Origin of the sequence: Citrobacter sp. wls714 (assembly GCF_005281025.1) — a bacterium.
In the GTDB taxonomy this organism is placed as follows: domain Bacteria; phylum Pseudomonadota; class Gammaproteobacteria; order Enterobacterales; family Enterobacteriaceae; genus Citrobacter; species Citrobacter werkmanii.
The window spans coordinates 52,626-135,155 of sequence record NZ_SZWZ01000032.1 but is presented as its reverse complement, the minus strand read 5'-3'; the positions used below and the strand labels follow the sequence as shown (position 1 = coordinate 135,155).

Sequence of the window (82,530 nt, the reverse complement as noted above, 5' to 3'; positions counted from 1 at the left end):
GTGTCTGTTAAACCCGTGGCGATTCAGTCCAGCGTTATAGCCATTCGAGGGAGGATAGCAAATAAGTTGCAAGGTGTCTGTAACAACCTCCAAAGTAACATGCTGGGTTTTTATACTTTGTTAAGTAGAGCTGAAATAATTACGTTATGGTATTACTGTTTACTGCCGCTCCGTTAAAATGCACATTAGGTATAATTAATGAAATTCTAATTATACCTAATGTTATTAATTTTGATTGGGCTTAAGTAAGAAAATGCATACAAGGATATGCTGTAAACACGTTACTCACTTACTATCCATGTGTCTGCCTCTTCAAACATTTCCTGAACAGTACGGCTTATCTGTTCTTTCTCATGCTTGCTGGCGTCTGTGTTGATCACCGGCAGTACCATCATCGGTTTAATCCAAGTACCAGTATCGGGAAAGGGGGCAGTTTCACACTTATGTCCCTTAGAATTACATCTTTTACATTAGACATATAAATATAAGATGAAATGCCACTTATTTGGTTAAAATGCAAACATAAATCTAACTTGGATATGGTTTTACGTTATTTTATAATGTTTTTTTCTAATAAAAAACATAAAGAAATAATTGTTTTAGCCGATAATCTGTTTCAACTGTATGTATTTGTTTCACGACAGATAGTAGAATGTATGTTGTCACATAGGGTCAGGCATATAAAGAGGTCGGTGTGAAGAATAACCACAATTTAAAACAAATCAAGCCTTATGTGATATCAATCACGTTTTCATTTTTTATTTTTTTCTCATTATCTGAGATTTCAATGTATTATATATACAAGGAGAAGATTGCATCATATACAGAACGAGTTTTGAATAGAAGCGTTAGTCTCATTCAACAAATTGATAAAATAAATGATAATTATGAAATATTTAATGCTTATAGTCCTTGTAGTGAACTACAACTTCATGCTCTAAGAGTGGCCTTATGGCCATATGCTCTTATAAAAGATATATCATTGATTTCAAATGGTGCAGTCATATGTAGTGCTTTATGGGGAGTGTTGCCAGCGCCATTGCTTCTCAATATCTATGATAGAAAAGTTGAAAAGGACAATGTAACTTGGTTTTTTGGTGTGTTACTGGAAAATAATGTAAAAGCTGATTTGCTAAGCAATCAAAAATTAGCTATAACGATTTCACCATTTGCATTTAATAGATTTGTTACAGACCATGAAGAGAAGGGGTTTTCTGCAATTGTAGGTGACAGAGATCATTCGCTTCATTTGTTCAAATTTGGTGAGCAGGTTGATCTTCTTGAAGAGGCTCAGCATGATAAATCCTACCAACTAGGACTTATTACCACGCAAAGCTGTAATAAAAATAATAATATCTGTGTCATGGGGGGAGTTAAATTTCCGTGGATGAGTTTCGATAGTTGGTTAATGATGTTATTGATTGCCTTTACATCTATTGTAACCGGTGTTCTTCTGGGGGGGAGGTATAATCAAAGAGTTGCACGCAAGCAATCATTAGTTTCAAGATTAAAAAATGCCATAAAAAGTGAATCATTATATCTTGTGTATCAACCTATTTATAAAATAAAAACCGGAAAGATTATTGGTGTGGAAGCACTAATTAGATGGGATGATTATGATATTGGTAGTATCCCCCCTGATATTTTTATCCCTATTGCAGAGAAGCATGATTTAACCCATGAAATAAGTGATTTTGTATTTCGAAGGGTAGTAAAAGAAACCATGTCTATTTCTGAGGAATTTAATATTATTATAAGCATTAATGTTAGTTCTCAAGACCTTCTGTCGGAATCATTTCAAAGCAAAGTGTTTCAGATGATTGATGAATTAAATATAAAACCTGGTATGATAATGATGGAGTTAACAGAGAGGCAGAGTGCGGAAATAAATTCTCTCCAAAAGGTAATTTCTTTATTTAATAATAAGGGTATATCAATAGCTATTGATGATTTCGGTACTGGCTATTCAAATTTAAACTGGTTATCAAATTTACAAATAGATGAGGTTAAAATTGATAAGTCAATTACGGATTCTATTGGTGAACTCTCTGTAAATAACAATGTCTTATCAGGATTGATGGAGATTTTTAAAGATATAACTCACAAAGTCGTTTTCGAAGGTGTCGAGACTTCAACTCAGGTGAAATATTTAACTGAAATGTTCCCTGAGTGCTGTGTCCAAGGCTGGTATTACTCGAAGCCACTCTCTATTGATAAATTGACAAAATTAATTAATGATGTCAATGAGTGTTAAAATGTATTTTCCTGCGAAGGTTCACTGCTGACATGCCCGATCGACGGGGAATTCAGGAGCAAGCGTTACCGAACACATCCTCAACCACATCTGATTAATCCGGGGACCGGAAGCTCTGCCAGAAGATGGTGATGGCTACAATTCTTCACACGCAATATTCGGAGTGATCACGTACATCATTAATGATGCCAGGAAAGCGGAGTTTGATGACTGGTGATGTGAGAATCCGCAGATGCCATCGTAGGCAAATATCATCAGCAGGATAATTAGCGAAAAATTATTCTCCAAAACTCATGTGCAACTACATGATTTTACAGAGTTTGGCATGCAGTTTACTTGTAGGTAAAAAGCATGCCAAAAAGCAAGTTAACCTATTGAATAATATAAACTAACTGTCTATGTCGCTAACCTTCTTGTTCAGCAAGCGGGAGGCGCGCCAGTAAACCAGCAGCATCAGCCCCATCACGATAGTCAGCGTTATGCTGGTAGCTGCGCCAAACGGCCAGTCGCGAATGTTCAGGAACTGCACTTTAATCACGTTACCAATTAACAGGTTTTTCGCCCCACCCATTAAATCGGAAACGTAAAACAGCCCCATTGCCGGCAGCATAACCAGCAGACATCCAGCGATAATTCCCGGCATCGTCAGCGGAATAATGATGCGGGTAAAGGTCTGAAGTTTGCTGGCGCCTAAATCGCGTGCGGCTTCCAGCAGCGGTTTGTCGAGTTTCTCAATGCTGGAATAGAGCGGCATCACCATAAACGGTAGCAGGATGTACACCAGGCCGATGATCACCGCGCTGGGGGTAAACATGATGCGAATGGGGGTATCAATAATGCCGATCCACAACAGAAATTCGTTGAGATAGCCCTTGGTGCTGAGGAAAATTTTGAGTCCGTAAATGCGAATAAGCGAGTTGGTCCAGAACGGAACAATCAGCAGGAACAGCAGCAGCGGGCGCACTTTTTCCGGCAGCTTTACCAAAAACCAGGCAAACGGATAGCCCAGTACCAGACAGGCGAGCGTGGCAATCAACGCCATATTGAGGGAGTGAACCAGTACCTCAAAATAGAGCGGATCCAGCAGGCGAGTATAGTTTTCCAGCGTAAAGACCATTTTGACGAAATTAGCGTCGTCACGGGTCAAAAAGCTGGTGCCGATGATCATCAGGTTGGGCAGAAAGACAAATAACACAAGCCAACCGACAATGGTGACGATCACCACACTCTGGAATTTACTTGTGTTCTTCATCAGCCAGTACGACCTCCCAGCTTTCTACCCAGTTAATCGCCATTTTCTGGTCGAGCGAGTGGTCGAAGTCAGGGTCGTCTTCATTGAAGAATTCACTGACCATCACCATCTTGCCATTTTCCAGTTCCACAACCGACTCCAGCGTCATGCCTTTGTAGTTGCGTTCACGCACATAGCCGATAAGACCTTCAATATGATTATCGTCGTTGATCTCATCAACGCGCAGATCTTCCGGGCGTAATAATACGTGCAGTTTTTGTCCAGGCACCACCGCGAAGTTGACGTAAATGTTGCATTCGCGACCTTCCACATTAGCACGAACGCGCTGATCGTCCAGACGCTCAATGACCGTCGCGTTAAACATATTAATCTCGCCGATAAACCCGGCGACAAACAGATTTTTCGGCTCTTCGTAGATTTCGCGCGGCGTACCATCTTGCTCAATCTTGCCATCGCGCATCACCACGATACGGTCTGACATGGTCAGCGCTTCTTCCTGGTCGTGCGTGACAAAAACAAAAGTGATACCAAGCTTACGTTGCAGCGCTTTCAGTTCGTTCTGCATCTGTTTGCGCAGTTTGTAGTCCAGCGCAGAGAGGGATTCATCCAACAGGAGCAAACGAGGTTTGTTGACCACCGCACGGGCAATCGCCACGCGCTGTTGCTGCCCACCAGAAAGTTGATGCGGCTTTCGTTGGGCGAATTCTTCCAGTTGTACCATGCGCAGGGCTTCGGTAACGCGAGGAGGGATATCAGCAGCGGGTGTTTTCTGCATGCGTAAACCGAAGGCCACATTTTCAAACACGGTCATGTGGGGAAATAACGCATAGCTTTGGAAGACGGTGTTCACGTAGCGATTTTCCGCCGGAACGTGAGTGATGTCCTGGTTGTCCAATATGATATGACCGGAATCAACCGTTTCCAGACCGGCAATCAGGCGAAGAACGGTTGTTTTACCGCAGCCAGAGGGGCCGAGCAGCGTGAGAAACTCGCCGTTTTTAATGGTCAAATCCAGGCTGGAAATCACCTCTTTGCCATCGAAACTTTTGCGAATTCCCGCTAATTGCACCAGTGGAGAAAGCGAACGCGGTTGTTTATTCAATTTTTTACTCTGTCCCATGTAAACGCAACGGATGGCTGACCGATGCGGGGTTTGTGGTTAACCACCTTGATGACTCTTAATGAGGGCCGTTATTCTACGGCAAACCATGGTAATCGCCAATCCTTGTTGCGAATTACTGACTTAGCCCTATAGTCAGAGGGGATGTCATGGCGAAATATTCTTACTTGCGGGGATAAAAGTGACCTGACGCAATATTTGTCTTTTGTTGCTTATTGATAATGTTGTCACAAAAAGTGAGGGTGACTGCATGGATAAACTACTTGAGCGTTTTTTACACTACGTGTCGCTGGACACCCAATCAAAATCGGGCGTGCGGCAAGTACCCAGCACCGAAGGACAGTGGAAGTTATTACAACTGCTCAAACAACAGCTCGAAGAGATGGGGCTGGTCAATATTTCACTCAGCGAAAAGGGGACGCTGATGGCAACGTTGCCTGCTAACGTTGCTGGCAATATTCCCGCTATCGGTTTTATTTCCCATGTGGATACCTCACCGGATTGCAGTGGTAAAAACGTTAATCCGCAAATTGTTGAAAACTACCGCGGGGGCGATATCGCGTTAGGTATTGGCGATGAAGTTCTGTCGCCGGTGATGTTCCCGGTACTGCATCAGCTTTTGGGCCAGACGCTAATCACTACAGACGGCAAAACATTGCTGGGTGCCGATGATAAAGCGGGCATCGCAGAAATCATGACCGCGCTGGCTGTGCTAATCCAAAAAGAGATTCCGCACGGTGATATTCGCGTGGCCTTTACGCCGGACGAAGAGGTCGGTAAAGGGGCGAAGCATTTTGACGTTGCGGCATTCGATGCGCAGTGGGCCTATACCGTTGATGGCGGTGGCGTAGGGGAGCTGGAGTTTGAAAACTTCAACGCCGCGTCGGTGAATATCAAAATTGTCGGCAACAATGTGCATCCCGGTACCGCAAAAGGGGTGATGGTGAATGCGCTGTCGCTGGCGGCGCGTATTCACGCTGAGGTTCCGGCAGATGAAAGCCCGGAAACGACGGAAGGCTATGAAGGCTTTTATCACCTCGCGAGCATGAAAGGGACGGTTGATCGGGCGGATATGCACTACATCATCCGGGATTTTGACCGCAAGCAGTTTGAGGCGCGTAAACGCAAGATCATGGATATCGCCAAGAAGGTTGGCAAAGGGTTACACCCGGACTGCTATATCGAACTGGTGATCGAAGACAGCTACTACAATATGCGCGAAAAAGTGGTTGAGCATCCGCACGTGCTGGATATTGCCCAGAAGGCGATGCGTGATTGCGATATTGAACCTGTGCTGAAGCCTATTCGTGGCGGAACCGACGGCGCGCAGCTGTCGTTTATGGGGTTACCGTGTCCTAATCTGTTCACCGGCGGCTACAACTATCATGGCAAACATGAATTTGTGACCCTGGAAGGGATGGAAAAAGCGGTGCAGGTAATTGTGCGTATTGCGCAGTTAACCGCGAAGCAGCAGTAAATTTCTCGGTAGATGCCGGATGGCGCTTCGCCATCCGGCCTGGAATATTTCATTCGGGTAGGCCTGATAAGACGCGTTAGCATCGCATCAGGCACAATTACACATTATCCTTCGAAGAACCAATACCCGCTATTAACCAATGCGGCCAGCATGGCAAGGAAGGATGGATCTTCCAGCGCATCCTCAAAATTCTCGGCCGTCAGTACGATATGGCTGGCAAGGGCTTCAAGGGCAGGACGATGCGGCGAGTCAATTTTCTCACCATTGGCGTAGATATCATCGCCGATGCGCAATACACGCAATCCACCCAGACGCACTAATACATCCCCTTGCTTCAGGGCGTCGTAGATTTCGTCAGGCTGATACGGTGGCTCTGGCGGGGCAATATCCAGTTCATGACGAGACTGAGAAATAAACTCACCAAACCATTGTTGGAAATGTTCAGGTTGATTAATCAGCCCCAGCATCATTTCGCGCAGCTTGTCCATCTCCTGCGGTAGAACGTCAGCCGGATGATCGCGGGGCGGCAGATCCGGATCGCTGTAATATGTGCTGCCCAGTTCACGCTGTAAAACGTAATCGGCAAATCCGCTGATTAGCTCGCGAGTGTTTGGCGCACGGAAGCCCACCGAATAGTTCATGGCGTTTTCCAGCGCGTAGCCTTCGTGTGGGAACCCTGGCGGAATATACAGAATATCGCCGGGTTCCAGCTCTTCATCAATGATGGCTTCAAACGGGTCGACCTGCAGCAGATCCGGGTGAGGGCAGTGCTGCTTCAACTGTAGTTTTTCGCCCACGCGCCAGCGGCGGCGTCCGGTTCCCTGAATAATAAACACATCGTACTGATCCAAATGCGGGCCAACGCCGCCTCCGGGTACGGAGAAGGAGATCATCAGATCATCGATACGCCAGTCCGGCAGCTCGCGAAACGGACGCATCAGCGCCGCGGTTGGCTCATGCCAGTGATTGACCGCCTGTACCAGCAGCGACCAGTTGTTTTCGCCAAGATGGTCATAGCTTTCGAATGGACCGTGGTTAACCTGCCATTTACCGTCCTGATGGCTGACGAGTCGGCTGTCGACTTCGCTTTCCATTGCCAGTCCAGCCAGTTCGTCAGGAGAGAGTGGATCAATAAAGTTGTTAAACCCGCGTTTTAAGACCACAGGACGTTTTTGCCAGTGGCGTTCCAGAAAATCGGGCCAGTTAAGTGTGAGTTGGTATTCCATAATGAGCATCCCGCAGGCTGGTATCTGCAACCGATTATAACGGATACTTAACCTCAAGCGTGAAGTCAGTACATATTTATTACATGCGGCGATTACTCGTCTTTCTGACCCGGCTGCTGGCGGCCAAAAATGACTTCCATGCGTGCGCCGCCCAGCAGGCTGTCACCTGCAATAATTTGCCCGTCGTACTGTTCGGTGATTTCACGCGCTACCGCCAGTCCGACACCTTGTCCTGGTCGTAGCGTATCGACTCGTTGTCCACGGTCAAACACTACTTCTCGTTTGCTGTGCGGAATGCCGGGACCATCATCTTCAACCAGAATATGCAGTTGATCCTCTGATAGTCGCGCTGAAATCTCGACGAACTCCAGACAATATTTACAGGCGTTGTCCAGCACGTTTCCCATCACTTCGACAAAATCGTTCTGCTCGCCTACAAAGCTGATTTCAGGTGAGATGTCGAGATTAATGTTAACGCCTTTACGCTGATACACCTTATTCAGCGCCGAGGTAAGTTTATCCAGCAACGGCGCGACAGGATGCAGTTCCCGGCTGAGCAGGGCGCTACTGCCACGCATGCTGGCGCGATGCAGGTAATAGCCAATCTGCTGGGAAATACGGCTGATTTGCTCGAGCATGATCGGTTCCGCGTCGCTTACGTTCATTTTTTCGTTACGCATCGAGCGGAGCGTGCTTTGCAATACGGCCAGCGGGGTCTTCAGGCTATGGGTAAGATCGGTTAACGTGGTGCGGTATTTGTCGTAGCGCTCACGTTCGCTTTTCAAAAGCCGGTTGAGGTTGCGGACCAGACTGGTCAGTTCACGCGTGGTCGCGGGATTCAGCATTTCACGATGATGTTCTTCAAGCTCACGAACTTCACGCGCCAGCGATTCAATAGGTCGCAGGCTCCACCAGGCGGCCACCCATAACAGTGGAATGACCAACAACAGGTTGGCGACCAGCACATAAATGAACCAGCTCCAGACCATATACGAGCGCTTTAACTCAATAGGAATGGTATCGACAACCACAATGGTCAGTTGGGGCATTCTGGCGGTGGCAGGATAGACATTCACCGCAACCGAGTGGGTCATTTCAGCGTCGTCGTCATCTTCTCTGACTTCTTTTAACTGCTGCTGTGCGGAGTGATCTGCGCCCAGCAACGTGCTGGTGGCGTCGACATTGGCTTCAATTTCATGAAAACCGTTCGTCTTAAGCCAGTCAGGTTGAATACTCTGGGTCAGCCAGGGGACGTTGCGCTGTGCCCACAGCAATTTGCCGTTTTCATCATAAATCAGCGACATTGTGGGGCTTTGCATATCGAGATTCTCGGGTAACTCGACATTAATTTTACCGTTATCCCATTTCGCCAGGGTATAGAACAGATTGCTTTCGCCGCGCAACAGGCGAAACGTTGTCTTATCAAAGCTGACGCTATAACCCACCAGGGCAACGATGCCGTAGGCCAGTGAGAGCACCAATACCACGCCAGCGGTTGCCAGTAAAAAACGTAGCCGAAGTGATAACGGGAAAAAATGACGCAATAGTTTATTCATTAGCGCAATTCAAAAAGATATCCCTGGCCACGCACGGTGGTGATGACGTCGTCAGGATACTGCGCCTGTATTTTTTTGCGCAAACGTCCCATCAGAACATCAATAGTATGACTTTCACGCAGCTCGGCATCCGGATAAAGCTGCAGCATGAGCGAATCTTTACTGACCACTTTGCCGTTATTACGGATGAGTGTTTCCATAATGGTGTATTCGAACGCCGTGAGCTTGATCACCTCATCATTGACGGATAACTCACGGCGAGAGAGGTCCACCTGAAAAGGTGGAAGGGAGATAATCTGCGATGCCAGACCGCTGTTGCGACGCATCAACGCCTGCATGCGCGCAGCCACTTCTTCAATGTGAAACGGTTTGGTGACGTAATCGTCGGCGCCGGCGCTGAGCACTTCCACTTTGTCCTGCCAGCCTTCACGGGCGGTTAATACCAGAATGGGGAGCGAAACGTCATTGCTGCGCCAGCGGCGGATCAGCGACAAGCCATCTTCATCAGGGAGCCCTAAATCAACGATCGCGATATCCGGCAGATGTTCATTCAGATAGTAGTCCGCTTCCTTAGCGTCCTCTGCATCATCCACCTGATGCCCTAAATCCTGTAACTGAACCTTGAGGTGGTGGCGTAATAAAGCATTATCCTCGACAACCAGTACGCGCATCATCATTACTCCCTATACGAACGGTATGAATAGTTTAACGCTGATTATGTGGCTGTGGGGATAAACATTTAATAAACCGGGGGAAGGGAGGCTATCACTGGCGAAAAAAGCCGGAAGGCGCTGACGCTTATCCGGCTTGCATACGACATAAACTGGTGGCCGGAACAGGCGCAATTGCTCTCCGGCGCAATACAGATTACTTCAGTTCATCAACCATAGTGACGGCGCGACCAATGTAATTGGCTGGCGTCATTGCTTTCAGGCGAGTTTTTTCGTCTTCCGGCAGGGCCAGACCGTCGATAAACTGCTTCATACCTTCAGCGTCAACGCGTTTTCCGCGGGTCAGTTCTTTCAGCTTCTCGTAAGGCTTTTCAATACCATAGCGACGCATCACGGTCTGGATCGGCTCAGCCAGAACTTCCCAGTTATGGTCCAGTTCATCCAGCAGATGATCGCGATTCACTTCCAGTTTGCTCACGCCCTTCAGTGTGGATTGATACGCGATCAGCGCATAGCCAATACCGACGCCCAGGTTGCGCAGAACGGTTGAGTCCGTCAGGTCTCGCTGCCAGCGGGAAACCGGCAGTTTGCTCGCCAGATGTTGCAGTACCGCGTTAGACAGACCCAGGTTGCCTTCGGAGTTTTCGAAATCGATTGGGTTAACCTTGTGCGGCATGGTGGAGGAACCGATTTCGCCAGCGATAGTTTTCTGTTTGAAATGGTTCAGCGCCACGTAACCCCAGACATCGCGGTCAAAGTCGATCAGGATAGTGTTGAAACGTGCGATGCAATCAAACAGCTCGGCAATGTAGTCGTGCGGTTCAATCTGCGTGGTGTACGGGTTCCACTGGATGCCCAGCGACGTAACAAACTCTTCGCTGAACTGATGCCAGTCTACTTCCGGGTAAGCGGCGATGTGGGCGTTATAGTTACCCACGGCACCGTTGATTTTACCGAGAATTTCGACCTGGTTAAGCTGGCGGTACTGGCGCTCCATACGGTAAGCCACGTTAGCCATTTCTTTGCCCAGCGTAGACGGGGTGGCAGGTTGACCGTGGGTACGGGAGAGCAGAGGGATATCGCGATACTGTACGGACAGATCTTTCACTGCGTCGATAAGCTTACGCCAGTATGGCAGGACTACTTCGTCGCGAGCGGTTTTCAACATCAGCGCGTGAGACAGGTTGTTGATGTCTTCTGACGTACACGCGAAGTGGATAAACTCGGAAACGGCATGCAGTTCCGGGATATCAGCCACTTTTTCTTTCAGGAAATACTCAACTGCCTTCACATCATGGTTAGTCGTACGCTCAATGGTTTTGATACGCGCGGCATCTTCTTCATTGAAGTTAGCGACGATCGCATCAAGGAAACCGATTGCGTCGGCAGCAAAAGCAGGAACTTCCTTGATCGCTGCGTGCGCGGCCAGTTTTTGCAGCCAGCGTACTTCAACCTGTACACGGAATTTCAGCAAACCGTATTCACTGAAAATCCCGCGCAGCGCGCTGACTTTATCGCCGTAGCGTCCATCGACAGGGGAAACGGCGGTCAGTGAGGATAATTCCATAGATCACAACTCCGGGGTTAAATGAGCAAGAATTTGTTTTGCCTGAGTCGTCAGGCGATTACGAGAAAACATGAGTTGCAGACGGCCTCCACCAACCTGATGCCAGAGCACTGCTGCACGAATGCCAGCCAATAGCGAAGCGCGTACTTTAGCCTGAACCTGTGGGCTCTGGAGGATAGCAGGGGAACCCGTGACCTGAATACGCGGGCCGAGTGGGCTGATGACGTCAACATAAATGCCAGCCATCGCGCTCAGCAACGTTTCTGACTGCAAATCAAAATGGTCCAACTGGCGCTGTAAGCCGTTGATACGGTCTCCCAGCGTGTCCATAGCGCCTTTGGCCGCTGACAGCTTACGCTCCAGTACCATCAGGCTTAACGTGTAGCGGGTGAGTTCCGCGTTCAGCCCCTGACGACTGCTGGCGTTGAGCACGCCGAGCAACGTTTCAAGGCCAAGTCGCAGGTTCGCCTCACTCCCGCCAAAGACTCCAAGCGTCGAGCTGGGGTTCATGTCGATGATACTGTTAAGTGAAACGTGTAACGCATCGGCATCACAATGCCCCTGGTGCGCCAGTTCTTGCACCAGGCGTGCCGACTGGCATATACCTGCCAGGGCGAGGGTGATGTCATAATAATTCTTTGCCACGTTCACTGCTTCCTTGTATCAAATGTGTAAATAATTAGACCGGCAAAGGCAGGCGTTGTTCGATAATTCCGCCGCCGAGGCAGATTTCGCCATTGTAAAAGACAGCCGACTGACCCGGCGTTACCGCCGCAACCGGTTCGTCGAAAATGACTTCAATACGTTCAGCATCCAGCGCTTTAACGGTGCACGGAATGTCGGTCTGACGGTAGCGGGTTTTCACCGTGCAGCGCATTGTGCCGGTGAACGGTTCGCGATCGACCCAATGCAGCTGTTGTGCCACCAGGCCAACGGACATCAGGCGTGGGTGTTCGTGACCCTGAGCGACAACCAGAATGTTGTTCTCAACGTCTTTATCCACCACATACCATGGATCTTCCGTCCCTTCTTTCGTACCGCCAATGCCCAGACCTTTACGTTGGCCCAGAGTGTGGTACATCAGTCCCTGGTGCTGGCCAATCTCTTCGCCGTCAACGGTGATGATTTTGCCAGGCTGAGCGGGCAGGTAGCGACCAAGAAATTCGCGGAACTTACGTTCGCCGATGAAGCAGATACCCGTGGAATCTTTTTTCTTGGCGGTAATCAGACCGAGATCTTCGGCAATTTTACGCACCTGTGGTTTTTCCAGTTCGCCGACCGGGAACAGACTTTGCGCGATTTGCTCATGGCCGAGCGTATAGAGGAAATAGCTCTGGTCTTTATTGCCATCAAGCCCTCGCAGCAGGCGGCTTTTGCCGTCGACATCAGCGCGGCGCACGTAGTGACCGGTGGCGATGTAATCGGCACCTAAATCTTCAGCGGCAAATTCGAGGAAGGCTTTAAATTTTATCTCTTTATTGCACAGAATATCCGGGTTCGGCGTACGACCCGCTTTGTACTCTTCAAGAAACAGCTCAAAGACGTTGTCCCAGTATTCTGCAGCAAAGTTAACGGTATGCAGTTCAATGCCAAGTTTGTCACAGACAGCCTGTGCATCCGCAAGGTCGGCAGCCGCTGTGCAATATTCCTCGCCATCGTCCTCTTCCCAGTTCTTCATGAACAGGCCTTCTACCTGATAGCCCTGTTGTTGCAACAGCCAGGCAGAAACGGAGGAATCGACACCGCCGGACATGCCGACGATCACTTTTTTTGGGCTTTCAGACATAGGAATACTCACGACATTGAACTTCAAGGCGGCATATTCTAGCACGCAGCCCTTTACTTGACACCCTCTGTAAACGGCCAGTTAAATTCACCGATCATTGCCAGCGGATAGCGCTGCCCGCTCTGATAACAGAGAATGCTCTCGGCAACCAGCGGTGAGCGCAGGTTTGGCGCTGAGAGAATCTCTTCTGCGCTGACCCAGCGACAGCAATCAATATCACTGTCATGGGGTTCAGTAGCGCACATATTGGCAAGTTCGATAGAAAACAGAAAACGTAAAAAAGGCGTTCTGTCCGGCGCAATCCATTGGTGCATCCGAATGAAGTGCTGCGGCTGTGCGTTGATGCCTGTCTCTTCCCATAGCTCACGGGCGGCGGCCTGTACCAGGGTTTCGTCTGCTTCCAGGTGCCCGGCAGGTTGATTCCACAAGGCTTTGCCGTTTATGGTTTCCTCAACGACTAAAAATTTATCTTCTGCATGCACAATGCAGGCGACCGTAACGTGTGGTTTGAACATACCGATTCCTTATACAGTTGCATCCCGCCATTCGCCGTTAGCGAGATTATCCAGCGTGTAATTACCCATGGCATAGCGGATGAGGCGTAGCGTAGGAAACCCAACATGTGCTGTCATACGCCGTACCTGACGGTTGCGGCCTTCATATAAGGTGACTTTTAACCAACTGGTGGGAATATTCTTCCGTTCACGAATGGGCGGGGTTCTCGGCCACAGCCAGGCGGGTTCTTTTACCACTTCAATGCCTGCAGGCAGCGTGGGACCATCGTTAAGCGTTACGCCAGTGCGCAGGGCTTCCAGCGCTTCGGGCGTAGGTTCTCCCTCAACCTGAACATAATAAATTTTCCCCGTGCGCTTGCCGGGCTGCGTTAACCGCGCCTGTAATGCGCCATCATTGGTCAGCACTAAAAGCCCTTCACTGTCCCGATCCAAACGACCCGCAGCATACACGCCTGGCACAGGAATAAAATCTTTTAACGTTTTGCGTCCCGCTTCGTCAGTAAATTGTGGCAAAACATCGTAGGGTTTATTGAACAAAACCACGCGTTTTGGCTGGTTTTCTTTACGCTGCTTAGTGACTTGTCGTGAGCTGAATCGCTTAACTTGGTGATTTCTAAAAGAAGTTTTTTGCATGGTATTTTCAGATTATGTCAATTGCCGCATTATAGCCTAAGAACGAGTGTCTTTCATGGCGACGAACAATAGGGTAGTATTGACACGCTCATTACAAATCATTAACAAAAAAATTGCTCTAACGCAGTCGTGCAGCAGGACGCCAATGCACATGCAGCGCGATGACAGACGAGCAAACCAGAAGCGCTCGAAGGAGAGGTGAATGGAAAGCAAAGTAGTTGTTCCGGCGGAAGGTAAGAAGATCACCCTGCAAAACGGCAAACTCAACGTTCCTGAAAATCCGATTATCCCGTTCATTGAAGGCGACGGTATCGGCGTTGATGTAACCCCACCGATGATCAAAGTTGTCGATGCTGCTGTCGAGAAAGCCTATAAAGGCGAGCGTAAAATCTCCTGGATGGAAATCTACACCGGCGAGAAATCCACTCAGGTTTATGGCCAGGACGTCTGGCTGCCTGCTGAAACTCTTGATCTGATTCGTGAATATCGTGTTGCCATCAAAGGTCCACTGACCACGCCAGTTGGCGGCGGTATTCGCTCTCTGAACGTTGCTCTGCGTCAGGAACTTGACCTGTATGTCTGCCTGCGCCCGGTGCGTTATTACCAGGGTACGCCAAGCCCGGTTAAACACCCTGAACTGACCGACATGGTTATCTTCCGTGAAAACTCCGAAGATATCTATGCGGGTATCGAGTGGAAAGCAGACTCCGCAGATGCTGAGAAAGTGATTAAATTCCTGCGTGAAGAAATGGGCGTGAAGAAAATTCGCTTCCCGGAACATTGTGGTATTGGTATCAAACCGTGTTCTGAAGAAGGGACCAAGCGTCTGGTTCGTGCGGCGATCGAATATGCCATCGCGAACGATCGTGATTCTGTTACCCTGGTACATAAAGGTAACATCATGAAGTTCACTGAAGGCGCGTTCAAAGACTGGGGTTACCAGTTAGCGCGTGAAGAATTCGGTGGTGAATTGATTGATGGCGGCCCGTGGGTGAAAATCAAGAACCCGAAATCCGGCAAAGAAATCGTGGTTAAGGACGTTATCGCCGATGCGTTCCTGCAACAGATCCTGCTGCGTCCTGCTGAGTACGATGTGATTGCTTGTATGAACCTGAACGGCGACTACATCTCTGATGCGTTGGCAGCACAGGTGGGGGGTATTGGTATCGCGCCAGGCGCGAACATCGGTGACGAATGTGCGCTGTTCGAAGCGACCCATGGTACTGCACCGAAGTACGCAGGCCAGGATAAAGTGAACCCTGGCTCTATCATTCTGTCTGCAGAAATGATGCTGCGCCACATGGGTTGGGTCGAAGCGGCTGACCTGATCGTTAAAGGTATGGAAGGCGCGATTAACGCCAAGACCGTAACCTATGACTTCGAACGTCTGATGGATGGCGCTAAGCTGCTGAAATGTTCCGAGTTTGGTGACGCGATCATCGAAAACATGTAATCCAGATTCTGGGTTGTATGAGAACGGGAGCCGAGAGGTTCCCGTTTTTTAGTGCCTGCAACATTGTTTCCCCAAAATGCTTCCCCAAAAACCAGGCGTGCTCACCCCGTTTTTACTTCGACAACTGTCCAATCCTTACCCCTGTCGTCGTGATATTTGTCTGTCATTTTTCTAGATTTATGTTCCAATAATTTGTGGATATCAATCCCTTGTGCTTTATATCTTCTTTCTGAAAGTGATTGTTGCTCGTGGTTCGTAGTATATTGAAAGTATTATTGGTTATTAGGTGCTCTGTATGTCCTATTCCATCGGTGAATTTGCGAGGCTTTGTGGAATAACCGCCACAACGCTGCGCGCCTGGCAACGTCGTTATGGACTTCTCAAACCACAACGTACGGATGGTGGGCACCGGTTGTATAGCGATGACGATATCCAACAGGCGCTTAAAATTCTCGATTGGGTGAAAAAAGGCGTACCGATAAGCCAGGTTAAACCGTTGCTGTCCCGCCCTGGTGCCCGGCGAACGAATAACTGGCTCGCTCTGCAAGAGAGTATGCTGCAGCGCTTGAACGAAGGGAAAATAGACTCTCTGCGCCAGCTTATTTATGATGCCGGTCGCGAATATCCCCGCCCTGAACTGGTGAGCGAGGTGCTGCGCCCTCTGCGAAGCCAGGTATCAGCTAACGTGCCTGCTATCATGACGCTGCGTGAAATCCTTGATGGTATTATTATTTCTTACACCTCGTTTTGCCTGGAAGGGGATAAGCGTGCGCCGGGCGATAACTACCTGATTACAGGCTGGCATCTTACCGACCCCTGCGAGATCTGGCTTGAAGCGCTTGGTCGCACTGGACAGGGACATCGTATTGATGTGCTTCCTGTACCGCCCGCGATGCTTGCGCCTGAAATTTTCCCCGAACGCAAATGGCTGTTGGTGACGTCCGGCAAACTCACCGTAGCGCGCAAAAAACAGATAGACCTCTGGCAACAGCAGGTCAACTCCCTCGAAGTGATCCCGCTTTAATTCTCTGTTATTACCTTTCTTGTGTGTTGATTGGCCACTACCTTAGTGGCTTACGAATAAATTTCCTCAAAAATATTAAATTTTAATTTATTGAATTAAATGAATTTATAATTATTTTTTAGTATAAACTTGGACAAATTAAAGTGTTTGTGTAAGTTTTAATTATACCGCCTACGCAATGTGGTTCACACAAGGGTAAGAGCTATGCGCGCACCGCCATCCGTTATCGACAGGTTTGTGGATTACTACGCCAATTTGGATCGCCAGCCCGTCCCCGCGCTTGCCGGTTTGTACGACGTGCACGCGGTACTTGTCGATCCCTTCGGGGAACATAATGGGCTGTTTGCCATTCAGCGCTATTTCTCGCATCTCCTGGCGAATGTGAATGCCTGCCGTTTTGCCATTGACCCTCCACTGTGTGAGACCGGGCGGTTTGCTGTGACGTGGACAATGTACTGGTCGCATCCGCGTATTGCTGGCGGAAAAATACGATCTTTGCCGGGATGTTCAATGGTCGAGACACATGGCGAGAAGATTTTTCGCCAGCGTGATTATTACGATGCCGGTGAGATGCTCTATGAGCATCTGCCGCTGTTGGGTTGGGCCGTTCGCCACGTTAAAAGGAGGGTGCGCGCATGATGACTGTCCTCATTACTGGCGCAAGTTCAGGGATTGGCGCCGGGCTTGCAAAATCATGGGCCGATGACGGCTGTCACGTGATTGCCTGTGGCCGCAATCCCGAAAGGCTGGAACAACTGCGCCAATCCCACGCCAACATCACAGTACGCCTGTTCGATATGACAGACAGGGACGCCTGTCGCCAGGCGTTGGCGGACTGCAAACCCGAACTGGTTATTCTTTGTGCCGGAACTTGCGAATATCTCGACCACGGCTGGATAGATGCAGGGAAGGTTGAACGGGTGATGGCGGCGAATTATCAGGGCCCCATCAACTGCCTGGCAGCGCTTCAGCCGCAGTTAACTTCCGGTAACCGTGTGGTGCTGGTCAGTTCGATGGCGCACTGGCTGCCGTTCCCACGGGCGGAAGCCTATGGTGCGTCTAAAGCCGCGCTAACCTGGTTTGCCAATAGTTTGCGTCTGGACTGGGAGCCAAAAGGTATTGCCGTGACCGTCGTTTCGCCAGGATTTGTTGATACCCCGCTTACCCGTAAAAACGATTTTCCTATGCCCGGGCAGGTGAGTGTAAAGCAGGCGGTGAAGGCTATTCGTCGTGGCCTGGCGAAAGGAAAAAATAGTATTGCCTTCCCGACAGGTTTTGGCGTGTTGCTGCGTCTGTTGGCCGTGCTGCCTGAGAGTCTCCAGCGCACGTTGCTGCGCAGGATGGTGCGTTCATGAAAATTGCTATCATTGGCAGTGGTATTGCCGGATTAACCTGCGCCTGGCGTCTGGCCGGACATCATCAGGTGACGCTTTTTGAAGCGGCGTCGACCCCTGGCGGCCATACTGCGACGGTAGATATAGCGACTCCACAGGGGAATTTCGCGATTGATAGCGGCTTTATCGTCTACAACGACCGAACTTATCCGCGTTTTATGGGCTTGCTGAGTGAACTCGGTATCCAGGGGCAAAAAACGCAGATGAGTTTTTCGGTGCATAATACGCAAAGCGGTATGGAGTACAGCGGTCATACTCTGACTTCCTTGTTCGCCCAACGTCAGAACCTGCTCAAACCCGCATTTTGGGGAATGATGAAAGAGATTGTCCGTTTTAATCGTCTGGCTAAACGGGCATTGAATGATGTCGATGCCAACGCCACGCTACAGACCTTCCTCGACCAGCACCATTTCAGCGCGTTCTTTGCGCGTCATTATATTCTGCCGATGGGCGCAGCCATCTGGTCATCTTCGCTACAGGAAATGCGCCGTTTTCCGTTGCCGTTGTTCTTACGCTTCTTTGAACACCACGGCCTGCTGGATATCTGGCATCGTCCGCAGTGGTACGTGGTCCCAGGCGGATCGCGCGAGTACATTCGCGTTATGCTGGCGAAGCTGGGTGAGCGTCTGGCATTGCACCTCAATGCGCCTGTTCAGCAGGTCATTCGTCACGACAGCGGCGTCAAAATCCAGTTGGCAGGATCAGTACAGACGTTTGATCAGGTGATCTTCGCTTGTCATTCTTCGCAGGCTCTGGTCGTGCTTGGTGATGCCACCACCGCAGAACTCGACGTGCTGGGCGCAATTAGCTGGCAGCGTAACGAGGTCGTTTTGCACAGCGATCGCCGCTGGTTACCGGTACGCGAACGCGCGTGGGCAAGCTGGAATTACCGCCTGAGTGGGCAAGATCGCGCCAGCGCCTGTGTCACCTATAACATGAATATTCTCCAGGGATTACCCGAAGGAAGCCCGCTATTCTGCGTGACCCTCAACCCGGACACCCCTATTGACGAGCGATTCGTCTGGCGACGCTTTGTCTACGAGCACCCATTGTTTAATCCCGACAGCTGGCGCGCGCAGGCGCGCCGCACTGAGATCAACGGCCTGCGTCGGACCTGGTTCTGCGGGGCTTATTGGTACAACGGCTTTCATGAGGATGGCGTGCGCAGCGCGCTCGATGTAGTACACGGCATTGCCGCAGGAGAGGGGGGCTAAGATGAACAGCTGCCTGTACCACGGTGTTTTGCGCCATCGCCGCCTCCAGCCAGCAACACACCAGTTTAGTTATCAGGTGTTTATGGCGTGGCTCGATTTAGATGAACTCGCACAGCTTTCGGGCGTAGGCGTGAAACGTAATCGCTTCGCCGCGACAGCTTTTCATGATGCGGATTACCCTCTGGGGACACCGTTAAGGGAGAGCGTGTTGAATAAGCTTGCCTGCCTGACGGGCGAACATCCCGGGGGGCGTGTAATGCTTCTGACACAGCTGCGCTATTTCGGTTTTCATTTTAACCCGGTCAATTTTTACTACTGCTATGACCGTTCACAGCGTCTGCGCTGGGTACTGGCGGAAGTCCGCAATACGCCATGGAATGAGCGACATTACTACGCTGTAGACGCACAGGAAAAGCGTCCGTTGGAAAAAGCGTTCCATGTATCGCCGTTTAACCCGATGGATATGGTCTATCACTGGCGATTTAACCCGCCGGGTAAAACGCTGCATATGCATATCGAAAACCACCAGGCAGAGAAGATTTTTGATGCCAGCCTGATGCTCAAACGCGAGCCGTTGACGCAGGCGAGTTTACGCGCGTTGCTGCTACGACTGCCGTTAATGACGCTGAAAACGGTGTTCGCGATTTACTGGCAGGCGCTACGACTGTGTCTTAAGCGAGTTCCTCTCTACAACCATCCCGTCAGCAGGAGTGAACGATCATGACCGATCCCGTCTTTGCGCTTGAACCTGATGTTCCGCGCAACCTGCGTGTGGCGCGTTGGCTTCTTTTCCGCATGCTGAGCGGCCTTCGCCAGGGTTCAGTCACGGTGCGGGAAAGGGAGCAAACCTTACACTTTGGTGATGTTTCAGCTGAATTACGCGCTGAAGTACATATTCTCTCGCCCACGGTGTACTGGCGGGTGCTGAAAGGCGGAAGTCTTGCGGCGGCTGAGGCCTGGATGGACGGAGAGTGGGAAACGCAACAGCTCACGCCCTTACTGCAAATATTTGCGCTTAACAGCACCCTACTGGGACGCCTGGAAAGCGGTTTTCGCCTGCTTGGCCGACCCGCCGAGCGTTTGCGTCACTGGACGCGTCGCAACCATCGGCAACAAGCAAAAGAAAACATTGCCGCGCATTACGATCTCGGTAATGCATTTTATGCGTACTTTCTTGATGAGGATTTACTCTATTCCAGCGCCTTATTCACCTGCCCCGAGCAGTCTTTAGCGCAGGCTCAGCAGGCAAAAATGGCGCGGCTTTGCGAGCAATTGGCACTGACCGCGAATGACCACCTGTTGGAGATTGGTACTGGTTGGGGGGCGATGGCGGAATACGCCGCACGCCATTACGGTTGCCGTGTAACCACCACGACCCTGTCTCAGGAACAGTTTGCCTGGGCGAAAGCGCGGATTGCCCGCGCAGGTTTACAGGAGAGAGTCAACGTCCTGCTGTGCGACTACCGCGACCTGACCGGGGAATTCGACAAACTGGTGTCGGTCGAAATGATCGAAGCGGTTGGTCAGCGTTATCTGCCGACGTTTTTCCGTACCTGCCAGGCGCGACTGCGTCGTGGGGGAAAACTGGCGATTCAGGCCATTACCATTCAGGATCAGCGCTATCGCGAATACAGCAAAGGCGTTGATTTTATTCAGCGCTATATCTTTCCAGGGGGCTTTTTACCCAGTATCACCGCGATGAGCGGCCTGATGACAAAGCATACTGACTTTGTGGTTCGTAATCTGTTCGATATGGGGCCCGACTACGCCCGGACGCTTGCGCACTGGCGACAAGGATTTGTTCACGCCTGGCATGACATTGAAAAACTGGGATTTGATGAGCGTTTTCGCCGTATGTGGCTGTACTACTTCGGCTACTGCGAAGCCGGTTTTAACGCCCGCACGATCAGCGTGGTGCAACTGACGGCGGAACGTCCATGAACCGCCATTTACAGGTCTTTATCCTGGCTGTCGGGTTCGATCTGTACTGGCTCATGGTGGTGTTATTTCGTGAGCGCGGCCTGGCGTTATGGCTTGGGCTGGCTATTCTGGCCTGCTTCTTGCTGCCGTCTGCGCAACGTCTGTACGCGTTAATGATGGCAGCGGTGGGTAGTGGTCTGGATGCGCTGTGGGCGTTGACGGGGTTGATTAATTTTCACGGCGAAGCATTGTTGCCGTTATGGATGGTTGCGCTTTGGCTCATGTTCGCTGTCCTGTGGACGCACCTTACCTGCTCGACTACCTTGCCGGGATGGCTGCTGGCCATAATGGCCACCGGTGGTGGGCCGATCGCCTATGTGATAGGAGAACGTTTGGGGGCCATTACTTTTCTGGAACCAACATTTATTGTTGTTGGCTTAATGGCGGCGGGCTGGCTGGTGTTGATGCTGTTTTTTCATATTTTCATGGGGAAACACTAATGAAACCTGCCCTATTGATACTGCTGGGCGTCATGGCGACGGCGCCTTTTGCCGGTGCCGCTGACTGGTTAAGCTGGCGGAAAGTCGGCGATGCGACGCTCTCCTGGGGACCATTCACGATCTATACCTCACAACTGCGCACGCCGGATGGGCGCTATCGCGGGCTGAAAGAGGATCAAGCACTGATTATCACCTATCAGCGCAATATTGAACGGCAAGAACTGGTTAATGCCACCCGCGATCAGTGGCGAGCGCAGGGTATTCTCGAGCGGGAAGCGCAGAGTGAGTCCTGGCTTCGCATGTTGAGTGAGATATGGCCAGACGTCGCGCCAGGTACGCAACTGGCTTTTGTATTGCAAGATAAGCAGGGGAAGTTTTGGTATCGCGCTTCAGCGGTTCAAAGGCACTTTATCCCGCTTGGCCCACCGCAGTCGGCGGCGTTCAGCGAAAACTTTCTCTCTGTCTGGCTGGGTTCCCGCACGCAATATCCTGAGCTGCGTCAGCAGCTTACTGGAGGTGAAAAATGAAACGTTTATTGGCCCTGAGCCTGCCCTTGCTGATGCAGGTGGCTGGTTGTAGCGCTGAAATTGCCGACTATCGGCAACAGCAGCCGACGCTGGATATCTTTCAGTATTTTCAGGGAGAAACGCAAGCATGGGGGATGATTCAGGACCGCAGCGGTAAACAGCTTCGTCGCTTCCATGTCGATATTAACGGCGATGTGGTGGGAGACACATTGACCCTCAACGAACGCTTTGTGTACGACGATGGAGAGAAACAGCAGCGGGTATGGCATATCCGTAAAGTTAGCGCCGATCGTTACGAAGGTACTGCCGGTGACATTGAAGGCGTGGCGAAGGGGCAAGCAGCGGGCAACGCGTTCAACTGGCATTACAGCATGAATGTGAAAGCCAGCGGCAGAACCTGGTTGCTGAATTTTGACGACTGGATGTACATGCAGGATGCTAACCATCTGTTTAATAAAACGGAGATGAAGAAATTTGGCCTCACCGTCGGTACGGTGACGCTTTTCTTCTCCCGTAAAACGCGATAGTGAGGAAGAGGTCATGAAAATGCAACCCATCGTTGGGATCAGCGGCTGTTTAACGGGATCTGCCGTCCGCTTTGACGGCGGGCATAAACGGGCAGAATTTGCGATGGAGAAACTAGCCCAGTGGATGACTTTCCAGCCTGTTTGCCCGGAGATGGCGATAGGTTTGCCTGTCCCTCGGCCAGCGCTGCGCCTGGTGCAAACGACTGTCGGGGATATTCGCATGCGTTTTAGTCACGCACCTCACGAAGACGTGACCGACGAAATGGCTGACTTCTGCCAGCGGTATCTGGCAGGGCTGGACACACTGTCCGGTTTTATCGTCTGTGCAAAATCCCCCAGTTGTGGCATGGAACGTGTGCGCTTATATGACGATAAAGGCAATCGCGGGCGTAAAGACGGGGTGGGACTGTTTACCGCCGCGCTGATGGAGAAATATCCGTGGCTACCGGTAGAAGAAGACGGGAGGCTGCACGATCCGGTCCTACGCGAAAACTTCGTCGAAAGGGTTTTCGCCCTACATGAGCTCAATATGCTGCGCAAAAATGGCCTGACGCGGCGGGCTCTACTGGATTTTCATAGCCGTTATAAATTGCAATTGCTGGCTCACCATCAGGCCGGATATAGGCAAATTGGCCCATTTGTCGCATCACTGCATGAATGGGAGGATCTGGAGGCTTTCTTTGCGGTTTACCGGGATAATTTAATGACAATTCTGAAGAAACCCGCCTCACGTAAAAACCACACAAACGTGCTTATGCACATTCAGGGGTACTTCCATAATCAATTAACAATGCGTCAGCGCGGCGAGTTGCGCGAGGTGATCCTTCATTACCGCGCAGGACTACTGCCCATCCTGGCCCCGGTGACGTTGCTGAAACATTATCTGGCGGAATATCCGGACGATTATCTGCTGACGCAGAATTACTTTGATCCCTACCCGCAAGAATTAGCATTGCGACTGACTGTTAATTGATCATGACTGATAAACAGAACCGAGCAGAGTGATAATTTATGTAGTGTTCGAAACCTTTAATTACCGCTCTTCGCTCATAGTAGACGTCAGCTTTACCTTTATCGGTATTGTGTATGTCTACAATTTAATCTTATTTCCCGATAAGTGTTACTTTTAACCTTCGTGAAAAAGAACTAAAATCATTCTTGCCATACAGTTTAAACAAATTAAACCATCGATTCTTACCGAGATGATTTAGTTTGATTAATTGAGGCTTATAATGGTAGCACATTATAAAAATACCCTGGTCATCATCAACAATATTGTTTCTAAGCGTTTTTATTTGGCACTGGCAAACCAATTCATAAAATTCCTTCCATTTGTTTTTTGTTGCAACAATTGCACCGCCAATAATATAAGAACGATTATTAATCATGTGGTCGAAAACCTGATGAAGCGTTTTGACAGTCAACCCTTTTTTTACCGTAAATAAGTTGACTTTGTTTACATCAAATGGATAATTCCATTGGGATAAACCATTTATGACTTCTGCATTACGACAGTAACCAAAGTCAACCCATGCAACCATATTATTATTAACAAGGTTTAACGCTATTGCCTTATTTACGAAGTATGATTTTAGATTGCAAACGAATACGTAGTTTGAGGACCAGTATTCTGGGTTTATTAGTTGGCGAGTTTCAAGTTTATTTCTAAATTCATCATCTTTCTGAATCTGTGAAATTTTATTTTTAATATGTTGGAATTTATTATTGATATCTAAAGAGATTACAACAGTTCGCTTACCATTTCTAATTTTTTCTATTTTTGGTTTAAGATCACTAGATGTAAATATGACCATCTCATTATCTAATTCAGACAGATTTTTAAAATACTCAATGTAAGTATCAGATGTTCTCTCTAAATGAGGAGAGAAACCTTTATCACTCGTCCAATTTCCTCGTCCTATATCGAAAAACGCTGTAACGATGGTAATAGATGTATTCATTTATATGCAGCCCATTTTCTTTATTTATCAAAAAACTACCAAAGTATTAGTAATAAATTTACATAGTTTTTTATATTTCGATATTCTATCAGTATTAACATGGGGCGGAAAGCATAATGTGATATTTGAAATGATAAACAACAGGCTGTACCTATGGCTCCTGGGAATTATAAGTTGTAATTGTTTATTATTTTATGTGATATAATACACCATGATACTATTTCTTCTTGGTTTATTTTGCGGTATCTGGAGTAATTAAGCTACAGAAGCAAAGATACCCGGACTGGACAAATGATATGTGCTCAGTGATGAGTGTTGCTGCGACTGCGTCGTATGCCAGAACATAACGGCGGGTAGCCGACAATCTTTCAAGGATTTAAGTCGCAGCAAATTAGAGTAATTAATCTGAGACCAGCCACATATCGGCTTCTTCAAACATTTCCTGAACAGTGCGACTAATCTGTTCTTTCTCGTGCTTACTGGCATCAGTGTTTATTGCTGGTAGGGTCAGCATCGGTTTAACCCGGACATCAGCATCTGGAAAGATCTGGTGCACTCCCTTTCTCAATTCGCCCAAAATGATCTCTTTTGCACCGAGCAGCCCATCAAAATTCCTTTTGTCATAAACGAGTTCCACGAACATTGCCACTTGCCTTTATCTGTATGGATATACAGTGTTTATACTGTGTTTTTATCTGATATACAAGGGGGACCGTCAATATGAATTGACGTCCCCCGGGGATGATTATGTTATGAGGGGATAGAAAGAAAGATAAGCATTATAGTGAATAACAAATAAACTAATGCTTTCTACGTTTTTTAGTGCCTATGTTTCTAATCTCATCATTTCAGATGTTTATGTTCAGGCATCATTCTTAAAAGTGTATTGTCCTTCTGTATGGCGTGATGAAATAATGCCGCGCCAGCATGGGCTGCAATCAAGAAATAGCCTACATTTGCCAGAGTTTCATGAATAGCTTTCACGACGGCTTTTATTTCATCATTGCTATGAACGAAAGAGGGGATGTTTAAACCTAGAAAAAACCAACTCTTTCCACCGTAAGCCATCGTCAAGACACCTAATAACGGTAGCGCCAGAAAAGAGACATAGAGCATGATATGCATTAATTTGGCTGATATCCTCTGCCACTGGGGGGGCGTAGGTGTGATAGCTGGATCGTCATACTTATGTTTGAGAATTAAACGTATTATCATTAAACACCAGACAAATACCCCTGTATTATAGTGTGTTTCTTTCATCAACAGATAGGAGGCACTGCCTTTGGGAAACCAACCGCGAAATTCCATTGTGGCATAGGTTATCGCGATTAACACCAGAGTTAGCCAGTGCAAGTGAATCTGAAGTCTTGAGAATCTGCTCATTGTTTTTCCTCGAATGATGCGCCACCGCAACCGTATCGTATTGAGCTTAACAAATCCTTATATTCATTAAGAGATTAGGATTTTGTTATTTCTATTTCGGGTAAAACGATCGCATAGTTGATAGGGGATCATTGCGAGTTTGTCAGGATTCAATTTTTCGACGAAATTTTGTACGGGAAAACGTGTAGAGCATTGGCTGCAATGGGGTAAACGCCGAGGCTTTCAGTTCTGGCCTTGATTTCCTCAAATGGGAGGGAAGGAGATGGTTCCCGTCCTCCCCAGAGATTGATCCCTTCCGGGATGTCATCTCTGCCGTATTCCTCGGCGATCTCAATCGTTTTGCCATTATTCAATTCGATGACAACGCTTTTTCCATCAATGGGGATCAGATTTCCGTCATTGTCAGTAATAAAGATTTTCATTTGCTCTCCTCCTGATTATGCCTTCTCATCATAGCAAATTAAATGTGGGGCAATACTGCTATTGCTCTGAAAATGCATAATGATTATTTACTATTAATCAATGCGTTATGATGAGATTTAGAAAAAGTGATTGGCTTCATGGCGATTTATGTTGCTGTCGACCATGCTCTGTAGAGACAAACATGATTCAGTCAACGTCCGTTTTAACGTGTTCATTTTTCGCCACAGGATATAAGAATGCGCAAAGCACTGTTACCGATACTTGCTGCGATATGTCTGTTCGTAATCGGTGTTTTTATTCTCAATATGCAGCTTTGGTATTCCTCATCAATGGAAGCTCTTGGTGGGGCACGATATGCCGCGAAAAATATGGACAACATACTTAATGAAGCTTTTCAGGCAACGGGTACCGCTAAGCGCATCGCTGAAAAAAAATGCGACCTGGAGAGCCAATACCAGCTCGGAACTGAAGCTGCGCTTCGGCCCCATTTACGAACGCTGATTATTATCCGGCAAGGGAAGGTTTGGTGTACCTCACTGCCAGGTAATCGGATCTTGTTGAAACAGATACCCGTGATACCTGATACGAATTTGCTGTTGGCCTCTGCACAAAATACCGTGAATGAGATACCCGTTTTACTTTATCAGACTCATTTTCAAACAAGTAGTATCATTATCACGATAAGTGGGGTGCATATCCGGGGCGCATTGAATGTCCCATTAAAAGGACTGACCTATTCATTGCGGGTAGGCGACAAAGTGCTTGGTTCATCGACGGAAGTGAAAGTCTTCAAGGCGAGTGCGCAGCAGTCTGGTCAAGTGAATTCTGCAAAGTATCCCTTCAGCATTATTTTCGAACAGCCTCCATTATTTAGCTTAAAAAGGCTCGTCACTAATGGTCTGGGAATTCTGATTTTCATCCTGCTGATCTCGGTCGCTGTGGCTTATGCCATCGATAAATATTTGAATAAGAATGATACCCCTGAAGAAACGTTGCGCAGAGCGATAGATAAAGGGGAGATAGTGCCTTTTTATCAACCAATCGTAAATGGTCGCGATGGAACGTTACGCGGTGTCGAGGTGCTGGCCAGATGGAAGCACCCAAGGGCTGGGTATATCTCTCCGGCCTCTTTTATTCCAGTTGCCGAAAAATCAGGTCTGATAGTGCCGCTGACTCAAAGCTTGATGAGGCAGGTCGCTGCTAATATGAACTCCATCGCCAGCAAATTGTCATCCGGCTTCCATGTCGGAATTAACTTCAGCGCATCCCATATCACTTCCCCTACGTTTGTGGAGGAGTGCCTGCGCTACAGAGACAGTTTCAGCCGTAATGATTTAAATTTGGTGATTGAGGTGACTGAACGAGAACCGTTGCATGTGGATGATGATCTTGTGCAGAGGCTCAATACGCTTCATGAAAATGGTTTTGTCATTGCGTTAGATGATTTTGGTACAGGCTATTCTGGACTTTCTTACTTGCATGATCTGCACATTGACTATATCAAAATCGATCAGAGTTTTGTGGGACGGGTAAATGACCTGCCTGATTCAACCCGAATTTTAGATTGTGTCCTCGACCTGGCACGTAAGCTGTCATTAAGCATTGTTGCTGAAGGTGTTGAAACGAAGGCGCAGCTTGATTATCTCAACAAAAACAACATTGTTTTCCTGCAAGGGTACTATTTTTATAAACCGGTCACTTTTACTGAGTTTATTCTTATTCTGCTTTCAAAACCCAAAGTGAAGGTTTTTGTCGAATAAAATGGAAGGTATCTTGTTGATAGAAGTGAGAATGGGGAGGAATTGGCCGTAGAAAACCTGTTTTTTCTTTATCGTGAGATGAATCTCAGACTGTGTTATTCAAAGAGCATATCCTTAGTTGTGTAGCGGTTATTTGCGTTCTCACATACAGCAAACGGATAACAGTATGACAGATATAACCTTTACTAAGGGACACACTTCAAGTCGCGAAGTGACGGTAGTACATAAGAAAAATTTGGCTGCTCGCACCAAAATTCAGTACTCAAACCGCGATCAATTAGCTATTGCTGCAGTTCTGTTTGTAGGCGGTATCGCCGGAGCTATTGTTTTGGCAACGTACTTACTGATACTGGAAGGGATATTTCTGTACTAATTGTTTAACTGTTCTTATGTTTTATTACGGTGTTTGTTGTGTTGCTAATGCCATTTCTCAGTAATGATCAATATTATTAACCATCAGTAAAGTTAAGCAGGTATTCCTGAAAACACCTGCTTAAAATATCATTTAGAACAATATACTCTGGCTTCCCGAGGAGTATAGATGCCAATCGTGATGATGCGCAAGAAAACATCCATACCAGACTCCTGAACTTCTGTACGAACAACTTTGTCTGCACCGCCGCATACAGAAGCTGCATCGATGGTTTGTGACTGGCCAATACCATTAATGAAAAAATTCTGTCTGGTTTCCTGAGAGGGTTTTTCTGCAATGCCGTTGTTGATTTTAAAGGTTTGCTGAGCGCAACCGGATAGAGCTGTTGCCGCAATAATTGCAATCATTAACTTTTTCATTTTTACCATTTTATAGTGTGGGATAGAGAGCAAATGATCTTCTTTAATGCTGCTGGTACATATCCGACCAGCACTTATGTCTGGCACTATTATGCTGACTGTTTATCTATTATTTAGTTAGATAAATGAGTAATGAATTTTCTGTTTCGACTTTGTAGAACATTAGTGATTGCTTGCGATATCAGCTTACATTTTATCAATGTCAGCATTAAAGTGGATAAAATATATGGGAGTTAATGTGTTTTTCTCGGAAACATCAATACTATATAAGTGAGGTCTCGAACAGTTACGTATTTGAACAGAGCTATCAGAGATAGCCCTGCCAATAAAACATTTTAAAATTAGAACTGATAGTTTAAAGAAACCCAATAATTACGGCCTGGATTTACGTATCCAGTGGTGGATTGCGCAGTCTGATAGTAATCACCTGCATAGGTGCTATTACGGCCCACCTGGTACAGTTTAACTTCGCTGAAGTCTTTATCCAGTACGTTATTGACTGCCGTATTTAGCGTCAGGTCTTTGGTCAACTTATAAGACATTCCCATATCGAGAACGGTCCAGGCTTTTAAATCCGCGCCTTTGTCGTCATACACCGCCTTTTGTACCGCGCTGAGGTTCTCGTAATTTTCGGTAAAGCGTGGCGCCTTACCGCGATAACGGGCGCTCAACCAGGCGTTCATATCTTCTGTAGCCTGCCAGTTCAGGCGAGCGTTAGCCATATGCTTGGGGGGGTAGCTCAACGGCGCGCCTTTATTATCACCATCTTTTTGTTTGCTCTGTGTGTAGGTGTAGTTGAGGGATAAACTCAGTACGTCCGACCAGAGAGGGAAGGTGCTGGCGAATTCAATACCATCGGTCCTTGCCTTACCGCTGTTGGTATAGCTGTTGGTATTATCATCGATAGAATACGAGACAATTTTATTTTTATATTCGGTATAGAAGCCGGTAACGTTGGCGTTCAGTCCGGCCTCGTTTTCATAATATAGCCCGGTTTCGTAGCTGATACTTTCTTCCGGCTTGAGGTCAGGGTTACCGACAGTATTAACAGTTCCTTGCGCAGTTACGCCGCTAATGCCGTTATGCAACTGGCTGAGTGAGGGCGCTTTATAACCTGTAGTAACACCGCCTTTGAGCGTCCACTCATCGGAGACATCCCAAACCATATAGGCGCGAGGACTCAGGTGGCCGCCAAACACATCATTATGCTCATAACGGGTACCTGCGGTTAACGCCAATGAGTCGAGTATATGCCATTCATCTTCCGCGTAGGCTGCCCACGTTTTTTGGTGGAACGTCTCGCCGGTATTGGCCAGTACAACACCGTCTTTCATTCGCGCATCCCAGTATTCCCCACCAAGGGTTAACAGGTGTGAGTCACCTAATGGCGTCAGTAGCACCGAGTCCAGAATGACGTTAGTGTTCTTCAGTTCACGCGCATCACCGGCGCGGCCAGCGTTTTCCGGCGTGAGTGCGGAGGAGACCAGTTGTCGGCCTTTGTTCTCGGTCTCATTCCAGCCGAGGGATGATTTCCAGGTGCCGAACGTTAAGGCGGTATCGTGGCCGAGAGTCACTTTGTTGCGTTCATAGCGCAGCGTTTTATCATAACCCCCCGTCAGGTTGCCCAACTGTCCATCGTCATTGTCATAGCGCTGTCTGGCAGAGTCGAGATCTAACCACAACGTATTGTTCTCATTGGCTTTCCAGTCCAGTCGGGTGCCGATATTATAGTTCTCAGATTCAGTAGGATAGGGTACGCGAGTAGAGGCGGTATCGCTCAAAGAGGTGACGCTTGAACCCTGGCGCTGCGTTGTGCTTCCGCGAACCTGCATATCCAGCACGCCTGCGATTAACGGACCGCTGGACCAGAAGTTGGCGACCGTGCTGTTACCCCATTTATTACTTTCTTGCAGGTTAACGCCGGTATTGATGGAGGTGCTCCATTTATCGGTGCTTTTTTTGGTGATGATATTCACTACGCCACCGATTGCGTCGGAGCCATACAGCGTCGACATCGGGCCGCGGATCACTTCTATATGGTCGATTGCTGCCAGCGGAGGCATAAAGCTGGTATTCATGGCAGAGAAGCCGTTTGGCGTCACGTCGCTGCTGCCGTTTTGACGAATACCGTCAATCAGTATCAGGGTATAGCTCGCAGGCATACCACGGATGCTGATCTCCAGACCACCGGTTTTACCGGTGCTGCTTTCAACATCCACGCCCTCTACTGAACGCAAGGCTTCTCCTAAGTCATTATATTTATTGGTTTGTAATTCTTGCTGCGAAATTACGGAAACACTGGCGGCTGCGTTGGTAATTTTCTTTTCGTAACCGGAGGCGGTGACGACCATGACATCTTCAGCAAAAACCAGGGGGCTGGTGAAACCCAGACAGGACAGAACGACAGAGGCAACAGGTTTTAAACGCATAGTCAAACTTCCTTTGTTAAATTTCAAAGGCAGTAAGATAATTGATGGAAATGATAGTACAAATAATTATCATTACAAATTTACATAACTTGTCACTTCTGGTGTTTTTCTTGAATAAATATACATAAGTTGTCATTAATTTAGTGCAAGGGAATGGTAGGGATTAGAATAGTCTCTATAGGAAATTATTAGATATAAATTAATATGTTAATGAATAAACCGCTAAATTTTAAACTTTTTCTGGGATTCATATCGTACTCATAACGGAGTATCAGAAAAAAGTATGATAATTTTAGAAAATCGTCATACTTTTCTGCGCCGCATCATTTTTTTCGCCAATTCTCTTCGCCATAATCCCTTTCCCAGGAGACTGCTTAACGACAAGGCATCGTTAAGCGGCATATACATAACGCAAATCTGGATAAAATAATGATCAAAGGCAAGCTGGCACTCCTGACGTGTGCATTGACTCTCGCATTAACCTCACCACTCCTCGCCGCGCAGAATGCGGGCGCAGGTCAGACGTTAAAACTGGCGATTGGACCAGAGCCAACGGAAGGGTTTGACCCGATGTTGGGCTGGAGTCATGGCAGCTATTTGCTTTTGCATGCACCGTTATTAAAACAAAATGCAGATATGAGCTGGGGAAACCTGCTGACGGAGAAGGTGGTGACCAGCGCTGATGGCAAAACTTGGACGCTGACGCTAAAACCTGACCTTAAATTTTCTGATGGTTCGCCGCTAACCGCTGAAGATGTTGTGTTCACCTATAACAAAGCAGCAAAAAGCGGTGGGAAAATTGACATGGGGAACTTCGCTCATGCCAGTTTGAAAGATAACCGCACGGTAGAAGTGACACTGAGTAACCCGCAGAGCACCTTTGTGAATGTGCTGGGATCTTTAGGCATTGTTCCGGCAAAGCTATATAACGAAAAAACATTCGCCAAACATCCGATTGGTGCAGGTCCTTATCGGTTGGTGAGTTTCCAACCCGGGCAGCAACTGATTGTGGAGGCTAACCCCTGGTATGCCGGTAAGAAAAATGATTTCAGCAAGCTGGTGTTTGTTTTCCTTGATGAAGATAACGCTTATGCCGCAGCGCGCAGTGGGCAATTGGGATTAGTACGTATTGCGCCTTCGATGGCGGTCGCCCCTCAGCAGCAGAATTTGAAACTGTGGGTGCGTAACAGCGTGGAGAACCGGGGCATTGTGTTCCCGATGATTCCTGCAGGTAAAAAAGACGCCAATGGTTATCCAATTGGTAACGATATCACAGCCGATGTCGCGATCAGACGCGCCATCAATTACGCCATTGATCGTAAGCAGCTCGCCGATCAGGTTATGGAAGGTCATGCGATCCCTGCCTATAGCGCGGTTCAGGGCCTGCCATGGCAGGGGCAGTCAGTCGCGTTCAAAGATGGCGACAGCGAAAAAGCACGAATGATTCTGGAGGAAGCTGGCTGGAAAGTGGGGAAAGACGGTGTACGAGTGAAAGAGGGCAAAGAGGCGCGCCTGACTTTATGGTATGCCAGCGGTGACAGTACCCGCCGGGATTTAGCCGAAGCAGTCCGTGCGATGCTGGAGCCTGTGGGTATCCAGGTATCATTGCAATCCGGAAGCTGGGAAACCGTTGAGCGTCATATGCATGCCAACCCGACGCTGTTTGGTTGGGGAAGCCTGGATCCCATGGAGCTGTTCCATCATTACAGCAATCAGGCTGCGGGCGTGGAGTATTACAATCCCGGTTACTACAGTAATTCTGTCGTTGAAGAGCATCTCAAACAGGCTATTGATGCACCGGACTGGCAAAAAGCGCTGCCTTTCTGGCAACAGGTTGAGTGGGATGGCAAGCAAGGCGCTGGTGTACAGGGCGATGCCGCATGGGCATGGTTATTGAATATTCAGCACACTTACCTGGCAAATCCATGTATTGACTTAGGCAAAGGCGCACCGGAAATTCACGGGAGCTGGTCACTGCTCAATAATCTGGATGAATGGACCTGGACCTGCCGTTGATGAAGTCTGTAGTGGGCCATTTTCTCCGGCTGATAGTGTTATTAGTGCTGGTTGCGGCTGGCACTTTTGTGCTGCTCAGCTTTTCTCCGGTCGATCCGATTCGCGCCTATATCGGCAACGATCTCCTGCACGTGCCGCCGGAACAATATGCGCGTATCGCCGCTCGCTGGGGATTGGACCAGCCGCTGTGGGAGCGTTTTGGTAGCTGGTTTATACGTGTATTGCAGGGCGATCTCGGCTACTCGATGTTGTTTAATGCGCCGGTTGCCAGCGTGATCAAGGAGCGCTTTGCTACCTCGTTTGCGCTGCTTAGCGGCGCATGGCTGCTCTCCGGTATAGTGGGGACGGCAATGGGATTTGTCGCCGGACGCTACCTGAATCGCTGGCCGGATAAAGCAATTTGTCGCCTCAGCTATCTGCTTTCCTCGTTGCCGACCTTCTGGATTGGCATGCTGCTGCTGGCATTATTTGCCGTTCGTTGGCCGGTATTCCCGGTATGCTGTGCGTGGGAGCCGGGCAACAACAGTGATATGGCGACACTAACCGAGCGTCTGCGCCATCTGGTGCTTCCTGTTTGTGCGCTAAGTTTGCTGGGGCTGGGGCAGATTACGCTTCATACGCGGGAAAGTATCGCCAGCGTCATGAAGAGCGAATTTGTCCGTTTTGCGCGCTCTCAGGGTGACAAAGGTTGGTCGCTGTTGCGCCATCAGGTTCTGCGCCACGCTATCACGCCCGCGCTGTGCCTGCAGTTCGCCTCGTTGGGAGAACTGTTGGGGGGCGCACTGCTGGCAGAAAAGGTTTTTGCTTATCCCGGGCTTGGGCAGGCGACCATTGATGCCGGATTGCGGGGCGATCTACCGTTACTCATGGGGATCGTCTTATTTAGCACCGTGCTGGTTTTCATTGGCAATTCACTTTCTACCTGGTTTGTTCATGTGTTGAACCGTGCTCTGGAGCGACCCGATGCTCTATAATCCGACGCCGACGCTTATTCGTCTGGTGCTCTCTTTTAGCTGCCTGCTAATCATTGCGGTGTATGGCGCAGCCACGCTGGACAACCCGTTGAGCGTGAATTTACTTGCCCGTCATCTGCCCCCCGATGCGCTGTACTGGTTCGGTACCGATAACCTCGGTCGCGATCTGTGGGTGCGTTGCTTTCAGGGGGCATTAACCAGTCTGCAAATTGGTATTGGCGCGGCCTTGTGCAGCGGCTTCATTGCATTAATGATGGCGGCGATTTCGCGCCTGCATCCTCGACTAGACGTGCTTATGCGTCTGATAACTGATGCCATGCTGTCGATGCCGCATCTGCTGCTGCTTATTTTGATTTGTTTTACGCTGGGCGGTGGGAAAAGTGGGGTGATCATGGCGGTGGCGCTAACCCACTGGCCGCGCCTCGCATTGATTCTGCGTGCTGAGGCCGAGCGCGTTGCCCATAGCGATTATCTGACGCTGACATGGCGTCTGGGACATGGTCATTTTTACTGCTGGCGACATCACTATCTACCGGCATTGTTACCCCAATGGCTCACGGGGACATTGCTGATGTTTCCCCATGCGGTGCTGCACAGCGCGGCGTTGAGTTTCCTTGGCTTTGGACTGGCGCCGCATGAACCCTCGTTGGGCCTGCTGCTGGCGGATGCTCTGCGGTTCATCAGTCATGGCGACTGGTGGTTAGTGTTGTTTCCGGGGCTGATGTTATTCAGCCTGGTGATGTTATTCGATCAGCTCGCGAGGGCAGTGCATCGTTTATGGTTGCGAGGTGACATATGTTGAGTTTGAAACAGGTCTCGCTGGACGTGGCGCGTTATCGTTGGTTCGGCGCGAGAAAATGGTCTCCGCTGTTGCAGGATATCTCTTTCGACGTTGCACCCGGCCAGATGGTGGCTTTAGTTGGGGGAAGCGGTGAAGGGAAAAGTTTGCTCCTGCAATGTCTGCTCGATCTTTTACCGGAAAATTTGCGTCTGCACGGCGTCATAACCCTTGATGGCAAAATGCTGAACAGTCAAGACATCCGCGAATGTCGGGGCAATACCTTCAGCTATGTCCCGCAAGGCGTTCAGGCGCTGAATCCGCTGCTCTCAATTGAAAAGCATTTACGTAGAGCAAGTCAGCTCTCCGGCCAAACCTGGAATGCCGGAAAAATAGAAAAATTGCTCCAGCGTAGTCAACTGGAAACCAGCGTATTAGATGCTTTCCCGCGTCAGCTTTCGGGCGGTATGGCGAAACGTGTTCTGGCCTGTCACGCGTCGCTGAGTCAGGCCCGCTATATTCTGGCCGACGAAATTACCGCCTGGCTTGATGCGCCATTGGCTAATCAACTGCTTGAGCAGTTGCGTGGTTTATGTGAACAGGGGGCTGGTGTTTTATGGGTGACGCACGATCTCACGCTGGCGGCCCGCCATGCGGATCGCATCGTCGCGCTGCACCAGGGAAGCGTGTCGGATAACGTTAGTCGTGAACAGCTGTTGCGCGGGGAAATTAGCGAGCATCTGCAACGTCAATGGCAGGCTCTGCCTGAGAGAAATCAATTGTTTGGAGTGCGGGATGCTGTGCTGTCGTGATGTCGTGATTCGTCAGGGAGGGAAGGTGCTGTGGCAAAACCTTTCTTTCTCATTGCACTCCGGTGAACGTATTGGGATTTGTGCGCCCAGCGGAACCGGCAAAACGACGTTGGGACGTGTACTGGCGGGCTGGCAAAAGCCGACCTCGGGCGACATTCTTATCGATGACCAGCCACTACCGATGCATCAATATTGCCCGGTGCAACTGGTACCGCAGCATCCGGAATTAACCTTTAACCCACGGCGTAGCACCGGCGATGCGGTTCATGACGCCTGGCGGCCTGGCGCAGAAGTCCTTACCCGCCTGCATATCAAACCGGAATGGTTAACCCGTCGCCCTGGCCAGCTTTCTGGTGGTGAACTGGCGCGAATCGCCATACTTCGTGCGCTGGACCCGCGTACCCGTTTTCTTATTGCCGATGAGATTACCGCCCAGCTCGATCCTTCCATTCAAAGAGATATCTGGGTACTGCTGCTCGAAGAATGCCAGCGTCGACCATTAGGCATGCTGATTATCAGCCATCAGCAGGCGCTGCTTGATCAGATCTGCACGCGGACGCTGCTTACGCCGTAATTTTACCCGTTCTGGTAAGTAACGATATTGATTAAATTGTTATGTTATATTATAACATTTCACTCGCAAATGATTTGAGGGTGAAATTTTGGCTATTCATTTTAAAAAACTGGCAATCGCTCTGGGGATGCTTTTAGCCAGTGGTCAGGTTTTGGCTCACGGTCACCATTCCCATGGTGTTCCAATGAGTGAAACAGAAAAAAAGGCGTCAGAAGGTGTGTTTGATGATAATCAGGTACAGAACAGAGCGCTAACCGACTGGGATGGCATGTGGCAATCTGTCTATCCGTACCTGGTCAGTGGCGAGCTTGATCCGGTATTCAAAAAGAAAGCGGAGAAAGATAAAAGCAAAACGGCAGAACAGATTAAAGATTATTACCGTCAAGGCTATGCAACTAACGTAGACACTATCGGTATTGAAAACGGTGTGATGGAATTTCATACCGGTAATCAGGTTACATCATGCAAATACGACTATGCCGGATATAAAATCTTGCACTACAAATCAGGCAAGAAAGGTGTACGTTATTTGTTTGAGTGTAAAGCTGCTGATAGCAAAGCGCCTAAATACGTCCAGTTCAGCGATCATATAATTGCTCCGCGCAAGTCAAGCCACTTCCATATTTTTATGGGAAATACCTCGCAGGCAGCCTTGCTCGAAGAGATGGAGAACTGGCCTACCTACTATCCTTATCAGTTGAAAGGTGAAGAGGTGGTGGATGAGATGCTGCACCATTAATCCGGACTAAGTTTATCTGTACATACCCGCGGTCCGTGGCGGGTATTTTAATTAACAACCTTCTCTTTCCATCCCCCTGCGCATTCGTTAGCATATTGTCTTGCAGCAAGTGCATGTGTTTTTTCAGGAAGAGGTTAACGTGTTTGCAGAGTATGGAGTTCTGAATTACTGGACATATCTGGTGGGAGCTATTTTTATCGTGCTGGTTCCGGGGCCAAATACGATATTTGTGTTGAAGAATAGCGTCGGTCGGGGTGTGAAGGGCGGTTATCTCGCCGCAAGCGGTGTGTTTATCGGTGATGCTGTGTTGATGTTTTTGGCCTATGCCGGTGTTGCCGCCTTGATCAAAACCACGCCTGTTTTGTTTAATATCGTTCGTTATCTCGGCGCTTTTTATCTGCTGTATCTCGGTGCGAAGATCCTGTACGCAACACTGAAATCGAAGGCGAGCGACGCCGCGGCTGAGGAAGTCCCGTTTGGCGCCATTTTTAAGCGCGCCTTAATTCTGAGCCTGACTAACCCAAAAGCTATCCTGTTTTATGTTTCATTCTTCGTGCAGTTCATTGATGTCAATGCGCCGCACTCAGGGCTGTCATTCTTTATTCTGGCCATTACGCTTGAGATCGTGAGCTTTTTCTACTTAAGCTTCCTTATTTTCTCCGGCGCGTTTGTGACCCAGTACATTCGCACCAAGAAGAAGTTGGCTAAGGTGGGTAACTCTCTTATCGGTCTGATTTTCGTTGGTTTTGCTGCCCGTCTGGCGACGCTTCAGTCGTAATCATTGGCCCGCTGAATATGGCGGGCTTCAATTTTTAGCTTTTCTTCCCCACGCATATCAGCTGCTGGTTATAACCAATAAATGGTATTTTAAATGTATATTTTGAGGCGTACTCTGTGCACAGCAGCGGTTGAATAAGACTCGCTGGTTGTTGACTGGAAAAGGGAAGAAAAATGCTTCAAATTCCACAGAATCATATCCATACACGCTCAACTCCGTTCTGGAACAAAGAAACTGCACCTGCCGGAATTTTCGAACGCCACCTTGATAAAGGCACCCGTGCCGGGGTTTATCCTCGACTGTCAGTTATGCAGGGGGCGGTTAAATATCTCGGCTACGCAGATGAACACAGCCTGGAGCCTGTAGAGGTGATGGTGATTGAAGCCGGTCAGTTTGGCGTTTTCCCGCCGGAAAAATGGCATAACATCGAAGTAATGACCGACGACACTTACTTTAATATCGATTTTTTCGTTGCCCCTGAAGTGTTGATGGAGAGTGCAAATCAACGAAAAGTCGTGCGCACTGGCAAGGAGTAAATCATGGGCAAAGCAACCTATACCGTCACAGTAACCAATAACAGCAATGGTGTGTCTGTCGATTACGAGACCGAAGCGCCGATGACATTATTGGTTCCGGATGTCGCGGCAGAAGTGGTCAAAGACCTGGTCAATACCGTCCGTTCATATGATACCGAAAATGAGCATGAAGTCTGCGGGTGGTAGGGCTTTAACTTCTGCTACCGTTTGAACTGATTGATTTTTAAATTGAAAACCGCACGGCGTTTTGATAGCGCAGGGCGGTTTTTTTATTTGAGTCGAATAGATCGCGGTCCGGAAAAAGATTTCTTAAGAATACCTTAAGAAATTCGCATCGTTTGCTAATAGTTAATCATTCATAGGGGTTATGATCGCAAAATAGTAACAATACAGAACTTTGCGCTTATGAAATTGAATACCCGACTTACATTATCCGCATTCATTCTTGGACTTGTCCTCGTAGCAATCCCGTTCACTGCGAACTGGCATCTTCCTCTGCTCAATGGCGCGGTCGTCACATGGATTGAAAATGGCCAGGCGCTATGGTTATTGTTTGGTGCAGTATTTACTCTCTGCTACATCCGGCCTTTATCACGTCCTGCAGGCGAGAAGCAATTTTGGCTTTGGGCGGCAGTATGGTGGTTGGTATTGCTGGGCCGAAGCACCAGTTGGGGCCGTGATTACTTCCCGGAGCATCCTAAACTGCTGTTCAGAGCTATCTCAGTCGTGTTAATTGCGATGATTATTCTGCCGGTCCTGCTGTCGAAGAACTTACGCCAGGATATTGCCCGGCGCTTGCGCAATGAACCGCTACCGCTGTGGCTACTTGCGATCACCGTCTGCGCATTTTTGATATCCGATACAGTGGAGCATCATCGCCTGCTGGCGCCTGTCTTTTTGCATAATGCCAGTTACGGCGATTTGATTGAAGAATTGTACGAACTGCCGTTTATGGCGGGATTGTTTCTGATGAACCTCGGTTTTATGCAACGGGATAAACAGCACGAGTCTGCCGCTATTCGTTTCAGTGAACCGCAACTGGCGAAGTAGTTGGATAAAGCCTGAGTCTGGAAGGCCAGACTCAGGCGGTCAGGGCGATACTTTACGCAATGGCCTCACATAAGCGTGATTTCATTTCGCTGTACGTTTGTGCGGCATACTTCTCCGCCCATCCCTGATCGGTAATGTGCTCAATTTTGACAGCACAATATTTGGTTTCCGGCGTTTTCGAGATCGGATCAAGGTTATCCTGTGTTAACTCGTTACACGCGCCAATCCACCATTGATAGGTCATATACACTGTTCCGGCATTAATACGCTCGGAGACATCCGCACGGCTGATGACCTTGCCTCGGCGCGAGCTTACCCACACCAGGTCACGATGACGGATGCCCAGTTTTTCTGCATCATCGGTGTTGATTTGAACATATCCTGGCTCATCTGCCAGCGCCTGTAATGCCGCGCAGTTGCCGGTCATCGAGCGGCAGGAGTAGTGCCCAACTTCGCGCACGGTACACAACACCAGCGGATAGGTCTCGTCAGGGACTTCAGCAGGAGCGCGCCACGGCGCGGCAAACAGTTTGCCTTTGCCATTAGCGGTATCAAACTGGCTGTGTGCATAAAGATACGGTGTTCCTGGGTGATCGAGATCCGGACAAGGCCACTGAACATGGCCCATTTCACCCATTTTCTCATAGGTTACGCCATAGAACAGCGGGCACAGTTCGCGCATTTCATCCCAGATTTGTTGGTTATTTTGATACTGCATCGGGTAGCCCATTTCGCTGGCCAACAGACTGATAATTTCCCAGTCACGTTTTACATCCCCGCTGGGTTCAATCGCTTTCTCGAAACGTTGGAAGCCACGATCGGCGCAGGTAAAGACGCCACCGTGTTCGCCCCATGATGTTGCCGGCAACAGGACGTCGGCCATCTCTGCCGTTTTGGTCATGAAGATATCCTGCACGACGATAAAATCGAGCGCGTTAAATCCTTCCCGGACCAGCCCCAAATCAGCCTCGGTTTGCAGCGGATCCTCGCCCATGATGTAGTAGGCTTTTATTTTGCCCTCAATCGCCAGATGCGGAACTTCGGTGATGCGCGTTCCGACCTTGTCATCCATCTGATTAACGTCAATCCCCCAGGCGGTGGCGAATTTCTCCCTGACGGCAAAATCGGTCACGTCCTGATACCCCGGAAACTGGTTAGGCAGTACGCCCATATCACATGCGCCCTGCACGTTATTTTGCCCGCGTACCGGGCCAACACCGACATTTGGACGTCCCAGATTCCCGGTCAGTAAGGCCAGGCTCGACAGTCCACGCACCACATCAACGGCCTGGCCAAACTGCGTGACGCCCATCCCCCACATCACGGTTGCCGATGGTGCTGCCGCAAATGTACGCATCGCCTGACGAACCTGTTGTGCAGGGACGCCGGTTAAATGTTCTACGGCTTCGGGGGCATAGTCCTTAACGGTTTCCCAGTATGTTTCCAGACCTTCGGCATGCTTATGCACGTACTCGCGATCGTAAAGCTGCTCTTCAATAAGCACATGGCCAAAAGCGTTGACCAGCGCCATGTTGCAGCCATTTTTTAACTGCAAATGCTGATCGGCGATACGGGCGGTTTCAATACGGCGAGGGTCGCAAACAATGATTTTCGCGCCGTTCTGACGAGCTTTAATCACCCGACGGGCCACTATGGGGTGTGAGTCCGCGCAGTTATAACCAAAGATGAGCAGGCATTTTGAGTTTTCAATGTCGCTGATGGAGTTGCTCATTGCGCCATTGCCCAGCGTTTCCTGTAGACCCGCAACGGAAGGGCCGTGACAGACGCGGGCACAGCAGTCGACATTGTTGGTGTTGAGCACCCCACGGGCGAATTTTTGCATCACGTAGTTGGTCTCATTGCCTGTTCCCCGGGAGGAACCTGTCGTCATGATGGCGCGAGGACCATAGGTATTTTTGATTTCAGATAAGCGTTTAGCGGTGTAACGAATGGCCTCATCCCAGCTAACGGGAGTGAATTTTCCCCCTTTTTCATAACGGATCATCGGGCGAGTCAGACGGGGAGTCAGAAGGCGGGTGTCGTTCAGAAAGTCCCAACCATAATAGCCTTTCAGGCATAACTGATTTTGGTTCGTTACACCCTCAGCGGCTTCGGCGCGGATGATTTTGTTATTTTCAACAACAAGCTTGAGCTTGCACCCGGCCCCACAGTATGGGCATACACTGGTGATTTTTTTCATCAATAACAGACCTGTTAAATGCTGAAATAGCGCGAATTGTAGACGAAGCCACGTGAATCGATATCACGGGCTACGATGTGTCGTAGTGACGGGCTGTTAAAGCATAAAGCATGCCAAAGATGAAAACCCAGCATTGGCAGGGGTGCTGCCCAAGGAGCAGAGAGGAATGACTGTCGATTCGTCACTATTGACGAGAAGCGTCAAAAATATCACCGTTTTGACGCTGGGCTAACTCCATGAAACATCGGAAAAAGATGAAAAACACAGGTGATATCGATCACAAATTTTAATTTTTCAGCGCTATGCTATGCTTTTATACAACGAGTCAATCGTTAACCTAAAAGCATAAGTGAGGAAAATAATGGGCATTCTTTCATGGGTAATTTTCGGTCTTATCGCGGGGATTTTGGCAAAATGGATTATGCCGGGTAAAGATGGCGGCGGATTCTTTATGACCATTATCTTAGGGGTTGTTGGTGCGGTGGTTGGCGGCTGGATCAGTACCTTCTTTGGCTTTGGTAAAGTTGATGGCTTCAACTTCGGCAGTTTCGTCGTAGCTGTTATCGGCGCGATCGTGGTGTTGTTTATCTACAGAAAGATCAAAAGCTAACTATCTATACAGAGATGAAAGGCCACTGAAGTGTGGCCTTTTTATTGGTTACCACCAGCCTAGTTCCGTACCCAGAACCACGATGATAGCCACGCAAATCATAATGAGCGTTGTTTTTTTCATCGTTATGCACCCGGCGCAGCGTAACCGCCAACAAAAAACCAGGATAAGAAAACGACAGCGGAAATAAAAATGATGACGGGAAAAATAATACCGAGTCGCATAGGATTATCTGCCAGAGTTATTTAAAGACGAGCCAGCATAGCAGGGCTTAATGTACGACAAAAGTGGTTTTATCCTGCCGCTTTTTATCTTTGTACATTGCGCTGTCTGCCATGTGAAGCGCACAGTTTACATCGGTCTCATGCGGATCAATTTCCACCACGCCCAGACTGGCTCCAGGATAAAACAGATGGACGCTGCCCAAGTGATAGTCGCCACAAATTCGCTGTTGCAGCTGATTTTTCACCTTTTGCAGGCGCTCGCATCGATCGCTTTCACTTTCCGGCGACAGGCTAACGACTAAAAATTCGTCACCGCCCAGTCGACCAAGGATATCATTGTCGCCGCATTCGTTGAGCAGACGCTGTCCTATCTGGATCAGGAACTGGTCGCCAACCTCATGACCAAAACGGTCATTAATCAGTTTAAAATCATCCAAATCAATATAGGCAACGACGACCTTCTGCCGGAGATGTCGGGCAAGCGAAAATAGGGTTTCAACATTTTCAAAAATCGAGCGCCGGTTCGGTAACCCGGTCAGCGCATCGGTGTAGGAATGAGCAATCAGCGCGGCGTTGGCTTCGCGTAACTGAGCGACCAGTGACTCTTTTTGAATAGACTGGGCGATCAGTCCTGCAAACAGATGCAGCACCTGTTCACCTCGCTCGCTCAATGCCTGCTGGCGGCGACTGGTGGCGCAGAGCGTACCGTAAAACGTTCCATCCGGAAGATGAACAGGCGTGCTCAGAAACGTGGTGATTTCCAGCGCGCGGGCTGCGCTGCATTCCGGCCAGCGTGCGGGCACGTTGTCGCTGTACAGGCAGTTATCCTCGATGGCGCGTTTGCATAGCGTCTCATCCCACGGGACGGATAGCCCTTCCGGGATCTGCATTTGTTTGCTATTGCGCGCGTACAAAATATGCTGCAGGCGAGCATCTAAATCGACTTTGGTTAAATAGGTTGATTCCATCTCTGTCACCACCTCCAGCATCTCCAGAAGTTGCCGAACCAGACTCTCAACAGTCTGCTCCGTGGCTAAGGATTGTGAGACTCTGGCAAGGATCATGTCCGACATGAGGTGTAAATACTCCTGAGTAATGACAAGGCTGGCGTTGTCCGCATGATAGAACATCAAGGTGTAAGATGAAACAAGCTATCCAGCTCAGAATGTAAACATAAAATGGATAGTTAGCAGGAAAACATGGAGATAGATGGAAAGTCGGGGTAACCTGCCAAAATAAGATTTTTAACAGGAGTAGATATGAAACTGGCGTTTGTTGTTTTGCCCGGCATGCTGGTGCTGGCAGGGTGTAGTACCCCGCAACCAGAAGCGCCAATGCCACCGAAAATTGGCATGGCGAATCCGGCATCGGTGTATTGCGAACAAAAGGGCGGCTCGCTGATTGCGATACAGACTCCGCAAGGGGTAAGGTCTGACTGCAAACTCCCCGGAGGGGAAACGATCGATGAATGGGAACTCTGGTGTAGAGACCATCCGGCAGCGGGGAAGTGATCCGCTGTTAGTATTGACGTAGCCATTCAGCCAGTACCAGCGCGTGGTTTTGCTGAGTATTCTTCGCCGCATACAGTAGCGTTAAGGTTTGCTGCCGGGCAATCTCTGCGAGACGCTTTCCTTCCTGCTGCTGTTGGGCCAGTTCGCTACGGTACTGCTGAGAGAAGTGCGCAAAATCAATCAGTTCTGCGTGAAATGCTTTACGTAAATCTGATGACGGCGTCAGCGCTTTATTCCATTCATTGAAAGCAAGATCAGTCTTTTTTATCCCACGTGGCCACAACCGGTCGACCAGGACGCGATAACCATCGCTTGTTTCTGCCGGGTCATACACGCGTTTACACTGAATATTCATCTCTTCATCCGCTCTGTTAAGCTGCCGCTTTGCTATTTAGCATCATTTTTATTACGGTTAAATAAGATCCTAAAACGTGACCATTATAGCATTTTGGCAGCCTGGACTCCCAATTTAAGGGATTGTGATACCGATGAAAAGTCGGTAGGCTGAGGCTCCTTATGTTGTCCCTCATTGTCTGGACATAAGGAAACCTTAATGGACATTTCCCCGATAAAAGATACGCTTCGCATTGCGCTGGTGGGCGATTACAACCCCGATATTGTGGCGCACCAGGCTATTCCCCTTGCTATTGATGATGCTGCTGCCGTGCTGGAGTTGGTGGCTGATTATGACTGGCTAACCACTTCTGATATCAATAGCAGCGAAGATCTGATTGGCTACGATGCCATCTGGGTCGTGCCAGGCAGCCCCTATCGACACCCAGAAGGTGCGCTGATTGCGATACGCTACGCACGCGAAAACAGCATTCCATTTTTAGGCACCTGTGGTGGTTTCCAACACGCCATACTGGAGTATGCCCGTAACGTGCTGGGCTGGAGCGATGCCGCGCATGCCGAAACGGATACCACTGGGCGAATGGTGATCGCGCCGTTGACCTGCTCGTTGGTAGAAAAAACGGATGATATTGAGCTCCGGGCCAATACGCTGATTGCGAAAGCCTATGGACGCGATGCTATCTCTGAGGGGTATCACTGCAACTATGGTGTGTCGGACGCTTTTGCTGCCGAGCTTGAGAGCGGCGATCTCCGGGTGACCGGTTGGGATGATGCCGGAGATATTCGCGCCATTGAACTGGTAACGCATCCTTTTTTTGTTGGCACACTCTTTCAGCATGAACGTGGCGCGCTGGCGGGTAAACCCGTGCCGTTAGTCCAGGCGATGCTCCGCGCCGCGCGGGGATAAAATGTAGGGCAGGAGGTTAGCTAACCTGCCCGCTACATTATGCGTTCGCGATCTCCCGATCGCGCCCTGCGCACAGACCAAACACGGCCATCAGCACCGCTAACCCGGCGACACCCGCTAATGGAATCAGCCAGCTACCGTTGAGGTCGTGAATTTTACCCATCAACGGTGGCCCGCAGGCGGCCAGTAAATACCCGACAGACTGCGCCATTCCGGACAACGCCGCGGCCTGATGTGCAGAGCTTGCGCGCAGGCCAATGAAGGTCAAGCCGAGGATCATGGTCGCACCTGAGCCAAAGCCAAACAGAATGGTCCACAGCAAAGCCTGGTCGGGCATTATGGCGAATCCCGCCGCGCCAACGGCACACATTACCGAAACCAGGGCGGCGATGGCTCGCTGATCCTTGAATCTGTTCAGGACGAGGGGAATCAATAACCCTGGCGCGGCGGTCGCCAGTTGCAGTAAACCGTGCAATGAACCGGCCTGCGCCTCGCTGTAACCGTGGCTGATTAAAATGGCGGGCAACCAGCCGATGATCACGTAATAGATAAGTGAGTTGATTCCCAGAAACAGGGTCACCTGCCAGGCGAGGCTGGAGCGCCAGATTGCACGGGAATGTAATGCGCGTGAGTTACTCAGGCTGGCATTGGTCGTCTGACGGCATTGGGGTAACCAGATAACCAGCGCCAGCAGCGGAAAAACCATCAACACCATCAGTGCGCCGCGCCAGCCAAATCCATTTAACGCCAGCGGAACAACCATGGCTGAACCCAGCGCTGCCGCTGCGCCCATGGTCAGCGAGTAAGCGCCAGTAAGTTTTGCCACATGCTGGGCATAATCACGCTTAATCAGCCCTGGCAACAGGACATTGCCCAGGGCGATTCCGCACCCGATGATAGCGGTACCGATAAACAGCAATCCCGGTGAGGGCAGCGAGCGTATCGTAATACCGGCGCAAATCAGCAGCATAGCGGCAAACAGGCTGCGTTCGATGCCCCAGCGGCGCGCAACGCCTGCGGCCAGAGGGGATACCAGCGCGAAGGCCAGCAGCGGAAGGGTGGTCAACAGTCCCGTTTGGGCGGTACTCAGACCGTAGTCGGCACGAATTGCATCTAATAGCGGGGCGGCACCGGTAAAGGTAACGCGCAGCGTGGTGGCAATCATCAGGATACCCGCGATCAGCAAAGCAGCGTTTTTACCGCGGGAGGAAGGCGTATTTATCATTTTTTTCTCATCTTGTCAGGCGAGGCGATACCTTAGCGTTTTTACGCCATGAGTGAATCAAGCTAAAATGACAGTTTATCGCTAAAATCGGACATTCTTATGTTGGGACTAAGATTGGATGGATATGAACCTGACCTTCACCATGATGCCGCGGTGGCGTTCTGCATTCAGGCCCGGGAAGATGAACTCTTTAGTCCGCTGCATCAGCATCGTAAGGGGCAGTTGATTCTGGCTTTGCATGGCGCGATTACCTGCGAGGTCGAAAATGCCATGTGGATGGTGCCTCCCCAATATGCGGTGTGGATCCCTGGTGAAATTCCGCACAGTAACCATGTAACCGTAGGCGCACAATTGTGTTTCTTGTTTATTGAACCTCACGCCGTCGTGATGCCTGAGCGCTGTTGTACGCTGAAGATATCTCCCTTGTGTCGGGAGCTTATTCTGGCGCTGGCGTCGAAAACGGACGGCCAGCGGCTGGAACCGTCAACTCAGCGACTGACGCAGGTGCTGTTTGATGAACTCCCGCAGCAGCCGCAGGAGCAACTGCAGTTGCCGGTTTCCGATCATCCGAAAATCCGCAGAATGGTCGCGACGATGGCGCGAGAGCCCGCCCAATGGCAGACGCTGGGGCAGTGGGCCAGCGTATTTGCGATGAGTGAGCGCAACCTTGCCCGGCTGGTCGTCAAAGAAACGGGATTGAGCTTTCGCCGCTGGCGTCATCAGCTGCAGTTGATTCTGGCGCTGCAGGCGCTGATCGATGGTCATAACGTGCAGCAGGTCGCGCAAATGCTCGGTTATGATTCAACCACCGCATTTATCACGATGTTCAAAAAAGGCCTGGGGCAGACGCCAGGCCGTTATCTGAGCTGACTTGCTACTGCTTCCCAACAATCAATGAGACCAGACCTGCCGCAATAAGCGGCCCCACCGGCACGCCGCGAAACAGCGCCACGCCCAGCACCGTACCGACCAGTAAACCGGCAACAAGCTGGGGCTGGCTGCCCATCAACGTGACGCCGCGCCCGCCAAGCCAGGAGACAACCACGCCGACGGCAATCGCGACCAGGGATTTCCAGTTTACAAAGGAGTGAATGAGCGTGGAGGGCGGTAGCGTTCCGCTGGCGATCGGGGCCATTACGCCGATAGTCAGAATAATAATCCCGACGGTCAGGCCCTGTTTTTCAATCCACGGAAAGAACGTATTCAGAGGGGTTACACGGACGATGATCAGCACCAGAATTGAAACAGCGACAGTGGTGTTGTGGCTGACAAAGCCCAGAGCTGCCAGTCCGAGGAGGATCAGCAGAGTGACATCAAACATCGTAGTTTCCTTGCCAAAAGAAAAAATAAGCCTGCTTACTGTACGCGTAAACGCGTGACGGAACAGGCTTTATTTAATGATAATGATTTTTTTTGAGCTAATGCACGATGTGACGTTTTTTACTGCTAACTCGGCTGTGATTGAACGCGGCGGAACGAAATTAATTCCGGTTGTGCAATTCGCAGGTAATCAGCAGTATCCATGATCACGGATTTCTCCAGCATTCCGGCATTAAACGCAATTTCATTAAAACGTTCAAACAGCAGCGGATCGGCGACCAGTTTGAGATTCGGATGGAAACTAAACGGTGGGATGGCGCCAAATACGCAACCTGTCAGTTCATCGACCTCCGCCGGGCTGGCGAGCGATGCTCTCAACCCGCCGATATGACCGGCCAACAGGCTCAGGTCGGCCTGCTGGTCAGCAGAGAGAATCGCCAGTACATGCTGATTAACGCCGTTACCCTTTACTTTACAGACCAACGCTTTTGCGCCCTGACCCAGTGCAGTACCGCGAATTTCAGAGACCGCTTCACATTTGCCGACGGCTTCATGGCTAACCACACGATACGTCGCGCCCTGTTCTGATAACAGCGAAATTAAACGCTGATGCGTTGCGTTACCTTTGTTCACTTCCGTCATGACTTGCTCCTGGTACAACAATAAAAATCCTGGCTGAAAAATGATTACGCATCGGCGCGTTTTTTCTGTTTGTTCAGGTAGAGTTGCGCATCCGATGCTTTGTAAGCATCATCAATGGTGTCGTTTGGCTGCATATTATAAATCCCGACAGAGAAGCTGATTGATATATCTTGCGCAATAATTTGTAAGTTGTAGCGAATCCGTTCCAGCATGCTGTGCGTTAATTCACTGGGATGATCGATAAGGATGATGCAAAATTCATCCCCGCCAAGGCGGATGGCATAGTCGCTTTTTCGAATAGAGCTCTGAATGGCCTTGGCCAGAAGGGTGATAATGCGATCGCCTTCCTTATGCCCCAATGTGTCATTAATAACTTTTAGCTTATCGCAATCAATGGCGATAAAGGTCACGAGGGTTCCCGTGTTGACCAACTGCTGCAAACGTTGTTCGAGCATCGGCGTCAAAATTTTACGGTTATAGAGTCCGGTCATCGCATCGCTGATATTTTCCCGTGTGACGTTGTGATACAAGCGAAAATGAGTTCTGACCATATTCAGCAGCAGTATCGTTGCCAGGAGATAGAAGACGAATATTTTCCACGATGAGACGATAAAGTACATAAAATCAAGAGATAAGGTGACGCGTATGCCACCAGGGATGTCCTTCTCGTAGTGAACGTAGCGGAATAGATTGGTCTCACTTTGGTGAACGTGGATCTCTTTACCTGAGCTGATATCAGAGAGCGTCACGTTAAGATAGCGCCAGACCAGAGGACGATCGCTGGTATAGAAAATATTCTTTAAATTCTCTTTGTTGATATCCACCATCACCACGCCTTTTAGCTTACCGGCATAGTAGACCGGGGTTAAAAAGCTCATCACCTTTTTCTCGGTCAGGTTATCCTCATAAATGCTGGAAATCACCGTGCGACCCGTGAAAATACCGTCAATATCATTCTGATCGATGCCCAGCGAGCCTTTTTGCAAAAACGTCCAGTTGTGTATCGCAAATTTCCGTGAGTCGATCAGATTATAAAAATAGACGTAGTTATTCTTGAGATCGACGTAGTAGCGAAATTTATACTCCAGCGTTCCTAATCCCTGACCGTAATCTTTTTGCAGGCGATTGACGTTCACCGCCCGGTCAAAAGAGGGTAGCAGGAATACGTCTTCGAGTTGCCCGCTACATTTGGTTGAGGTGGTCTGCAGCGTACCGTGTAATGGCAGGTAATTATGCGTTGTGAGATTGAGCCCATGTGTACCGTTAACGCTATCGAAAGCATCGCAGAACGCTTTTTGTTGTTCGACCGATGCGGGTTCCTTAGGGGATGAAAAGGTGCGCATCAGATGGGCTGCAATACTCTGATTGGTGTACTTATCATAGAGAAAGGAGGAGTCGGCTTTCTCATTGATATAGCGCATATAGGCATTCATTGCCTTATCGCTGGCAATGAGTTCATAAACCAAAAAAGAAGATGTCAAAACAATAACGCTGACTGAGATAAAGAGCCTGAGCGCTTTATGATGCAACTTCATAATGAATTACAGCCCATAGGTTAGAGATGCGATTTTACCACATGCTCCACATTCGCTCTAACGAAGCGGCGGGATAAACCATTGCAAAATGTCACGATCATGATACAGGGTAATGTAATCAGCCGAAGCCGAAGCCTCGGCTGAAAGTGGTCGCTTAATTATTGCTGGTGGTACTTTGCTTATGAAACAGTTCGCGGAATACCGGATAAATGTCATCCTGATCGCGGATATGCTGCATCGCAAAGTTTTCAAAGGTTGATTGCAGATGTTCGTATTCACGCCACAAAGTCTGGTGCGCGCGGCGGGTAATTTCGATATAGCTGTAATATCGCACTACCGGCAGCAGTTTTTTCGCCAGAATCTCATGACACAACGGTGAGTCATCCGCCCAGTTATCACCATCCGACGCCTGTGCGGCATAGATATTCCACTGGGCAGGGTCGTAGCGCTCTTTCACCACTTCATCCATTAACTTCAGCGCGCTGGAGACAATGGTTCCCCCGGTTTCCTGAGAGTAGAAGAACTCATGCTCATCTACCTCTTTCGCCTGGGTGTGGTGGCGAATATAAACCACTTCCACGTTCTTATAGGTGCGGCTTAAGAACAGATACAGCAGAATATAAAAACGCTTTGCCATATCTTTGGTCGACTGATCCATCGAACCGGAGACATCCATCAGACAGAACATCACCGCCTGACTGGAAGGATCGGGCCGTTTTTCATAATTCTTGTAGCGTAAGTCAAAGGTGTCGATAAATGGCACACGTTCGATTTTTGCCCGTAGTTCGGCAATTTCTTTGCGTAACCGTTCTTCTTCCAACAACTGAGCGGGTTCACTTTTTGTGATGGTCTCCAGATCCGCTTCGAGCGCATGCAGTTCGCGACGCTTACCTGCCGTCATTGCCGTGCGGCGCGCCAGTGAATTTTGCAGGGAGCGCACCACGCTGATGTTGGCTGGCACACCGTTAGAGGTAAAACCAGCCCGGTGCGTTTTGTACTCCGTTAGCTGACGCTGCTGATTCTGTTTAAGATTTGGCAGAGCTAAATCTTCGAAAAGCAGATCGAGATATTCATCTTTAGAAATCTGGAAGACGAATTCATCCTGACCCTCGCCATCCTGACTCGCCTGGCCTTGTCCGCTTCCCGAACCGCCGCCTCCGCCCTGTGGACGTTCAATACGGTCATTCTGCACAAAATGGTCGTTACCCGGATGCACGCGATGGCGCAGACCACCGCGCCCCTGATGGAACATCGGTTCGCTAATATCATCGGTAGGAATAGAGACAGATTCGCCGCTATCCACATCAGTCACCGAACGCTTGTTAATGGCCTCGGAGATCGACTGTTTAATTTGCGATTTATAACGGCGTAAGAAGCGCTGGCGGTTTACCGTGCTCTTGTTTTTGCCGTTAAGACGCCGGTCAATAAACCAGGTCATAAGCCCCCCGTACTGCATTTGCCAACTTACGCTTCATCCTTCAAGTTGTCTCCGCGTTGGCTGCATTCGCTCACCCAGTCACGTACTTATGTACGCTCCTGGGAATTCACTCATTTGCCGCCTTGATACCTCTTGAATGATTTCGCGTACAGAAGAAATATTGGCCCGGTAAACGGATAAATTGTCCGGGCCATTTATGCTCTTAAGACGATTTACGTACGCGCAAATACCATTCGCACAGTAAACGTACCTGCTTACGCGTGTAGCCTTTTTCCATCATACGGTCGACAAAATCGTCGTGCTTTTTCTGCTCGTCAGTCGAGGTTTTGGCGTTGAACGAAATAACCGGCAGCAGCTCCTCGGTATTAGAGAACATTTTCTTCTCAATCACCGTGCGCAGTTTTTCGTAACTGGTCCAATTTGGATTGCGACCGCTGTTATTCGCTCTGGCGCGCAGAACAAAGTTGACGATCTCGTTACGGAAGTCTTTCGGATTACTGATACCCGCTGGCTTCTCAATTTTCTCCAGCTCTGCGTTCAGCGACTCGCGATCGAACAGTTGACCGGTATCCGGGTCACGATACTCCTGATCCTGAATCCAGAAATCCGCGTAGGTGACATAACGGTCGAATATGTTCTGTCCGTATTCGGAATAGGATTCGAGATAAGCCGTCTGAATCTCTTTGCCAATAAATTCAGCATATTTAGGGATCAGATAGCCTTTCAGGAACTCAAGATAACGTTCTGCCATTTCCTGCGGGAACTGCTCACGCTCGATTTGTTGTTCCAGGACGTAGAACAGATGCACCGGGTTTGCCGCGACTTCGGCATGATCAAAGTTAAAGACGCGAGAGAGGATCTTAAACGCGAAACGCGTGGACAGACCGTTCATACCCTCATCGACCCCGGCGTAATCCCGATACTCCTGATAGGATTTCGCTTTTGGATCGGTATCTTTCAGACTTTCGCCATCGTAAACGCGCATCTTCGAGTAAATGCTCGAGTTCTCTGGTTCTTTCAGGCGAGAAAGAATGGTGAAGCGAGAGAGCGTTTCCAGCGTGCCAGGTGCGCAAGGCGCATGGGTCAGCTCACTGTGGTTAAGCAATTTCTCGTAGATTTTGATCTCTTCGGAGATCCGCAAGCAATAAGGCACTTTGACAATGTAAACACGGTCAAGGAACGCCTCATTGTTTTTGTTATTGCGGAACGTCACCCATTCGGACTCGTTCGAGTGGGCAAGAATAATTCCGTTAAACGGCAGGGCAGAGATACCTTCTGTCCCGTTGTAGTTTCCTTCCTGGGTGGCGGTCAGCAGAGGATGCAGCACTTTAATCGGTGCTTTAAACATCTCTACGAACTCCATAATCCCCTGGTTAGCGCGGCACAACGCACCCGAGTAACCGTAGGCATCAGGATCGTTCTGAGCATGGTGTTCGAGTTTACGAATATCCACTTTCCCGACCAGCGCAGAGATATCCTGGTTGTTTTCATCACCAGGTTCCGTTTTGGCGATAGCGATCTGCTCCAGAATAGACGGCCAGACTTTGACGACGCGGAATTTCGTGATGTCCCCGCCAAACTCGTGCAGACGTTTCGCCGCCCATGGCGACATGATCGTCCCGAGATAGCGACGCGGGATCCCATACTCTTTTTCCAGGATCTGCGCGTCTTCCTGTGGATTAAACAAGCACAACGGATGATCGTTAACCGGGCTACGTTCGCCATTAGCGCTCAGGACATAAATCGGAACTCTCTGCATCAGCGACTTGAGTCGTTCAGCGAGAGATGATTTCCCCCCTCCCACAGGCCCCAACAGATACAGAATCTGTTTCTTCTCTTCCAGACCTTGAGCTGCATGTTTCAAATAAGAAACAATCTGCTCAATGGCGTCTTCCATGCCGTAAAACTCTTCGAAAGCGGGATAGCGTGCAATTACCCGATTCGAAAAGAGTCGAGAAAGACGAGGTTCGTGGGCAGTGTCAACCATGACAGGTTCACCAATAGCCATTAATAGCCGCTCTGCCGCGTTGGCATAAGCACTGCGATCTTGCCGACAAGTGGTAAGAAACTCCTGCAGCGTGAACTCTTCGTCCTTGGCAGCTTCATAACGCTGGCGATAGTGATCGAATATATTCATGGTATGCCGTCCTTTCGTTTTTTAGCACATGTTAAGAGCCGTTCATATGAATAGTAGAGGCCCCTGAAGAGGTAAACTGAACGACGTCGCTGCTGAAGAAATAAGCAACTCTCATGCCATTTTGATGGTCAGGAGATCAACGTATTCGGTGATACACCTTCTAAAATTAAGCGTAGATGGCATTTGCAAAACTTGCATGGATGCGCAAATGAATTTCAACGGCATATCAATAACTCATCAGCAAAAAAAGCACACCTTATGTAAAGAAATGGGGCAGATTTCATGCAGTGTTCACTGTCCTGCAAGCAAGATGTCATCACTCATTGAGAAATTAGGGGGTTACATTCCTGGACTAATACGTAAAATAGTTGGGCTGAAGCGTATTGGCGATTACACTTTGACCGCTACACATTTGAATAAGGAATTATGGATTGTGACCAAACTCAAACTTCTGGCACTTGGCGTCCTTGCCGCAACCGCAGTTAGCACCGCACAGGCGGAAAGCCAGTGGACTGTTGGTGCAGGTGTCGGCGTGATTAACAGCCCGTACAAACAGTATGACCGCGATGTTTATCCCGTTCCGGTTGTCACCTATGAAGGCGATAACGTCTGGTTCCACGGTCTGGGTGGCGGCTACTATCTGTGGAATGACGCGGCAGATAAGCTCTCCATCATGGCATACTATGATCCGACCCACTTCAAGCCGGGTGACAGCGACAGCCATGCTTTGCGCCAACTCGACAAGCGTAAAAGCAGCCTGATGGCTGGCCTCTCGTATGTACATAACACCCAGTATGGTTTCCTGCGTACCGCTCTGGCGGGTGATACCCTGGATAACAGCAACGGCTTTATCTGGGATCTGGCATGGCTCTACCGTTACACTAACGGTGCGCTGACTTTGACGCCGGGTATCGGTGTGCAGTACAGCAGCGAAAACTACAACGACTATTATTATGGCGTGTCCAATCACGAGTCTCGCCGCAGTGGTCTGAAAAGCTACAGCGCTGACGATGGATGGGATCCATACCTGGAGTTGACCGCGAGCTATAACTTCCTTGGCAACTGGAACGTATACGGCACTGGCCGTTATGTGCGTTTGAGTGATGAAGTGAAGGATAGCCCGATGGTCGATAAGTCCTGGTCTGGCATCTTCTCGGTAGGTGTGACCTACAAGTTCTGATGCTACTGCGTGTCAAACACAAGCCTGCAGACATGCAGGCTTTTTTATGTTTTGCGGGGATGAATATTGATCTAAAACATGAGATTGCATTTTTATAGTGGTTTTATGTTTCGCCTGGCCGCAACGATTATTTAACCTGGTATTTCTTTTGCCGTTACTAAAAATAAACCTCTCATTTTATTAGCCTGGTATCTATTCTTTTTTGCATGAGGTAATATCGCCATGCCTTAATGATTTATTGTTATGGGCTGTCGTTTTCTGGATTCATAATTTATTGATAATACAGGGGTTTGTTGTATCGCGATGCGCGGGGTATTTATTCTCAACTGGCATAAAGATAACTGATAACTATTTTGGCTTGTTTTGAATGTTAACTTTCAGGTGAAAAAAATAAAAATTAATCATTTGTTTTTATTTTACATCCTTTAGGTATTTGTCTGAAAAAATTAAAATTGACATTAAATATCCTATTGCCGATATTCATTAAACTTTAAAAGTAGTGATAGCAACTCTCGTGGTAAGGCCTTAAATATGCCACGAGGATATCTTGAGTAAAAACCTGGTAAAAATAATGAAAAAGTTAATCATGATAGCTGTGATGGGCGGGATCCTGGCTGGATGCACCAGCGAGGCTTCACGCATGAGTGCATGCGAAAGCAAAGGGATCAGCCGCGATGCCTGCTACATCGCCGAACAAAACCGTCAGGCGACAATCAATGCCGCGGCTGAAAAACAGGCCCTGGAAAATGCGCAAAATCTGTATAGCTCTGATGGCACCCATTCCGACCATCACCACAAACACGATAAATACTAAGGTTTAACTCATGAAGAAATTGATTATTATCGCTGCGCTGGTGGCTTCATTTGCTGCGCCTGCTTATGCTATTAGCGAAGCATACCGTCAGCAATTACAGCATGAACACAAAACTCAGGTCAGCGATGCTAATGCCCCGGTGCACGCCAGCAAAACCACACCCGTGCATGTGAATAAACTGGGCGTGGACTTTAAACGTGGTGCTGATGGTATTGCATATATTAATGGCAGCCCTGCGGCAAACGATGAAAACAATGCGGATGCACAATCCTACAGTGCGGGTTTGATTTCCGTCATCGTCTATAAAAATGGAAAAATTAACGCCATGAAAGAAGGTAAATATTTAGGTCGGTTGAAATAAGCGCTGTACAGCTATAATTATTCGTTATTTTGGCCCGGGACTGCATTAGAGCCTGGGCCTTTTACTTTAATCGCATTAACGGGCGACACGCCAAACGATGATGGTGCAATTTGTGCACCATAACAGGACACATGATTGTTGTTTTGCTTTACTGTGGTGCATTAACACAGGAGGGTGCGATGATAGCAAAACAGGTGATGTTTACGGAGCAGGTATCGCTGCCTGCTATTGGGCAGGGGACATGGTATATGGGCGAAGATCCTGGTCGACGCAAGGATGAAGTTGCCGCGTTACGAGCCGGGCTGGATCTGGGCCTGAGATTGATTGATACAGCCGAAATGTACGCAGATGGTGCAGCGGAAGAGGTTGTTGGCGAGGCGCTGGCCGGTCGGCGTGATAGCGCTTTTTTAGTCTCGAAGGTTTACCCATGGAATGCCGCGGGTCAGAAAGCGATCGCCGCCTGCGAAGCCAGTCTGCGTCGTCTGAAAACTGATTATCTGGACCTCTATTTGTTGCACTGGACGGGAGACTTTTCATTTGCTGACACCGTCGACGCTATGGAAATACTCATCGCGCAGGGGAAAATCCGCCGCTGGGGCGTCTCTAATCTCGATTACGATGATATGCAGGCATTATGGCAGGTTGCGGGTGGACGGCAGTGTGCAACTAATCAGGTGCTCTATCATTTAGCATCGCGCGGCATTGAATATGACTTACTGCCATGGTGCCAGCAACAGCAGATGCCGGTTATGGCCTACAGTCCGCTGGCTCAGGCAGGGCGGCTCCGGGGGAACTTGCTTTCTAACCCAGTGGTCAATGACATTGCGCGCGCCCACAATGCCAGCGCTGCGCAGATTTTGCTGGCATGGGTTATTCGTCTTCCGGGGGTGATGGCCATTCCAAAAGCCGCAAACGTGGCGCATGTCGAACAGAACGCCGCGGCACTGGAGATAACGCTCTCTGCCGATGAGCTGAAGCAGTTAGATAAGGCATATCCGGCGCCAAAAGGTAAAACGGCGCTGGATATGGCCTGATTTGCCGCATGGCGCGCTGAGTTGCCTGATGGCGCAAACACTATCAGGCAACTAACACGATTTTAGCGTTTAGCAACACGAATCGTTTGTGCCAGACGAGACGGTTTTTCTTCGGTGGTTTTCTGCGGTGCCGTGGCGTAAGCCGTTTCTACGCAAACAAACGTTTTGTAACCATCATCCGGCATGTTGCCCATGCTGACAGACAGCGCCGGGCCTGGGTTCCAGCCCACGACATTCAGATGGTGGTGGTGGATTACGTCAATATTGCGATTCAGCGCATCATCATGAATGACGCTGCATGCTTCCGGATTCAGATAGACACGATCGGTACGGTCCGGGAAGGTCTGGATACCATCAGCCAGTACGTCTTCTTTGGCATCATTCACTTTATCGATCAGACGATCGCCAAGACCGCTGACTTTCACTGCCGCAATATCACCCACATTGAAATAGGTATGCAGCGCGGAGGTGGTTTCAAACTCACCGTGCGCTTCCAGCTCCATCTCGCAGGTGGCGCCCACTTTGAACCGGGCCAGCAGACAGAACTCGTGCGGCCAAAGCTGACGCGTTTCAGCGCTACTTTGTAGTTCGAACGTCAGAACTACACCATTCTCGTCTTCGTTATGCGCTTTCAGCGTCCATGGCAGGTTACGGGCAAAACCATGAGACGGTAGGCCAGGCTGAGCGGCAGGGCCAAACCACGGCCAGCAAATCGGTACGCCGCCACGCAGCGCAACACCGGTTTTAAACGGCGTATTGTTACTTAACCACAGGACTTCTTCTTCACCGTTTGGTTTCCAGGAAAGAAGATGTGCGCCCTGCAGCGCAAAAGAGGCTTTAACCTGCGGGTGATCGACAACAATGACCTCAAGCTCATCAAGCTGACGGCGGGAGAGTACCGGGGCAATTTGTTCGACTACCGGAAGTGCAAAAATTTTATTAATCATTACGCAATCCTTTTTAACCCTAAATAATTCGGGTTGCAGGACGGCGGCAAGTGAACGACAAATTCGTCAGGAACGAATTTGAACAACCGAAGGTTGTCTTCGGTCAGGGACATGGATGTCCCTGATTCACCCCGATGAGCTTACTGTAGTAAGTGATTCGGGTGAGAGAGCGTAGCCAACACACCTGCAACTCGAAGTATGACGGGTATCTTCAGGCAAAAAAAAGAGCGACCATAGTCGCTCTTACAGATTACTGTTTCATCTCAACTTATTTGGAGATGTGAGCAATCAGATCCAGAACTTTGTTGGAGTAGCCGGTTTCGTTGTCGTACCAGGATACCAGTTTCACGAAGTTGTCGTTCAGTGCGATACCTGCTTTAGCATCGAACACGGAAGTGCAAACTTCACCGTTGAAATCGGTAGATACTACGTCGTCTTCGGTGTAACCCAGAACGCCTTTCATCGGGCCTTCGGAAGCAGCTTTGATTGCTTTCTTAATTTCTTCGTAAGAAGCAGCTTTTTCCAGACGAACGGTCAGATCAACAACGGATACGTTCGGGGTAGGAACGCGGAACGCCATACCAGTCAGTTTGCCGTTCAGTTCTGGCAGTACTTTACCTACAGCTTTAGCAGCACCGGTAGAGGACGGGATGATGTTCTGGGATGCGCCGCGGCCGCCGCGCCAGTCTTTGTGAGACGGGCCATCAACGGTTTTCTGAGTAGCGGTGGTCGCGTGAACAGTAGTCATCAGACCTTCGATGATGCCGAAGTTGTCGTTGATAACTTTAGCCAGCGGAGCCAGGCAGTTAGTGGTGCAGGAAGCGTTAGAAACGATGTCCTGACCTTCGTATTTGTCAAAGTTAGCGCCTTTAACAAACATCGGAGTGTTATCTTTGGACGGACCAGTCAGAACCACTTTTTTCGCGCCAGCAGTGATGTGCTTACGAGCGGTTTCATCTGTCAGGAACAGGCCAGTAGCTTCAGCTACTACGTCAACACCAACTTCGTCCCATTTCAGGTTAGCCGGATCACGTTCAGCGGTAACACGGATTTTTTTACCGTTTACGATCAGATGACCGTCTTTCACTTCAACGGTACCGTTGAAACGGCCGTGAGTGGAGTCATATTTCAGCATGTAAGCCATGTAGTCAGCGTCTAACAGGTCGTTGATTGCAACGATCTCGATGTCAGAGCGTTCTTGAGCAGCACGGAAAACAATGCGACCGATACGGCCAAAACCGTTGATACCTACTTTGATAGTCATATATTCCACCAGCTATTTGTTAGTGAATAAAAGGTTGCCTGTAAAATTACAAAAACCTTACGCAGCGTCAAGCGGAATCGTGTCAATCATTGCGACAAATCAATCTGCTGCCTAAGCTTTGCGCAACTGACTCGCCTCACTCTTCCTTTGGGCTTGAAACCACATGGGGTCGGCGGCCCGAATTTTAAAGGGCAATCAAGATAAAAACGTGATTATGATCACGAATTGCAGGCTGCCATTTCGCAAGGATCAAGTTTAGAACAAAAGTTCGCACTCCGGTGTTAATGTTTTGTTAGAATCTGTCTCGTGATGTGAGTTTAGATAAAGCGAGATGTGAGCAAATGGCTAATCAACCTTCTCCAGAAGAACTGAAAAAAAATTTAACAGAAATGCAGTTCTACGTGACGCAAAATCACGGGACAGAACCGCCATTTACCGGGCGTTTGCTGCATAACAAGCGTGACGGCATCTACCACTGTTTGATCTGCGATAAACCGCTATTTCGTTCTGAGACAAAATATGACTCTGGCTGCGGCTGGCCCAGCTTTTACGAGCCTGTGAGCGAAGAGGCTATCCGTTACATAAAAGATACCTCGCATGGTATGCAGCGCATTGAAATCCGCTGTGGGAACTGTGATGCGCACCTGGGACACGTCTTCCCGGATGGCCCAAAACCTACCGGTGAGCGCTACTGCGTTAACTCAGCCTCTTTGAACTTTACCGATGGCGAAAACGGTGAACAAATTAAGGGTTGAAGAAACGATTCAGCAAATTATTCTACGGAGAGTGGATTTAACATGAATCTTGATGAGATGATCAACAGCATGACGCCGGAAGTTTATCAGCGCTTATCTACCGCCGTTGAACTCGGAAAATGGCCGGATGGCGTGGCGCTAACGGCGGAACAAAAAGAGAACAGCTTACAGCTGGTGATGTTATGGCAGGCGCGCAACAACGTTGATGCGCAGCATATGACGATTGATACCAACGGTGAGATGGTGATGAAGAGCAAGCAGCAGCTAAAAGTCGAATTTGGTATTACGCCCGAACCTATTGCAACGTTCAAATCCTGAGAATCCTGGCCCGGCAGTCACGATGTCGGGCCCGCTGTCGCTGTTATTTTTTGTTCATCATCGCCTTCAGATCGGCAAATGGATTATATTTAGCTTCGCCGACAGCCTTCTGCGCATCTTCGCCGGCAACCACCGTTGAGCCATACTGATCCGCTTCTGTATATTTGGAATGTTCGTGATCGTGGCAATACAAGCACAACATTTCCCAGTTGCTACCATCTTCCGGGTTATTGGAGTGATCGTGATCGATATGGTGTACCGTCAACTCGCGCAAATTTGAATAGACAAACTCACGGGAACAGCGTCCGCAGACCCAGGGGAAGAGCTTAAGCGCTTTTTCCCGGTAACCAACTTCCAGACGGGCGTAATTTTTAGGGATAAAAGCCATAAAAGCTCATGCCTCCAATAGAAAATGAAGAGCTGCGCCAAAGGCTGGCGCAGCGGAATTCGGTAATCATAACCTATTGTGTCAGGCGTTGGGATCAGTGTTTGATGCCTAATGAATCAGCCAACTGCTTAGCCAGTTGATTGTTGTCATCCGCACCGTATTCCCAGAACATAGCGCCTCCCAGCCCCTTACTCTTGATATAGTCGGCTTTGATCGCCACCGAGCGCGGGTTTTCATAGGAGAGGGCAAAGAGCGTTTTCCCGTCTGCTGACTGTACCGACAGCCACGGTACTTTCGCCTCATCATCCCAATGCTGGCTAAAGCGCTTCTGCGGATCGTTGATCAGCTTTGCCACGATATCGTTGTACTTCACATAGGTATCTTTGCTCAGATCGACGCCCAGTGATTTGAACAACGCAATTTGTGCTGCTTCGAAATAGGGTTGGGTGGCAGGATTCTTCTGCGCGTCAGGTTTGCTCCAGTCAATTCCCGGTTCAACAGCGCGTTTTGGCACGCGTCCATAAAAACCAATACCCAGATTCATCTGGCTCGGCTTTAACCCGGCGGCGAGATAGTTATTAACCACAAAGTCAGCACTGTACTTATCAGCGGCGGCGACCGTCGGCCATTTCGTCGAATCATACAGGTTTGAGTTGAAATATTGAGTGCCGTAGGCCATGTCATAGGTCATCAGATTGATATAGTCGAGTGATGGCGCAATGGCTTTCACATCCACCCAACTTTTCGGACTTTCCGCATTCGCGCCCACGGCAATGGTCAGTAGCTTTTTGTGCCCCAATGCTGCCCGCAGCTCTTTTAACAGCGCGGTAAAGTTAGCGCGGTCGGTTGGTTGGCTTTCGACCAGTCCCCAGGCGCCATTGACCGGATATTCCCAGTCGAGGTCGATACCATCCAGACCGTATTTCTCAATGATCTCCTGCACAGACTGAATGAATACTGCTCGTGTTTCTTTCGTCGCCGCCGCGCCTGAGAATCCACGCGCACCCCAGCCCCCAACAGAAAGCAGAACTTTCAGATTCGGGTTCTGCTTACGCAGTTCCGGGATTTTCTGCAAATCAGCCTGCACCTTCTCTGAAAGCCAAATCTGATACAGCTTGCTGGCGTCTTTTAAGGCGGCATTGGTTTCGTCTTTTTCGTTGTTGTAGATCAGACCAAACGAATAGTTGAGGTGGGTTATCTGGCGCACATCCAGTTTATTGATATCGCCACCAGGACCGGCAGTGACATCGCCGCCACCATTAAAGTAACCAACTGACATCAGTGAATTGGCGGAAACAACGCTGGCGCAGAGCAGGGGGAATGCTGCCAACAAAGGCAATAGTTTCATCGGTGTTCCTCTTTGACATTTAAACAAGTAAACACGCCACGGAAATGGCGTGGCGAAAAAAACAGCTCTTGCAGATTAACAGTTCCATAACAGGAAAAATGCGAAGGGGTTCACGGCGTACAGGCGAAGCGGCTTCCACGTTTCTTTGTGTTTCAGTGCATCTTTGCACTTATTTGTGATCTAAGTTGTGAAATGCAGATCATAATCTGTGTTTTAAAGATTTTGTGTTGACCTCAAAAATTATATGGATAAGTATGATGACCACTGATGCAAAACTAAACACAAAGGAAAATTCAATGAAAGCACTGGCAAGATTTGGCAAGGCCTTTGGTGGCTACAAGATGATTGATGTTCCGGAACCGGTATGTGGCCCGGATGACGTTGTGATTGAAATCAAGGCGGCTGCTATCTGTGGTGCGGATATGAAACACTACAATGTTGATAGCGGTTCCGACCAGTTTAATTCGATTCGTGGTCACGAATTTGCCGGTCGAATTGTCCAGGTCGGCGACAAGGTTAAGGACTGGAAAGTTGGTCAGCGCGTGGTTTCTGACAACAGCGGGCACGTTTGCGGCGTCTGTCCGGCCTGCGAACAAGGTGATTTTCTTTGTTGTACAGAAAAAGTGAATTTAGGCCTGGACAACAATACCTGGGGCGGTGGTTTTTCGAAATATTGTCTGGTTCCTGGAGAGATCCTCAAAATTCACCGCCATGCGCTGTGGGAAATCCCGGCAGGTGTTGATTATGAAGAAGCGGCAGTCCTGGACCCCATCTGTAATGCCTACAAATCTATCGCTCAACAATCCAAATTCCTCCCTGGTCAAGACGTGGTGGTTTTCGGTACTGGACCACTAGGACTCTTTTCCGTGCAAATGGCACGCATTATGGGGGCCGTTAATATCGTAATGGTTGGTCTTGAAGACGACGTTGCGGTGCGTTTCCCCATTGCTAAAGAAATGGGGGCGACGGCAGTTGTCAACGGTTCAAGCGAAGATGTGGTCGCACGTTGTCAGGAAATCTGCGGCAAAGACAATCTGGGATTAGTTATCGAATGTTCCGGCGCCAATATTGCCCTGAAACAAGCTATTGAAATGCTGCGTCCTAACGGTGAAGTTGTTCGCGTAGGGATGGGTTTTAAACCTCTCGACTTCTCCATTAATGATATTACCGCGTGGAACAAAAGCATCATTGGCCATATGGCCTACGACTCCACTTCCTGGCGCAACGCCATTCGTCTGCTCGCTAGCGGCGCGCTCAAAGTCAAACCGATGATCACTCACCGTATCGGCTTATCGCAATGGCGCGAAGGTTTTGACGCCATGGTCGATAAGACCGCGATTAAAGTCATCATGACTTACGACTTTGATGAATAAAATATTTATTAAAGGGACGTTATCGCATGGAACAGATTGCAAAACCGCACTGCGGCGCCAGGCTGGACAGGCTGCCTGATTGTCGCTGGCATACGTCGATGTTTGCTATGGTTGCCTTCGGATTATTGGTTTGCTGGAGTAATGCCGTTGGCGGATTAATTCTCGCGCAGTTAAAAGAACTTGGTTGGACCGATAATTCTACCACCGCCACGTTTTCCGCCATTACTACGGCGGGTATGTTTCTTGGTGCACTGGGTGGCGGAATTATCGGTGATAAAACCGGGCGTAAAAACGCGTTTATCCTGTATGAAGCGATTCATATTATTTCCATGGTAGTTGGCGCGTTTTCACCCAATATGACCTTTCTGATCGCCTGTCGTTTTGTTATGGGGATTGGCTTAGGCGCATTGCTGGTAACCCTTTTTGCCGGGTTTACCGAATATATGCCAGGCCGGAATCGTGGCACCTGGTCCAGTCGGGTCTCGTTTATCGGCAACTGGTCTTATCCGCTCTGTTCACTGATTGCGATGGGGTTAACGCCACTGCTCAGCGCGGAATGGAACTGGCGCGTACAGCTGTTGATTCCGGCGGTGTTGTCGCTTATTGCAACCATTATTGCATGGCGCAGTTTCCCGGAGTCGCCCCGCTGGCTGGAGTCTCGCGGACGCTATCAGGAAGCTGAACAGGTGATGCGGGCCATTGAGGAAGGCGTCATTCGACAGACAGGTAAGCCACTACCGCCGGTCGTGACAGAAGATGATGACAAACAACCGCGTTCAGTCCCGTACTCCGCCTTATTAACGGGGGTATTGTTAAAACGGGTGATTCTGGGTTCCTTTGTTCTGATTGCCATGAACGTTGTACAGTACACCTTAATTAACTGGTTACCGACAATATTTATGACTCAGGGTATTAATCTGAAAGACTCCATAGTCTTAAATACCATGAGCATGTTCGGGGCGCCGTTTGGGATTTTCATCGCCATGCTGGTAATGGATAAAATCCCAAGGAAAACGATGGGCGTGGGGTTATTAGTGTTAATTGCCTTGCTGGGTTATATCTATTCGCTGCAAACCAGCATGTTGCTAATCACATTAATTGGTTTCTTCCTGATTACCTTTGTCTATATGTACGTTTGTTATGCCTCCGCGGTATATGTTCCAGAAATATGGCCGACTGAAGCGAAGCTTCGCGGGTCAGGGCTTGCGAACGCGGTAGGGCGTATCAGTGGTATCGCCGCCCCATATGCGGTCGCTGTATTGCTTAATAGTTATGGCGTTACTGGGGTATTTGTACTGCTGGGCGCAGTCTCAATTATTGTCGCTGTTGCTATTGCCACCATTGGAATTGAAACAAAAGGCGTCTCTGTCGAGAGTCTCGGTATTGATGCCGTTACCAGCAAATAATATTGATGGGAAATAAAATGAAAAATTCAAAAGCGATATTAAAAACGCCGGGCACGATGAAAATTATTGCCGCCGATATCCCAGTACCTAAAGAGCATGAAGTGCTAATTAAAGTTGAATACGTTGGTATTTGCGGTTCAGACGTTCATGGTTTTGAATCGGGCCCCTTTATTCCGCCGAAAGATCCCAATCAGGAAATAGGTCTTGGGCATGAATGCGCCGGTACGGTGGTGGCAGTGGGAAGTCGCGTCAGTAAATTTAAACCGGGAGACCGGGTCAACATTGAACCCGGCGTGCCGTGTGGCCACTGCCGCTACTGTCTGGAAGGGAAATACAACATCTGTCCTGACGTCGATTTTATGGCAACACAGCCAAATTATCGCGGCGCGCTAACGTACTATCTGTGCCACCCAGAGAGTTTCACTTACAAGCTCCCCGATAACATGGACACCATGGAAGGTGCGTTGGTGGAGCCAGCAGCGGTCGGCATGCATGCTGCAATGCTCGCAGACGTTAAGCCGGGCAAGAAAATCGTCATTTTGGGGGCTGGCTGTATTGGTTTAATGACCCTACAAGCCTGTAAATGTTTGGGGGCTACCGACATCGCTGTTGTTGATGTTCTGGAGAAACGCCTGGCGATGGCCGAACAGCTTGGGGCTACGGTCGTTATCAACGGGGCAAAAGAGGACACCGTTGCCCGCTGCCAACAGTTTTCTGGCGATATGGGAGCGGACATCGTTTTTGAAACTGCCGGTTCGGCTATAACCGTTAAGCAGGCGCCATATCTGGTAATGCGCGGCGGGAAAATCATGATCGTGGGCACAGTGCCTGGTGATTCAGCAATTAATTTCCTCAAAATTAACCGTGAAGTCTCAATCCAAACTGTTTTCCGCTATGCCAATCGTTATCCGGTCACCATTGAAGCCATTTCCTCCGGGCGTTTCGATGTGAAGTCGATGGTGACGCATATTTATGATTATGCAGATGTTCAGCGCGCGTTTGATGAATCCGTCAATAACAAACGCGAGATTATTAAAGGCGTTATTAAAATTAACCATTAATTAAAAAGGGAGAAATAACCATGCTGGCAGATATTAAATATTGGGAAAACGATGCCCAAAATAAACATTATGCGATTGCCCACTTCAATGTGTGGAATGCGGAAATGTTAATGGGGGTTATTGATGCGGCGGAAGAATCCAAATCGCCGGTGATAATTTCCTTCGGCACGGGTTTTGTAGGTAATACCTCGTTTGAAGATTTTTCGCACATGATGGTTTCTATGGCGAAAAAGGCCTCGGTCCCGGTTATTACACACTGGGATCACGGACGTAGCATGGAGATCATTCACAACGCCTGGGTTCATGGCATGAATTCTCTGATGCGCGATGCTTCGGCATTTGATTTTGAAGAGAATATTCGTCTGACCAAAGAGGCGGTGGACTTCTTCCATCCGTTGGGCATTCCGGTCGAAGCGGAATTGGGGCACGTAGGGAATGAAACGGTGTACGAAGAGGCGCTGGCAGGTTATCACTATACTGACCCGAGCCAGGCTGCGGAATTTGTCGAGCGTACCGGCTGTGATTCTCTGGCGGTGGCGATTGGCAACCAGCATGGGGTGTATACCTCCGAGCCAAAACTGAATTTCGAGGTTGTTGAGCGCGTACGCCGAGCTGTTTCTGTTCCACTGGTGCTGCACGGTGCGTCCGGGATTAGCGACGCGGATATTAAAAAAGCCATCTCATTAGGCATCTCAAAAATCAATATTCACACCGAACTGTGCCAGGCGGCAATGGTGGCGGTGCGCGAGAACCAGAATCAGCCATTCCTGCACGTTGAACGTGAAGTACGTAAAGCAGTAAAAGAGCGAGCATTGGAAAAAATTAAATTGTTTGGCTCTGACGGTAAAGCGGAATGACAATATGGATAATATCGAGGTTATTTGTATAGGGGCGGCAATTGTTGATATTCCTTTGCAGCCAGTGAGTAAAAATATCTTTGATGTAGACTCCTACCCTTTAGAAAGAATAGCCATGACCACGGGCGGCGACGCTATTAATGAGGCGACTATTATTTCTCGCCTTGGGCATCGTACTGCGTTAATTAGTCGGGTAGGGGATGATGCGGCAGGTCATTTTATTCTCGACCACTGCCGTCGGGAGAACATTGATATCCAGAGCCTGAAACAGGATGCGGGTATTGATACTTCCATTAACGTGGGTTTGGTTACAGCTGATGGCGAACGCACCTTTGTCACCAACCGCAACGGCAGCCTGTGGAAACTGAATATAAACGATGTTGATTTTACTCGATTCTCTCAGGCAAAGCTGCTGTCGCTGGCGAGTATTTTTAACAGCCCGCTGCTCGACGGCGAAGCATTAACGGCGATTTTCACTCAGGCGAAAGCGCATCAGTTAATTATTTGTGCCGATATGATCAAGCCGCGGCTTAATGAAACACTGGACAATATTCGCCAGGCGTTAAGCTACGTCGATTATCTGTTTCCCAATTTCGAGGAGGCAAAACAGCTTACCGGCAAAGAGACGCTGGATGAAATTGCCGACAGTTTCCTGAGCTGTGGCGTAAAAACGGTAGTGATTAAGACCGGTAAAAGAGGCTGCTTTATCAAGCGTACCGATATGAAAATGGAGGTCCCGGCGGTTTCAGGAATTACCGCTATCGACACCATCGGCGCGGGAGATAATTTTGCCTCGGGATTTATCTCCGCGTTACTTGAAGGCAAGTCGCTGCGCGAGTGCGCACTGTTTGCTAACGCAACGGCAGCAATATCGGTACTGAGCGTGGGCGCCACAACGGGCGTAAAAAACAGAAAGCTGGTTGAACAACTTCTTGATGAATATGAAGGGTAATAACGGCAGATGAAAAAGATTCCTTTAGGCAGTACGGAGATTATGCTTTCCCGCATGGGATTAGGGACATGGGCCATTGGCGGCGGTCCGGCATGGAACGGCGATCTCGATCTACAGGTTTGTATCGATACCATTGTTGAGGCGCATCGCTGCGGTATTAATCTGATTGATACCGCTCCAGGCTACAACTTTGGTAATAGTGAAGTCATTGTTGGGCAGGCGCTGAAAAAGTTACCGCGTAAAGATATCGTGGTTGAAACTAAATGCGGCATCGTCTGGGAGCGGACGGGCAGCCTTTTTAACAAAGTGGGCGATCGCCAGTTGTATAAAAACCTCACGCCCGAGTCGATTCGTGAAGAGGTCGATGCCAGTTTGCAAAGGTTGGGTATAGAAAGCATTGATATCTATATGACCCACTGGCAATCGGTCGAACCTTGTTTTACACCGATTGCGGAAACCGTAGACACGCTGAACGCACTTAAGAAAGAAGGCAAGATTCGATCTATCGGTGCCGCCAACGTGGATACAGGGCATATCAGGGAGTATCTTAAACACGGCCAATTGGATATCGTGCAGGCCAAGTACAGCATCCTTGATCGCGCACTGGAAGCTGAATTGTTGCCGTTATGTCAGCAGCATGGCATCGTCGTGCAGGTTTATTCACCGCTCGAACAGGGGTTACTGACTGGAACAATCGCGCGGGATTATATTCCTGGCGGCGCACGGGCCAACAAAGTCTGGTTCCAACGGGAAAATATGCTGCGGGTGATTGATATGCTCGAGCAATGGCAGCCATTGTGTGAAAAATACCGTTGCACGATCCCCGCGTTGGCGTTGGCGTGGATTTTAAAGCAAAGCGATTTAATCACCTTACTGAGCGGTGCTACCGCACCTGAACAGGTTCGCGAGAATGTTGATGCGCTGACCATTGCCCTGACTGATAGCGATTCATCGTTGATGAGAGAAATGGCAGAAGCGTTGGATATAAAATAATCCAGCTGGCAATGACCTCTGTTTCTGTGTAAAAGAGTACTAAATCTGTGATTCAGACATGTTCTTTTGAAAATAAACATAGCCTGTGAGATACTAGGGTCTTATTATTACTTTGCAGGAAACAGAGGTGTCATCGTGGCGGCAAAAGACAGGATTCAGGCCATTAAGCAAATGGTGGCTAATGATAAGAAAGTGGCGGTATCTAATTTAAGTTCCATCTTTCAGGTAACTGAGGAAACAATTCGCCGCGATCTGGAGAAGCTGGAAGATGAAGGTTTTTTGACCCGAACATATGGTGGTGCGGTACTTAATACCACCGCGTTGTCTGACAATATTCATTTTTATAAACGTGCAAAGTCTTTCTTTGAAGAGAAGCAGATCATTGCTCGTAATGCATTACCGTTTATTAAAAATAAGACCACAATGGCCGCTGACTCCAGCAGTACGGCGATGGAATTATTAAAGTTGTTGAAGGAAAGAAACGATCTGACGTTGCTAACCAACTCGGCTGAAGCATTTCATGAACTGGCTCAGTCGGAAATTAACGTCGTTTCCACCGGCGGCGAGTTGAACAAGAATACGCTGTCATTACAGGGAAGGATTACCAAGGAGATCATCAGTCGCTATCACGTTGATATTATGGTGATGAGCTGTAAAGGTCTTGATATGCAAAGCGGGGCGCTTGATTCTAATGAAGCGGAGGCGGAAATCAAAAAAACCATGATCCGCCAGGCGACTGAGGTGGCTCTGTTGGTTGATCACTCAAAGTTTGATCGTAAAGCTTTCGTCCAACTCGTGGACTTTAGCCATATTAATTACCTTATAACCAATAAGGCACCGGGTGCTGAGTGGATTGCGTTTTGCAAAAAGAATAATATTCAACTCGTTTATTAATTTTAACGTTGCTCGTGTCGATATTATTTTAGTTTGCACCTGGAAATGCCATGAAAATCTAATGATGATGGATGGCGCGGCAAAATTATCTCTGCCGCGATCGCCATACTTTCTATTTAGTTGAACTTGAGGCATCCAGATGGAACAATGTGACCCTATCGGTGCAAGATTAGATCGCTTACCCTTATCGCGATTTCATTTTCGTATTTTTGGTATCATTAGTTTTAGTTTATTAATCACCGGTTTTCTCAGTTATTCCGGGAATGTTGTATTGGCGAAATTAGTCAGTACCGGTTGGTCTAATAATTATCTCAATGCAGCATTTACCTCTGCGCTGATGTTTGGTTATTTTGTCGGTTCGCTAACTGGGGGTTTTATTGGTGATTATCTCGGTCGACGCAAGGCATTCCGCATCAATTTGCTGATTGTTGGGGTCTCTGCTTGTGCCGCAACGTTTGTGCCCAATATGTACTGGCTTATTTTTTTCCGTTGCCTGATGGGGATCGGAATGGGGGCGCTGATTATGGTGGGCTATGCTTCATTCACTGAATTTATTCCGCCTGCAGTACGTGGAAAGTGGTCTGCCCGCCTGTCATTTGTTGGTAACTGGTCGCCGATGCTGTCCGCGGCAGTTGGCGTCGTGGTTATTGCCTGGTTAAGCTGGCGGGTGATGTTTCTGCTCGGTGGCGCGACAATGCTGTTGGCCTGGTATCTGTCCGGAAAGTACTTTATCGAATCTCCCCGTTGGCTGGCTGGTAAGGGACAGAGAAGTGAAGCTGAAAAACACCTGGTACAGGTGGAGTCGCAAATTGAGCTAGAGAAAAATATCACCTTACCCTCCTGTCAGAGCAATTGCCTGACGGCAAGATCTGGCGTGAAAAGTGGTTCATTTTGGCTACTGTTCAAGGGACCAATGTTGCGCTGTACGCTGGTGGCGATCACCGTGCTTATTGCGATGAATATTTCGCTCTATACCATCACAGTATGGATCCCAACGATTTTTGTTAACTCGGGAATCGATGTGACGAAGTCTATCTTTATGACTGCGATAATTATGATTGGCGCACCCGTTGGGATATTCATTGCCGCGATGATTATCGATCGTTTTCCACGGAGGCTGTTTGGTTCATTCTTACTCGTTATTATCGCGCTGCTCGGATATTTCTATTCGATTCAAACCGAAGAGTGGGCCATTTTGAGCTACGGGTTGGTGATGATCTTTTTTCTGTATATGTATGTTTGCTTTGCCTCCGCGGTATATGTCCCGGAGTTGTGGCCGACACATCTTAGATTACGTGGATCGGGTTTCGTGAATGCGGTGGGCAGGATTGTCGCGGTATTTACGCCTTATGGCGTCGCTATTCTGTTGACGCGCTACGGCTCGATCACTGTCTTTATCGTGCTGGGCGTTATGCTGGTGCTTTGCGCGCTGATTCTGTTGTGCTTTGGCATCGAAACGCGCAAAGTTTCGCTGGAAGATATTTCACCCCTGGCCTGAAATAACGCGCCGACAGGAGCGCTCCTGTCGGCGTCGCTTACGGTTGGGTTTCCAGCCAGTCATCCAGCGTATACAAAGTCGCACCCGCCGCCGACATTTCCATAAAAGCGTTTGCGCTGTCCTGTGGGTGAATATTGACGCCACGACAACCGTCGGTGATGACGCTGACGGCGTAGCCCAGATCGAGCGCATCCAGAACGGTAAATTTGACGCAATAATCGGTAGCCAGACCCATGATAACAAGTTCGGCAACGCGATGTTCGAGCAGCCATGCGTTCAGTGCGGTTGCCTGACGACGACCATTGTCAAAAAATGCACTATAACTATCGACCAGCGGGTTTTCGCCCTTAGTGAACGTTTGCGCTATCGCGCGCTGGTTCAGCAGAGGATGCAGGGCAGCCCCTTCGCTGTTTTGCACACAATGATCGGGCCAGAACGTCTGCGCGAGGCCATCCAGTTGCCCCTGACTGTAAGGCGCGACCTGGTGCTGGCTGGCAAAACTACCATGATTAGCCGGATGCCAGTCCAGACTGGCGACGACGGTGTCACCGCGTGAGGCGCACCAGTCGATCATGCGGTTGGCAATATCGATTGTGCTGTCACCTTGCGGGACGGCGAGGGCGCCGCCAGCACAAAAGTCATTTTGTAAATCGACCAACAGTAAGGTTCGGGCCATGGCATAGACTCCTTTATTCGTCTGGGGTGAGCTCGCCACGCAGATTTTGCGACATTGCTTGACGAATGCTCTGCGTATCCAGCCCCTGACTCAGCAAATAGTGCAGTTTGGTGAGGGTTGCTTCGACCGTCATATCCGCCCCGCCGATAACGCCAGCATGCGCCAGCGCGTTCCCCGTCGCGTAACCGCCCATGTTCACCTTGCCGGACATACACTGCGTAAGGTTAACCACCACGATGCCGCGTGAGCTGGCATCTTCTAGCTCTTGCAGAAACTCTTTATTTTGTGGCGCATTGCCCACGCCGTAAGAGCGCAAAATTAACGCTTTAACCGGCTGGCGCAAGAAGTTGCGCACCACATCGGCAGAGATCCCAGGATAAATAGTCACCACGCCAATCGGTTGGGGCGTGATAGGGTGAACAATCAACTCGCCCGTACCGTGGGGCGCTGGTGGTGTTCCCAGTCGACGGATATGGATCCCGGCTTCCAGTAATGGGGCAAGATTGGGTGAGGCAAAGGCGTCAAAACCATCAGCGTGCGCTTTGGTGGTACGGTTGCCGCGAAACAGTCGATTATTGAAGAACAGGGTCACTTCGTTGATCGGATAATTCGCTGCAACGTAGAGCGCATTCAGCAAATTAATTTGTCCATCGGAGCGTAATTCTGCCAGCGGAATTTGTGACCCTGTCACAATGACCGGCTTGCCGAGATTCTCCAGCATGAAAGAGAGTGCCGAAGCGGTAAACGCCATGGTGTCTGTACCGTGCAGAATGACAAAGCCATCGTAATCGTCATAGTGCGATTTAATGTCTTCCGCAATATGCTGCCAGTCTTCCGGCGTCATATCAGAAGAATCCATCAGCGGATCGTATTCATGGATGGTGAAGTCTGGCATCTCAGGGCGGTGGAATTCAGGCATCAATGCCAGCTGGCGCTGGAGATGACCAGAAACAGGGATATAACCCTGTTCTGAGCGCTGCATACCAATGGTACCGCCGGTATAGGCAACGTAAATCGATTTCTTTTGCATGGGCGTCACAGATTAAGTTGTGCATAAACAGGCGCAGTATAAAGTCCCTCCTGAAAAAAGACAGCGCAAATGACGCATACCGGTTGTCTGATCAATATGTCATTTACGTTCAGTGCGTTGTCCCGATTATACAGTGTGGTTCTCCCCCCTCAGTCCTACAGTATCGACCTTCTTTTACGCGTACTTTTACGGATCGAGAAATGATCAGAAAGAGAATTGATAATGCCGCTATTTTGCTGATGGTGGTGATTTGCGGTGTCTGGGGTAGTCAACAGGTTGCGATTAAATCCGCGGCTGATGATATGTCACCGTTTCTTCAGGTGGGGTTGCGTTCTGCAATCGCCGCGCTGCTGATTGGACTGCTTTTTCACCGCCGGGATAATATATTTGGCCGCCTGCGTGAGCGCAGTATTGCCAGAATGGGTACTATCGTTGGGCTGCTTTTTGCGCTTGAGTTCGTGTTGGTTTCTGTCGGAATAACGCTGACGACTGCCTCTCATATGGCGCTTTATCTGTACACCGCGCCGTTGTTTTCCGCTGTCGGGTTACATATTATTTTGCCTGAGGAACGCCTGAGCCGCCTGCAGTGGTGCGGGTTGGGCATCGCCTTTTTCGGGATTGCCGTCGCCGTGATGTGGGTTGCGCATGACGGGAATACGCAGTGGAGTCTGGCAGGCGATTTGTGCGGGCTGTTTGCGGGCATTGCCTGGGGAACGTCCAGCGTCGTGATTCGCTGCAGTCGTCTCGCCACCATTCCTTCATCGTGTACGTTGTTTTATCAACTCGCTATCACCGGTATTGTGTTATTGCTTATTGGTTTGATGCTGGGTGAAACGACGATACATATGACCTCGACATTGATTGCTAGTCTGACTTTCCAGACGCTGGTCGTCGCATTTTCAAGCTATCTAATCTGGTTTACTCTGCTGCGTAATTATCATGTTGCTTCGCTGGGAACGCTGGTTCTGATGACGCCTGCGATGGGGATTATCGCCGGCGTGATGTTTCTGGGAGAATCTCTACAGCCTGCGTTTATCGTAGGGGCGCTGTTGATACTGACAGGATTGCTTTGTGTTTCATTACCGTCCCAGGCAATTTTGCGCCATCGCCCGGGGTTAAACCGGAGCCTGAAGTGAAGAAATACAACATTACGTTGCCCCCAGGTGGAAAAGCAGATCGCGATATTATCACCGCCATTGATGCGAACCAGACAGCGATGCCCCTCAGGCCGCAATTAAATGTCGGGATTGTACTGTGGCCTGAATTTCCTTTACTGGCATTGGCGGGGTTGACGGATGCGCTGCGTCACGCGGCGGATATGGGGGATGACAGCCAGAAGATCCGCTGTTCCTGGCGTCTGATGAGCGCTACGCCAGAACAGCCTGTTTTAAGCAGTTCGGGCATGGCGATGATGCCGGATAGCGCATTTGTTGCCCCGGAGCAGTTCGATTATATCGTGGTGATCGGTGGGCTATAGCGCAGTATGGCAAAAGCGGACCCTGCCGCGCGGCGTTACCTGCATCTTGCCCGTCAGCGGAATATTCCGCTGGTCGGTGTTTGTACTGGCAGCTTTGTTCTGGCGCAGGAGGGTTTTCTACAGGGATTAACTGCGGCGGTCCATCCCTGGCATCTGAACGATTTTAAGGCGCAATTTCCTCTGTTGATCGCCCGAACCGGCGTCGATTTCCATGAAGAAAAGGGGATACTGACTTGCCCGGGCGGTATCTCAACGATCGGGCTGGCGACGGAGCTTATTCGCCGGCACTGTGGCCCCGACAGAGCCACAAAAGCCATTTTCCAGATGTCAGTGCCTAACCGAATAGACGGCACTTCCGTGGCGGTTTCCAGAGCGATAGGCTTTACGCATGTGAGCGATAGCCGCTTGCGTAAGGCCGTATTTTTGATTGAGAAAGGGTTGGTTAAACCTATCTCAACCCAATGGCTTGCCTCAGAAGTCAATCTGAGTCCACGGCAGTTGACCCGGTTGTTTAATGCTGAGTTCTCTCAGTCGCCGGGGGAGTTTATCCGTAGCGCTCGATTGCGCTATGCCCATTGGCTGTTGATAAATTCTGGAGAGAGCGTAACGGAGATTGCGCTGCGTCTGGGGTTTAGCGACTGCGCGCACTTTATTCGCATGTTTAGTCGGGAATTTGGCTGTACGCCTGGGGACTGTCGGAATACCCGAATCAATGCTGCCCCATCCGGGGCAGCATTTGACGGTTAACGAACGTTGGCGCAGGTCAGGCAAAACGCATAGCGGTTTTGCGGATCGTTAAACGCGGCCAGCTTATCGGTTTCAGCTTTTACGGTACTTGCCGCAGAAGCCAGCGGAGCCGGAAGCATTGCCTGAATGGCGGCGGGCAGCATGGCGCGAACCGAACCTGACATACTGTCCATGACCATATCCACGAATGTGGGTTCGTCCTGGTAATACTCAATGTGCCATTGTTTCAGTTTGGCCAGTTCAGCCGCTTTCGCGACGGCGTCGTCAAAATCACCCAGACTGTCGACCAGACCGTTGGCTTTCGCATCCTGGCCGGTCCAGACGTGGCCTTGAGCGATTTTGTCAATCTGCTCTGGCGTTGTCTTACGTGCATCCGCGACCAGCGTGATAAAGCGCTTATAGCCGTTCTCGATGCTCAGCTGCATCATTTGCTGCACTTCAGGCGGTAACGCTTTGGTGATGGAAATGTCCGCCAGCGGGGAAGTGGCTACGCCGTCGGTATGTACGCCAATGGAATCCAGACTGTTCTCCACGGTGTTAATCACACCAAAGATCCCGATTGAACCGGTCAGCGTGCTGGGGTTAGCCACAATGTAACTGGCTGGCGTGGAGATCCAGTACCCGCCTGATGCCGCCATGCCGCCCATCGATACGACGACCGGTTTGCCCGCCGCTTTAGCCGCAGCCAGTTCAGCGCGGATCACTTCAGAGGCGCTGACACTGCCGCCAGGACTGTTCACTCGCAAAACAATGGCTTTTACCTTCGGATCAAGACGCGCTTCGCGGATCTGTGCGGCAGTGGTGTCGCCGCCCACATTCCCTGGGGTTTCTTCACCGTCCATAATCGCGCCATTCGCGAAGATGACGCCAATGCTCTCACCGGTATCCGCCGGGGTTTTCAGTGAGTAATCGTAGTAGCTGACGGCGCGGAAGTTTTTATCCGCTTTGCTCCAGCCGAACTGTTTGGTCAGTATTTTTTCGACTTCGGCACTGGAGGCAAGGGCATCCACCAGTTTGTTGTCGAGCGCGTATTTTGCGGTATCACCCTCGACTTTTGTCAAACCGTCCAACATCGCCTGCGCGCCGGGGAACACCTGCTGGGCTGGGATCTGACGGTTGGCGGCGACCGTATCGAGATAGTTCTGCCACAGCTCGCCGATCCAGCGGCTATCGGCCTCGCGCGCGGCAGGGGACATATCATCGCGGATGAAGGGTTCTACCGCAGACTTATAGGTACCGACGCGGAACACGTGCGTTGAGACTTTCAGTTTATCCAGCAGGGACTTGTAGTACAGACCGTTAGTGGCAAAACCATGCAGATCAACGGACCCCTGTGGGGAAAGGTAAATTTTGTTGGCAAAACTGGCGAGGTAATATTGCCCTTGGCTGAAGTTATCGCCCACGGCAAAGACCGGTTTGCCGCTGTCGCGGAATTCCCGCAGCGCTTTACCGATGTACTGCATTGAAGGCTGGTCGGCCCCGGCAAAGTTTTTCAAATCCATCACGATGCCGGTGATGTTGCGGTCATCTTTCGCCTGGCGAATGGTATTCACGATATCAAACAGGGAGTTTTCCTGCAGTCGGTCAGAACTGGCGCCAAACAGTTGACGGCCAATGACGCTCAAGCGGCTGGTGCTCGAAGGTTTGTCGACAATCACGCCCGAGATATCCAGCAGCAGTGCGCCACGTTCAGCATGTTCACTGGTGTTGCTGCTACTGACCTGCATCCAGATCCCCACGCCAACCAGCACCAAAAAGATAAAGAACAGGTTAAGCACTAATTCACGGACGAAATTGAGTAATCGCCATGTCCATTTAAAAAATCCGGCAATAAATCGCCACAGGGTTCGCATGTATTCTCCCTACCGATTAACAACACGCCACCCGGTTATCCCGAAAAAGGCGTTAAGATGTGGCTATCGTAATGACCCAACGGGCACTTGTCAGCAGGAATCACCGCCTGTGCTGTAACAAAATCCGCTCACGTGTTAATTTTGTGAATAAATCTCATTGTTGGAGTTAAACAAATGGATGCACTCGAATTACTCATCACCCGTCGTAGCGCTTCTCGTCTTGTCGAACCGGCACCGGCGGGAGAGCAACTGCAAAACATTCTGCGGGCGGGAATGCGCGCGCCAGACCACAAAACGCTGCAACCGTGGCAATTCTTTGTCATTGAGGGGGAAGGGCGCGAACGCTTTAGCGCCGTGCTTGAAAAAGGCGCTATTGCCGCAGGCAGCGACGAGAAAGCTCAGGAAAAAGCGCGGACCGCGCCGTTTCGCGCCCCGCTGATCATTACCGTCGTCGCGAAATGTGAAGAAAACGACAAGGTTCCGCTGTGGGAACAGGAAATGTCTGCCGGTTGCGCGGTAATGGCCATGCAGATGGCCGCTGTTGCCCAGGGCTTTGGCGGCATATGGCGTAGCGGCGCATTAACGGAAAGCGCGGAAGTGCGCGAAGCGTTTGACTGCCGCCCGCAGGATAAGATCGTTGGTTTTCTCTATTTGGGTACGCCGCAGCTAAAAGCGTCCACGACCATTAACCTGGCCGATCCGAGCGCTTTTGTTCGTTATTTCTGATATCAACGGCAAAACTGTCTGGATTATGAGCAAAGACACCTGAATTCAGACAGTCACTCTTACCACATCATGGAATGAGCGCTACCATATCCGAATTGCAATGACAGGAGATGTCCATGAGCGAGCAAGCTATTCGTTTAACGCAATACAGCCACGGAGCCGGTTGCGGTTGTAAAATTTCCCCTAAAGTGCTGGAAACCATCCTGCACAGCGAGCAGGCGAAGTTTGTTGATCCAAACTTACTCGTGGGTAATGAAACCCGCGATGACGCCGCTGTCTACGATTTGGGTAATGGCACCAGCGTTATCAGCACCACCGATTTCTTTATGCCGATTGTCGATAATCCGTTTGATTTTGGCCGCATCGCCGCCACCAACGCCATCAGCGATATTTTTGCTATGGGCGGCAAACCGATTATGGCAATTGCTATCCTGGGCTGGCCGCTTGATAAGCTGGCGCCGGAAATCGCCCGCGAAGTGACCGAAGGCGGACGCTTTGCCTGCCGTCAGGCGGGTATCGCGCTGGCGGGCGGTCACTCTATCGATGCCCCGGAGCCTATCTTCGGCCTTGCGGTTACCGGCGTTGTGCCGACTGAACGCGTGAAGAAAAACAGCACCGCCGAGGCGGGATGTAAACTGTTCCTGACCAAGCCTTTGGGCATTGGCGTTCTGACTACCGCAGAGAAAAAATCGCTGCTGAAGGACGAACATATTGGGCTGGCGACTGAAGTGATGTGTCGGATGAACATTGCCGGTGCGGCATTTGCCGATATCGAGGGCGTGAAAGCCATGACCGACGTTACCGGTTTTGGTCTGCTGGGACATCTGAGCGAGATGTGTCAGGGCGCAGGCGTTCAGGCGCAGATTGTCTACCAGGATATTCCTAAGCTTCCAGGCGTTGAAGAGTACATCGCGCAGGGCGCAGTGCCGGGCGGTACCCAGCGTAACTTTGCCAGCTACGGACACCTGATGGGTGAAATGCCGCAGCCGGTACGCGACCTGCTCTGCGATCCGCAAACTTCTGGTGGTTTGCTGCTGGCGGTAACGCCGGAAGCGGAAGCCGAAGTGAAAGCGGCAGCGGCGCAGTTTGGTATCGATCTCACTGCAATTGGTGAGTTAGTGGAAGCTCGTGGCGGTCGCGCCATGGTTGAGATCCGTTAACTCGATGCGGTTGTTTATTGCCGAAAAACCGAGTCTGGCGCGCGCTATCGCCGATGTGCTGCCAAAGCCGCATCGCAAAGGTGACGGTTTTATTGAATGCGGAAACGGACAAGTGGTGACCTGGTGCATTGGTCACCTGCTTGAGCAGGCGCAGCCAGACGCCTACGACAGCCGTTATGCGCGCTGGAGTCTGGTCGATCTGCCGATTGTCCCGGAAAAGTGGCAACTGCAGCCGCGTCCTTCGGTGACCAAACAGCTCAACGTTATCAAGCGCTTTTTGCATGAAGCCAGCGAAGTTATTCACGCAGGAGACCCCGATCGTGAAGGACAACTGCTGGTGGATGAAGTGCTGGATTACCTGCAACTGGCTCCCGAAAAGCGCCAGCAGGTGCAACGTTGTCTGATCAACGACCTCAACCCGCAGGCTGTCGAACGGGCTATTGAGCGTCTGCGCGCCAACAGTGAGTTCATCCCGCTGTGCGTGTCGGCTCTGGCGCGCGCGCGGGCCGACTGGCTGTACGGCATCAATATGACCCGCGCTTACACCATTCTTGGGCGTAACGCGGGCTATCAAGGGGTACTCTCGGTCGGGCGCGTACAGACGCCGGTGCTCGGCCTGGTTGTGCGTCGCGATGAAGAGATTGAAAACTTTGTCGCCAAAGATTTCTTTGAAGTGAAAGCGCATATCGTGACGCCCGCCGACGAGCGGTTTACCGCTATCTGGCAGCCCAGCGAAGCATGTGAGCCGTATCAGGACGAAGAGGGGCGCTTGCTGAATCGTACGCTGGCCGAACACGTGGTGAACCGTATTAACGGCCAGCCGGCGCTCGTCACCAGCTATAACGATAAACGGGAATCAGAATCCGCGCCGCTGCCGTTTTCGCTGTCGGCGTTGCAGATTGAAGCGGCGAAACGCTTTGGCTTGAGTGCGCAGAACGTTCTGGATATCTGCCAGAAGCTGTATGAAACCCATAAACTGATCACCTATCCACGTTCGGATAGCCGTTATCTGCCGGAAGAACATTTTGCCGGACGTCATGCGGTAATGAACGCGATTAGCGTTCATGCGCCGGATCTGCTCCCGCAACCGGCGGTAAATCCCGATACGCGAAACCGCTGTTGGGACGATAAAAAAGTGGATGCCCACCATGCCATTATTCCTACCGCGCGCAGTTCGTCCATCAACCTGAATGACAACGAAGCGAAAATTTACAACCTGATTGCCCGTCAGTATCTGATGCAGTTTTGTGCGGATGCGGTATTCCGTAAGTGCGTTATTGAGCTGGATATTGCCAAAGGCAAGTTTGTCGCCAAAGCGCGTTTTCTGGCGGAGGCTGGATGGCGCACGCTGCTTGGCAACAAAGAGCGCGATGAAGATAACGACGGAACGCCGTTGCCGGTGGTGGCTAAAGATGATGAATTGCTGTGCGAAAAAGGCGAAGTGGTTGAACGTCAGACTCAGCCGCCACGCCATTTTACCGACGCGACGCTGCTGTCAGCGATGACCGGGATTGCGCGCTTTGTGCAGGATAAAGATCTGAAAAAGATCCTACGCGCCACGGATGGATTAGGTACGGAAGCGACGCGCGCCGGGATTATCGAGCTGCTGTTCAAGCGCGGATTCCTGGTGAAAAAAGGGCGCTATATCCATTCAACCGATGCCGGAAAAGCGCTGTTTCACTCGCTGCCGGAAATGGCGACGCGTCCGGATATGACCGCGCACTGGGAATCTATTCTGACCCAAATCAGCGAAAAACAGTGTCGTTATCAGGATTTCATGCAGCCGCTGGTGGGAACGCTGTATCAACTCATCGATCAGGCGCGCAGTACACCGGTACGGCGCTTCCGGGGAATTGTCGCGCCGGGTGGCAGTGGTGGCGATAAGAAAAAGAGCGCGCCGCGTAAACGCCCGGCAAAAAAAAGCCCGCCATCCGAAGAGGCAGGCGTGTAGGTCTGTAGGCCTGATAAGCGTAGCACCATCAGGCTTTGCCGGATGCGGCCCCCGTGCCTTATCCGGCCTACGGTTCTACAGAGACAATATTAAATCACACCCTGGCCCAGCATCGCGTCGGCAACCTTCACGAAGCCCGCGATGTTGGCGCCACGTACGTAGTTGGTTTGTTTGCTTTCGCCGCCGTATTCAACGCAGGCATGGTGAATATCCAGCATGATGTGGTGCAGACGCGCGTCCACTTTCTCCGCTTTCCAGCCCAGACGTGCGGCGTTTTGCGCCATTTCCAGCCCAGAGGTCGCTACGCCACCGGCGTTGGCGGCTTTACCCGGCGCGAACAGTACGCCCGCTTCGAGGAACAGGTCGGTAGCTTCGATGGTGGTCGGCATGTTTGCCCCTTCGGCGACAGCTTTCACGCCGTTGGCGATCAGTACGCGTGCCGCGTCGACATCAAGTTCGTTCTGGGTGGCGCACGGCAGGGCGATATCGACCGGAACCGACCACGGCTGTTTGCCTTCCAGATAGGTCAGACCAAACTCACGGGCGTAATCCGCCACGCGACCGTCACGGCTGTCTTTGATCGCGCACAAACGCGCCAGTTTTTCTTTGGTAAATCCACTTTCGTCGACCACGGTGCCGCTGGAGTCGGAGGCGGTCACCACCCGGGCGCCAAATTCCATGGCTTTTTCAATGGCGAATTGTGCAACGTTGCCGGAGCCAGAGACCGCCACGCGCATGCCTTCAAAGCTGAGGCCATGACGTTTAAGCATCGCTTCGGTGAAGTACACCAGACCATAGCCGGTTGCTTCCGGGCGAATCAGGCTGCCGCCGAAAGAGAGACCTTTCCCGGTAAACACGCAGGCGCTGTTGTTGGACAGTTTTTTCATCATCCCGGCCATAAAGCCGACTTCACGACCACCCACGCCGATATCGCCCGCCGGGACGTCGGTATCAGGACCTAAATGGCGGAACAGTTCGGTCATCAGTGCCTGGCAGAAACGCATCACTTCACCTTCGCTTTTACCTTTCGGGTCGAAGTCACTCCCGCCTTTACCACCGCCCATCGGCAGCGTGGTGAGGGCATTTTTAAAGGTCTGCTCGAAGCCGAGGAATTTCAGGATCGACAGGTTTACGGAAGGGTGGAAACGCATACCGCCTTTGTATGGGCCAATGGCGGAGCTAAACTGCACGCGCCACGCACGGTTAACCTGTACCTGATTACGATCGTCGAGCCAGACTACGCGGAACTGGATCACGCGCTCCGGCTCAACCAGACGCTCCAGCAGCGACATTTGGCGATAACGTGGGTTTTGCTCAAGGAAGGGCCACAGTGTCGTCATTACCTCACGAACGGCTTGCTCGAACTCGGTTTGGTTTGGGTCGCGCTTTTGTACATGGTTAAGAAACGACTCCAGAGAACATGTCTGATCCATAGATATAAAAACCTCTTATGTATTGATATGGTTATATTTTTGATATTTGTGTTAAGTGTTTTGCAGTTTTTGACTATACCACCAGCAGCGTGACGGGACGCAAGAAAAAATTAACCTCGCTAAGTAAATTAATATCGTGGCGTGGGTCATAACCAAAAACGATGACGGGAGGGACTAAAGTTTCTGCCGATTTATACCGTTATACTGAGCATAACTGTCAGTCACAAAGGAAAGAATATGCGCCGTTTAATCATGGCAGGAGCGTTGGTATTGGTGTCCTGCGCGACGCTGGCAAATCAGCTTTATCGCC

Annotated in this window: 84 protein-coding genes and 4 pseudogenes (1 of these 88 cut by a window edge); 51 read left to right on the top strand and 37 right to left on the bottom strand. The window is 49.7% G+C overall.

Annotated features, from left to right (window positions below):
- Nucleotides 1-281: 281 nt before the first annotated feature.
- Nucleotides 282-425: pseudogene (locus FDX11_RS09750) on the bottom strand (DinI-like family protein); the annotation flags it as partial.
- Between the two features lie 269 nt (nt 426-694).
- Here FDX11_RS09750 and FDX11_RS09745 point away from each other — a divergent pair.
- Both FDX11_RS09745 and FDX11_RS09740 read left to right on the top strand, forming a co-directional pair.
- Nucleotides 695-2,254 (top strand): EAL domain-containing protein, encoded by a 1,560-nt coding sequence (locus tag FDX11_RS09745; protein WP_137397834.1) that lies wholly within the window; start codon nt 695-697, stop codon nt 2,252-2,254.
- A gap of 9 nt (nt 2,255-2,263) precedes the next feature.
- A pseudogene (locus tag FDX11_RS09740) lies at nt 2,264-2,471 on the top strand (LexA family transcriptional regulator); the annotation flags it as partial.
- Nucleotides 2,472-2,642: 171 nt separating this feature from the next.
- Here FDX11_RS09740 and potB read toward each other — a convergent pair.
- Together potB and potA are read right to left on the bottom strand one after the other, a co-directional pair.
- Nucleotides 2,643-3,506 (bottom strand): spermidine/putrescine ABC transporter permease PotB, encoded by an 864-nt coding sequence (gene potB / locus FDX11_RS09735; RefSeq protein ID WP_137397833.1) that lies wholly within the window; start codon nt 3,504-3,506, stop codon nt 2,643-2,645.
- Nucleotides 3,490-4,626: a spermidine/putrescine ABC transporter ATP-binding protein PotA gene (potA, locus tag FDX11_RS09730; RefSeq protein ID WP_038639864.1), complete on the bottom strand. Its 1,137-nt coding sequence runs from the start codon at nt 4,624-4,626 to the stop codon at nt 3,490-3,492. Before potA ends, potB begins: the two co-directional genes overlap by 17 nt.
- Nucleotides 4,627-4,876: 250 nt before the next feature.
- Between potA and pepT the strand changes: the two genes are divergently transcribed.
- Nucleotides 4,877-6,103 carry a peptidase T gene (pepT, locus tag FDX11_RS09725; protein ID WP_137349604.1) on the top strand — a complete coding sequence of 409 codons (1,227 nt, stop codon included), beginning with the start codon at nt 4,877-4,879 and terminating at the stop codon, nt 6,101-6,103.
- 104 nt (nt 6,104-6,207) lie between these two features.
- On the opposite strand, the gene roxA is transcribed toward pepT, so the two are convergent.
- From roxA to rluE, 8 genes are all read right to left on the bottom strand, one after another.
- Complete coding sequence (gene roxA / locus FDX11_RS09720) at nt 6,208-7,329, bottom strand: [50S ribosomal protein L16]-arginine 3-hydroxylase (RefSeq protein WP_042309081.1); 1,122 nt, start codon at nt 7,327-7,329, stop codon at nt 6,208-6,210.
- A 92-nt stretch (nt 7,330-7,421) separates the two neighbouring features.
- Nucleotides 7,422-8,885, bottom strand: coding sequence for a two-component system sensor histidine kinase PhoQ (gene phoQ / locus FDX11_RS09715; RefSeq protein WP_042309080.1), 1,464 nt, complete (start codon nt 8,883-8,885; stop codon nt 7,422-7,424).
- Nucleotides 8,885-9,556 (bottom strand): two-component system response regulator PhoP, encoded by a 672-nt coding sequence (phoP, locus tag FDX11_RS09710; RefSeq protein WP_042309337.1) that lies wholly within the window; start codon nt 9,554-9,556, stop codon nt 8,885-8,887. Before phoP ends, phoQ begins: the two co-directional genes overlap by 1 nt.
- A gap of 196 nt (nt 9,557-9,752) precedes the next feature.
- Entirely contained in the window at nt 9,753-11,123 is a 1,371-nt protein-coding gene (gene purB / locus FDX11_RS09705) for an adenylosuccinate lyase (protein ID WP_016153410.1), read from the bottom strand.
- Nucleotides 11,124-11,126: 3 nt separating this feature from the next.
- Nucleotides 11,127-11,768 (bottom strand): high frequency lysogenization protein HflD, encoded by a 642-nt coding sequence (gene hflD / locus FDX11_RS09700; protein ID WP_042309320.1) that lies wholly within the window; start codon nt 11,766-11,768, stop codon nt 11,127-11,129.
- A gap of 34 nt (nt 11,769-11,802) precedes the next feature.
- Nucleotides 11,803-12,909 (bottom strand): tRNA 2-thiouridine(34) synthase MnmA, encoded by a 1,107-nt coding sequence (mnmA, locus tag FDX11_RS09695; RefSeq protein WP_061381741.1) that lies wholly within the window; start codon nt 12,907-12,909, stop codon nt 11,803-11,805.
- 53 nt (nt 12,910-12,962) lie between these two features.
- Nucleotides 12,963-13,424, bottom strand: a complete 462-nt coding sequence (locus FDX11_RS09690) for an NUDIX hydrolase (protein WP_042308976.1) — start codon at nt 13,422-13,424, stop codon at nt 12,963-12,965.
- Between the two features lie 9 nt (nt 13,425-13,433).
- Nucleotides 13,434-14,057 (bottom strand): 23S rRNA pseudouridine(2457) synthase RluE, encoded by a 624-nt coding sequence (gene rluE, locus FDX11_RS09685; protein WP_061381740.1) that lies wholly within the window; start codon nt 14,055-14,057, stop codon nt 13,434-13,436.
- Nucleotides 14,058-14,259: 202 nt separating this feature from the next.
- On the opposite strand from rluE, the gene icd reads away from it, so the two are divergent.
- The gene (icd, locus tag FDX11_RS09680) at nt 14,260-15,510 is read left to right on the top strand and encodes an NADP-dependent isocitrate dehydrogenase (RefSeq protein ID WP_042308974.1); all 1,251 of its coding nucleotides are present in this window, start codon (nt 14,260-14,262) and stop codon (nt 15,508-15,510) included.
- 101 nt (nt 15,511-15,611) lie between these two features.
- Here the strand turns inward: icd and FDX11_RS25430 are convergent.
- Nucleotides 15,612-15,767 (bottom strand): annotated as a pseudogene (locus tag FDX11_RS25430) (integrase); the annotation flags it as partial.
- A gap of 38 nt (nt 15,768-15,805) precedes the next feature.
- On the opposite strand from FDX11_RS25430, the gene FDX11_RS09670 reads away from it, so the two are divergent.
- From FDX11_RS09670 to FDX11_RS09625, 10 genes are all read left to right on the top strand, one after another.
- Nucleotides 15,806-16,534 (top strand): MerR family transcriptional regulator, encoded by a 729-nt coding sequence (locus FDX11_RS09670; RefSeq protein ID WP_042308973.1) that lies wholly within the window; start codon nt 15,806-15,808, stop codon nt 16,532-16,534.
- Between the two features lie 204 nt (nt 16,535-16,738).
- Nucleotides 16,739-17,173 (top strand): nuclear transport factor 2 family protein, encoded by a 435-nt coding sequence (locus FDX11_RS09665; RefSeq protein WP_042308972.1) that lies wholly within the window; start codon nt 16,739-16,741, stop codon nt 17,171-17,173.
- Nucleotides 17,170-17,889, top strand: a complete 720-nt coding sequence (locus tag FDX11_RS09660) for an SDR family NAD(P)-dependent oxidoreductase (protein WP_042308971.1) — start codon at nt 17,170-17,172, stop codon at nt 17,887-17,889. The genes FDX11_RS09665 and FDX11_RS09660 overlap by 4 nt, the downstream gene beginning before the upstream one ends.
- Nucleotides 17,886-19,142 (top strand): NAD(P)/FAD-dependent oxidoreductase, encoded by a 1,257-nt coding sequence (locus FDX11_RS09655; RefSeq protein WP_137397832.1) that lies wholly within the window; start codon nt 17,886-17,888, stop codon nt 19,140-19,142. The genes FDX11_RS09660 and FDX11_RS09655 overlap by 4 nt, the downstream gene beginning before the upstream one ends.
- A 1-nt stretch (nt 19,143) precedes the next feature.
- Nucleotides 19,144-19,866: a DUF1365 domain-containing protein gene (locus FDX11_RS09650; RefSeq protein ID WP_137397831.1), complete on the top strand. Its 723-nt coding sequence runs from the start codon at nt 19,144-19,146 to the stop codon at nt 19,864-19,866.
- Entirely contained in the window at nt 19,863-21,083 is a 1,221-nt protein-coding gene (locus FDX11_RS09645; protein ID WP_137397830.1) for a cyclopropane-fatty-acyl-phospholipid synthase family protein, read from the top strand. Before FDX11_RS09650 ends, FDX11_RS09645 begins: the two co-directional genes overlap by 4 nt.
- Nucleotides 21,080-21,562, top strand: coding sequence for a DUF2878 domain-containing protein (locus tag FDX11_RS09640; RefSeq protein ID WP_042308966.1), 483 nt, complete (start codon nt 21,080-21,082; stop codon nt 21,560-21,562). The genes FDX11_RS09645 and FDX11_RS09640 overlap by 4 nt, the downstream gene beginning before the upstream one ends.
- A complete protein-coding gene (locus FDX11_RS09635) occupies nt 21,562-22,089 on the top strand; it encodes a hypothetical protein (RefSeq protein ID WP_137397829.1) in 528 nt (175 codons plus the stop codon). The genes FDX11_RS09640 and FDX11_RS09635 overlap by 1 nt, the downstream gene beginning before the upstream one ends.
- The gene (locus FDX11_RS09630; protein WP_042308962.1) at nt 22,086-22,616 is read left to right on the top strand and encodes a DUF3833 domain-containing protein; all 531 of its coding nucleotides are present in this window, start codon (nt 22,086-22,088) and stop codon (nt 22,614-22,616) included. The genes FDX11_RS09635 and FDX11_RS09630 overlap by 4 nt, the downstream gene beginning before the upstream one ends.
- Before the next feature lie 13 nt (nt 22,617-22,629).
- Complete coding sequence (locus FDX11_RS09625; protein WP_137397828.1) at nt 22,630-23,589, top strand: DUF523 and DUF1722 domain-containing protein; 960 nt, start codon at nt 22,630-22,632, stop codon at nt 23,587-23,589.
- Nucleotides 23,590-23,719: 130 nt separating this feature from the next.
- On the opposite strand, the gene yibB is transcribed toward FDX11_RS09625, so the two are convergent.
- The 4 genes from yibB to FDX11_RS09605 form a co-directional block, all read right to left on the bottom strand.
- Nucleotides 23,720-24,577 (bottom strand): protein YibB, encoded by an 858-nt coding sequence (gene yibB / locus FDX11_RS09620; protein ID WP_079224537.1) that lies wholly within the window; start codon nt 24,575-24,577, stop codon nt 23,720-23,722.
- A 400-nt stretch (nt 24,578-24,977) separates the two neighbouring features.
- Complete coding sequence (locus FDX11_RS09615) at nt 24,978-25,220, bottom strand: DinI-like family protein (RefSeq protein WP_137397827.1); 243 nt, start codon at nt 25,218-25,220, stop codon at nt 24,978-24,980.
- Nucleotides 25,221-25,420: 200 nt separating this feature from the next.
- Nucleotides 25,421-25,960 (bottom strand): cytochrome b, encoded by a 540-nt coding sequence (locus FDX11_RS09610; protein ID WP_061381499.1) that lies wholly within the window; start codon nt 25,958-25,960, stop codon nt 25,421-25,423.
- Nucleotides 25,961-26,109: 149 nt separating this feature from the next.
- Nucleotides 26,110-26,382: a hypothetical protein gene (locus tag FDX11_RS09605; RefSeq protein ID WP_042308953.1), complete on the bottom strand. Its 273-nt coding sequence runs from the start codon at nt 26,380-26,382 to the stop codon at nt 26,110-26,112.
- A gap of 237 nt (nt 26,383-26,619) precedes the next feature.
- Here FDX11_RS09605 and FDX11_RS09600 point away from each other — a divergent pair, with 237 nt between their 5' ends.
- Nucleotides 26,620-28,143: a cyclic diguanylate phosphodiesterase gene (locus FDX11_RS09600; RefSeq protein ID WP_061381498.1), complete on the top strand. Its 1,524-nt coding sequence runs from the start codon at nt 26,620-26,622 to the stop codon at nt 28,141-28,143.
- Between the two features lie 166 nt (nt 28,144-28,309).
- A complete protein-coding gene (locus FDX11_RS09595) occupies nt 28,310-28,516 on the top strand; it encodes a hypothetical protein (protein ID WP_137397826.1) in 207 nt (68 codons plus the stop codon).
- Nucleotides 28,517-28,644: 128 nt separating this feature from the next.
- Here FDX11_RS09595 and FDX11_RS09590 read toward each other — a convergent pair whose 3' ends face one another.
- Together FDX11_RS09590 and FDX11_RS09585 are read right to left on the bottom strand one after the other, a co-directional pair.
- Complete coding sequence (locus tag FDX11_RS09590; RefSeq protein ID WP_042309317.1) at nt 28,645-28,935, bottom strand: Bor family protein; 291 nt, start codon at nt 28,933-28,935, stop codon at nt 28,645-28,647.
- A gap of 341 nt (nt 28,936-29,276) precedes the next feature.
- Nucleotides 29,277-31,364, bottom strand: a complete 2,088-nt coding sequence (locus FDX11_RS09585; protein ID WP_137397825.1) for a TonB-dependent receptor — start codon at nt 31,362-31,364, stop codon at nt 29,277-29,279.
- A gap of 429 nt (nt 31,365-31,793) precedes the next feature.
- On the opposite strand from FDX11_RS09585, the gene FDX11_RS09580 reads away from it, so the two are divergent.
- From FDX11_RS09580 to FDX11_RS09535, 10 genes are all read left to right on the top strand, one after another.
- Nucleotides 31,794-33,380, top strand: coding sequence for an ABC transporter substrate-binding protein (locus tag FDX11_RS09580; protein ID WP_137397824.1), 1,587 nt, complete (start codon nt 31,794-31,796; stop codon nt 33,378-33,380).
- The gene (locus FDX11_RS09575; protein WP_061381523.1) at nt 33,380-34,354 is read left to right on the top strand and encodes an ABC transporter permease; all 975 of its coding nucleotides are present in this window, start codon (nt 33,380-33,382) and stop codon (nt 34,352-34,354) included. Before FDX11_RS09580 ends, FDX11_RS09575 begins: the two co-directional genes overlap by 1 nt.
- Nucleotides 34,344-35,156 (top strand): ABC transporter permease, encoded by an 813-nt coding sequence (locus FDX11_RS09570; RefSeq protein WP_061381496.1) that lies wholly within the window; start codon nt 34,344-34,346, stop codon nt 35,154-35,156. Before FDX11_RS09575 ends, FDX11_RS09570 begins: the two co-directional genes overlap by 11 nt.
- Complete coding sequence (locus FDX11_RS09565; RefSeq protein WP_137397823.1) at nt 35,150-35,944, top strand: ATP-binding cassette domain-containing protein; 795 nt, start codon at nt 35,150-35,152, stop codon at nt 35,942-35,944. The genes FDX11_RS09570 and FDX11_RS09565 overlap by 7 nt, the downstream gene beginning before the upstream one ends.
- A complete protein-coding gene (locus FDX11_RS09560; RefSeq protein ID WP_137397822.1) occupies nt 35,928-36,518 on the top strand; it encodes an ATP-binding cassette domain-containing protein in 591 nt (196 codons plus the stop codon). The genes FDX11_RS09565 and FDX11_RS09560 overlap by 17 nt, the downstream gene beginning before the upstream one ends.
- A gap of 88 nt (nt 36,519-36,606) precedes the next feature.
- Nucleotides 36,607-37,257 (top strand): metal-binding protein ZinT, encoded by a 651-nt coding sequence (gene zinT, locus FDX11_RS09555; protein WP_079224529.1) that lies wholly within the window; start codon nt 36,607-36,609, stop codon nt 37,255-37,257.
- A gap of 139 nt (nt 37,258-37,396) precedes the next feature.
- Nucleotides 37,397-38,035: a leucine efflux protein LeuE gene (leuE, locus tag FDX11_RS09550; protein WP_032940118.1), complete on the top strand. Its 639-nt coding sequence runs from the start codon at nt 37,397-37,399 to the stop codon at nt 38,033-38,035.
- Nucleotides 38,036-38,208: 173 nt separating this feature from the next.
- Entirely contained in the window at nt 38,209-38,571 is a 363-nt protein-coding gene (gene yeaR, locus FDX11_RS09545) for a DUF1971 domain-containing protein YeaR (protein WP_061381493.1), read from the top strand.
- Nucleotides 38,572-38,574: 3 nt separating this feature from the next.
- The gene (locus FDX11_RS09540; protein WP_003832433.1) at nt 38,575-38,757 is read left to right on the top strand and encodes a DUF1869 domain-containing protein; all 183 of its coding nucleotides are present in this window, start codon (nt 38,575-38,577) and stop codon (nt 38,755-38,757) included.
- Between the two features lie 219 nt (nt 38,758-38,976).
- Nucleotides 38,977-39,621 carry a hypothetical protein gene (locus FDX11_RS09535; RefSeq protein ID WP_042308932.1) on the top strand — a complete coding sequence of 215 codons (645 nt, stop codon included), beginning with the start codon at nt 38,977-38,979 and terminating at the stop codon, nt 39,619-39,621.
- A 52-nt stretch (nt 39,622-39,673) separates the two neighbouring features.
- On the opposite strand, the gene fdhF is transcribed toward FDX11_RS09535, so the two are convergent.
- The gene (fdhF, locus tag FDX11_RS09530; protein WP_137397821.1) at nt 39,674-41,821 is read right to left on the bottom strand and encodes a formate dehydrogenase subunit alpha; all 2,148 of its coding nucleotides are present in this window, start codon (nt 41,819-41,821) and stop codon (nt 39,674-39,676) included.
- A gap of 361 nt (nt 41,822-42,182) precedes the next feature.
- Here fdhF and FDX11_RS09525 point away from each other — a divergent pair, with 361 nt between their 5' ends.
- On the top strand, nt 42,183-42,431 hold the full coding sequence (locus FDX11_RS09525) for a GlsB/YeaQ/YmgE family stress response membrane protein (RefSeq protein ID WP_042308928.1): 249 nt from the start codon (nt 42,183-42,185) through the stop codon (nt 42,429-42,431).
- Nucleotides 42,432-42,479: 48 nt separating this feature from the next.
- On the opposite strand, the gene yoaJ is transcribed toward FDX11_RS09525, so the two are convergent.
- Genes yoaJ through FDX11_RS09510 form a run of 3 tightly spaced genes read right to left on the bottom strand, consistent with a single transcriptional unit; the run spans nt 42,480 to nt 43,728 of the window.
- Nucleotides 42,480-42,554 (bottom strand): protein YoaJ, encoded by a 75-nt coding sequence (gene yoaJ / locus FDX11_RS09520; protein ID WP_137349652.1) that lies wholly within the window; start codon nt 42,552-42,554, stop codon nt 42,480-42,482.
- Between the two features lie 2 nt (nt 42,555-42,556).
- Nucleotides 42,557-42,655 (bottom strand): YoaK family small membrane protein, encoded by a 99-nt coding sequence (locus tag FDX11_RS09515; RefSeq protein WP_038640017.1) that lies wholly within the window; start codon nt 42,653-42,655, stop codon nt 42,557-42,559.
- 47 nt (nt 42,656-42,702) lie between these two features.
- Nucleotides 42,703-43,728 carry a sensor domain-containing diguanylate cyclase gene (locus tag FDX11_RS09510; protein WP_137397820.1) on the bottom strand — a complete coding sequence of 342 codons (1,026 nt, stop codon included), beginning with the start codon at nt 43,726-43,728 and terminating at the stop codon, nt 42,703-42,705.
- A 186-nt stretch (nt 43,729-43,914) separates the two neighbouring features.
- Here FDX11_RS09510 and FDX11_RS09505 point away from each other — a divergent pair, with 186 nt between their 5' ends.
- Entirely contained in the window at nt 43,915-44,166 is a 252-nt protein-coding gene (locus tag FDX11_RS09505) for a DUF333 domain-containing protein (RefSeq protein WP_137397819.1), read from the top strand.
- Nucleotides 44,167-44,173: 7 nt separating this feature from the next.
- Here FDX11_RS09505 and FDX11_RS09500 read toward each other — a convergent pair whose 3' ends face one another.
- A complete protein-coding gene (locus FDX11_RS09500; RefSeq protein ID WP_137397818.1) occupies nt 44,174-44,521 on the bottom strand; it encodes a DUF488 domain-containing protein in 348 nt (115 codons plus the stop codon).
- Nucleotides 44,522-44,719: 198 nt separating this feature from the next.
- Here FDX11_RS09500 and FDX11_RS09495 point away from each other — a divergent pair, with 198 nt between their 5' ends.
- On the top strand, nt 44,720-45,427 hold the full coding sequence (locus FDX11_RS09495; protein WP_042308921.1) for a CTP synthase: 708 nt from the start codon (nt 44,720-44,722) through the stop codon (nt 45,425-45,427).
- A gap of 37 nt (nt 45,428-45,464) precedes the next feature.
- Here the strand turns inward: FDX11_RS09495 and FDX11_RS09490 are convergent, their stop codons facing one another.
- Entirely contained in the window at nt 45,465-46,652 is a 1,188-nt protein-coding gene (locus FDX11_RS09490; protein ID WP_137397817.1) for a CynX/NimT family MFS transporter, read from the bottom strand.
- A 99-nt stretch (nt 46,653-46,751) separates the two neighbouring features.
- Between FDX11_RS09490 and FDX11_RS09485 the strand changes: the two are divergent.
- Nucleotides 46,752-47,550 (top strand): annotated as a pseudogene (locus FDX11_RS09485) (helix-turn-helix transcriptional regulator).
- On the opposite strand, the gene FDX11_RS09480 reads toward FDX11_RS09485, so the two are convergent.
- The 5 genes from FDX11_RS09480 to yeaG form a co-directional block, all read right to left on the bottom strand.
- Nucleotides 47,527-47,973 carry a DUF441 domain-containing protein gene (locus FDX11_RS09480; protein WP_042308914.1) on the bottom strand — a complete coding sequence of 149 codons (447 nt, stop codon included), beginning with the start codon at nt 47,971-47,973 and terminating at the stop codon, nt 47,527-47,529. The pseudogene FDX11_RS09485 and the gene FDX11_RS09480 sit on opposite strands and share 24 nt — an antisense overlap.
- Nucleotides 47,974-48,098: 125 nt before the next feature.
- Nucleotides 48,099-48,614, bottom strand: a complete 516-nt coding sequence (locus FDX11_RS09475) for a YbaK/prolyl-tRNA synthetase associated domain-containing protein (RefSeq protein WP_061381486.1) — start codon at nt 48,612-48,614, stop codon at nt 48,099-48,101.
- A 44-nt stretch (nt 48,615-48,658) separates the two neighbouring features.
- Nucleotides 48,659-50,149 (bottom strand): diguanylate cyclase DgcJ, encoded by a 1,491-nt coding sequence (gene dgcJ, locus FDX11_RS09470; RefSeq protein WP_042308909.1) that lies wholly within the window; start codon nt 50,147-50,149, stop codon nt 48,659-48,661.
- 154 nt (nt 50,150-50,303) lie between these two features.
- Nucleotides 50,304-51,587, bottom strand: a complete 1,284-nt coding sequence (locus FDX11_RS09465) for a YeaH/YhbH family protein (protein ID WP_042308907.1) — start codon at nt 51,585-51,587, stop codon at nt 50,304-50,306.
- A gap of 202 nt (nt 51,588-51,789) precedes the next feature.
- Nucleotides 51,790-53,724 carry a protein kinase YeaG gene (yeaG, locus tag FDX11_RS09460; protein ID WP_042308906.1) on the bottom strand — a complete coding sequence of 645 codons (1,935 nt, stop codon included), beginning with the start codon at nt 53,722-53,724 and terminating at the stop codon, nt 51,790-51,792.
- 433 nt (nt 53,725-54,157) lie between these two features.
- Here yeaG and FDX11_RS09455 point away from each other — a divergent pair, with 433 nt between their 5' ends.
- The 4 genes from FDX11_RS09455 to FDX11_RS09440 all read left to right on the top strand — a co-directional run bounded on the left by FDX11_RS09455 (nt 54,158) and on the right by FDX11_RS09440 (nt 57,113).
- Nucleotides 54,158-54,904, top strand: coding sequence for a MipA/OmpV family protein (locus FDX11_RS09455; protein WP_042308904.1), 747 nt, complete (start codon nt 54,158-54,160; stop codon nt 54,902-54,904).
- A 571-nt stretch (nt 54,905-55,475) separates the two neighbouring features.
- Nucleotides 55,476-55,718, top strand: coding sequence for a hypothetical protein (locus FDX11_RS09450; protein WP_048214371.1), 243 nt, complete (start codon nt 55,476-55,478; stop codon nt 55,716-55,718).
- Nucleotides 55,719-55,728: 10 nt separating this feature from the next.
- Entirely contained in the window at nt 55,729-56,079 is a 351-nt protein-coding gene (locus FDX11_RS09445; protein ID WP_137359977.1) for a hypothetical protein, read from the top strand.
- Between the two features lie 179 nt (nt 56,080-56,258).
- Nucleotides 56,259-57,113, top strand: coding sequence for an aldo/keto reductase (locus FDX11_RS09440; protein ID WP_137397816.1), 855 nt, complete (start codon nt 56,259-56,261; stop codon nt 57,111-57,113).
- 62 nt (nt 57,114-57,175) lie between these two features.
- On the opposite strand, the gene FDX11_RS09435 is transcribed toward FDX11_RS09440, so the two are convergent.
- Nucleotides 57,176-58,060: a D-hexose-6-phosphate mutarotase gene (locus FDX11_RS09435; protein WP_137397815.1), complete on the bottom strand. Its 885-nt coding sequence runs from the start codon at nt 58,058-58,060 to the stop codon at nt 57,176-57,178.
- Between the two features lie 268 nt (nt 58,061-58,328).
- Nucleotides 58,329-59,324: a glyceraldehyde-3-phosphate dehydrogenase gene (gene gapA, locus FDX11_RS09430; protein ID WP_003030697.1), complete on the bottom strand. Its 996-nt coding sequence runs from the start codon at nt 59,322-59,324 to the stop codon at nt 58,329-58,331.
- 341 nt (nt 59,325-59,665) lie between these two features.
- Here gapA and msrB point away from each other — a divergent pair, with 341 nt between their 5' ends.
- Together msrB and FDX11_RS09420 are read left to right on the top strand one after the other, a co-directional pair.
- Nucleotides 59,666-60,079, top strand: a complete 414-nt coding sequence (msrB, locus tag FDX11_RS09425; protein ID WP_006684886.1) for a peptide-methionine (R)-S-oxide reductase MsrB — start codon at nt 59,666-59,668, stop codon at nt 60,077-60,079.
- Nucleotides 60,080-60,121: 42 nt separating this feature from the next.
- On the top strand, nt 60,122-60,397 hold the full coding sequence (locus FDX11_RS09420) for a YeaC family protein (RefSeq protein ID WP_079224512.1): 276 nt from the start codon (nt 60,122-60,124) through the stop codon (nt 60,395-60,397).
- Between the two features lie 43 nt (nt 60,398-60,440).
- Here FDX11_RS09420 and yajD read toward each other — a convergent pair whose 3' ends face one another.
- On the bottom strand, nt 60,441-60,785 hold the full coding sequence (yajD, locus tag FDX11_RS09415) for an HNH nuclease YajD (RefSeq protein ID WP_003832478.1): 345 nt from the start codon (nt 60,783-60,785) through the stop codon (nt 60,441-60,443).
- Nucleotides 60,786-60,879: 94 nt separating this feature from the next.
- Entirely contained in the window at nt 60,880-62,133 is a 1,254-nt protein-coding gene (locus FDX11_RS09410) for a glycoside hydrolase family 18 protein (RefSeq protein WP_061381481.1), read from the bottom strand.
- A gap of 296 nt (nt 62,134-62,429) precedes the next feature.
- Here FDX11_RS09410 and FDX11_RS09405 point away from each other — a divergent pair, with 296 nt between their 5' ends.
- From FDX11_RS09405 to FDX11_RS09370, 8 genes are all read left to right on the top strand, one after another.
- Nucleotides 62,430-63,506, top strand: a complete 1,077-nt coding sequence (locus FDX11_RS09405) for a zinc-binding dehydrogenase (RefSeq protein WP_061381480.1) — start codon at nt 62,430-62,432, stop codon at nt 63,504-63,506.
- Nucleotides 63,507-63,532: 26 nt separating this feature from the next.
- On the top strand, nt 63,533-64,912 hold the full coding sequence (locus FDX11_RS09400; RefSeq protein WP_137397814.1) for an MFS transporter: 1,380 nt from the start codon (nt 63,533-63,535) through the stop codon (nt 64,910-64,912).
- Nucleotides 64,913-64,929: 17 nt separating this feature from the next.
- Entirely contained in the window at nt 64,930-65,973 is a 1,044-nt protein-coding gene (locus FDX11_RS09395) for an NAD(P)-dependent alcohol dehydrogenase (RefSeq protein WP_061381522.1), read from the top strand.
- 20 nt (nt 65,974-65,993) lie between these two features.
- Nucleotides 65,994-66,830, top strand: coding sequence for a ketose-bisphosphate aldolase (locus FDX11_RS09390; protein WP_137397813.1), 837 nt, complete (start codon nt 65,994-65,996; stop codon nt 66,828-66,830).
- A 4-nt stretch (nt 66,831-66,834) separates the two neighbouring features.
- Nucleotides 66,835-67,782: a carbohydrate kinase family protein gene (locus FDX11_RS09385; RefSeq protein WP_137397812.1), complete on the top strand. Its 948-nt coding sequence runs from the start codon at nt 66,835-66,837 to the stop codon at nt 67,780-67,782.
- Between the two features lie 9 nt (nt 67,783-67,791).
- Complete coding sequence (locus FDX11_RS09380) at nt 67,792-68,775, top strand: aldo/keto reductase (protein WP_137397811.1); 984 nt, start codon at nt 67,792-67,794, stop codon at nt 68,773-68,775.
- Nucleotides 68,776-68,910: 135 nt separating this feature from the next.
- On the top strand, nt 68,911-69,669 hold the full coding sequence (locus FDX11_RS09375; RefSeq protein ID WP_137365608.1) for a DeoR/GlpR family DNA-binding transcription regulator: 759 nt from the start codon (nt 68,911-68,913) through the stop codon (nt 69,667-69,669).
- A 139-nt stretch (nt 69,670-69,808) separates the two neighbouring features.
- On the top strand, nt 69,809-71,167 hold the full coding sequence (locus FDX11_RS09370) for an MFS transporter (protein ID WP_137397810.1): 1,359 nt from the start codon (nt 69,809-69,811) through the stop codon (nt 71,165-71,167).
- Nucleotides 71,168-71,204: 37 nt separating this feature from the next.
- On the opposite strand, the gene pncA is transcribed toward FDX11_RS09370, so the two are convergent.
- Entirely contained in the window at nt 71,205-71,843 is a 639-nt protein-coding gene (gene pncA / locus FDX11_RS09365) for a bifunctional nicotinamidase/pyrazinamidase (RefSeq protein ID WP_137397809.1), read from the bottom strand.
- Between the two features lie 13 nt (nt 71,844-71,856).
- A complete protein-coding gene (gene ansA, locus FDX11_RS09360; RefSeq protein WP_042308891.1) occupies nt 71,857-72,873 on the bottom strand; it encodes an asparaginase in 1,017 nt (338 codons plus the stop codon).
- 200 nt (nt 72,874-73,073) lie between these two features.
- Between ansA and FDX11_RS09355 the strand changes: the two genes are divergently transcribed.
- From FDX11_RS09355 to FDX11_RS09350, 3 genes are read left to right on the top strand one after another with little or no spacing between them, the layout of a single operon-like run.
- A complete protein-coding gene (locus FDX11_RS09355; protein WP_249360721.1) occupies nt 73,074-74,009 on the top strand; it encodes a DMT family transporter in 936 nt (311 codons plus the stop codon).
- Nucleotides 74,006-74,350 carry a hypothetical protein gene (locus FDX11_RS25425; RefSeq protein WP_249360720.1) on the top strand — a complete coding sequence of 115 codons (345 nt, stop codon included), beginning with the start codon at nt 74,006-74,008 and terminating at the stop codon, nt 74,348-74,350. The genes FDX11_RS09355 and FDX11_RS25425 overlap by 4 nt, the downstream gene beginning before the upstream one ends.
- A 6-nt stretch (nt 74,351-74,356) precedes the next feature.
- Complete coding sequence (locus FDX11_RS09350; protein ID WP_249360718.1) at nt 74,357-75,097, top strand: GlxA family transcriptional regulator; 741 nt, start codon at nt 74,357-74,359, stop codon at nt 75,095-75,097.
- On the opposite strand, the gene sppA is transcribed toward FDX11_RS09350, so the two are convergent.
- Nucleotides 75,094-76,950 (bottom strand): signal peptide peptidase SppA, encoded by a 1,857-nt coding sequence (gene sppA, locus FDX11_RS09345; protein WP_042308885.1) that lies wholly within the window; start codon nt 76,948-76,950, stop codon nt 75,094-75,096. The genes FDX11_RS09350 and sppA overlap by 4 nt on opposite strands.
- 174 nt (nt 76,951-77,124) lie before the next feature.
- On the opposite strand from sppA, the gene FDX11_RS09340 reads away from it, so the two are divergent.
- From FDX11_RS09340 to topB, 3 genes are all read left to right on the top strand, one after another.
- Nucleotides 77,125-77,676, top strand: a complete 552-nt coding sequence (locus tag FDX11_RS09340; protein ID WP_042308883.1) for an NAD(P)H nitroreductase — start codon at nt 77,125-77,127, stop codon at nt 77,674-77,676.
- A 116-nt stretch (nt 77,677-77,792) separates the two neighbouring features.
- A complete protein-coding gene (gene selD, locus FDX11_RS09335; protein ID WP_061381471.1) occupies nt 77,793-78,836 on the top strand; it encodes a selenide, water dikinase SelD in 1,044 nt (347 codons plus the stop codon).
- Nucleotides 78,837-78,840: 4 nt separating this feature from the next.
- Nucleotides 78,841-80,787 (top strand): DNA topoisomerase III, encoded by a 1,947-nt coding sequence (gene topB, locus FDX11_RS09330; RefSeq protein WP_061381470.1) that lies wholly within the window; start codon nt 78,841-78,843, stop codon nt 80,785-80,787.
- An 89-nt stretch (nt 80,788-80,876) separates the two neighbouring features.
- On the opposite strand, the gene gdhA is transcribed toward topB, so the two are convergent.
- The gene (gene gdhA, locus FDX11_RS09325; protein WP_137397808.1) at nt 80,877-82,220 is read right to left on the bottom strand and encodes an NADP-specific glutamate dehydrogenase; all 1,344 of its coding nucleotides are present in this window, start codon (nt 82,218-82,220) and stop codon (nt 80,877-80,879) included.
- Between the two features lie 252 nt (nt 82,221-82,472).
- Between gdhA and FDX11_RS09320 the strand changes: the two genes are divergently transcribed.
- On the top strand, nt 82,473-82,530 hold the beginning of the coding sequence (locus FDX11_RS09320) for a YnjH family protein (RefSeq protein WP_170973592.1). The gene runs 203 nt beyond the window's last position; only the first 58 of its 261 coding nucleotides appear in the window; it begins with the start codon at nt 82,473-82,475; its stop codon lies off the right edge, out of view.

Excerpts from the sequence above, each read along its gene's own strand:
- FDX11_RS09670 (WP_042308973.1), top strand. The coding sequence starts at position 15,806 with ATGTCCTATTCCATCGGTGAATTTGCGAGGCTTTGTGGAATAACCGCC.
- FDX11_RS09370 (WP_137397810.1), top strand. The coding sequence starts at position 69,809 with ATGGAACAATGTGACCCTATCGGTGCAAGATTAGATCGCTTACCCTTA.
- FDX11_RS09490 (WP_137397817.1), bottom strand. The coding sequence starts at position 46,652 with ATGATAAATACGCCTTCCTCCCGCGGTAAAAACGCTGCTTTGCTGATC.
- FDX11_RS09560 (WP_137397822.1), top strand. The coding sequence starts at position 35,928 with ATGCTGTGCTGTCGTGATGTCGTGATTCGTCAGGGAGGGAAGGTGCTG.
- FDX11_RS09405 (WP_061381480.1), top strand. The coding sequence starts at position 62,430 with ATGAAAGCACTGGCAAGATTTGGCAAGGCCTTTGGTGGCTACAAGATG.
- FDX11_RS09625 (WP_137397828.1), top strand. The coding sequence starts at position 22,630 with ATGAAAATGCAACCCATCGTTGGGATCAGCGGCTGTTTAACGGGATCT.
- FDX11_RS09595 (WP_137397826.1), top strand. The coding sequence starts at position 28,310 with ATGACAGATATAACCTTTACTAAGGGACACACTTCAAGTCGCGAAGTG.
- potB (WP_137397833.1), bottom strand. The coding sequence starts at position 3,506 with ATGAAGAACACAAGTAAATTCCAGAGTGTGGTGATCGTCACCATTGTC.
- FDX11_RS09480 (WP_042308914.1), bottom strand. The coding sequence starts at position 47,973 with ATGTTTGATGTCACTCTGCTGATCCTCCTCGGACTGGCAGCTCTGGGC.
- dgcJ (WP_042308909.1), bottom strand. The coding sequence starts at position 50,149 with ATGAAGTTGCATCATAAAGCGCTCAGGCTCTTTATCTCAGTCAGCGTT.
- FDX11_RS09610 (WP_061381499.1), bottom strand. The coding sequence starts at position 25,960 with ATGAGCAGATTCTCAAGACTTCAGATTCACTTGCACTGGCTAACTCTG.
- FDX11_RS09540 (WP_003832433.1), top strand. The coding sequence starts at position 38,575 with ATGGGCAAAGCAACCTATACCGTCACAGTAACCAATAACAGCAATGGT.
- yajD (WP_003832478.1), bottom strand. The coding sequence starts at position 60,785 with ATGGCTTTTATCCCTAAAAATTACGCCCGTCTGGAAGTTGGTTACCGG.
- FDX11_RS09340 (WP_042308883.1), top strand. The coding sequence starts at position 77,125 with ATGGATGCACTCGAATTACTCATCACCCGTCGTAGCGCTTCTCGTCTT.
- msrB (WP_006684886.1), top strand. The coding sequence starts at position 59,666 with ATGGCTAATCAACCTTCTCCAGAAGAACTGAAAAAAAATTTAACAGAA.
- FDX11_RS09660 (WP_042308971.1), top strand. The coding sequence starts at position 17,170 with ATGATGACTGTCCTCATTACTGGCGCAAGTTCAGGGATTGGCGCCGGG.
- yeaR (WP_061381493.1), top strand. The coding sequence starts at position 38,209 with ATGCTTCAAATTCCACAGAATCATATCCATACACGCTCAACTCCGTTC.
- FDX11_RS09580 (WP_137397824.1), top strand. The coding sequence starts at position 31,794 with ATGATCAAAGGCAAGCTGGCACTCCTGACGTGTGCATTGACTCTCGCA.
- FDX11_RS09410 (WP_061381481.1), bottom strand. The coding sequence starts at position 62,133 with ATGAAACTATTGCCTTTGTTGGCAGCATTCCCCCTGCTCTGCGCCAGC.
- FDX11_RS09495 (WP_042308921.1), top strand. The coding sequence starts at position 44,720 with ATGGACATTTCCCCGATAAAAGATACGCTTCGCATTGCGCTGGTGGGC.
- FDX11_RS09605 (WP_042308953.1), bottom strand. The coding sequence starts at position 26,382 with ATGAAAATCTTTATTACTGACAATGACGGAAATCTGATCCCCATTGAT.
- sppA (WP_042308885.1), bottom strand. The coding sequence starts at position 76,950 with ATGCGAACCCTGTGGCGATTTATTGCCGGATTTTTTAAATGGACATGG.
- mnmA (WP_061381741.1), bottom strand. The coding sequence starts at position 12,909 with ATGTCTGAAAGCCCAAAAAAAGTGATCGTCGGCATGTCCGGCGGTGTC.
- FDX11_RS09525 (WP_042308928.1), top strand. The coding sequence starts at position 42,183 with ATGGGCATTCTTTCATGGGTAATTTTCGGTCTTATCGCGGGGATTTTG.
- phoQ (WP_042309080.1), bottom strand. The coding sequence starts at position 8,885 with ATGAATAAACTATTGCGTCATTTTTTCCCGTTATCACTTCGGCTACGT.
- FDX11_RS09590 (WP_042309317.1), bottom strand. The coding sequence starts at position 28,935 with ATGAAAAAGTTAATGATTGCAATTATTGCGGCAACAGCTCTATCCGGT.
- FDX11_RS09650 (WP_137397831.1), top strand. The coding sequence starts at position 19,144 with ATGAACAGCTGCCTGTACCACGGTGTTTTGCGCCATCGCCGCCTCCAG.
- FDX11_RS09505 (WP_137397819.1), top strand. The coding sequence starts at position 43,915 with ATGAAACTGGCGTTTGTTGTTTTGCCCGGCATGCTGGTGCTGGCAGGG.
- potA (WP_038639864.1), bottom strand. The coding sequence starts at position 4,626 with ATGGGACAGAGTAAAAAATTGAATAAACAACCGCGTTCGCTTTCTCCA.
- FDX11_RS09350 (WP_249360718.1), top strand. The coding sequence starts at position 74,357 with ATGGCAAAAGCGGACCCTGCCGCGCGGCGTTACCTGCATCTTGCCCGT.
- pepT (WP_137349604.1), top strand. The coding sequence starts at position 4,877 with ATGGATAAACTACTTGAGCGTTTTTTACACTACGTGTCGCTGGACACC.
- FDX11_RS09570 (WP_061381496.1), top strand. The coding sequence starts at position 34,344 with ATGCTCTATAATCCGACGCCGACGCTTATTCGTCTGGTGCTCTCTTTT.
- FDX11_RS09630 (WP_042308962.1), top strand. The coding sequence starts at position 22,086 with ATGAAACGTTTATTGGCCCTGAGCCTGCCCTTGCTGATGCAGGTGGCT.
- gdhA (WP_137397808.1), bottom strand. The coding sequence starts at position 82,220 with ATGGATCAGACATGTTCTCTGGAGTCGTTTCTTAACCATGTACAAAAG.
- FDX11_RS09510 (WP_137397820.1), bottom strand. The coding sequence starts at position 43,728 with ATGTCGGACATGATCCTTGCCAGAGTCTCACAATCCTTAGCCACGGAG.
- FDX11_RS09420 (WP_079224512.1), top strand. The coding sequence starts at position 60,122 with ATGAATCTTGATGAGATGATCAACAGCATGACGCCGGAAGTTTATCAG.
- FDX11_RS09395 (WP_061381522.1), top strand. The coding sequence starts at position 64,930 with ATGAAAAATTCAAAAGCGATATTAAAAACGCCGGGCACGATGAAAATT.
- FDX11_RS09655 (WP_137397832.1), top strand. The coding sequence starts at position 17,886 with ATGAAAATTGCTATCATTGGCAGTGGTATTGCCGGATTAACCTGCGCC.
- FDX11_RS09665 (WP_042308972.1), top strand. The coding sequence starts at position 16,739 with ATGCGCGCACCGCCATCCGTTATCGACAGGTTTGTGGATTACTACGCC.
- FDX11_RS09390 (WP_137397813.1), top strand. The coding sequence starts at position 65,994 with ATGCTGGCAGATATTAAATATTGGGAAAACGATGCCCAAAATAAACAT.
- FDX11_RS09645 (WP_137397830.1), top strand. The coding sequence starts at position 19,863 with ATGACCGATCCCGTCTTTGCGCTTGAACCTGATGTTCCGCGCAACCTG.
- FDX11_RS09355 (WP_249360721.1), top strand. The coding sequence starts at position 73,074 with ATGATCAGAAAGAGAATTGATAATGCCGCTATTTTGCTGATGGTGGTG.
- FDX11_RS09465 (WP_042308907.1), bottom strand. The coding sequence starts at position 51,587 with ATGACCTGGTTTATTGACCGGCGTCTTAACGGCAAAAACAAGAGCACG.
- FDX11_RS09585 (WP_137397825.1), bottom strand. The coding sequence starts at position 31,364 with ATGCGTTTAAAACCTGTTGCCTCTGTCGTTCTGTCCTGTCTGGGTTTC.
- FDX11_RS09640 (WP_042308966.1), top strand. The coding sequence starts at position 21,080 with ATGAACCGCCATTTACAGGTCTTTATCCTGGCTGTCGGGTTCGATCTG.
- gapA (WP_003030697.1), bottom strand. The coding sequence starts at position 59,324 with ATGACTATCAAAGTAGGTATCAACGGTTTTGGCCGTATCGGTCGCATT.
- fdhF (WP_137397821.1), bottom strand. The coding sequence starts at position 41,821 with ATGAAAAAAATCACCAGTGTATGCCCATACTGTGGGGCCGGGTGCAAG.
- yeaG (WP_042308906.1), bottom strand. The coding sequence starts at position 53,724 with ATGAATATATTCGATCACTATCGCCAGCGTTATGAAGCTGCCAAGGAC.
- FDX11_RS09450 (WP_048214371.1), top strand. The coding sequence starts at position 55,476 with ATGAAAAAGTTAATCATGATAGCTGTGATGGGCGGGATCCTGGCTGGA.
- roxA (WP_042309081.1), bottom strand. The coding sequence starts at position 7,329 with ATGGAATACCAACTCACACTTAACTGGCCCGATTTTCTGGAACGCCAC.
- FDX11_RS09635 (WP_137397829.1), top strand. The coding sequence starts at position 21,562 with ATGAAACCTGCCCTATTGATACTGCTGGGCGTCATGGCGACGGCGCCT.
- FDX11_RS09400 (WP_137397814.1), top strand. The coding sequence starts at position 63,533 with ATGGAACAGATTGCAAAACCGCACTGCGGCGCCAGGCTGGACAGGCTG.
- ansA (WP_042308891.1), bottom strand. The coding sequence starts at position 72,873 with ATGCAAAAGAAATCGATTTACGTTGCCTATACCGGCGGTACCATTGGT.
- FDX11_RS09380 (WP_137397811.1), top strand. The coding sequence starts at position 67,792 with ATGAAAAAGATTCCTTTAGGCAGTACGGAGATTATGCTTTCCCGCATG.
- FDX11_RS09435 (WP_137397815.1), bottom strand. The coding sequence starts at position 58,060 with ATGATTAATAAAATTTTTGCACTTCCGGTAGTCGAACAAATTGCCCCG.
- icd (WP_042308974.1), top strand. The coding sequence starts at position 14,260 with ATGGAAAGCAAAGTAGTTGTTCCGGCGGAAGGTAAGAAGATCACCCTG.
- topB (WP_061381470.1), top strand. The coding sequence starts at position 78,841 with ATGCGGTTGTTTATTGCCGAAAAACCGAGTCTGGCGCGCGCTATCGCC.
- FDX11_RS09600 (WP_061381498.1), top strand. The coding sequence starts at position 26,620 with ATGCGCAAAGCACTGTTACCGATACTTGCTGCGATATGTCTGTTCGTA.
- FDX11_RS09535 (WP_042308932.1), top strand. The coding sequence starts at position 38,977 with ATGAAATTGAATACCCGACTTACATTATCCGCATTCATTCTTGGACTT.
- pncA (WP_137397809.1), bottom strand. The coding sequence starts at position 71,843 with ATGGCCCGAACCTTACTGTTGGTCGATTTACAAAATGACTTTTGTGCT.
- purB (WP_016153410.1), bottom strand. The coding sequence starts at position 11,123 with ATGGAATTATCCTCACTGACCGCCGTTTCCCCTGTCGATGGACGCTAC.
- FDX11_RS09690 (WP_042308976.1), bottom strand. The coding sequence starts at position 13,424 with ATGTTCAAACCACACGTTACGGTCGCCTGCATTGTGCATGCAGAAGAT.
- FDX11_RS09440 (WP_137397816.1), top strand. The coding sequence starts at position 56,259 with ATGATAGCAAAACAGGTGATGTTTACGGAGCAGGTATCGCTGCCTGCT.
- phoP (WP_042309337.1), bottom strand. The coding sequence starts at position 9,556 with ATGCGCGTACTGGTTGTCGAGGATAATGCTTTATTACGCCACCACCTC.
- FDX11_RS09475 (WP_061381486.1), bottom strand. The coding sequence starts at position 48,614 with ATGACGGAAGTGAACAAAGGTAACGCAACGCATCAGCGTTTAATTTCG.
- yibB (WP_079224537.1), bottom strand. The coding sequence starts at position 24,577 with ATGAATACATCTATTACCATCGTTACAGCGTTTTTCGATATAGGACGA.
- FDX11_RS09515 (WP_038640017.1), bottom strand. The coding sequence starts at position 42,655 with ATGCGACTCGGTATTATTTTTCCCGTCATCATTTTTATTTCCGCTGTC.
- FDX11_RS09445 (WP_137359977.1), top strand. The coding sequence starts at position 55,729 with ATGAAGAAATTGATTATTATCGCTGCGCTGGTGGCTTCATTTGCTGCG.
- FDX11_RS09500 (WP_137397818.1), bottom strand. The coding sequence starts at position 44,521 with ATGAATATTCAGTGTAAACGCGTGTATGACCCGGCAGAAACAAGCGAT.
- FDX11_RS09575 (WP_061381523.1), top strand. The coding sequence starts at position 33,380 with ATGAAGTCTGTAGTGGGCCATTTTCTCCGGCTGATAGTGTTATTAGTG.
- selD (WP_061381471.1), top strand. The coding sequence starts at position 77,793 with ATGAGCGAGCAAGCTATTCGTTTAACGCAATACAGCCACGGAGCCGGT.
- rluE (WP_061381740.1), bottom strand. The coding sequence starts at position 14,057 with ATGCAAAAAACTTCTTTTAGAAATCACCAAGTTAAGCGATTCAGCTCA.
- FDX11_RS09385 (WP_137397812.1), top strand. The coding sequence starts at position 66,835 with ATGGATAATATCGAGGTTATTTGTATAGGGGCGGCAATTGTTGATATT.
- FDX11_RS09615 (WP_137397827.1), bottom strand. The coding sequence starts at position 25,220 with ATGTTCGTGGAACTCGTTTATGACAAAAGGAATTTTGATGGGCTGCTC.
- FDX11_RS09565 (WP_137397823.1), top strand. The coding sequence starts at position 35,150 with ATGTTGAGTTTGAAACAGGTCTCGCTGGACGTGGCGCGTTATCGTTGG.